This window comes from Bifidobacterium commune, assembly GCF_900094885.1.
Taxonomy (GTDB): Bacteria; Actinomycetota; Actinomycetes; order Actinomycetales; family Bifidobacteriaceae; genus Bifidobacterium; species Bifidobacterium commune.
In genome coordinates, this window is sequence record NZ_FMBL01000001.1 from 383,551 (window position 1) to 498,893 (window position 115,343).

Below are 115,343 nucleotides of genomic sequence, written 5' to 3' on the forward strand. Positions count from 1 at the left end.
GTGGACCGTCACGAAATTCCAGCACGTCAAGCCTGGCAAGGGACCGGCTTTCGTGCGTACGACCATCAAGAACGTGCTTTCCGGCAAGATTGTCGATCGTACCTTTAACGCTGGCATGAAGATGGAATTTGAAACCGTCGACAACCGCACCTTGCAGTATTCCTACGAAGAGGGCGATTCGTATGTTTTCATGGATATGACTACATATGATCAGGTTAATATCCCCAAGGAACTGGTCGGAGATCAGTCCAAGTACCTGATTGAAGGCACTGATTGCATCGTCAGCTTCCATGACGACACAGCGTTGAGTGTTGAGCTTCCCGCTTCAGTCTCTCTAAAGATTACTGCAACTGAGCCCGGTGTGCAGGGCAACCGTTCGAATGCAGGCACCAAGCCGGCAACTGTCGAAACCGGTGCTGAGATTCAGGTGCCACTGTTCGTCGGTGAGGGCGAAACCGTCAAGGTAGACACGCGAGACGGGTCCTACCTGGGGCGTGAAAACAACTGATTTTCGTATTGCCCGGCTTGGGTGCGACTGACATTGCCAAACCGGGAATGCTTTCGCATGGCGGAATAAAGCAACCTTCGGATTGGGAGGCAAAGGTCACATGGCACGTTCGACAGCTCGTAAACGGGCGCTGAATACGCTCTATGAGGCGGATGAGAAGGGGCAGGATATTCTATCCCTTCTATCTGAACGTATCGCAGAACCCGGAGCTCAGACACCGTTGCCTGACTATGCCATTCAAATCGTTCGTGGTGTGGCAGAAGAACAAGAGGGCATTGATAAAGCTCTCGAAGCTCGTTCAGTCAAGTGGCCGCTCAAACGTATGGCAGTTGTTGACAGGAACATCCTGCGTATTGCCGCTTGGGAGATGCTCTTCAATGATGAAGTGCCCGACCGAGTCACAATTGACGAAGCGCTTAGTTTGGCGAAGACCCTTTCCGATGATGATTCACCGGCGTTCATTCACGGTCTCTTGAGTGCGGTCTGCGAAGATAAGGAATCGGTTCTCGTCGACATTAATGCTGCGCACGAGGCCAACGCTGCACAGAAAGCTGAGCATGAAGCCGAGGAGCGCAGGCTGAATTCGCCCACCGCTCCCGGTTTCCTTCAGTCCAATGGTGTTTCAGGCAACGGTGATGGTGTGCCTTTTGATAGGCAAGACGCCGATGGCGGAGACGATTCCGTCCAATCTGAGCAAGTGGGAACCTCGACCAGCGCGCCTGGGGCGAATGCCTCTGGTGCGCTGGAACAAGAGACATTGATTAATCGATATATGACAACAACCGGTGAACGGCGTTCGTCAGTAGATGACGATGCACCTTCGATCGCACAACCTATCAATGGTTCGCAATTCGGGAAAAACGATGATTCTTTTCCCGATGACGCCCCAGGCTTATCGAATACATCCGCTCAAAGAAATCAATCACATACAGACGGCGATGATTCACTGATTATTTAAACGTTCTGACCGCGGTAAGGTGGCCGGGCCGCGAATGTAGTTTTCCGGTCCGGTTATTTCCGAGTCCGCGACATGGGCCCGGGGGCAAGGGGGACTCATGGTGAGTCAGCAAGCAGCCTCGACAGCACGGTATTCAGTTGATGATGCCGTGCTGTTGTTGGAAGACGGGCAGATTTACGTAGGTGAGCCATACGGTGCACTCGGCTCGACGTTTGGTGAGATCATCTTTACCACTGCCATGACCGGTTATCAGGAAACCATTACAGACCCGAGCTATGACGGTCAGATTGTCGTGCAGACGTTCCCCCATGTAGGTGACACCGGAATCAACAATGAGGATCCCGAGTCTGAGCATATTTGGGTAGCGGGATACGTCGTTCGGGAACCCAGCCCCAACTTCAGCAATTGGCGGGCCGATGACAGCCTTGATAACGGATTGAATGGCAATGGTATCGTCGGTATCAGCAATATCGATACCCGCAAGCTTGTACGTCATCTACGAAGCTCGGGAGTTATGAGAGCCGGTATCTTCTCCGGTGATGTGCTCATCGATCAATCGACCGGTGCATTGCTTCCGGTCGAAAGTTTGCTCGCGCAGGTGAAGGCGTCGCCGACGATGCAGGGAGCCAGGCTTTACGACCAGGTAAGTGCTGACGAGGCATACACCATTGAACCATGCGGTGATTTCGAAGGCAAAGAACCTTTGTATACTGTTGTCGCTGTTGATCTGGGAATCAAGGGCATGACACCACACCGATTGGCTGAACGCGGTTGTCGCGTGCATGTTTTGCCTTCCTCGGTGAAGTTTGAAGAAATCAAGGCGTTGAACCCTGATGGGGTGTTCTTCTCCAACGGTCCGGGCGACCCGCATGAAGCCGAGCCACAGATCGAAAAGTTGCGACAGGTGCTTGAAGCGGGGTATCCCTTCTTTGGAATCTGCTTTGGCAACCAGCTCTTCGGTCGTGCGCTCGGCTTCGACACATACAAGCTCAAATTCGGCCATCACGGTGTGAATCAGCCGGTTAAGGACATGACCACCGGCAAGGTCGAGATCACCGCCCACAATCATGGATTTGCGGTCGACGCACCTATTGGCAAGATTGTGGAGTCTCCATACGACAATGGGGTGTTCGGCAAGGTGTTCGTTTCCCACATTGATTTAAACGACGATGTTGTGGAAGGGTTGCAATGTATAGACATCCCGGCTTTCTCTGTTCAATATCATCCCGAAGCTGCCGCAGGTCCGCATGATGCTGCTTATCTCTTCGACCGCTTTGTTGTGCTTATGGACGCATGCAGGAAGGGCGAGCCTGTCTCTTCGGTGCTGTCCGCATTTGAGTCATCGTCTGTAAGCGATGAGCATGTCCAATCGCATGTTGATTTTGACAAGGAGAACAAGTAATGCCGAAACGTCAGGACATCAAATCCGTCATGGTTATCGGGTCCGGCCCGATCGTCATCGGTCAAGCGGCCGAATTTGACTATTCCGGAACCCAGGCATGCCGCGTTCTGCGTGAGGAAGGCGTGCGTGTCATTCTGGTCAATTCCAACCCGGCGACCATCATGACTGATCCAGAGATGGCCGATGCCACGTATATTGAACCCATTGATGTTTCGATTCTTGAACGTATCATTGCCAAGGAACGCCCCGATGCCATCCTGCCCACACTCGGTGGACAGACCGCTCTGAACGCCGCTGAGGCACTCGGCAAAGCAGGTGTGCTTAAGAAATATAATGTGGAACTTATTGGTGCCTCGCTTGAAGCCATTGACCGCGGAGAGGACCGTGAACAGTTCAAAAAAGTCGTAGAATCCGTTGGGGGAGAGTCTGCCCGTTCAGATGTGGCCCATACCCTCGAAGAAGTCGATGCCGTCGTAGAGCGACTCGGCGGTTTCCCAGTGGTTGTGCGTCCGAGCTTTACCATGGGCGGTCTGGGTTCAGGTATTGCCCATAACGAAGAGGAACTGCATCGCATCGCTGGGGCCGGCATTCACTATTCGCCGACCGATGAAGTTCTGATCGAAGAGGGCATCGAAGGCTGGAAAGAGTACGAGCTGGAATTGATGCGTGACCGTAACGACAACGTTGTGGTCGTCTGTCCGATCGAGAACGTCGATCCGGTGGGTGTGCATACAGGAGACTCCATCACCGTAGCCCCGACTTTCACACTCACTGATCGCGAGTATCAGAAAATGCGTGATATCGGCATCGCGATTATCCGAGGTGTTGGTGTCGATACCGGTGGATGCAATATCCAGTTTGCGTTGAACCCGAAAAACGGCCGTATCGTCGTCATCGAGATGAACCCTCGTGTTTCCAGGTCATCGGCGCTTGCTTCGAAAGCCACCGGTTTCCCGATTGCCAAAATCGCCACAAAACTTGCGCTTGGATATACACTGGACGAGATTCGCAACGATATTACCGAATCTACGCCGGCTTGTTTCGAACCCACGATTGATTATGTGGTCGCCAAGGTGCCTCGTTTCACTTTCGAAAAATTCCCCGGGGCTGACCCCACACTTACGACTTCGATGAAGTCCGTAGGTGAGGCAATGGCGTTGGGCGGCAATTTCCAGGAATCTGTCGGCAAGGCTATGCGTTCAATCGATAAAAGGGACATGGGCTTTAACTGGGATGGTCCCAAGCCCGACAGTGCAGAGGTCGAGCAGCTGCTCGAGGATATGCGCCGACCCACCGAAAACCGCTATCTTCAACTGCAGCGAGCTTTGTGGGGAGGGGCGACGATTAAACAGCTCTTTGATGCCACTAAGATCGACCCATGGTTCTTGAAGCAATTCGCGTTGATTAATCAAACTGCGATGGAGGTGCGTTTCACCGAGAATCTATCGCCAAAACTGTTGAAAAAGGCAAAATTGGCCGGGCTTTCCGATCTGCAGATTGCACATTTGCGCCATCTGGGAGATGAAGGCGAGAACGCCATACGCGAGCTGCGCCATAGCTACGGCTTGCGTCCGGTGTACAAGACCGTCGATACCTGCGCGGCTGAGTTTGACGCGGTCACGCCGTATTACTACTCATGCTATGCCGATGAGTCCGAACTCAAGCCGCGCGATCGTGAGGCGGTCATCATTCTGGGCAGCGGCCCCAACCGTATCGGCCAAGGCATCGAGTTTGATTACACGTGCGTCCATGCCGTCCAGGAATTGGGCAAGGATTACGACACCATCATGGTCAATTGCAATCCAGAAACGGTTTCAACTGATTACGACGTTTCCGACAGGCTATACTTTGAACCACTCACGTTCGAAGACGTTATGGAGATTTACGAGGCTGAAAAGAAATTGGGGCCCGTTAAAGGCATTATTGTGCAACTCGGCGGTCAGACACCGCTCTCACTGGCTGCGCGGCTTAAGGCTGCAGGGGTTCCGATTCTCGGAACATCGCCTGAATCCATCGATCTGGCTGAAAATCGCGAGCTCTTTGGTGAGGTTCTCCGTCGTGAGCACCTCAATGCACCACGCTTCGGCACCGCACTTAGTCTCGATGAAGCTCGAGAGGCTGCCCATTCCATCGGATATCCTGTACTGGTCCGTCCTAGCTACGTACTTGGCGGACGGGGAATGGAAATCGTATACGATGATGAGCAGTTGACCAAGTATGTCGAACGAGCACTTGATCAGGCCCAGGCGGACACGGTCGTTTCAGGCCGTTTGCCCTCCCCGCTGCTAATTGACAAGTTCCTTCAGGATGCCATAGAAATCGACGTGGATGCGCTTTACGACGGGCATGAGCTTTATATTGGCGGGATCATGGAGCATGTCGAAGAAGCTGGTGTCCATTCTGGTGATGCGGCCTGCACGCTGCCTCCTTCAACGCTTTCCGACGATCAAATCGCGCGTTTGCGCAAGGCGACGCTTGCGATAGCGCAGGGATGCTGCGTGCGCGGTGTGATGAATGTCCAGTTTGCCTACATGTCCAACACGCTCTATGTCATTGAGGCCAACCCGCGAGCGTCTCGTACAATCCCATTCGCTTCCAAGGCGACTGGTGTAGCGCTTGCTAAGGCAGCGGCTCGTATCATGCTGGGGGAGAGTGTTGCCGATCAGCGTCGCCGTGAGCTGTTGCTCGCAAAAGGTGACGGCAGCACCATGCATCCAGGACAGCAGGTCGCAGTCAAGGAATCCGTGCTTCCATTCAAGCGATTCCGCACCGAAAGCGGCAAATCCGTCGACACGCTTCTTGGACCGGAAATGCGATCGACCGGTGAAGTCATGGGCTTTGACCGTGATTTCCCGCATGCATTTGCCAAGTCGCAACTTGCGGCTTACGAAGGTGGCCTACCGACGCGTGGTAATGTCTTCCTTTCAGTTTCCGATGCGGATAAACGTCAGTTGCCGCTCATCGCCACACGTCTGAAAGAGCTCGACTTTACAATCTGTGCAACCGAAGGGACTGCGTCTGTCTTGCGTAGGTATGGCATCGATTCTAAGGTGGTCAGCAAGATTTCGGAAACCCCGGAACATGAACAGGAACTAAAATCGGAATACGGTGACGATTACATTGGTCGTAATGCCGTGCAGCTGATTGAGGATGGCGAGATTGACATGGTGTTGAACACGCCGAGTTCTCGTGGATCCAGATCTGATGGCTATACGATCCGCGCGTCCGCCATTATTGCAGATTTACCCGAGTTCACTACGGTAACCGAGTTCCAAGCTGTGTTGTTGGCGGTTGAGGCCGTGAAGGCCAATGATTATCAAATAATGAGCATCCAAGAACATGCCGAGCAGCTTTTTGCTTCTCAATTGTAGTGGGTAGGTTCTAATCAAAATGCTGCTGGAACGGTATCGACGATCAGTGGGATTCTATAAGGATTCTTTGTACTGACGTTGATGCCGTTCGTTTAACATATTTAGCGAATGCGATATGGTGGAAATTGTCAAGTGTTGATAGGTTAAAGGTTAGGATGCATTACATAATAAAAGATATCGCAAATCGGTCCGTTGTGTCGAAATCGACTGTTTCTCGTTATATAAAAGGGAGGAGGGACAAGATTTCGCCAGTCGCTCGTTCGCAAAGATGAGGGACGACGCGTATCTTAATGCTGCAGGCGGCCCCATTGTTCAGGGGCATGCACTGGTGGAGGCTTTAGAATCCGTTCAAATCGCTGGAGCGGGGCTGGATGTTCTCGAATTCGAACCGAAGGCTTCCGAAAAGCTCCGTTCTGCTCAACGTTGTGCTTGCTCCGCATGCTGACACGGGTACCGTTGAGGCACGTACCGGTTTGGCTGCCGAAGCTGTTGATAATCTGATTAGCTTCTTCGATGGCAATCCGATCAACGTGGTCAATAAGTAACGAAAGCAGACATAGGAGGGGTCATGCGATTTTCGAAGGTTTTCAAAGACGAACTTGACCATGGTTACGCGATTCTGAGAATGAACGAACTTGGCCGTGATTTTGTGCTCATTGCTTCTGAGGAAGATCGACCCTGTTACGCCTATGATCTTGATGATGACTGCCGCCGCATTGTGGTATGGCCCGATGTCGGCGGTACGATGACGATGGTCCAACTTCCGGGGACCTTGGATTTTCTTGCGACTCAGCGTTTTTATCCTGGTTTTAATTCCAAGTCCTGCCGTATCGTGCATGCGCATTTCAACGGCGAGAATTGGGATGTCAACCCGATAGCGGACACGCCGTATATTCACCGCTTCGATATCATCCAGCATGATGGAGGATATTGGTTTATTGGGTGTTCTATCGCCAATTCCAAGCAGTTTACGGATGATTGGTCCGATCCGGGTAGGGTGTTCGTCGGTGAATACGATGCGGTTGTGGATTGCTTGAAAGATATACGAGATCTTGATGTGAGAATCACCAAGAACCACGGTTATCGTCGCGAGATGCCAACAACCTCATTGATAACCGGTCGCGAAGGCATCTTCCGTTTGCATTACCCTCAGGGAAAACAGGATTGGCGACTTGAACATCTGGCCGACGAGGAGACCAGCGATATCGCAATGATTGACATCGACGGAGATGGACATCAGGAGTATCTGGCAATCCAGGGATTCCATGGAGATCATCTCAGGCTTTACGATGATCGGTTCCACACTTTGGATGTCACTGAATCAAATTCTCCTTTTGGGCATGCCATCGATAGTCAGATGCTGTTCGGGGCCCCGTATTTCCTCTTTGGCTACCGTGGGGGAGACCAGGATTTGATGTCCATTCAGGCTCCCGATCGCGTCGTACGTAAAAATATCGTTGAAACCGGAGTGGGGCCGAGCAATGTTACCGTGTTCCGCAAAGACGGTAAGGATTATCTGCTGAGTGCCAACCGTGAAAGTAATTCATTGGCTATCTACCACATCGTTAACGAGGGGAACTAGGATGGCTGGACGCTATTTCTGATACTTGATAACGGGGAACCAACACCCGAACGTTGCTTTTCGATGCTCAGGGAACGCAGGTCGGCGTCTCTGTCTTCGAAACACCGTGGATTCAAGGTGTGCTTAAAGCGGGAGGTCGATCTTAAAGAAATGTGAAACTCGCTTTTTCTGCGATTAGACAAGTGCGCTTTCGCAAACCGGTATCTTTACTACCAAGGAAATCGCTTGTATAACGTGTGTGGGGCATGGTAAAAAGTCTTTATCTCCTAGATAAGGATGGATGTATATCTTCTGCAACGGCATCTTGTCGGCGGACGAACAAGCCAATGAGATGGCGAAGCGTTTCGAAATGGGAGTTGAGGAAATTTATCCGGTTGCCAGGCAGTGCGTCATGGCAAGTCAGGCGCCGGTGCCGCTGCGTTGGCTCAAGGATCATTGGCACAAGACCTTGCAGCTGGCGCATGATCTTGAGTTCAATTTCATCTAGTTTTCAGTAGATGAAAGCGACGAGCGTTTGGCTCGTTTGGGACTGGACGCGTGAGCAGCGCAAGGATTTGCGCGATGCTGCGTGGGACACGAGCGTGCGTATCCATACACTGATGCTCAGCGGACATCGTCGTTATCCGCTGGGCTCGGTCAATCCTCAAATGCGCGAACACAGCCTTGAGATGCTCTGCAAAGCCATTGACTTGGCTTACGACCTTGGGATTCGCAACATTCGATGGCCGGTTATGACGTCTATTATGAGCTCAAAACGCTTGAATCTCGTAAGTGGTTCGTGGAAAACCTGAAAAGGCGTCGAATATGCCGCGACGCGTCAGGTTATGTTGGACATCTAGACCATGGATGATCTATTCCTTAATTCGCTTCAGAAGATCAACTATCTGAAAACCAGATTTACAGTCCGTGGCTTCGGGCATGTCCGGACTTGGACAACCTTTCGGCCTGGCCGTAAAACGATGTTGGCGGGGAACTTGAAACAGGAATCGATAATATCGTTTCGGTGCACCTTAAGGACGCCAAACCGGTGACCGCCACAAGCAAAGGACAGTTCCGTGATGTGCCGTTCGGCGATGGAACGGTCGATTTCGAAGGGTGTTTGCGTACTTTGCATCGGCTGGGTTACACCAGCGCGATGACCATCGAGATGTGGGCCAACAAATCCGCAAAGCTGATCGAGGAAGTGAAGAACGTAAAGGCATTTTTCGACAAGATTTTCCGCAATGTCGGAATCCAGCAGAAACCGCTCGACTGATTATTGGCCGCAATCCCGTTGATCAGGTTCGGAACTGGCGGAGAGAAAGAAGGGTTATATGGCAGAATTTGATTATCGAGGGACCGGTTAGGGGTTGGCGTCCGGTCGTCCGGTGTAAACGGGTGACTTTGGCATCACTCAGATGAATTGATTTTGTTTCGCTGCAGGTGGTGTGATGAATTTGTAATGAGCCATCCTTGGGTGGCAAAGCGTATAGATAACCAATCGATAAAGTTGTCGTAATTGCATAGTTGAAGGCGAAGAAGCCGACTTTTTCAGTGCTGAACGACTGTGCACTATCTGTCCCGAGTGCTTTTTACGCAGGCGTGGGCGCCTTACCGGCTTTACTTGGATTATCTAAGCTTTCATTCCTGTGGTGATCAGAATCATCAAGCAGATGGTCGATAACACAGGCATCAAATTGCCGGTTGTTGCCATCGGTTGGCAGGCGGAATCGTTGATGTCCTTCGCAATTAAACTGTCTGCAATAATGACAATCTTCTCGCTGATCGCCAACGTTTTCTCGCTTCAACCTGATAGCTCGGTCTCTGAACGTTCTTATCTTCGAAGCATTCATCTCAAAGAATCCGTTTATCATTGCAGGTTGTGTGGTTGTTTATTTGCTTCTGCTGTTCCTATTTTCGCAAGTACCGTTCCCAGATTTGGCGTTACCTGCGTAAGATGTCCGATAAGAACGCTGGATATGCGGGTAGCGACGAAAAGATAACGTATTGATAATCTATATCATAAAGGAGTAGTGTCATGAAAAAAATTGATGGACACTTGCATTTGGTCCGCTCCGTCTCCGGTATCAACGGCAAAGGCCGGATGACGCCGTTGGGGGATGGTAAGGCGATCTGGGACAACGGCACTCCCTTGAAGCTCATTCCAGATGGCTGGGGTGATGACAACTTCCTCGCTGAGTCCGCGTTAAAAGTCATGGATGAGAACGGTATTAATAAGTCCGTTTTGTTGCAGGGGAGCCTGTACGCCTTCCAGAATTTCTATACATATCAGTCGGTTAAGAAACATCCCGACCGTTTCATTGGTGCCTTTTCCTTTGATCCGTTCAGTGCAGACGCAATGACCATCGTCAAGCGACACGTCGAGGATCTCGGCTTCCGGACGGTTAAGTTCGAAATCAGCGAGGGCGGTGGTCTGCATGGCTATCATTCACCGTTCAGGCTTGACACGGATGAGACTATCGGTCGTTTCTTCCATTACATCGCCGACTATCCGGGCTTTGTAGTGACTGTCGACTACGGCGATTACACACAGCTGAGCTATGAGCCCGAAGCCATCGTCAACCTCGCCAAGCGCTATCCGATGATCGATTTCGTCGTTTGCCATCTCTCGTTCCCGAACGCCGACCATCTCAACCGCCTTGAGAATGCGCTCAGGCAGTGGGAACCGCTCCCGAACATCAGCACCGAGATCTCTGCGATCCAGGATATCGAAGGCGAAACCGAATTCCCGTTCCCGCGTTGCCAGAAGGACGTGGCTCTGGCCAAGAAAATCCTCGGTCCCCAGCGCATTTTCTGGGGTAGTGACGCTCCGTGGTCGGCAACGTTCAACTCCTACCACAACCTCTCCTCGTGGCTTGAGGCCACGGACATCTTCACCGAAGATGAACTTGAGGACGTGATGTACAACAATCCGGATCGTATCTACTTCAAGCCGCAGAACGTCAAGGCTGTCGCCGAGGCAGTGGATCCCGTCACCGGAGAATGAATTTCGGTCTGAAGGCTGAATTCATGGAACCCGGCAAGTGGGCACCATGTCTGTATGCCGGTTCATGAAACACTATCCTTATGGTTTTGGTCCCGCCGGTAGTGTGTCGGTGGGACCAAAACATTTTTGTTTGACGATCTTACGTGTGCCGTTGATTGATATGCAGATGGCGGTGCTTTTGCAAGATCATGGGGAAGTAAGTTGTTCTACATGCGCTGAGTTCGTAGGCATAATGGCGCTTGTGTGGTCTCTTCCACCGGCGTTGTTCATCGGTTCGGTGGCTTCATTAGAATGGGGCGCAGTAACGGCAAGGAGTAGCATATTGGTTGAAAACGGTGAGAAAGACGACGGCATGAAGTCAGGCAAGGGGCGACTGATCGTCCTGACGGGTCCTACCGCAGCGGGCAAGGGCACGGTTGAGGCGAATTTGCTGAGCAAACATCCGGAAGTCTGGGTTTCCGTCTCTGCGACCACACGTGATCCTCGACCGGGTGAGATTGACGGCAAGAACTACTGGTTTATGGATGAACAGGAATTCCGTTCCAAAGAAGCTCGGAATTGGTTTCTCGAAACCGCCGTCGTGCATGGCATGGCTCATTATGGCACGCCTTTGCAACCGGTATGCGATCATCTAAAGGCTAATATTCCGACGATCCTTGAAATAGATCTGCAAGGTGCTCGACGTGTGAAGCAACGGGCTTCCGAATTGAATCTCGAAATTGTCTCGGTTTTTATTGCCCCACCTAGCTACGACGAGCTGGTCAAGCGTTTGATTGGCCGGGGCACCGAAAACGAGGAACAACGCAAAAAGCGTCTTGAGACGGCGAAAGTCGAAATGGCCGCAGAATCGGAATTCGATGTCACCATTATCAATGATTCTGTTGATCGCGCCGCTGATGAGTTGTGGAACGTCATCGTTCAGGAATATGGGGTTGGCGCTTAAGTCAACGATTTATAATCGGCGATGAACTGGCTAAATGACGGGCATTGTCAAAAGGTGCGTGCCGATACGTGATGAATTGGCACACACCTTTGTTACTACGATGGTTACGCCAGGCCGCTGAGCTTGTTGATTAGTTCAGGGTCTCGGGTGGCACCTTTATCTGCCGAGCGCGCAAAAGCGGCATAGGCTTTGAGTGCCAACGATACCTTGCGATCGCGGTGTGCCACATAGCCGTCTCCGGCCTCCAGCTCACGGCGTCGTTCTGCCAGCTCCTCATTGGTGAGCTCCACATTGATCGTACGGTTGGGAATGTCGATGTTGATGATGTCCCCGTTTTTGATCAACGCGATTGGGCCCTTACTGGCGGCCTCTGGTGCGATGTGGCCGATGGACAATCCGGAGGAACCGCCGGAATAACGGCCGTCCGTGATCAGCGCCACATCGCGACCGATACCCTTGCCTTTAACGAACGAAGTAGGGTAGAGCATTTCCTGCATGCCCGGGCCCCCCTTAGGTCCTTCATAGCGGATAACCAAAGCTTCGCCTTTTTTGAGCTTATCTCCCAAAATCGCTTCAACAGCTTGTTCCTGCGATTCGACGACGCGTGCAGGTCCGCTGAATTTCCATATGTTCTGCGGTACGCCGGCGGTTTTCACCACACAGCCGTTGGGTGCGAGGTTGCCGCGCAGAATTGCCAGTCCTCCTTCTCCGACTGCCGGATGGTCGATATCGTGGATTGCGCCGTTGATGCGGTCCGTATCCAACGTCTCCGAACGGGTTTCCTGCACGAAGGGTTCAGGGGACTTGATGTGGCCCGGAGCTGCACGGTACAGCTCTTTCGCTTTGTCGAGACAGGTTGGACTGATGATGTCCCAGTCATCGAGTTTGGCTTGCAACGTCGGGTAATCGACCGAATGTACATCCTCATACAGCTTGCCGGCGCGGTTAAGCTCACCAAGGATGCCGCAGATGCCGCCGGCACGATGCACATCGGAAATCTCCCAGTCGCCGGACGGGCTTGCCTTGCAAATGCAAGGAACTGTGTGGCTGATGCGCTCGATGTCGTCAAGCGTGAAGTCCACGTCGGCGCTCTGGGCGGCAGCGAGGATATGCAGGACGGTATTGGTCGATCCACCCATGGCCACATCCATGGTCATGGCGTTCTCGAAGGCATGCTTCGTTGCAATGGCGCGCGGCAGTACGCTCTCGTCGTCCTTGTCGTAGTAGCGGTGAGCGAGGTTGACAATCTGCTTGCCCGCATCAATGAACAGCTGCTTTCGATAACCATGCGAGGCAAGTGTGGTTCCGTTACCGGGCAAAGCCAAACCGAGTGCTTCCATCAGGCAGTTCATCGAATTGGCGGTAAACATGCCTGCGCAGGATCCGCAAGTAGGGCAGACGGTCTTCTCGTAAGTGAGCAGATCTTCATTCGAGACGCTGTCATCCGCTGAGGCATACATCGCATCAATCAGATCTGTGCTTTTGGTTTCGCCGTCCGAAAGCGTGGTCTCGCCGGCTTCCATCGGTCCGCCGGAGACGAAGATGGTGGGGATGTTCAGGCGCAGCGCGGCCATAAGCATGCCGGGTGTGATTTTGTCGCAGTTTGAAATGCAAATCAATGCGTCGGCACAGTGAGCATTGACGGAGTATTCCACCGCATCGGCGATCAGGTCGCGGCTTGGCAGTGAATACAGCATGCCGGTGTGCCCCATGGCGATGCCGTCATCGACGGCGATGGTGTTGAATTCGCGCGGGATGCCGCCGGCCTCTTTCACGGCCTGCGAAACAATACGTCCGACTTTGTTGAGGTGGACGTGTCCAGGCACGAATTCCGAGAACGAGTTTGCGATGGCGATGATGGGTTTGCGACCGAGGTCATCTCCGGGAACTCCGGCGGCACGAAAAAGTGCCCGTGCGCCGGCGAACATGCGGCCGGTCATGATATTGTGTGAGCGCATTTGCATGGTTCCATATAAGTTCATCGGCGTTGCATTTGCAGATTGGCGACCGAATGATGAACGTGTTTTTTGTTTTCTTTCGCAGCTGGGCTATCTCATGCGTAAAATCGGCCTCTTGGCGTATACTTTAGGTTTTGAGTAGTCTTGCATTTTTTGAGGGAGCAAACAATATGGCATTTGGCACCGAGCCTACACCGAGCGGCCTTGTTGATCCTACGGTCGACCAGTTGATGGAGCATTCCGAAGACAACAAGTATTCGCTGTCTATTTTCGCCGCGAAGCGCGCCCGTCAGATCAACTCCTATTTCACTCAGCTCAACGAAGGTCTTTTGCAGAACGTTGGCCCTCTGGTGGAATATCAGAACAACGAGAAGCCGTTGTCCATCGCATTCAGGGAAATCAATGAAGGCCTTTTGGAAGAGACCCTCGGTGAGGATGACCTGAGCGAAGGCAGCATCGGCTAGTTCCTCTTTTTTAGCCCGATTCCATTTACGGAGTCGGGCCTTTTTGTATGGCGGCAATTTTTATTGCATAAAAATAGGGTCGTAGGGATAGTGTTGTTTCTTGTATGTATACACGTCGGCCGCAGTGCGGTTCCGGCATGGAAGAAAGAAGTTCACTGTGTCCACAGTATCGACAAACGAACGTCGTCTTATTTCCGCAGAATCGGTAACCGAAGGGCATCCCGATAAAATATGCGATCAGATTTCGGACGCAATTCTTGATGATATGCTTCGTCAAGATTCCCGTTCCCACGTAGCCGTGGAGACTTCGGCTGCCATCGGACAATTTCTGGTTTTCGGTGAGGTGACCAGTTCCGGATATTCCGACATCCAGCGTATCGTGCGCGATGTCGTCAGGAATATCGGCTACACAAGCTCCGAAGTCGGTCTTGACGCCGACTCTTGCGGTGTACTCGTGGCGCTTACGGAGCAGAGCCCCGAAATCAACCAAGGTGTGGATCGGCTTGCCTCCGACCAGGAATCCGCGGTTTCGCGACAGGAGCGTTATGCGGCACAGGGGGCGGGGGACCAAGGCATCATGTTCGGATATGCCTGTGACGAGACCGATACTCTTATGCCGCTTCCCATCCATCTTTCACACCGTCTGGCTTTCCGTCTTGCACAGGTTCGCAAGGAAGGCCTCGTGCCGCATCTTCGTCCCGACGGCAAGACCCAGGTCACGATCGAATATGGGGAAGGCGGTCGTCCTGCTCGCGTCGATACGATTCTCGTCTCGACTCAGCATGACCCTGATGTCACACATGATTGGCTCATGGGGAAGCTGCGGGAACGCGTCATCAGGCCGGTGCTTGATGAGGTCTGCGGCACCTTGGTGCGTCATGACGATTACCGTCTGCTTGTCAATCCCACAGGTTCCTTTGTTTTGGGTGGCCCTGCCGCCGACGCCGGACTGACCGGACGCAAGATCATCGTCGATACCTATGGCGGGGCCGCTCATCATGGCGGTGGAGCCTTTTCCGGAAAGGATCCCAGTAAGGTCGATCGATCGGCGGCCTATGCCACACGGTGGGTGGCCAAGAACGTCGTTGCAGCGGGACTGGCGCACAAAGTCGAGATACAGGTGGCTTATGCCATCGGTGTCGCCGATCCGGTGAGTATCAACGTCAATACTTTCGGTACCGAAATCGGGGTGTCTCGTGAACAAATCCAGGCTGCCGTGCGTAAGGTCTTTGATCTGCGTCCGGCGGCGATTGTTGACGAGCTGGACCTCTTGCGTCCAAGGTATCTCAAGACCGCTGCATACGGTCACTTCGGCCGTACGGATCCGGATTTCACATGGGAGGCTACCGACAAGGTCGATGAGCTCAAGTCGGCCATCGCCAAAGGCTGAGACCCTGTGTCCAACAGTGATTATCGAGCCGCGTTCCTCGTTGTATGAAAGGGAAGCGGCTCGCTCGTTTTACGAGGTTTCCACACCGGAGACACCTTGTTTTTCGCGACTGGCGCAATCGTTTCTGTGTCGAAACTGGGCAATAGGCTAAAAGAGATGCTGCAGACTGGAAATGCAGTGGAAATCGCTTTTTTGGAGGTTGGGTATGACTGCTATGAACGTAGCCGATATGGTTTCGATATTTCTCAAGAATAGCGGGAAAATCAACATCACCGCATTTGACGGTTCTTCCTTCGGGCCACAGGATGCACCGGTACATATCTCGGTGAACAATTCCCGAGCCGTCTATTACATGGTTGACCATCCCAATGATCTCGGTCTCGCCCGTGCTTACTTGCAGGGAGATATCTCATCTCCAGAACTCGTCCCCGGCGACCCTTACGAGGTATTCAAGCAGCTCATGGCTCTCAAACCGGATCTCAAGAAACCGAATCCGGCCGATCTTGCGCGTATCGTTACGTCCGTTTATTCGCATGGTATCCGACATCCCGAGGCCCCGTCGATTGAAGGTCCAAGCCGTTGGAAGCGCCGCGCCGAAGGTCTGCTGCCGCATTCCAAGGCCGGTGATGAAGCTACGGTAAGCTACCACTATGATCAGTCCAATGAATTCTACCGACTGTTCTTGGGTCCATCGATGACTTATACCTGTGCTGTGTTCGACTCACCTCAGGATTCGCTGGAGGAGGCGCAGGAACGCAAGCTTGATCTGGTGCTTGACAAGCTCGACCTCAAGCCTGGTGATCGACTTCTTGACATCGGTTGTGGTTGGGGATCGATGGAAATCCGTGCGGCTAAGCGCGGTATCAGGGTGCTCGGCGTTACGTTGGCCGCAGAGCAGGTCAAGTGGGCCAACGAATGGATTAAGCGAGAAGGTCTCGAGGACCTCGCCGAAGTTCGGCAAATGGATTACCGGGATGTACCAGAAGGCGATTTCGATGCCATATGCTCGATCGGAATGATGGAACACGTCGGTTTTAAGCATTACCCTTCGTATTTCAAGGAGATTTTCGATAAGCTCAAGCCGAACGGCCGCCTGCTGAACCATCAGATTACTCGCGTCAATTCGACAACAGGCAAAGCTGCCGGTGAGTTCATCGACCGCTATATTTTCCCAGATGGCCAACTTGCGTCCCCAGGTGAGATCGAAACTGTCATCCATGATACCGGTTTTGAAATCGTCAATCAGGAAAATCTACGCCAACACTACGCTTTGACGCTGCATGACTGGAACAAGAACCTGGTCGCCGGATGGGATCGCGCCGTTGAACTGATGGGCGAACCCAAGGCCCGGTTGTGGGGACTTTACATGGCCGGCTGTGCCTTGAACTTCGAGCTCAACAACATTCAGGTTCATCAGTTCCTGTGCGTTCGTCCGGATAGTGAAACGATGACTGATACGTATCCGCTGCGACCGTGGTGGGTTGAAGATTCGACTGTCAAGCCAAGCAAGGCTTAAAAGTCTTCGAACCAGAAGCTGTAAAATGGCCGCCTGCGTACAGGCGGCCATTTTACATACGGCTTATGTATGCAAATTATCGATGGATACTTCCGATGCCTGTGATTGCTTATGGTTTACGGGAAGGTTATCCGTACAACATTTCGATCCACACCAAGCACCTGTACGACCTCGAAAAGATTTATGGGGGTTTCTATCCGTTGACTTGCTATCCTTGAGTTATGAGTGAACCGCAGGCTGAACAACCGGCGCTCGCGGGGCTGGCCTCGCGCAAGCGCCGCAGGTCGGTCACACATACTCCGGCTGAAGACAACCCGATTGCACAGGTCGTCTTGGATGTACAAGCTATTCATTTAGGGCAGACTTTCGATTACCTCATTGATGAAAAACAGTCTCGGTCCGCTCAACCGGGAGTGATGGTTCGTGTTCGCTTCGGTGGTCGCCGCGTCAACGGTATTATTTGGGATCGTGTGAAGGAAAGCCACGCGGCCCCCTCTGCCTTGCGATATATAGAACAGGTCAAAACACCTGCTGTGATTGTGTCGGCCACGATGAGACGCGATATCGCCGCCATAGCCGATGCATACGGCGGTACGCCTGCCAATATTCTCCGCCTTGCCGTTCCGCCTCGTGTGGCTCGGGTGGATCAGGAACAGCATTTGGTGATGAGCGGAACGTGGGCAGGCAGCCGAGGTCGCATAGTTTTTGAAGAGAATCAGCTCGAGCTTGCGAGCCAGCGTTTGCAGGCCAGCTACGACAATGCTCCGGCGCTCCAGCGAGCGCTGAACGGTGGTGGGTTCTCCTCATTCGTGTTTGACGCGCTTCCGGGAGTGACTCGCTGGGCCGACGACCTTGCATACGCTGCCTGTGTCTCGTTGCATGCCGGTCGGGCTGCGGTTCTTGTACTGCCCACGATGCGTGAGGTCGGTGATATGTCCTCGGCTTTGCAACGATTCGGTTTAAAGCCGTTCCGGCAGATGAACACTTCTCAAGGCGGATACGACGGTGATTTCGTCTTGTTGAGCGCCGCAATGGCGCCGGCCGAACGATATCGTTCCTATCTTGCGCTTGCCGCAGGCCAGGTCCGGTGTGTCATTGGAACAAGGGGTGCGATGTATGCGCCGGTGGAAGGCCCTGGGCTGTTTGCGATTCTCGAAGATGCGGCCTATCAGAACGCCGACGGAATGATGCCCTATGCGGTCGCGCGTGGTGTTCTGCGTTTACGTGCCAAGCTTCACGGTGGAACCTTCATGGCAATGGGCAATGCAAGGACGGCTACCAGTGAATGGGAGGTATTCGGTGAGAGGCCAAAACATGATGACGGCACCGCTGACACGGACGGTAAGTCGGAAGTAAGTGTCGGCTTGATGCAAGATGCTCAACCTCTCAGGTTGGGGGAGTCGCAAGCGGATGCTGAAAGCAGTAATTCGGCTGATGTGCCCCCCGATATCGCAGGTTCTCTTACCATAATGCAGGACGATGCCCATAAAACCGACAATCAGATAACTGTTGAAAGTGAAGAAGGGCCGGTCGAACCGATATTGGAAACGGGTGAAACCTATCCTCTCGATGACAGACAGAATAAACGTCAGACGGGTGGCGTTACGCGGGAAGATCCCATATTTAGTACCGAACCAGTTGTGCATGTCAATGTCTGCCAGACACCCGTAAGTGGTTCAAGCATACCCATTCATCCTCTTCCTTCCGTGGTCAATGAAGTTGCTCCGTGGGTCCGTTGGCTGAACCGCGACGAACTGGCACGTATGGCCGATCCGACAATCGGCGCTCGCGTGCCGCATACAGCGGTTCGTGTCCTTTCGGAAGCATTGGAGCACGGCCCGATTCTTTTCTCGATTCCGCATGATGGCATTGCTGAGGTACTCAGTTGCGCGCGTTGTCATCGACAGGCTCGATGCCCCAGATGCACCGGGCCGCTGCAGCAGATTCGCGGGGCGGCTCCGCGCTGTCGGTGGTGTGGGGCTCCCGCCAGTGAGTGGGTGTGTCCAGAATGCCATGGCAAGCGTATGAGTGTCGTGCGAGTAGGTGCTGCAGGCACGGCGGCGCAATTGCAACACATGTTCCGCGATATTCCGATTGTCCTGTCCAGCCCGAGCCAGCCCAACGGTGTCGTTGAATGGATTCCCGAACGCCCTCTGATTGTCATTGCGACGCCGGAAGCTGAGCCTCGAGTGAAAACGCAGGATGGTGCTGTGGGACATTATCAGGCGGTTGCCATCCTTGATGCGTGGACAAGCCTGTACGCACCGGGGGTCGATGCGCGTGTTGATGCGTTGACTGCTTGGATGAGAGCCGCTTCGATGTGTGCTTGCAGGAGTGAAGGCGGACAAGTATTGCTGATTGGCGAGACCGATCCGGCGATTGCCGAATCGCTGGTGCGATGGGATAGTCGCATTCTTGCGGCCCGCGAACTTGACGAACGTGCACAGACGGGTCTTTCACCTGTCTTTGCAGTAGCCTGTGTCTGGGGGCGTAGGGAGGCTGTAATGGCGACGCTGAGGCACATCGGTGTGATGGACGATTGTGAATGGAGTCGGATACGGACCGATATCGGTCCGGTTCCTGCGGTGCTGGGTCCCGTTCCCATTGCTCAGCCGCGAACAATCGATGCAAGAGAGCTGGAAGCCACGCAAGATCGTGTTAAGGCTGTGGTGCGTGTACCGCAATCGTTGCGTGCACAATTGGCTCGGCGTCTGCATGCCGAAGTCGCTCGCCATGTCGCGACCAGGACCCCGGGTGAGTTGCGATTCCAGCTCGATCCGAAGGATCTTATCTAGCGTAAAGACTCATTGTTTCAGTTCTCGTCGCAACGCCGTGAAAGCATGGGAAAAATAACGTAGACAAAGATTTCGAAGGGAGATGCATGAAAGGATGGCCTGGCGAACCGGAGATGGACTACAACGTAGTGAAGTCCGAAGACGCGGCTTTGGACGCGGCGAACGATCCTATTGAGAACGTCATTTTCGATTTTGGCAACGTGTTGGTGCGATGGGATCCCCAAGCAGCTGTTTTGCCACGGTATTCTAGAGAGCTAACCGACAAATTCCTTGATAATAACGTATCCGGTTTCTATGATGCCAGCGATGCCATGGATATGGGGGCGAGCTCAGAACAGGTACTTGCGTCAAACCGTGAGCGGTATGGTGAGTTTTGGGCTGAAATGATGGACTACTATTATCGCAATTTTGTGGATTCCCTGGTCGGTCCTGTTGAAGGAATGCGTGTACTGGTCAACGACCTCAAGGCGGCGCATATCGGTGTATGGGGTTTGTCGAATTGGTCGTCGGAACTGTTCCCTCCCGCACGCCAGATGTACCCCATCCTCAGCTTCTTGGACGACTCGGTGATTTCCGGCTACGTGGGCCTACGCAAACCGCATCGCGACATTTTCGAGTATGCGTTGAAACGTTTTGATATTTCCGCTCGTACCGCCTTGTTTGTTGATGATAAGGCGATGAACATCGTAGGTGCGAATGCTGCAGGAATTCGCGGTGTAAGATTCAACGATGCATATAAGCTCAGGGCGTTGCTGAAAGAGCGGGGTGTGGAAATACCCGGTATACAAGACTGAGGGGGATACTATGTTGAAAGTAATGTTTGCCGGAACTCCTGAAGCAGCGGTTCCTTCGCTGCTCCAGTTGGCAGGTGACAAGGATCATTTTCAGGTTGTCGCTGTGCTGACCAGACCAGACGCCCCTCAAGGTCGTGGTCGTAAACTCACTCCAAGCCCTGTGAAAAAGACTGCGCTGGAGCTGGGCATACCTGTTATGGAATGCGATCCGAAAGAGCCTTCGTTCCTTTCCGCACTCAAAGCCACCGGCGCACAGGCCGGCGCCGTGGTTGCATACGGCAAGATTTTGAAAGAAGATGTGTTGAGTGCGTTGCCGTTGGGGTGGTACAACCTGCATTTCTCGTTGCTGCCGCAATGGCGTGGTGCTGCCCCAGTGCAGCGCTCAATTTGGAGTGGCGACACCCTTACCGGAGCCACTGTTTTCAGGCTTACCAAAGGTATGGATACAGGTCCGATTCTTGCGCAATCAACATGCGAAATCGGTCAGCACGATACTTCCGGAGATTTGCTTTCCAGACTGGCTGACGACGGCTCACTGCTATTAAGCGCCGCACTTACGGCTATGGAGAAGGGGGAGATTGACCCCGTATCACAGCCTCAGGGGTCATATGAAGTGGCTAAAAAAATCAGTCATGAAGATGCGCATATTCGCTTCGATGTGCCGGTGTTTGCGGTCGATCGACAGATCCGTGCTTGCACTCCGGAACCGGGCGCGTGGTGTACATTGCACGCCCAGACAGATATACAGGAACCGTTCCACGTGCTTAAAGCCCGATCCGCTGACAGTGATGATATTAAGGTTCCTTGTGATTTGAAACCGGGTGTGCTGGCGGTAACCAAGAAGCATGTGTGGATTGGAACCGCCACTGTCCCGCTTGAGCTCGAGGAGGTTAAGGCGCAGGGGAAAAAGGCAATGAAGGCTGCGGATTGGGCCCGCGGCGCACGATTGGATACCGAGGCTTACGTAGATTGAATACCGATATATCGATGTTTGTCAAGTCTTGCCCGACTTGCCGGGCTGAATCGTTCAGTATCCTCTAGAGTCTTGCGCAATGCGATGAGTTCATGGTTCTTTATAGGCAGATCACCGGTTTGTCTTTTAGGATGAGATACGAATGGTGTGCCTGATGATTCGGATGTGAGGGAATATGGCTGGTAATAGTGTTGCTTTGGACGCATTGCCGCAGGAGAACGACGAACTGCGTGCGAAAAATCACGCGCTGGCTTCCGCCCTGACAAGGGCAGGCAAGGAGTTACAAAAAGCGAAAGCCCAACTTGGACAGATGGCTTCGCCGCCTCTGAATTTCGCCACCATGTTGAGTGTGGATTCGGCTGTGATCGATGAGCAGGGCGTGCAGCATGCAAGAGCCGAAGTGGTTTTGGGCAGTCGTCGACTGATCGTGCCGGTGGCATCGAATGTGCCGGCATCGCACCTGAAGAGCGGCCAGACTGTGCTACTTAACGAGAACATGGTTTTGGTGGCACAGAGGGGGATTGAACTTTCCGGTGCTGTCCGTGTGGTCAAGCAATCATTGGATGACGGCAGACTGATTGTGGCGGACGAATCGGGCAGCCTCACTCTTGTCGAGCGTTCTGGGGCACTCGCAAAGAACGTTATCGAACCCGCTTCCAGAATTTTGGTTGACGGTACAGCCAGTCTGGCTTTGGAAATCCTTCCGAGCGAGGATGACGCCGATCTGGTGCTTGAACAGAAACCGGATGTCACATTCGCGGATATCGGTGGACTGGACACGCAGATTGAACGCATTAAGGACGCCGTTGAATTGCCATTTCTGCATCGCGAGCTCTTCCAACGATACGATTTGCGCCCGCCCAAAGGAATGTTGCTTTACGGTCCTCCTGGCAACGGCAAGACATTGATCGCGAAAGCCGTCGCAAACGCGCTTTCCAGAGATGGTACCGATAATGGAGTATTCATCTCGGTCAAGGGTCCGGAATTGCTCAGCAAATATGTGGGAGAGTCCGAGCGGCTGATTCGTCTGATTTTCAAGCGTGCGCGTGCCCGTGCGACCGACGGTAGGCCGGTGATCGTATTCATCGACGAAATGGATTCCTTGCTCCGCACTCGTGGATCAGGGATTTCCAGCGATGTTGAGACTACCATTGTTCCGCAGTTTCTTACAGAACTTGATGGAATCGAAAGGCTCGACAACGTTATCGTTATTGGAGCTTCAAATCGTATTGACATGATCGACCCAGCGGTGTTGCGCCCGGGTCGCCTGGATACCAAGATTCGTGTCGACCGGCCAAACCGCGATCAGGCCGTACAAATCGTGTCACATTATCTGACTGACGGTCTGCTTTACGAAGCCGGGCAGAGCGCAGCCACTTTGACAGCGACGTTGGTTGAAAGTGTCTATGACAATGAATCAGAACGCCATATCTGCAACGTTTGCGATGACCAGGGTCGGTGGTCAAGAGTTACGTTTGCTGATGTGATGAGCGGAGCAATGCTTAAAAACATCGTTGATCGCATCAAAACGAATGCCGTCAAGGATTCGATCACACTTGGTCGGCCCATGGAAATCAGCATTGCTGCGGTACGGCAAGCTGTTGACGATGAATTCATCGAAACAAGCAATTCGATGCTGGATTCAGATCCGGCGGAATGGTCAAAAATCAACGGGATTGCAGGCGGTCGTGTAGTGCGTATCCGTCCTGCTGAATAACGTTCGTTACGAGGAGGCACAAGCGGATGACGGTACGCAGGATGATGGGAACGGAAACGGAATACGCAGTCTCCGATTCCAGACAGGTCCATTACAATCCGGTCCAGCTTTCATTCGATGTGGTCGGCGGCGCGGCCGATTCCAGCACAAGTCACATTCGTTGGGATTACCGGCAGGAAGATCCTCTCAACGATGCTCGTGGCACCCGTCTGCCTCGTGCTGCCGCCCGTGCCGACATGCTCACCGATGATCCGCAACGTCAGATTGTCAATGTCATTGCCCCCAACGGTGGTCGTATTTACGTCGATCATGCCCACCCAGAGTATTCCGCTCCGGAAACGATGGATCCGTTTCAAGCGATGAAGTACGAACAGGCGGGTGACCGTCTCATGCTTCAAGCGACACGGAAAGTGAATGATCATACGGGCTCGAATATTGTCATTCACCGCAACAACGTGGACGGCAAAGGTGCCAGTTGGGGGAGTCACGAAAACTATATGATGTTGCGCAGTGTGCCGTTTGACAAGGTTGCCGCACTCATGACGCTGCATTTTGTTTCCCGACAGATTTTCACAGGCTCCGGTCGTGTGGGTATAGGCGAGAAAAGTGAGGAAACCGGCTATCAGCTCAGTCAGCGAGTCGATTATATCCGTTCCGTCGTGGGGTTACAGACCACATTTGACAGGCCAATTGTCAATGTTCGTGATGAATCACACGCGACAGGTCAGTATCGTCGTTTGCATGTCATCGTGGGAGATGCCAACCGTATGGATGTGCCGTCAGCACTGAAACTCGGCACAACCAGCATACTTTTATGGCTTTCCGAACAGGTTTACGCAAGCGACGGATCCAATGAGATGGTTGATCTCGATGGGTTGCTTGCCGATTTGCAATTGGTTGATCCTGTAGAGGCAATGCATACGGTCTCCCATGATTTGACATTGGCGCAACCGTTGCCGTTGGAGCATGGTGGCACCACAACAGCATGGCAGATTCAGGTACGTTTGTTATCGGCTGTGGCTGCACAGGGGGCGGCGACCTATGGTACTGATAGCAGGGGAGAGCCGCTTTGGCCCGACGAAGCAACGGGGAGTACGGTGATGATGTGGAGGCAGGCGCTCGCTGATGTGGCTGCCGTGCGTCATGCCGATGCTGACGATCGTCTTGTTATGCAACAGGAAGGCTCACGCTTGGAATGGCTGCTCAAATGGCAGCTGCTGGAACGTCTACGTCGCAAAAGCGGTGAATCATGGTCAAGTGCCAAAGTCGCCGCTCTTGATTTGAGTTGGGCTGATGTGGACCCGGCTCGTTCGGTTTTTTCCCGGGTGCTGACGCAAACGGAACGCATATCAATCGATTCATCCAATGATGCGGATGTTGAGATACAACGTTCCGCATCGAATCCTCCGGAAGAGACCAGAGCTTGGCTCCGCGCTGAAATCGTCAGAAGGTTTGCACGTGAAGTGGTCGCTGTGTCGTGGTCGCACATTACAGTTTCGGCGCAAGGTGCTGGTGGCGGAAACACAGGTGGAAACGACGAATCAGACACCAGTTCGGGTCTGTCGGACAGCTCCGGCACTCATGAATCAACGTATCTCTATTCATTGGATATCTCTAACTGCGCTTGCTGGTCCAAGTCCCGGTGTGAACAGATATTAGATGATGCTCAAGCGAATCATGACTCCGCATTCGTCACTCTCAAACGGCTCCAGCAATTGTCCCAAGCGGGCGATGACAAGCGGGCATAAGATATTTACCGTAGCGCAATTCGATAGTTATCAGGGATGATGGTGGTGGCTTACGGTGTCAGACTTCGGACCGTTTCATACTCTCGATCAATCCTGCATATTGCGCGTCGCCGCGATAATCAAATGGGTCGTTGATCTCAGCTTCACCATGAACAGGCACCGTAGTCTTCAGATGCGTCCAGTCGCAGCTGAATGAAACTCCCGTACGCAGTGCGCATCGAATGAACGTCCCTCGCAGTGCCGCGCGTGTATCGGCAGGCGGTCGGGTCAGTGCCTGTTGTACAGCATCGTCTGAAACGAGGGTATTCATCAGCTTATGGTGCACAAGTGAAGGGTAGATGGTCCCATTGGTAATATCGTGATAGTTCAGATCTATTTCACGTTGTTGGACCGATGACAACATTGGATTGCGCTTGCTCATTTGATTGATCAGTTGATGCTTTGCTATCCAATCGACACGATCGCTCAGCGAAGCTATTTGTCCATCGTTCAGTGCATCAAGGGCGTGCTTCCACTCGTTCAGGACGTACAGACAACTGGTTTCGGGCAGTGATGCTTGGATTTCCCCTGTGTGCTTTTCAATGAACTGAGCGACGATATACCAATAAAGGTATTGGATTTCCAATGCGCTAACGGTTTCGGCGTTGCTGATCTGGACGTTGCGCTCATAGCGGACGAAAGCTGAATCGCAATCGGTTGACGAATTGGCATGAAAGCGCTGTTGTGCCGACCTGAACAACTTGATGTTTTCCAGTGCCATCACTGGCCTATGGCAGCTCAGATCAGTGCTCATCGCTTGGTTTGCAGCACTGGGATTGCTGAGTGAACACGCCTCGAATCCTGAATCGATGCCGCGTTTGGCGGCATCTTCAATCACGCACAGCACCAGATGTGTCGTCGCCAGTTTCATGATTGTGGCCCATTGCGAACGGTTCGAATCGCCGAGAATGACATGAAGGCGACGGAATTCATCTGGGTTGGCATGTGGCTCGTCTCGGGTGTTGACCATCGGCCGCGAACGCGTTGTCGAGGAGGAAACCCCGTCCTCAAGGAACATCGCACGCTGCGTAATTTCGAAACCGTGTTCGTTTACAAGTCCTGCTCCGGTAAAGATCTGTCGGGTCACCAGAAACGGCAACAGTTGGTGGTTGACAGCGGGAAGTGAAACGTACCGTCTGACCAGATAGTTCTCATGGCAGCCAAAGGAGTGACCCGCGCTGTCGGCATTGTTTTTGAACAGATGAATGGTGGCGTTCGGCCCATGCGTTTTGCGCAATTGAGCCTGAGCGTTGTCGACGAGTTGTCGCATGATGCTTTCGCCGGCCAGATCCTGCACCAGTGCATCCGAGGGATCGCGGGCCTCCGCTGTGGCATACTCGGGATGCGAGCCGACGTCAAGATACAGACGTGAACCATTTTCCAAATAGGTATTGGTCGTGCGTGAGCGTGAAAGCACCGGTGCAAACATCATCATAGCCACTTGGCCAGGGTCGCAAGACTGATCGGTTTCGGTAACAGAAACGCCATACTCGGTCTCAAGACCAAAAATACGTGCGTAGGAGTCGTATTCCTTGCAATGGTGGGTATGTTTTCCTGAACCATGATTGCTGCTGTCTCGCAGCTCGGGCATCATTCGCCGCCTTTTTGCACGAAGCTGGAAACATACTCTTCCGCGTCGGTTTCCAGTGTGGAAGAGATGTCGTCGAGCACGGCATCAAGTGCATCCTGTTGATGTCGTAACGAAGTCATCTTCTCCGAGCATTGCTGTTTCTGATTCTCGGATGTGTCAGAGTTCTGATGTTGCGATTGTGCGAACTGTTGTGGCATACCACTCCTTTGCGTCTTGGTGGATGGCTTAGGTAAGCTGTTCCTGTTGCCGGTATCTAATCACATACTCTAGTGCGTGGTCCGGGATGTACTAGCTTCTGTCCGTGGTTTGGATGTCCCGATTTGTCTGCCCTGGGTTGAACGAAGTAAATAGATCTTGTGAAAGTCACAGACTCACGGCAAAAGGGTAATCTTCATTATTTTAAAACGGTTGCGCCAAATCGATCAGATAAGGCTTGAGCTCATTGTCGATAAGACCGTTGGTTGCGACGATATCGTTCTCCCTGCGCCAGTGAATTGGGTTGCCGTTCCATCGGCTCACGTTGCCTTCCGCCTGGCGAACTATGACGGTGCCAGCTGACACCGCGGGGATATCCCATTGGTGAAGATGCGGCTCGAAGTAGGCGTCATAGGTGCCATCGGCTACCTTGCACAGATCCAAGGAAACAGGACCGATACGCTTAACGTCGGCCGGTTTGTCGGCGATGCCGCTTAGTACTCGGAAAGCGCGTGCGGATTCCTCAGGAACGTGCGACATGCCAAAGCTGACCACGGAGCCGGCAAGACTTCTGGTGGTCGAAGGTATTGTTTTGCCGCGTTGCTCGCCCAGGGGTGTATGCCGGATACGAATGGCACCATGATCTTTGGCTGCAAGATACGTCAGTCCAAGGGCCGGTGCGTGTACTACACCGAGAATGGGCTGAGCCGAGTTTTCCTCATTGAATTCGAAAAGTGAAACGGTGATGGCCCATTCCGACATGTTCCGACGGAAATTGATTGCACCGTCAATAGGTCCGACGCACCAGAATTTGTCACCCGGCTTTGTTTCCTCCGGTCGGTCACGCCACATGCCGTTGTACGGTTCCAAATAATTCAGGCGGTTCTCGATAAAAGCGATGAGTTTCTCGTCGATACTGCTGCTCAGTTGTTTGCTGGTGGAGGGAATCTCAAACATATCGAGATCTTGTGGATTGATTTGGTCATGCAAGGCATGCTTGCCTGCATCCTTTGTTACTTGAGCCGCCTTCAACGCAAGTGCTCGTAAATTCGTTGTCATTTTCCACCTGCCTGCCCATATTTCTTTCCTGCCTCTATATTTTAGTCCGCAGAGCTCATAAGCTTCAATAAGCCTATGAAAAAACCTCCAGTTCGCATTGCGACTGGAGGTCTGTAAACAGAAAAAACCTGTGGTTCAACTCACTTGGAGGCAACAGCCTTCTTGAGGAGGCTGCCTGCGGAGATACGAACGCCGTAGGATGCCGGAATCTTAATCGTTTCGCCGGTGCGCGGGTTGCGACCGGTGCGAGCAGCGCGACGGACACGTTCAGCGGAGAAGAGGCCGGTCAGCTTCAGGCCTTCGCCGGACTGCATTGCTTCGACGAACACATCCTGGAAGGCATTGACAGCCGCTTCGGCCTGTGCCTTGGTCAGGTTGGACTTCTGTGCAATCTTCGAAACGAGATCAGACTTGTTGTATGCCATGAAGAATCCTTCTTAATCAGGGGCTTTCCTGTTTGGTGAAAGCCACGTTTCAAGTATATAGTCTAACCCAAACTCTTGCCAAATAGCGCAGTTTTATGCGGTTTTTTCGTTGATTTGTAAAGATTTAACTCGGTCCGGACTTTTTTTATGTCGTTTTACGACGTAATCGCCAACTACGTCGTAATCAACACGGTAAACGTCATCAAGAAATACGACTACACTCTGATTTCTGTCTTATTAAGAGCAGTGTGAAGTGTCAAAGGAGATTGTGGTTGTCGAGTCGTTTCATCGCCAGTGCGCCAATTGGGATGCGTAACCAGTAGAAACCGACACGGTAAACCAACGTGGCACTCAATGCAACCGCTGGTGGAACGCCGATTGAGGTGAAGGCAAAGGTCAATGCGGCTTCGACAGCACCCAAGCCACCGGGAGTTGGCATTGCGCTGCCCAGTGTATTAGCCAAAAGGAAAACGAAAGTGGTCTCCAACGGATTCGAGTGAGCTCCGAATGCCATCAGTGCCGTCCAGAATCCGAGTCCCGTGGCTATATTGAGGATTAGGGCACCCGCGATGGCTGCCGTGAGTTTCTGGGGCTGTGAAAGCACTTCGACCAATTGATGAGCGTATGAACGCAATAATGGCAGATACTTTTCTACGATTAACTTGCGAATCTGGGGAACGGCCATGCACAGGCACAGCACCAATGCTATAGCTCCAATAACGACAACCAAGGTGTTTGTGGGAACCATGTCGGAGAACATGTTACGTCCTGTGAACAGACCCATAATCAGCAACAGTATGATTGTCGTCAGTCCTTGGACGGCCCATGTCACGGACATGACAGCCGTAGCCTTGGTGTTTTTGTAACCGTTTTTACGCAGGAACTGTAGGTTAACGAAAGCCGGCCCCACGCCTGCCGGCATGGAAACGGCGGTGAAGCCGGCAGCTGCCTGCGAACAGAACAGATCAAACCAGTTGCGTTTGTCCTTGTCCATAAATCCCCCGAGCGTAATGGCTGAACCGCACCACGCAAGCATCGAAAGGAAAAGACACGCGAGTGCCCAGAAGATATTTGCATGTCTGACTGCATTGATGACATCATTGGGGCGCAACTGCGTGAAAATCACCGCGACCGCAACAATCAGAAGCGTGATGGAGACAAATGACTTGACATTGAAACGTGCTATGGTCACAGGCTCGGTGGTTTCGATCTCCTCATCAGGAACGAAAGCATTGAGCCGATTGCGTACATCATCAAGCAGCTGCTTATTCCATCCCGGCAGCGATCGGGTGGCCGACGGCACCGCAACCTTTTGGACGAACGGGGCCAAATAGGCCAACGTTTCTGCTCCCCAGGTCTTCAATGCGGTTTGGATAACGAGATCGGGATCGGTTAGTGAGCACAGAAGAACCAGCAGTTGCACTTTGTCGATGGCGATATTTGTGCTGCCGCTGGCATAGTCGCCGTTCTGCCATCCCACGATAACCGGTTCGCCATTAATAAGTGCCAATGTATCGGGTGTGATTCGATGATGCGAATAGCCGCGCTGATGGGCTTGGGCCAGATAATCCATGTATCGGTGCATCGAATCGGTGTCGAGGTTTGCGCAGTTGCTGATTGTCGGAGTGCCTGTGACGTTGAATACCAGTATCGATGATTCCTCACCGTCGGCTACACCGTATGCATTGGGTGCAGTGAGCCCGCACGAAGTCAACCCCAAAAGCATGGCGTAGTGGTGATGGATTGCAGCTTTTGCCGAACGATCATGGCGCATCGACACCCCGGTGAAACGCAGTCCCTGCCAAATCTGATTGAGGTAGCCTGCGGCATGGGGCAGTGAGTCAAGTACCGAAATAATGTAGTGCTGTCCGTGTTCATCTTTCGCATCGTAGATACGCGAGTTTTCGATAAGGTCGTCATCGAGTCTGGTTTTGAGTACTCCGGGCTCGTTGTCCGCATCCATGCGGCGACGGAGTTCTGTGATGTTCAGACCGATTCCGTGTGTGGCTTGAATAACACCCGTTCCCCACAGTCCTCGCGTCTGCGTGCCCATGGCGAACCGCAAGACCAGCCCGATGATACGGCCTACGGCGAAGGAAACGATGACACCGGCGACCGAATGCAGTGAAACGATAACGAATACCGCTGCCGCTATCAGCAAGGTATTCCACCCCCATTTCACCGATGAACGGGAGCGTTTTGGTCCGGCAACGGTGAGGAAGGCACCGATGCCCGCATAGAAATCAGGCAGCATCGCCGGTCCTGAACCTTCTGTAGATTGCAAAGCGGCCAGAAGCGTCGGGAGGCCGATATACGCCAGCACAAACGAAAGTCCGAGAATTAGCGCGTAGCCACTGAACAGTGCGACTACTGAAACAGCTGATTGCAGCCATTCGCGATTAATGATCAGATGAATCAAAACACTGATGACAATGGCGAAACTCAGGAACTGCTGCAATATCGAAACCGGCAGATACATGAGCCATGTCAAGACCTGACCTGCTGATTGCGCATCGTGCTCCACACCGCTTGTGATGCCGCGCATATAGGTAGCAAAGATGATGACGGATATCGCCAGAACCAAGGCTCCCAGTGCATGCAACAGATCGTTGGCGTTACGTGCGCGTTGTGGTGCTACGTCCACGATGTGTGCGGGCTGTTTCTTCTTCAAAGTCTCGTTGGCTCCCACGGAATTCTCGTTTGGCATTGGTGTGACTTCGATGGGTTCGTGCACAGGTTTTGGAGTATCAGTGTTGCCGGCCGGTACGCAGGTGCGTGTTTCATCGGTCATTGCAGATCGAAATCCACCAGCTGCGAGGCGAGTCCGGTATAGGTTTCAGGGGTGAGTGCTTTAAGGCGCGCGGCGGTTTCGTCATCGAAATCCAGAGAGTCGATGAAAGACTCGACATCACTCCTGCTTATTCTCTTGCCACGCATGAGTTCTTTGACTTTCTCGTACGGCTGTTCCATGCCCTTGTGACCTGCGAATTCCTGTGCGCGCATCGCTGTCTGAATCGGTTCACCGAGCACTTCCCAGTTGTCATCAAGTTCGCGGGTCATGGCATCGAAATTGGGGTGAATGCACTGAAGTCCACCTGACAGGTTATCTAGCGCTAGCACTGCATAGCCGAGTGCCGCTCCGACGTTGCGCTGGGTAGTGGAATCGGTTAGATCCCGTTGCCAGCGACTTTCGATCAGCGTGTTCGAAAGCGTGTCGAGAAGAGAGCAGGAGAGTTCCAGATTTGCTTCCGCATTTTCGAAACGAATCGGATTTACCTTGTGGGGCATGGTCGATGAGCCTGTTGCGCCCTTGACGGGGACTTGGGTGAAGATGCCGCGGGAAATATACAGCCACACGTCAACGGCGAGATTGTGCAGAATTCGATTGAAGTGACTAATCGAGCTGTAGAGCTCGGCCTGCCAATCATGACTCTCGATTTGGGTGGTTAGCGGGTTCCAGATGAGTCCCATACGCTCTGTGACAAACTCGCGGGAAATCTCGAACCAATCGACGTCGGGACATGCAACGACATGTGCGCCGAATGTGCCTGTTGCCCCATTTAATTTGCCAAGGTATTCCTGGCCACGCACATGTCGCAGTTGACGGGTCAGACGATGCACAAACACCTGTAATTCTTTTCCTAGCGTGGTTGGGGTAGCGGGCTGTCCGTGGGTCATTGCAAGCATCGGCAGGTCACGGTATTCCTTGGCCTTGCTTGTAAGGGAATCGATGAGTTCCTGCGCCTTGGGAAGCCAGACCGCCGTAACAGCCTTCTTTACGCAACGTGCATTGGCCAAATTGTTGATGTCTTCGGATGTGCAGGCGAAATGTACCAAAGTCTTCAGTCCCGGCAGTTGGGTATCGCTTCCGAAAACTTCTGCGGCCTTGTCCAGTTCATCGTCGATGTAGTATTCCACCGCTTTGACATCATGATGGGTTTTGGCTTCGTATGCAGCATGTCGAGCAATGCCATCTGCATCGAAATTGTCAGCAATGGCACGAAGATAGTTGACTTCAGATTTCTTCAATGGTTGTATGCCACTAAGCACCGGCTTGTTGCCGTTACCTTCGAACCCGTTGGACAGAAGAATCATCCATTCGGTTTCAACGGTGATGCGCTCACGATTCAAGGCGGGTTCGCTCAGATATTCCGCAAGCGCAGCTGTCTGTTCATGATAACGTCCATCCAAAGAAGTTAACGGGATTGCCGGTGAAATTTGAGTCAGCTGCATAGTTCCAAGCCTATCTCAACCCTTTGTCTGTAACAAGTCTCGCGATATTTACCATGGTTTGACACCAGTGGCCTTTCCATCGTTTGGTTGACTTTTCTTACCGTCCGCAACGCCGCCGTTGCTGGTATTGGCTTTGAGGACATCCTCAACCTGCTTGCGTTGCTCTTCGGTCAGCGCTGTTTCGCTGTTCTGTCCTGAAGGCGACGATTGCGAGCCGGTACCTGTGCTTCGATCGTTCGAGTTTTTTGCATCAGCCTGAACCTTGACGAGTTTGCGTTCGGTGTCCGTATTCAGTTTTTGTGAAATTCGCTGGTTGAACTCGATGGTTTTCTTTGTACTTGACGGCAGTAGAATGCTCAAGCGCTTCGCATGTTCGAATTGTGCCTTCGTTTGGTCCAGTCGTGCCTTGAGTTGCTGTTGGTCGGCATCCGGTTTCTTGGCGTATTCGACGTTTGCGTTGAGGGATGTTGTGGCTTGGTTATAAGTGTCGATAGCTTTGAGATTCACCAGAATCACACCAGCCAGAAGAATCAGAACAACTGCGGCTACACCCAGCCCGACTCGTACACGCAATGATGCAATTGGGCGAGATGCGGCTTGCCTGACCGTGGTGTTTTTCCGGTTCTTGTTGTTTGATTCGGCAATTGTTGAGGTTGAAGGTCGTAATGGCGCAACATTGGTCTTTTGTCGCTTCATAGTTGCCTCCTTGTTAACGACAGCCATGCTGCCAGTTCCATGGTGAGTAAAACGGCCAAAATAATGGATAGTGGCCAGACCACCGGTGTGACCCGGTCCCGTCGCTTAGGCGTTTCGATGGTTCTGAACCGTCGGGATGCGGAGGCTACCGAACGTTTGTCAAGTCGATGAGTGGCGTCCAGAACAATGTTTTTGCCACTTATTTCGTCGGCGATTGTCTTTAGGTTCTCAACGTTCATCTTGGATATTCCCGGTTGTCCGGTTGACGGATCCGTCACCCAGCCTTCCGAAGTGGTGCTTCCTGTTCCTAGTGATGAATGAGAATGATCATCCGGAGTTGCCTTGATTTCTGGTACCTGACCGCCTTCGGGACTGCCAACGGCTATGGTAAAGGCATCGTCAAGATACTGGCGCAGTGATGAGAATGTTCGTCGTGATTTTGCGTCGGTCTGTTCGCCGTCAGAAATGTAATACAGGACGATATGGTCTTCCGGATGCGCCTGCCGTATGGATTTGAGCGTCACCAGTAATGGATCAATGGGGGAGTCGAGTGACGATCCGGTCGAAACCGATGTCGGTTCTGGCTTAAGACCATCTGCCCAGCTACGTATTGCCCAGGTATCGGGAGTCAGAGGTACGTCCAATGTTGCGCTTACGCCAAAACGGACAGCTGCGAAACTGGAATTTTCATAAATGTCCGTCAGATCATCGACGGCTTTTTTCGCGGCGTCGAGTCGGGTGAGCGTGTTTTCTGATCCGTAGTGAGCATCGTTGACCGCCATTGATCCGGTAACATCGGTGGCCACGATAATATCTGTGGTATTGATGGCTCTGCTGGTAGTGCTTGTTATGGTCGATGGAGTAAGTGCCAGAGCGGCGATAACAAGACAAATGGCGCAACGACGTATGCATGACCACAGCGTTTCATCGCTGTGCCCCTTGCTGCGCATATGAACTACGACCACCGCAATGGCGAATCCAATCATTATTACTGTGATGGCTAGGCCGGCTGTCCATCCCAAAGCTGGAGCGAGGCGAACGTTCGAAATACTGTCCAGATTCATCGATTAAGCCTCCAAGCCAAGCATATCCACAACACAACAAGTACTGCCAGTGCCAGCGTCCACCATCCTGGCGTATCAACCAGCGCCGTTCTGCGGATGTGCTGCTCGTCTTGGTTCTTGCGCTTCTCGATGCCCTGTACCAGACTTTCGATTGGCTTGCCGGAGTGTACCGAGAAATATGAACCGCCATGAGACACGATATCGTTTTCCATCTGGATGGTTGTCTCATCATGCTCGTTTGCAGATGGTCCGGCATACATTCCATCGACCACGATGCCGGCTTGATGCGTCAGATCCAGAGCTGAAGCCAGAGTGTAGGTTGAAGAGCCGGAGAAATTGTCAGTGGCGAGCACGATTGAGGCCTTGTCGCTTTGAGCAGGGGTTTTATTCGACTTTCCATACGTGAAACCGGGCAACATAGCTGCACAGCTCACCAAACCGTCACCGATAAGACTGGTCTGATCCTTGCGATTCTGGGTGCCGTCTATAAGGTCCGAAAAATCCTGTCTGGTACGTGCATCGGTTCTGTCGATTTTGTCCTGTGAAGAGACCTTTCCCAAGATGTCACCCGCTTTTTTGAGTTGGTCGGAAGCTAGTCGGTAGTCATCCGTCAGTGGGAACAACGTGCGCGAAGTCGAATTAAAGATGCTCAATCCGATGCGCTCACCCTTGAAATTGCTGATGAGTTCTTGATAGGCAGCAAGCACCTCATGGTCGTAGGAAAGCATGGACGGGGAGACATCCAAGCACAGGATGATGTCGCGATTGCTCGCTCGCTCATCGGCCTTGTCGATAGTTGAAGGCCTTGATATGGTTGCCAAGGAAAGCAGTAGCGACACCACCAATAACGCCGTAGCCGTGCGACCGAGCAGACGCCACTGATGGAACTGGTCCACCACATGTTCGATATTGAGGTCTTCGTCGAGATGATAGACGGGAAGCTGTGCAATCTTGCTGTGTCGATGTGAAGAGAACACCATCCAGACGACAATCAGCACTACGGCGAGAAGCAGTCCCACTGGTCCGGCCCAAGGCCAACGCCATTCGAAATTCACTTGCGCCACCTTTCGATCAGATTGGCGACCCATTCCGCAGCTTGATGTACGTCGACATACTGGGCTTCGGCATGCCGCTTGACATCAGCAAATTCAGGAGGGTAAAGGGCGGAGATGGTTTGTCGCAGCAACTTCATCCCTGGATCGAAGGTTTCGTGAACCGGCAAACCGCTGATGTCGGAAAGTGTGTAGGAACTCATATCTTTACCGGTCTGAATGCCAGCGAACTCACGTGCTGTTTGTGCCAACTCATTCAGTGCTTCTTCTCGCTTCAGATCGTTCCGCTCGTAGCGGTTGACGATTTCATCAATCCGTCTGTGCCACGTCTTTTTGTCATTGCCGACGGCATGGGCTCCACGTGATTTCGCATCAGCCTGTTTGCGCGGCCGTGAAAGCAAGGCAATGACAACTATCAGTAGCGCCGCAGTGCACAGGCAGACAACAAGGGCCACAATCAGTGCTGCGGGCACTTCGATAAGGCTTTCCGGCTGAGGTAATGCCGTAAATGTATTCTCGGTAAAACCGGGAATGGATGATGTCAACCGACTGGCTGGCAGCAAATCAGAGCCCAATATTGAAGAAGGTAGAGTGATGAAGTTCATCGTTGCTCACCTGACCCTACCATCGTCAGACCCGTTGACAATGATGGTGTTTTCAGTGTCATGCTAACCAAATGAAGGAACTTGGAAAACATTTCGTCGCTGGAGGCAGCGCGTATCAGCGTGGCCTTGTTTTTTTTGAGTTCATCGGCAAGCTGAGTGGCCACATACTGTCGGTGGGCATCCACGGCAGTTGCATTTTTTTCGGAAATCATGAAAGCGGGTATTCTCCGGCTGTCAACGCCATCGATTACATGGCCGAGAGTGATTGGCCGGAATGGATTGAGGGGGACTACGTCGATAAGAATGAGCGGATGCATCGCGGCTATTAAACGAACTACACGCATCTGTTTGACATCCAACGCATGGTCGTCGGTGGCAATGATAACAAGTGACCCCTTGTCTCCCAACGTGTGTGCGTAGTCGAGCAGTGCATTGAAATTACGTGAAGACCGTTCCCGGTCGCCGATTCCCTCATCGATGGACTGCTCGAATTGAGCAAGGCCGCCTTTGAACGGTTTGCGAATGATGCTTTTGCTATCACCGAAGACAAGGGAGATTGTGTCATGTCTTCTAGTGCTCAGTGCAGCAAACATGCACATGGCGTTCGCGGCAACTTGTAACGCAGTTTCCCCGCTTTCCGTGCGGCCATCCATCTCTATTCCGTTGTCTATCAGCAGATGCACACGAGAAGTGACAGAACGTTCTCGGTCAACAACCATAGGATGACCGTTTTTGGCGCTGGACTTCCAATCGATAAGTCGTGCTTCGTCTTCAAATGCATAATCTCTGGCCGATAGAGGGTCGTCGTTGCCGCCTAATCGTGAAGAGGGATGCTCTCCCTCAAACATACCCAAAGCACGACGAACGGTTGGCAAACTGAGTGCCGAAGACAATGTCTCAACCTTTTTGCGAACTGGTGCCGTGTGCAACGAAGTATCGGAAATGAACGAACTCATGGAACAGGTACCGTTTCAACGACGGAATCGATGATTTGATCGGAATACATGCCCTCGGCCTGCGCCTCGAAAGTCAGCAGAATGCGGTGGCGAAGAATTTCATGTGCAAACCTTTTGATGTCTTCGGGAACAACGTAATCGCGTCCGTTGAGCAATGCTTGCGCCTGTCCGACGCGAACCAAGGCAATTGAAGCTCTCGGGCTGGCGCCGAGACGCACTCTTGTTGCGAGATTCTTGATGGGTCGGCTTCCGGCTCCTCGTGTCGCCGCTGTGAGATCAACGGCGTAGTTGAGAATGGATTCGCTTACATGGACCCGCCGTGCTGCTGCGCGCAAGAAATCGACATCCGCGATACTTAGTGCATCTTCAACTGGTGCTGTGGGATCTACTGAGTCCGTGCCGCGTTGGGTGAGCAGAGCAAGCATCCGGGTTTCGTCTTTGGCATCCGGATAGGTCATGACCACTTTCATCATGAAACGGTCCATCTGAGCTTCGGGCAGGTTGTAGGTGCCCTCTTCCTCGATTGGGTTTTCCGTGGCAATGACCATGAATGGTCGGGGAAGGGCGATGCGTTTGCCACCAATCGTCGTCGCTCCTTCGGACATGGCCTCCAGCATGGCTGATTGCGTCTTGGCGTTAGAACGATTGATTTCGTCAAGCAACACAAAGTTGGCGTGAATCGGTCCGACCTGTGTGGAGAACTGCTGCGTTGAAAAGTTGAAGATCTGAGTTCCTGTTAAATCGGACGGCATGAGATCTGGTGTGCATTGCACGCGGCGAAATGAGCCGGAAACGGATGTTGCCAGCGTCTGCGCCGCAGTGGTCTTGGCCAATCCTGGCACCGATTCAATAAGTATGTGGCCACCTGCGATCATTGTGGTGATAAGGGCCTCACGCAAATCCTCCTGGCCGATCAGCGTTTGTGAGAAGCGGGCGCGAATGCGATCTGAAAGTTGCTTGGCGCGTGCTCCATCAGTGGCACCGGCACTTGGTGATACAGGTGCTGGCACTGGTGTATTAAGTTGTTGGCTCATTGGTTGGTCTTCCTGGGAACGTGGTGAAAACAATGCCATATCGCTCAATTCTTCGATTCTTCCGTGTTTATGATGCTATTGCTCTGTGTGAGGCATTCTAGCTGTTGGGGCGGAGGTCAGGTCCCAATTGACGGGTTCGACACCCATTTCGCGTAGTGCCTCGTTAGCCCTCGAGAATGGCTTTGATCCAAAGAATCCGCGCGAGGCCGAAAGCGGGCTCGGGTGTGGTGACTTGATGACGGTGGCATGTGTCAGCAACGGCTCAAGACTTTGTGCATTTCGTCCCCAAAGAATGGCAACCAGGGGCTTTGGGCGACCTTGCTCGTCGGTGCGGGCATTCAGCGCCCGGATTGCGGCATCGGTGACTTCCTCCCAGCCTTTTCCTTGGTGGCTGTTGGGCCGTCCGACTCCCACCGTTAGGCAGCGGTTGAGCAACATAACTCCTTGCGTGCACCATGGAGTCAGATCGCCGTTGTCGGGAGTTGATAGACCGAGATCGTCGTGCATTTCCTTGTATATGTTCTGGAGGCTTTTCGGCACCGGTCTGACATCGGGCGCCACAGAGAAACTGAGTCCGACAGGATGGCCCGGTGTGGGGTAGGGGTCTTGTCCGACAATCAGTACTTTGATCGAATCGAACGGTATGGTGAAGGCCCTGAGAATGTTGGCACTTGCCGGTAGTGACCGCCTACCTGCCTTATGCTCTGCGCGCAGGAAATCGCCCATGCGGTGAATGGTCGGTTCCACGTCGGCAAGTGCCTGTGTCCAACCAGGCTCCACCAGTTCGGAAAGAGGTTTGATGTTGTTTTCGGTCATGACTATAACTTTAAATCCGGTCAGTTGGTTTGCAGGCTTTGTTTCTGGCCTTTGGCAGTGCCAAACGCTACACTGGCTTGTAGACGCTTGAACGAAAAATATGTGGAGGGAACATGGTTCGCGATCAACGAGATACGTACGAGTCCTATCAGAAGGACGCTTTTGACAACCCTCCCGCAGGTCCTATGGGAGTTCATCGAGGCAATACACCGTGGTGGACACGTCTGGTGCCTTATCTCGTCGTGTTGATTGTTGCGGCTTTGGCCGGTCTTTTAGTATGGGGATTCTATTCTCAGGAGCTTCAGAAGGTCTTTGTGGACAAGGATCAGAACACGTCGCAGACCGACACTTCCAGTAAGAAGAAAAAGGATGCCGACGAGAAGGAGGATGATTCCCAAAAGGAAGAATCCAAGAAGGGCGACACCGAGAAGGACGACACAAAGGCTGATGATTCCGCAATGGAGCAGCAGCCGTCGCCTCAGCCTACACAGCAGGTAAACAAGCAGACCACAATTCGGATTGTCAATGCAACCCGTATCAATGGGTATGGTGCCAAGAAACAGGCAGTGCTTCAACAGGCAGGATATTCGTCCGTAACGGCGACAAATCCGAGCGGACAACTTCCCAAGGCTTCCGTTGTTTGGTATCAGAATGAGAATGACAAGGCCACGGCGCAAGATGTTGCAAACGCCTTAGGTATCACCGCAGTTGAACAGCAAAACGGAACGGCCCAACCGATTGTGGCCGTGTTACTTAACTAATTAGCTAAATGCGATATGTTGCCACGTGTTGACTAGCGATTGTTTGACGGCACGCAGCAAATTCCTATGTTTTGTCATTTGCGCCAGATTTTTTCGGCGTGTTGCGCTATTTTGACCGTAGTTCTGACTATAGTTAGTAATATGTTGCGTGATGTGGTACTCGGAATCAGCCGGGTTCTTCATATTGTTTTCGCGTGACAAAAACTGATGAGAGAATGGTTATTATGGCACAAGGTACCGTTAAGTTCTTCAATGCTGGCAAGGGTTACGGATTCATTAGTCCCGACGATGGGAGCGAGGATGTGTTCGTACACTATTCTGCTATTCAGAGTGAAGGCTTTAAAAAGCTTGATGATGGCGACAAAGTAGAGTACGAGTTTGAGCAGGGCCCCAAGGGTCTGCAAGCTACCACCGTCTCGAGGATGTGATTGCTTTATCCCTCAAATTTGACAGGTCTTGATTCTTTTGAATCAGGGCCTGTTTTTATGTCAACAGCGCAATTTGGAAAGTTTTGGCACTCAACCGCTTCGAGTGCTAATCTTGCAGTTAGCACTCGAAGCCTGAGAGTGATAACTGGCAGCTGACGGTCGGCTATCCATTTTGAGACCTTTGAGTGAGTAAATATTAGCTTTGTAGCCACTTGTGGAGGAAACAATGGCAAAGATGATTGCTTATGACGAGGAAGCTCGTCAAGGAATGCTTGCGGGTCTCGATGAACTCGCTAACACCGTAAAGGTCACGTTGGGCCCGAAGGGCCGCAATGTGGTACTTGATAAGAGCTATGGTGCTCCTACCATCACCAACGATGGTGTTTCGATCGCCAAGGAAATCGACCTTGAAGACCCTTATGCACGTATCGGTGCGGAGTTGGTCAAGGAAGTTGCCAAGAAGACCGATGACGTTGCTGGAGACGGCACCACCACCGCTACTGTGCTTGCGCAGTCGCTTGTGCACGAAGGCCTTAAAAACGTCGTTGCTGGTTCGAACCCGGTTGCGTTGCGCCGTGGTATCGAGAAGGCTTCCGACTCTGTGGTGAAGGAACTGGTTTCCGTCGCCAAGGATGTCGAGACCAAGGAGCAGATTGCTGCAACCGCGACGATTTCAGCAGGTGATCCTGAGATCGGCGAGAAGATCGCTGAAGCTCTCGACAAGGTTGGTCAGGATGGTGTTGTGACCGTCGAAGACAACAACCGTTTCGGTCTTGATCTCGATTTCACTGAGGGTATGCGTTTTGACAAGGGCTATATCTCCCCGTACTTCGTCACCAACAATGATGAGCAGACCGCTGTTCTCGATGATCCATATATTCTGCTGACGGGTGGCAAGCTCTCCAGCCAGGAGGATGTGGTCCACATCGCCGAGCTCGTTATGAAGAGCGGCAAGCCGTTGCTCATCATTGCAGAGGATGTCGATGGAGAAGCGCTGCCGACCCTGATTCTCAACAAGATTCGTGGTACCTTCAATTCTTGCGCGGTCAAGGCTCCGGGCTTCGGTGATCGCCGTAAGGCCATGTTGCAGGATATCGCCATTCTTACGGGCGCACAGGTCGTCTCTGATGACTTGGGTCTCAAGCTCAACTCCGTCGATATGTCCGTGCTTGGTCAGGCCAAGAAGGTCATCGTCTCCAAGGATGAGACCACCATTGTTTCCGGTGCAGGTTCCAGGGAAGATGTTGATGCTCGTGTTTCTCAAATACGTGCGGAGATCGACAACACCGATTCCGATTACGATCGTGAGAAGCTGCAGGAGCGTCTCGCCAAGCTCGCCGGTGGTGTGGCTGTCATCAAGGTTGGTGCGGCTACTGAAGTCGAGGCGAAGGAACGCAAACATCGCATCGAGGATGCAGTGCGTAACGCAAAGGCAGCCATCGAGGAGGGACTGTTGCCCGGTGGCGGTGTGGCACTCGTTCAGGCTGCAAAGAAGGCCGAGGAATCTGCAGACATCAAGTCGCTCGCAGATGAAGAAGCTACCGGTGCAGCAATTGTCTTCCGGGCCATCGAAGCGCCGATAAAACAGATTGCTGAAAACTCCGGTGTCTCGGGCGACGTCGTGCTCAACAAGGTTCGTGAACTTCCCGACGGACAAGGCTTCAATGCTGCGTCCAACGAATATGAGGATTTGCTTGCCGCTGGTGTCGCTGACCCGCTGAAAGTCACCCGCTCCGCCCTCCAAAACGCTGCTTCTATCGCGGGTCTTTTCTTGACGACTGAAGCTGTTGTGGCTAACAAGCCTGAACCCAAGGCTGCCCCTGCTCCAGGTCAGGGCGCCGATATGGGCTACTAACCCCCCCCCACTGATCCTCCCTCTATTGGCTAATCCGAAGGCATAATAGGGAGAGTTGTCAGATGAGGTTTCAAGGAGGCCGGCATTTCGCATAGCGGATGCCGGCCTCCTTGATATTCTTGCAGACGCTTCTTTTGGTTTTATTTACGATGCCGTCGTATGGATAAAGCAGTTCGTGTTCTGTTTTCAAAACTTTTGCTTGAATGCATTTGAATGTATTTGACCGATTGATAACCAGAGCGTTGCATAGACTTCAAGTCAATGTTCGCGATAAGAAAGCACTTGGCTCGGCAGAACGCTAAAGTGGTGGTTATGTCAGCAGGAATATTGCAGTTTTCAACGACCTCGGCCGTTGTTACCGACGATGAATTGGTGTGCAGCAGGCAAAAACGCAAGCTTTTGTGGCGACATTTCATAATCGGCTTCATGTTTTGGATGCTTACCGTGGCGACAGTGTTTTCCGGCTTCGTCGCCGTTGCCGTTGGTGCTGAGACTCCCGACGTGTCTTCTTCCTTGGCGGTTGATATGCGATCTGATATCACCGATCCGCAGAATCTTCTTGGTGCGCAGATACCGCGTGTCACAGATGCTATTTCTTCGGTCAAAGAACAGACCGGTGTAACGGTGCGGCTGTTGTACCTAACTAACTTTACAGGCACCAACGATCCGGACAAGTGGGCGGGTGATACGCTGCAATCTACGAATCCTCCGGCCAATACCGTTTTGCTTGCAGTAGCATCCAACGATGGCAGACTTGTAGTTGCGGTTTCGCACAATTCCGATGGTTGGTTGAAAGATAAGGATCACGTCGCACAGCTTTCTCAGGCTGCCTTGGATCCGATACAAAAGGGCGACAACCCCGATTGGCCTGGTTCCGCTTGCGCAATGATGGACAAAATTAAGACGTTGCATGAACAAGAAGTGTCAAAAACACCTAAGATCATACTCGCGTCGAGCATAGTCTTTGGAATCATCGTACTGGCTGTGATCGTAGTACTCGTGATGCGCCGAAGGAAGGCGGTTCGTTCCGCTGGTGGTAAAAAAGGTTCGGAAACAAATAACGCTATTGCTACGGCAACCAATGAAGCGGATGGTGTAAAAGGGAAGGCAAAGCGCCCCAAACACCGCAGAAAACATTGACACAATGCGTAAGCATTCGGCTTTGTCGACGAATGCCTTCGATAGCACTCGATTATTGCATTTTATTTAGCTGAGTGAAGAATAAATCGTATTGTGCAGGATACATTCAGGAAACGTACAGTCTTGTGAGTAATTGTTGAGGATATGAGCAAACCGATAGAAGCATCAATCGTTGTAGTCGACGATGAGCCGTCAATTCGTGATCTGTTGGTCGCGTCCCTTCATTTCTCAGGTTTCGATGTGGCTACGGCCGCTTCGGGTACAGAAGCCATCGATGTGATAGAAAAGGTGCAGCCCGATCTTATCGTTCTTGATGTGATGTTGCCAGATATTGACGGGTTTACCGTCACTCGCCGTGTTCGACAAAGTGGTATCGATACGCCGGTGCTTTTCCTGACAGCGCGCGATGACACCCAAGACAAGATCATGGGCCTTACAGTAGGCGGTGACGATTACGTGACCAAGCCGTTCAGTCTTGAAGAGGTTGTGGCCCGAATTCGTGCTATTTTGCGACGCACGCATGATCAGACGGAGGATGATCCGGTTATGCGTGTGGGCGATCTTGAAATAAATGAAGATTCCCATGATGTTTCGCGTGCCGGACAGCCAATAGATCTGAGCCCAACGGAATACAAACTGCTGCGCTATCTCATGGATAATCAAGGCAGGGTACTTTCCAAGGCACAGATCCTCGATCATGTCTGGCAATATGACTGGGGTGGAGACGCTGCCATCGTTGAGTCCTACATTTCTTATTTACGCAAGAAGGTCGACGGTGTGACCATTACCAATCCTGATGGCAGCAGACATAAGGTGCCTCCGCTTATTGAAACCAAGCGTGGTATTGGCTACATGATTCGTGAGCCAAAGGATTAAACAGGACGATGATGGCAAAAACACAGGCATCGTCGCTGTCGGGCGGTAATCCTGATGTTTCCGTGACTGATTACTCCCGACTTTCAGTCGATGAAGACGAGAATGTTAGAGACGCCATGTCTGAGGAAGGCGAAGGGCATGGTGACAGAGAAAAACAGGCTGGTCGCGTAAGCAAGCCCAGCCGGTTCAGGATATTCGCCAAATTGCACAGATTTTGGCTTGATCATCTTGATTCGGTGCCTTTATCCACGAAATTGGTGGCGTGCATGCTGGTGCTGCTAACGGTCGGAACATTTGGTATTTCGCTGACCATCCGGCAGCTGGTCAGTAACTATCTTGTCGAAAAGACTGACGCTCAGCTGCGAGACCAGGCCCAACTGGTCTATAGCAACGTTGATTTGCTCAGCAACAGGGACGGCAAGAACGAGAACATCGGACCCAATGAATACTTCATGCAGTTGCGAGATACCGAGAACAATATAGTAAGCACGCCTCTTGTCCCTGTGCTCAGAGACAACCTCCTTTCCGAACCGGTCCTTCCACCCAATGGTTCGATGGGTAATGTCAAATATGACAAACCGTTTACTGCTCCGGCGCGAGTTCGGACGCTGAACGCCGCGGTGAAGTCTGACAAACGCACCATTCAGCTGGCTCAGGCCCCTTGGAGGGTGCTTGCCTTGGAGGGTCGCGAACGTGGTCCTGACGGCAACAGTGTGGTCAGAATGACCGTATATATAGGCGTGTCGATGGCTGATCAAATCGACATCATCAACACGTTGACCAGATATTCGATTCTTGTCAGTATCGTCATTGTGATGGTCGGCGCCATCGTGGCCACCCTGATTATTCAGCGTACCTTGTTGCCGTTGAAACGTATCGAAAAAACCGCCGCGAAGATTGCTGCAGGCGATTTGAGTCAGCGTGTGCATGCAGCTCCCGAGAACACCGAGGTGGGATCTTTGGCGGCATCTTTGAATGCCATGCTTGCACGTATCGAGTTCAGTTTCTGTGAACAACAAAAAACCACTGAAAAAATGAAGCGGTTTGTCTCCGATGCCAGCCACGAGTTGCGAACACCGTTGGCAACTATTCACGGCTATTCCGAGCTGTATCGCATGCAACGTGGTCTGCCAGGTGACCTTGAACGTGCTGACGAGTCCATTGGACACATCGAGGCGTCAAGTCAACGAATGACTGAGTTGGTGGAGGATTTGTTGTCATTGGCGCGACTTGACGAGGGGCGAGGGATTGACATTAACCAGCGAGTTGACCTCACTCAGCTGCTCACAGATGCCGTTGACGATCTTCATGCCCTTGATGCGGAGCGTGGTATACAACAGGGTCGGCTCAAGCTCAATGTCAAGGATGGGCGTAATTCGGGTTACCTTGCATTTATAGAAGGGCAGTTCCCTGAAGTTACCTTAACCGGTGACGCTTCGAGACTTCGTCAAGTGATCACCAACATCGTCGGCAACATCCATCGGTACACGCCTGTTGGTTCACCGGTGGAGGTCGGGCTTTCAGTCATGCCGGCCTCAATAACCCCGGAATCGTTGCAGCATCTGCCAGTCGATAAACAGTCGTTGCGTTATTTTCTCGAGTTCGTTGAAGTGGGACAGTCCATGCATGTAGGCACCAATTATGCGGTGTTCAGCTTTGTCGATCATGGTCCCGGTGTTCCCGTTGAGCGTCAATCGCAGATTTTTGAGCGATTCTATACCGCTGATTCGTCGCGAGCTCGACAGAAGGGCGGCACTGGGCTGGGAATGTCGATTGCACAGTCTGTTGTTCAGGCACATCGCGGCTTCATCGATGCAGCAACAACCAGGAATGGTGGAGGGCTCACATTGACCGTTGTTCTCCCAATTGCACTGGATGAAAGGGATGAAACCGGTGAACAGCCCGCAATGAAGACTTTCGAGCATTCGGTTTCGAAAAAAGCAACACGGCAAGGCAGACAGGGCATATGGCCGCGTCGTGATAAAGCAAGATAAAACTTCGTTGATACAAGAATCAACGGGTGTGTTAGGACGGAGCGCTTGGTGATACGGTGCCGTTTCGCGGTTTGCATAGCCGTTAGGCTAGAATGTTGTAAGAGTGTAGATAGCAATGAGAAGCGGTGAATGCCGCAGTTGAGAACACGGAATGGATGAGGTGTATCATGCCCAGCGGAAAAGTGCGTTGGTTCGATCAGAAGAGGGGCTACGGTTTTATTACCGACGAAGATGGGAATGATGTTTTTTTGCCGGCGGCCGCTCTTCCATCAGATGTTTCAACTCTTCGTAAAGGGGCCAAGGTTGAATTTTCATTGGTGGACGGACGTAAAGGTCCTCAAGCCATGGATCTGCATCTTCTCGGTCCGGCCCCTTCGGTTGTGCGAGCGACCAGGCCAGAGGCCGATGATATGGCTGCCATCGTTGAAGATTTGATCAAGCTTCTCGACAAGGCAGGCAATTCGTTGAGGCGACATCGGTATCCTAATCCTGAAGAAAGTCGTAAACTGGCTACTTTGCTGAGAGCTGTGGCCGATAATTTCGATGTCGAATGCTGAACGGAAAACGAAAAGCGGGATGGTGGAAGGCAGTATGACGCAAGCAACTACGCAGGTGGACGAACAGGACGTGGAAAATGACGTGGATCCGCGAGTTTTGGCCCAATCGGTGGTACTTTTCGCGGCTGACGAGACCGAAGAAGTGGGCGAATACCTGCAAAGCATTGATTTGGGTGATAATGTCACTGATTTCCGTTTCCGGTGTCTTAAAAAAGGATATGAGGGCTGGCAATGGTCGGTTACTCTGTATCACGATATCGAGATGAACTCTTGGAGTGTCAACGAGTCCTCACTTGTCCCAACTGATGACTCGTTGTTGGCACCGGCTTGGGTTCCTTGGAAGGACAGGCTTAAGGCTTCGGACCTTTCCGTAACTGATTCGTTGGGTACCGACCCCGACGATCCTCGTATGGAAGTAGGTGTGGATGAGGCGCAAGGTGCCGAAGTCGATTTGATGCAAATCGGTGGAATCAATCAGAACAATGAGTTGTCGCCAGCTGATATCAAAAGTGAGAATGACGACAATCGCTCTGGCAACAGCGTTTTCGCCGACCAGCAAGTATCGCGGGATTCCGGCCTCGATGGGAACAACGACACCGAACATGCCCAAACGGCAAATGATGGGGATTCCGATGTGTCTGATCAGATTTCTCAGGCCGAGGTCGCACGGGAGGAGTGCAAACGTGAGTTGGAAGATGTGGTTGAGCAATATGGGCTTTCACGCAGACATGTGATGAGTGAGCTCGGACGTTCGCAGACTGCAAAGCGCTGGTACGAAGGGCAGCATGGTCCCAAGTCCCTTTCCACCAAGACAGCCGAAGGCAATCTTTGCTCGACTTGTGCCTTCTTTATCGGTTTGCGAGGTGACTTGAACACCATGTTCGGCGTGTGTGCCAATCGATGGAGTCCTGACGATGGACGCGTGGTTTCTCTCGATCACGGGTGTGGTGAGCATTCTGAGATCGAACAACCGGAACCCTCTCAGCTCTGGATACAATCCAAGCCGGCGTTTGACGACTTGCATATTGACATCATCTCTCAGGCTCCTCGTGAAGAGCGTGATCAGGTAGAACTCATCGAAGCCCTTGATGTCGATGTGACTTGCGAGAGCGTGGAAGATGAACAGAAGGCAACCGAAAGCGACATTATCGCCCAGGTTGTTTCTGATGAGTCGGCAGATGATGCCGAAAGTGATATGAAGTTAGGAACGGTTGGCAGTGAAGTGGCCGCTGATGTTCAGATTGAAGAAACCGTTGATTTGGTGGAAGCCGAATCTTCTGACGATCGCGGCGAGAACGAAACAGACGATTCAAATGAGAGTGATTCGTCATCGAAAAAACACGCATCGGACGAAGAGACCGAGCCGAAATCTGTATGAATGAGTGTATTGACCACTGATAACAAAGTGTTTGTTGCGTTCTCAGCGCAATCGGGGTATACCGTGAAATAAACGTCACTATGAATCGGTAGAGTAAATGGGATTATCAACAGTGGAAGGACAAGTATGTTCGAACGGTTTACTGACCGCGCTAGGCGTGTGATTGTTCTTGCGCAGGAAGAAGCCAAGGCCCTCCAGCACAACTACATCGGCACTGAACATCTACTGCTCGGCCTGATTCGTGAAGGTGAAGGAATCGCAGCCAAGGCGCTTGCCGCAAGGGGTGTCACTTTGGAAGACACTCGCAAGCAGGTGGAGGAAATGATCGGCAAGGGCAATGCTGCGCCGAATGGTCATATTCCGTTTACACCACACGCCAAGCAAGTTTTGGAACTAAGCTTGCGTGAGGCATTGCAGTTGGGCCACAGCTATATCGGAACCGAGCATATTCTGCTTGGACTGATCCGTGAGGGAGAGGGTGTCGGCACTCAGGTACTCATCAAAATGGATGTTGACTTGGGTGAACTTCGCAGCTCGACGATTGACTTGATTCGCGGCAACGTCGGCGGCACTGAGAATGCAGAGAAAGGTGACCTTGCAAACGCCGGCGGAGTGGAAAACAAGGGAAACCAAACAGGTTCAGCCATTCTCGACCAGTTCGGGCGCAATCTCACTGCGGAAGCGGCGGAAGGCAAACTTGATCCGGTTATCGGCCGTGCCAAGGAAATCGAGCGCGTTATGGTTGTGCTTTCACGCCGAACGAAGAACAATCCTGTGCTTATCGGCGAACCCGGTGTCGGCAAGACTGCCGTGGTCGAAGGTTTGGCACAGAAGATTTATGCTGCGGATGTCCCTGAGACGTTGAAAAGCAAGCAGGTTTATTCACTCGACCTGGCTTCCATGGTTGCCGGATCTCGTTACCGTGGAGACTTCGAAGAGCGTCTAAAAAAAGTTCTTAAGGAGATCAAGACCCGCGGTGACATCGTACTTTTCATCGATGAAATTCATACCATCGTTGGTGCCGGTTCGGCTGATGGTGCGTTGGGTGCCTCGGATATCCTTAAGCCCATGCTGGCGCGAGGTGAGCTCCAGACCATCGGAGCCACAACCACTGACGAGTACCGCAAGTACATCGAGAAGGATGCGGCGCTTGAACGCAGGTTCCAGCCGATTCAGGTGGATGAGCCGTCCATTGCAGATACCATAGAAATTCTCAAGGGACTGCGTTCTCGCTATGAGAACCACCACAAGGTGACGATAACCGACGGTGCACTTCAGGCAGCTGCGGATCTTTCCTCGCGGTATATTCAGGACAGAAACCTGCCGGATAAGGCCATTGACCTGATTGACGAGGCGGGTGCACGGCTACGTATCAAGCGTTTGACCGCGCCACCGGAGTTGAAGGAAATCGATGCCAGAATTGCCAGGATTTCCTCCGATAAGGACAAGGCCATCAAGGATCAGGACTTCGAGCGGGCAGCGGAGCTGCGCGACAGCGAAGACAAATTGCAGTCTGAGCGCAAGGATAAGGAAAAGACCTGGCGCGAAGGTGGCAGCGACGTCAAGATGGTTGTAGATGAGGATGTTATCGCTGAAGTCGTCTCTTCGACCACCGGCATTCCTGTCTTCAAGCTCACGCAGGCCGAATCCAAGAAATTGCTCAACATGGAATCCGAGCTCCACCGGCGTATCATCGGTCAGGATGAAGCGGTTTCCGCGCTTGCGCGTTCCATTCGCCGTACACGTGTCGGCTTGAAGGATCCCAAGCGCCCCGCAGGATCGTTCATTTTCGCGGGTCCCACTGGTGTTGGCAAGACCGAGCTTGCAAAAGCGTTGGCCCAGTTCCTCTTTGATGATGACGATGCATTGATTCGTGTCGATATGTCCGAGTTCTCAGAGAAGTATGCCGCGTCGCGTCTTTTTGGAGCTCCTCCGGGATACGTCGGATATGAAGAGGGTGGCGAGCTGACGGAGAAGGTCCGTCGCAAGCCCTTCTCCGTTGTGCTCTTCGACGAGATTGAAAAGGCGCATCCGGACATCTTCAACACGCTGTTGCAGGTACTCGATGATGGTCATTTGACCGATGGTCAGGGACGCAAGGTGGACTTCAAGAACACCATCATTATCTTGACAACCAACCTGGGTACTAAGGACATCGCCAAGGCCGCCAACACTGGTTTCAGCTCTGGCAGCGATCAGGAATCAAGCTACGAGCGGATGAAGGGTCAGGTGACCAGCGAACTCAAGCAGCAGTTCCGTCCCGAGTTCCTCAACCGCTTGGATGACATCATCGTCTTCCGTCAGCTCACGCAGCCGCAGGTTCGCGAGATTGTCGATCTGGATCTCATGCAACTCAACAATCGTCTCTTCGAACGGCATATGTCGCTTGAGCTGACTGATGCGGCTAAGAATCTACTCTCGCAGAAGGGCTTTGACCCGTTGCTTGGTGCTCGCCCGCTGCGTCGTGTCATTACGCGTGATATTGAGGACGCCGTATCAGAGAAGATTTTGATGGGGGATCTCAAGAACGGTGAAAAGGTGGAAGTCGACGCTCAAGGAGAAGGCATTCTAGGTGAATTCACCTTCAAAGGTGAACCGTTCGAGCAGAACGATGAGTCATCTGAAGTAGGTGACCATGATAATGGTTCTCAGCCTGCCGATACAAATCCAACCGACGATTCGGTTGATGCAACGCAGTCGGATTCGGACGATTCCACAACAGCAGCTGATGAGCCTATTACAGACAATGAGTGATAAGTAACTCAGCAGGCCAAGCCTGCATCTGTTACTGCCAAGGTCCAGCTCCTCAACGGGAGTTGGACCTTCTGTTCTGCCCATGCGGCACCAATGATTGCTGCTTCTGATAAGACCAAATAATTCTCATAGTATACAGGCGTTGTTTCGCTATGAAGGTATGTGCAACCCCTGATGTTGCTCCTTGCGATGCCGTTGGTAATAACCATAGTTGTCCTGCTTCTCAGTGCAGCCAAAAGGCCCTGCACTGATTGTTGGTGCAGGGCCTTTTGGCTGCGCTCAAAGACCAGAGTAGGCTTGATTTGCCTGAAGTGTTACTTCACGGCGTTAAGCCATTGCTCCTTGGTGGCCTTTTCGGCTTCGAGCTTGGACTTCTTTGCTGGATCGGACTCGGTTGCAATCTGCGCATCGAGCTCGTCAAGCTGGGCTTTGAGCTGCGTTTCGAAGCTAGAAACACGGGCGTTGGCTTCTGGGTCACTCTTCTTCCAAGCGGCGTCTTCAACGGACTTGATCTGGCTGTCGACGGCATCCAAGCGGCTTTCGATACGACGCATGTCTTCGCGGGGCACGTAGCCGATCTTGTCCCATTCGTCCTGGATAGCAGCGAGGGCCTGGCGAGCCTGCTTGGCTGCCTTTTCATCGGACACCGGGACCAACGCTTCGGCCTTGGTCAGCAGCTCTTCCTTTTTTGCGAGATTGGCCTTCTCGTTCGAGCTCATCTGATCACGGTCAGCCTGACGTGCGTTGAAGAACACGTCGCATGCCTCGCGGAAGCGAGCCCAAAGGGCGTCGTCTTCCTTGCGTCCGACCCGACCTGCGATCTTCCAACGATCCATCAGTTCGTTGAACTGGTGAGAGGTTGCGCCCCATTCTGTGGAGTCTTTGATTTCGTCGGCTTCTTTGATGATGGCTTCCTTGATACGCTTTGTTTCCTCGCGTGAAGCGTCGCGGGCCTGTGCCCACTTACGGCGCTGCTGGTTGAAAGTGGTTCGAGCTGCGGAAAAACGCTGCCACAGTTCATCGGCGGTAGGCTTGTCGATGCGAATTGTGGAGCGTTGATGCTCCTGCCACTCTTCGAACAAAGAACGGAACTTGTCTGCGGTGGAACGCCAGTTCGTGTTCTCTGAAAGTGAATTTGCGAGCTCTTCGGCTTTCTTAACAATCGCGGTACGTTCTTTGATGGCCTTTTCAAGAGCAGCTTTACGGGCTTCGGCCAGTTCAGACTTCTTTGCCTCGCCTGCTTTCTTCACCTCCTCATACTGGTTCTTGAGGGCCGAAATGTCGCCGACGATCGCGGGCTGCGCGGTCTCTTCGCCAAGGCTCTTGATGGATTCATCAATTTCGTGAGACTTGATGTTTGCGGACTTCAGACGTGTCGCAAACAGGTCGAGCTTAGCTTTGAGATCGAGATAACGACGGGCATAAAGAGTCAATGCTTCTTCATTGGTGGCACTGGGGAACTGGCCGACTTCGCGTTCTCTTTCGCCTTCCTTGACGTATACTGTTCCGTTTTCGTCGACACGTCCAAACGCTTCCGCGGCTTTTATATCCGAGTCGGAATAGGTGTGCACTGGTGTGGCAACGGGACTCTTCACAGGCTTCTTGGCGAAAGCCAAAGGTGAAGGTGCATGTGCATGAGAAGCGGGTTTCGCATCTGTGGCTTGCTGGGATCCCACCTCTGTAGTCGTGGACGAGGCGCTGGCCTGTTCGTCCGTTGCAGGCTGCACTGCCTGTGCGTTGGGGGCGTTCGTGTTTGCGGGTTCAGTGACTTGTTCATCGGCCATGGCCAGCTCCTTGAGAGACTACGTGTAAGAGGTGTTGCATCAACCGAGACAAGCGTCCGGATTTCCACAACAACTACTATTATAGGGAGTTATGGCTAAAGGCGCATCAATATCAGGTTTTCCGGAATGGCTACCCAGTGAACGGGTGGTCGAACAACGTGTTATAGACACGGTCCGCAAGATCTTCGAACTCAACGGTTTCATTGGAATTGAGACGAGAGCGGTTGAAGAAGGTGCCAGTCTTCTGAAAAAAGGCGAGACAAGTAAGGAGATTTATCTGTTGTCCCGCCTTCAGGATGTAGGCTATGAATCCGACACGCCGATTGAGCGACGCCTTGGGCTCCATTTCGATTTGACGGTGCCGCTAAGCCGGTACGTTGTAGAACATTCAGGTCATCTTGCGTTCCCGTTTAAACGCTGGCAAATCCAGAAGGTATGGCGTGGCGAACGTCCGCAGGAAGGACGCTTCCGCGAATTCGTTCAGGCAGATATCGATGTCATCGGCAATGGCGAGTTGGAAGACCATTACGAGGTCGAGCTGCCATTGGTCATGGTGCAGGCGCTTGAGGAACTGCGCAAGTTCGGGCTGCCCAAGGCCACCGTGCATGCCAACAATCGTAAGCTTTCTGAGGGATTCTACCGTGGGCTTGGGCTCACTGACATCGAAGGTGTACTACGCGAAATAGACAAGCTTGACAAGGTTGGCGCTGACGAGGTAATCAAACTCCTGGTCAGCGAGTGTGGTGCAGATGAGCAACAGGCGCGTGCCTGTCTCGAACTGGCTGAGTTGACCGCGAAAGACGGTACGCAGCTGCGTGAAAAGTTTGATGAGCTATGCACCAAGCACAATATTGGACAAGAGAGAGATGCGTATCAGCTTGCACGCGAAGGTCTTGACACCTTGGCGATGATCGTCGACGAGGCGGCAATCACGCGTCCCGGTTCTGTCATCGCCGATTTGAAGATTGCTCGCGGTCTGGATTATTACACAGGTTCCGTCTATGAGACGTTCCTTGACGGGGCAGAACAGCTGGGCTCCATCTGCTCTGGAGGTCGTTACGACAGCCTCGCATCGCAGGGCAACAAGAAGTACCCTGGTGTCGGACTGTCCATCGGTCTTTCTCGGCTGATCTCCTATATGCTGCACACTGCCGGTGCGCAGGCTTCGCGGGTTTCGCCTGCGGTGGTTATGGTGGCGGTCTGGAATGAGGACGACCGGCTTGAATGCAACCATATTGCAGCACATCTTCGCGAGCGAGGTATCGCCGCCGACGTCGCTCCCAAGGCAGCAAAACTTGGCAAGCAGATCAAGTACGCCGATAAACTCGGCATACCATATGTTTGGTTCCCTGCCGATACTTCAGTCGACGCAGAAGGCAGCGATCATGACGAGGTGAAGAACATCATCACAGGCGAGCAAGTTTCCGCTGATGTCAAGTCATGGCAACCCGATAGTGTGTATGCTCGGCAGACCGTCTCCTTACCAAATTAAATGGGTATGGATTTCGCGGTTTTTGAGCGGTTCAGTAGTTAAGGAATAGAGGAAGCATGAGCCAGATGGCTTATAGAACACAACACGCCATTGAAGTGACCGAAGAACTCATCGGTCAGAAGGTTACGCTTGCAGGCTGGGTTGACCGCAGGCGCGACCACGGCGGCGTCGCTTTCATCGACTTGCGCGACAACACCGGTCTGGTGCAGGTTGTTATCTATGACGAGGAGATTGCGCGGCCGCTACGCAGCGAATACGTCGTGCAGGTCATCGGCGAAGTACGTGAGCGTCCGGACGGTAACGAGAATGAACATCTTTCGACCGGTAAGGTCGAGGTTGTTGTTGAGAGTCTCAACGTGTTGGCCAAGTCCGATGCGCTGCCTTTCCAGGTGTCCACTGCTCTTGAGAACGAGTCCGAGAACAAGCTTCCGGGCGAGGATGTACGTCTCAAATATCGTTACCTTGATTTGCGTCGTCCTTCCATGCAGAGCAATCTGAAGCTGCGTAGCGACATGTCGCGTGCGGCACGCCACGCGTTGGAAGATATGGATTTTACTGAAGTGGAGACCCCGACCTTCATCAAGTCCACCCCAGAGGGTGCACGTGATTTTGTGGTGCCTGCGCGCTTGGTGCCGGGATCGTGGTATGCACTGCCGCAGTCCCCGCAGCTGTTGAAACAGCTGCTCATGGTGGGCGGTGTAGAGCGTTACTTCCAGCTTGCACGTTGCTACCGTGACGAGGACTTCCGAGCCGATCGCCAGCCTGAGTTCACCCAGCTCGATATTGAGATGAGCTATGCGGATCAGGAAGATGTGATGGCCATGGCCGAGAAGGTTATTGCGGCCATCTGGAAGACTCAAGGCCATGAGGTCAAGTTGCCGATTGATCGCATCACTTGGCAGGATGCCATGGATAAGTATGGTTCAGACAAGCCGGATCTGCGTTTTGGCAACGAGATTATAGAACTGACCGATTACTTTAAGAACACGCCATTCCGAGTCTTCCAAGCGCCGTACGTCGGTGCTGTGGTCTTAGAAGGCGGCGCCGACACTCCGCGTCGTCAGTTCGATGGTTGGCAAGAATGGGCACGTCAGCGGGGCGCCAAGGGACTTGCGTACGTTCAGTTCTCTGGCGACGGCACACTTAAGGGCCCTGTTGCCAAGAACCTTTCCGAAGAGGAGCGCAACGGTTTGAAGGAAGCGGTGCATGCGCAGGACGGAGATGCGGTGTTCTTCGCTGCGGGTCCTCGTGAGTCGTCGCAGCTGTTGCTTGGTGCTGCACGTGTCGAGATTGCGCGTAGGGCAGGCCTGCTCGATTCCAAGAAGTTCGCCTTTACTTGGGTTGTGGACTTCCCGCTGTTCAAGCGCACCGACGATCCAGATGACGATGATGTGGCGGTGGGACACTCCAAGTGGACTTCGATGCATCACCCGTTCACCATGCCGAGTGCCGAATGGATCGACAAGTTCGATAAGGACCCGGAACATGCCATGAGCGATTCCTACGACATCGTGTGCAACGGTGAGGAAATGGGCGGCGGCTCCGTGCGTATCCACCGCAACGATATTCAGGAACGTGTCCTCGATGTACTTGGTATCGATGAAGAGGAAGCACAGGAGAAGTTCGGCTTCTTGCTCGAGGCGTTCAAATATGGTGCACCGCCTCATGCGGGCATCGCCCTTGGCTGGGATCGTACGGTTGCCATCCTGGCCGGAGCCAGCACTATCCGCGATGTCATTGCCTTCCCGAAGGCCGGCGGTGGCCGTGACCCGCTTACTGGTGCTCCTGCTCCGATTTCCGAAGCGCAGCGTGCCGAGACCGGTGTTGATTATGACCCGGAAGAGGATGAGGAATAAGTCTTCCTGATTTTCGCAAAGTCAAATGTTTGGGTGCGTTCGGTTCTTAAGAGCCGAACGCACCCAAACATTTACGGCTTGGTGCTTTAAAGAGTCAGTGGTTTTAAAGTCTTGTTCAAACAGTCGAGATATTTGTTTGTCGAGGGTGGGGAATTTAGTGATATTAGTCTTAATGGTGGTTGATTTTAGCATCTGAATTTCATACGATGGTGGTTGCAGGTATACGGCCAAAACTATGAAATAAAAGCTTTTGACCTGATGATTTTGCCAGTAACTATGAAGTAACAGTGTGCGGGTATACTGGTTTTCATGTCAGAAAGCAAAGAAACTATGATAAGAACGCGCCCTAATGGTAGTAATAATGTCGCGGGCAACGAACACCCTCTAGTCGAACTTTCGCATGTCGAAAAGCATTTTGGCAAGCTTCATGTCCTTAAAGACATCAACTTGAAGGTTGGCAAGGGAGAAGTTCTTGTTGTCGTGGGCCCCTCCGGTTCTGGAAAATCGACGATGTGCCGCACCATCAACAGGCTTGAAACCATTGATTCCGGAACTATTCGTATCGACGGTCAGCTGTTGCCCCAGGAAGGCAAGGATTTGGCCAACCTGCGTGCAGAAGTCGGAATGGTTTTCCAACAGTTCAATCTTTTCGCCAACAAGACAATTCTTGAAAATGTCACGCTTGCGCCGGTCAAGGTACGACACATGGACAAGAAGGAAGCCAATGATCTGGGTATGGATCTTTTGGCACGCGTTGGTGTTGAATTGCAGGCTAATAAAATGCCGTCTCAGCTTTCCGGAGGGCAGCAGCAGCGTGTAGCCATCGCGCGAGCTTTGGCGATGAAGCCCAAAATCATGCTTTTCGATGAGCCAACCAGTGCTCTTGATCCTGAAATGGTCAATGAGGTACTTGAAGTCATGATTAACCTTGCCAGTGAAGGTATGACCATGATTTGTGTAACGCATGAGATGGGCTTCGCTCGGAAGGCAGCAGACAATATAGTCTTCATGGCGGATGGCCGAATTCTCGAAAAGGGTACGCCGGATGAGTTCTTCGATCATCCGAAGACCGATCGTGCAAGAGATTTCCTTTCTAAGATTCTTACGCACTGACACGCCGCATACGGCTCTCGTCTTCATAGTGCTTTAGGTCATGAAGACGGGGCGTCTGACACATCGGTGGAAGACGGTGCGCGGCATATCGAAACATCGATCCCGCTGATCAGAACAACTGTGAAGCATCGGGAAAGCGAAAGTTAATGAAATCATCAATCAATCATATTTCGCGTGTCTGGCGCAGACTGCTTGCAGCGTTCTGTGCTTTGGCATGCATGTTTACTGTGGCTGGATGCGGCTCACAGAACGAGGCGGGCAAGATTCGCATCGGTATTAAATTCGACCAGCCCGGGCTTGGCTTCAAGAAGTCCGGCACCTATGTCGGCTTTGATGTTGATGTGGCTCAATACATCGCACGCAAGCTCGGTTATTCGGAGACGCAAATCGTTTTCAAGGAAGCTCCGAGCAAGCAACGCGAAGCTATGCTGCAGAATGGTGACGTCGACATGATCGTTGCCAGCTATTCGATTACGGATGAGCGTAAGAAGGCTGTTTCGTTTGCAGGTCCTTACTTCGTGGCTGGACAGGATCTTATGGTACGCAAGGACGACCATGAGATTAACGGTCCGGAAAGTCTCAATGGCAAGCGCCTATGCTCGGTGACCGGCTCAACTTCGGCTCAGGTGGTCAAGCAGAAATTTGCTTCGGAAGTCCAGCTTATGGAACAGCCTGGCTATGCCGAATGCGCCACGGCACTTTTTAGCGGCATTGTAGATGCCGTAACAACCGATGACATTATTCTTGCAGGTTTGGCATCGAATGCACGCGGTCGACTCAAGCTTGTCGGCAAGCCGTTCACCCAGGAATACTATGGTGTCGGCATTAAGAAGGGCAATGTCGAACTCGGCAGAAAGATCGACAGTGCTATCGTTGATATGGAACAGGACGGTTCCTGGGAACGAGCCATTAAAGACAACACTGTCGGCGTCGATTACAAGCCCAATATGAAATACAATCCTCCGAAGCCTAATTTGGGCGAGTTAGGAGCCGCACGATGAGTAACATGCTCCAATTGTTTACTGAATACGACGTCCTAGGAGCTTTTCTTGTCAACATTGAGTTGACGTTGTGGGCTGCGTTGTTCTCAACTGTTCTTGGCGTTATCCTGTTGATGATGAGAATTTCGCCTGTTTCCTCGTTGCGTACGGTCGCAAGTGGCTATGTTGAATTCTTCAAGAACATGCCATTGACCATCATCATGGTGTTCATGGTTCTTGGTGCCTTCGCACAGATTAAGTTGTCGTTTTCCACCAAGTTCTCCGTCAACTTCTTCTGGTTGGCAGTTACCGGTCTGTCTCTGTACACGGCGGCGTTCGTATGTGAATCCCTTAGGTCGGGTATCAACACTGTACCGTTGGGACAAGCAGAGGCCGCACGTGCCCTTGGTCTAAACTTCATGCAGTCGGCCGCTGAGATTATCCTGCCTCAGGCATTCCGTGGTTCTGTGGCTCCGTTGGGCAATACTCTTATCGCGCTGTTGAAGAACTCGACGGTGGCGGCGGCTGCTTCCGTTGCCACAGAGACGTCAAGTCTGATGAGTGAAATGATTGAATTCCATGCGAACTCCATTGTCACCATCTTCCTGATGTTCGCGCTCGGCTATGTGATTCTGATCATCCCCATCGGAGCGTTGACTACAATGCTCTCCAACAAGCTTGCGGTACGGAGGTGAACGTATGAGTAACAACAACGAATCGTCACTATTGTTCGATGAGCCGGGCCCCAAGGGCAGGCGTCATATCCGCATCGCCAATTGGATCGGTGGTGTCATAATCGCCATCGTCGTCGTGCTTATTCTTATGAGGTTGCACAATCCGCCGGACGGTGAGAACCAGCTTGACTGGGCACTTTGGCAGCCGGCTCTTAGCAGCGAGGCATGGACGGACTTCTATCTGCCTGGTCTGTGGATGACCATCAAGGCTTCTGTTCTTGCTGTTATCGGATCGGTGGTTTTCGGGCTTATCTTTGGTGTCGGTAGGTTACTGCCCAGCAAAATACTGCGTGCGGTTTCGGGCGTCATCGTCGAATTCTGTCGAGCTGTACCAGTTCTGATGTTCATGATTTTCTTCTGGAGACTGTTCTCGTTCATTGGTATGCAAAGCGCCTCCTATTGGGCTGTTGTAATAGGTCTGATTCTTTACAACGGTTCTGTGGTTGCGGAACTGGTTCGATCCGGCGTCGGAAACCTGCCAGGTGGGCAGCGCGAAGCATCTCTCGCATTGGGTCTTACAGCAACACAGTCGCTGATGCAGATTGAGGTGCCACAGGCTGTTTACGCCATGTTGCCGGCTGCTGTTACTCAGCTGGTTGTTGTGTTGAAAGATACTGCTCTTGGTTCGATTATCATGTACACTGACCTTCTGCAGGAATCGCGCCGACTTGGTTCGATGTACTTCAACATTTTGCAGACATTGGTCGTTGCAGGTGTCGTCTACTTCGTGGTTTGCTGGCTTCTTTCGAAGGTTGCGGAGTGGCTGCCGAGCCGTATGCAGGAACGCACCGCCGCTCCCGCTGAGCCGGAGCCGGTCGCTCCGATTGCCATCATGGATGCTTCGAACGTCAACCAGATTGCTGTGGCCAAGGAATTGGGCGAAGACCGTTACGGCGGGGCACCTGGTCGTTATCATGTTCATCATCGCGGCACCAATGCGTCCGTTCGCCATTGGCGCCAGACTCGTTACGAGCAGGGCTATGATGCGACGCAGCCGGATAGTGAGAAATGCAAGGAGCGCGCCGAGCGCGGAATCCCACTGCAGAATCTGCGCCCGCGTGGGAACAAATCCGATAAACCCGGCAATGAGTAGTTTCGGATGATAAATGAGGGATGGTGGTCATCGGATATATCGGTGGCCACCATCCTTTTGCGTAGTGAGTGAACGATAGAGTTAGGGTTATGACACAGACTTTAGGGGAGTTGGCGCCGAATTGGGGCGATTTCGGAAACGAGAGACGCAATCTCGACGGTGATGAAATTTACGAGAGGTTTTTCGGATGGGTTCATGATGACAAAGATGTTGAACCTTGGCCACATCAAGAGGAAGCCATCATGGATTTGCTTGCCGGCGATCACGTCATTTTGAACACGCCTACAGGATCTGGCAAGTCCCTTGTGGCATTGGGCATGCATTTCATGGCGCTTTGCACCGGTCAACGTTCTTACTACACCGCTCCGATTAAGGCTCTTGTCTCTGAAAAGTTCTTTGATCTGATGGAAGTATTCGGACGTGACAATGTCGGTATGATTACCGGTGACACCAACATCAACCCTGAGGCTCCCATCATTTGTTGCACCGCCGAGATTCTGGCCAATCAGGCGTTACGTGAGGGCGAGCGTGCCGATATTGGCTGTGTGGCAATGGACGAGTTCCACTACTATGGGGATGCCGACCGGGGATGGGCGTGGCAAGTGCCGCTGTTGACCTTATCGAAGACCCAATTTCTCTTGATGAGTGCAACGCTTGGCAATGTCAACGGTATTGCTGACAGTCTCGAAGACATGACCAAACGTGATGTTGATGTCATAGCCGATGCGCCCAGACCTGTTCCCCTGAGCTACGAGTACACCGACAAACAGCTTGCCGGAACAGTGGAGCTATTGTTCTCGAAAAAGGACACTCCGATTTACGTTGTGCATTTTTCCCAGGATGCAGCGCTTGAGACAGCGCAGGCACTCGCCAGCACCGGAGTGTCGAGTAAAGAACAGCGCGAGGCCATTAGTGAGGCCATCAAAGGCACGCGGTTTACCACTGCGTTTGGCAAGATTTTGCAACGACTGCTGCGTACAGGGGTCGGAATCCATCACGCAGGAATGTTGCCTCGCTATCGTCGGTTGGTGGAACAGCTGGCTCAGCAAGGTCTGCTGCCAGTCATCTGCGGGACCGATACGCTGGGTGTGGGAATCAATGTGCCGATTCATTCCGTTGTGCTGACTGCGCTCACAAAATTTGACGGATTCAAGATGCGCAAGTTGCGGGCGCGTGAATTCCATCAAATCGCCGGGCGTGCCGGGCGAATGGGCTTCGATACCGAGGGTCTTGTGGTGGCAGAGGCTCCGGAGTTTGAAATCGAAAATGCCCGCGCCATTGCCAAAGCGAACGGAGATCCGAAAAAGCTCAAGAAAATAAAACGTAAAAAACCTCAGGAAGGTTTTGTCGCGTGGAACAAGGCGACATTCGAGAAACTCATCGACGCCGAACCTGAAACACTTGTACCTCATATGAAAATTACCCATTCTATGGTCCTTAATGAGGTGTCTCAGGGTGGCGATGCCCGGGCACGTGTCGACAAACTTGTTGATGACTCCGCCCAAAGCGCGGAACAGAAGCAATATCTTCACGGGCGAACGGACGAAATATTCGAAACCATGCTCGATTCGTCGTTCATTGAGACAGAAGATAACGGCCATGGTGGCAAGGATTATTTCCTGGCTGTGGATGTGCCGGATAATTTTGCGCTAGATCAACCGCTGTCACCTTTTCTCCTTGCGGCACTCGAATTGCTTGATCCTGAATCGGATACGTATGCGCTTGACGTGGTATCGATGGTCGAGGCAACGCTTGAGGACCCGAAACAGGTTCTTAAAGCCCAGCAGAGGCAGGCGCGGGATAAGGAGATGGCCGAGATGAAAGCCGATGGGATTGACTACGACGAGCGAATGGAAAGGCTACAGGAGGTTACGTGGCCCAAACCGCTCGAGAAAATGCTTGAAGCCGCGTTCGACGAATACCGTCATGACGTGCCGTGGGCCAATGATTATGAGCTCAATCCAAAATCCGTGGTGCGAGACATGGTGGAAGCCGCCAGTGATTTCACCGGATACATTTCCCGGTACAACATCGCTCGTTCAGAAGGCACGCTTTTGCGTTACCTTTCCGATGCGTACCGTTCGCTAGCTCGTACCGTTCCCGTTGAAAAGCGTAATGACGAACTGGAAGATATCATCTCGTGGTTGCGAGTGGTCGTTCGTTCAGTCGACTCCAGCCTTGTGGACGAATGGGAGAACGCAGGAAACTCCGACGCACAGGCAGAAGGTGATGCGCTGAACGCAGCGGCCCCTGTTGGTGCCAAAGCTGCTGTCGTGGAAGACCGTCGAGGGCTTATCGTGCTGATTCGCAACGCCATGTTCCGTCGTATCCAACTTATGGATCGGGACAGACCGGAAGAGCTCGGTGCGCTCGATAAGGATTGGGGTTACGGAGTGCATGAGTGGGAAGATGTGCTGGACGGCTACTATGACGAGCATGAGTATGTCGGCATCGATCAGCAGGCCCGTAGCGGCAAGCTCTTCATTCTTGACGACGGCAACGAAAAGAGCGAACACACTTGGAAGGTTCGACAAATAATAGACGACTCGGATGGAGACCATAACTGGGCGATAACGGGTACAGTGGATCTCGATGCGACGCAGGAAAGTGGCGAGGTGGTCTTTGCGGATTACAGGGTGAGTGATGACGGATTGGTCTGAAATTCTTGATCGAGTGTTTTCTGGTGGTTGGTGGGGACTGCCGATTGGTCGCTTCTGCCGATCAGTGATCTGCGCATTTTGTTTGACGTCTTCCAAACGTGAGGTTGGTCGGTATTTGTTTTGGGCAGTGCCGTTCTGGGAGAATGCGACGGGGAAACCAGTAAGCGAACAAATGTTCGAATATGGAAGTATGATAAAGACATGACAGACGATTTGTTCAGCGCATCCGATGCCCCCGAGGATTTCACACGTCCGCTTGCTGTTCGGATGAGACCGTCAACGCTTGATCAGGTGGTTGGGCAGCAGCAGGCCCTTGGTGAGGGATCGCCGTTGCGCAGGCTTGCGAGCCCGTCGTCGAAGGGTTCGTTGACTGCGCCCAGCTCGATTATTCTTTTCGGCCCACCTGGTGTCGGTAAGACCACGTTGGCGTATATCGTCGCGCAACAGTCCGGACGTGTGTTCGAGGAACTTTCGGCCGTCACTTCCGGAGTCAAGGATGTGCGTGCGGTATTGCAACGTGCCCATGAACGATTGGTGACGCAAGGTTCGGAAACGGTTCTGTTCATTGATGAGGTCCATCGTTTTTCGAAATCACAGCAGGATGCGTTACTACCAAGCGTTGAAAACCGGGATGTCACCTTCATTGGTGCAACGACAGAGAATCCCAGTTTTTCCATTAACAAGCCGTTGCTAAGCCGATCGGTTGTGGTCAAGCTCGAGTCACTTGAGCCGGATGATTTGAAGGCGTTGATTACCCGAGCATTGGAAAGTAAGCAAGGATTAAAAGGAGAAGTCAAGCTCAGCGATGAAGCCATGGATGAAATCATACGCATGGCAGGAGGCGATGGGCGCAAGACGTTGACGATTCTCGAGGCGGCCGCAGGTGCTGTAACGGGAGACAAGCTGCGGGAAAAGGGTGCTCGCAAACCCACGATCAATACTGATGTTGTCTTGAAAGTGATGGATTCTGCGATTGTTCGATATGACAAGGACGGTGATGACCATTACGATGTCGCTTCCGCATTCATCAAGTCAATGAGAGGAAGCGATGCTGATGCAGCACTGCATTATCTCGCACGCATGTTGCGTGCGGGGGAGGATCCGCGTTTTATCGCACGTCGCATCATGATTGCAGCCGCCGAAGAAGTGGGTATGGCTGCTCCACAGATTCTTGAGCTTACTGTCGCCGCTGCTCAGGCGGTCGCCATGATAGGCATGCCGGAGGCAAGGATTATTCTTTCTGAAGCGGTTATTGCTGTGGCAACTGCACCGAAATCAAACGCTAGCTACAATGCCATCAATCAGGCGCTTGCCGATGTTGATGCCGGCATGATTGGGCAAGTGCCGCTTTGGCTTAGGAACGCCCCTACTGCGCTTATGAAAGATTGGGGCAACCACGAAGGTTATGTATATGCGCATGATGTGCCCGGAGCTGTGGCGTCTCAGCAATATATGCCAGATGAGCTGGTGGGGCATGAGTATTATCACCCCAATGATCGCGGGTATGAACGTGAACTTGGCCCAAGAGTTGAGAAAATCAGGCAGATTTTGCATGACGGATTACGTAATGATCAGTGAGTGAAATACGGAAAAACAGGAGGAAATAGTGGATATGGACGTGCGAACGAATGACAAACTCATCGTCAATTGCATACCAATTGGAGACAAAGACAGACAGCGTTTTATGGATGCGGCAGGGGATGTTCGCATAGAGTTCTGTGCGCAGCCGGAAAGTGAAGACAGCATCAACGGCAAGGCGGAAATTCCTGAGGCGCTGCGCGGTTGTGCCACAGCGGTACTGGGTAATATTGACCCGGCTACTGTAAACCAGTTCACGAATCTTGAATGGTTGCAGACTTGGAGCGCTGGTGTTGATGCCTATCTTAAGCCTGGTGTCCTGTCTGAACATGTCAGTGTTACAAGCTCGACCGGAGCTTATGGACAGGCTGTGTCCGAGCATATGATTGCGATGATGTGGACGATTATGAAGAATCTTACTTTCTATATCCGTAATCAGTCCGCAAGCCGTTGGCAGGATGAAGGTACGGTACTTACACCTCAAGGAGCATACGTTCTGGTTGTGGGTACTGGCGACATCGGTTCGCATTTCGCGTGTCTTGCCAAGGGTGCCGGTATGCATACGATCGGCGTACGCCGCAATGCAGCTAAGTCAGTGGACGGCATCGATGAGATGCATGGTTTCGATGAACTGGATGAGCTGTTGCCGCAAGCTGATGTCGTTGCATTGGCGTTGCCCAGTGCCGCGGATACCTACCATCTCATCGACGAGCGCAGGCTTTCCCTATTGAAAAAGAGTGCCATTATTCTCAATGGAGGAAGGGGTGATGCAATTGATGACGATGCTTTGGCCGAGGCTTTGAAGTCGAATTCAATTCGAGGTGCAGGCATCGATGTGTTCGAGGTCGAGCCGTTGCCGGCTTCTCATCGGCTTTGGGAGGAACCCCGCTGTCTTATTACCCCGCATATCGCAGGAGGTGAGCACTTGGCGAGCACTGTCGCACGAATTATCGATATAGCCGTGGAGAACGTTCGTCGTTACGTCAACGGAGAACCGTTGCTGGAACGAGCCCATTGATAGCTCTCTTCAGCAAGCAACGATTCCAAAGATCATTGAGCTGTTTTCGGGCTTGACGGTTGATGTGAGGCTGGAGGAGCGATCGAGACCTTCTTGTTAGGTGCTATTTTTAGATTATAAAAGATCCGCTGCCGGGCAATAGTGACAGCGGATCTTTTGACTGAGTGTACTGGCAACAATCAGGTCTGTCATATATATAGCGCTTTACTTATAGGCCTCATTAAGTTCGGCTTCAATATCCGCGAAGCGATTAACCTTCGGGTGGAAAATAGGGTGGCCAGCGGCGACGACGAGCAGCGGCTTTTCCAAAGTGCGCAGGTTGTCGGCAGGATTTTCATCCAGAACTAGCAGATCCGCGAATTTTCCGACCTTGATTGATCCCGTCTCATCTGCAACACCGAGGATTTCAGCGGTTACTTGAGTGCCGGCGTGGAATGCCTCTGCTTGTGTGAATCCGGCAAAAAGGTTGAACAGTTGCATTTCGCGCCATGTGCCATACTGCGTCACGAACGGCATAGCGGTGTCTGTGCCGACACCGACTTTGATACCGGCATCATGCGCCTGCTTGGCGCCACTGACCATGCCTTCGACGACGGATACCGAGTTCTGCATCTGAATATTAGTCATGTTCAGGGTTTCTTGGGACAGGTATTTCATCGGAAGACCTGCGGAAAGCGTAGGTTCCAATGCACTCCAGCCTCGCAGTGAATTGGGGTTGTTCAAGAACATATCGGTCAGCTCGTCGTCAAGGACGCAGCCATGTTCTATGGTGTCGACACCCGCTTCCAACGCTCGGTGAACACCTTCTGGGCTTTGTGCATGGGCGGCAACAATGATGTCATTGGCGTGCGCAGCCTCGCAAATGGCGCGCATCTGATCGACTGTCACCTGTGGCTTTCCAGCTTCACCGAGTACCTGCGAATCGGTTACACCACCTGTTGCCGCAATTTTCATAGCATTGACGCCGTGGTCGATACTGTATTCGGCCTGGCTGCGTGCTTCTTCGGCAGTGGTGCTTTCCAGGGCCACGAGGGGTGCTCCATGTCCGTCTGGGATTGCAAGCATCGGGCCGCTTGCCAAGATGCGTGGGCCTACCATGCGTCCCTGGTTGATGCTGTTGCGGATGGAGACGACATCATAACCGACATCACCTACTGTGCGCAATGTGGTAACGCCTGAATTCAGCAATGTCTTGATGTTGGCTTTGCTGGCTTGTCTCATCACAAGCTCTCCTAATGCGGAGTGCATGAACTTTGCGGATTTGCGTTGAGCTTCGGGCGTGCTTTTCTTGGGATCAAGTGGCTTGCCCTGTGAGAACGTGTGAACGTGGCCATTGATCATTCCTGGGGAAACGACTTTCCCAGTTGCATCAATAACGTGATAGCCCGGAGGCACCACTACCGTTGCAGAGGGGCCAATGTCTCTGATCTTGCCGAGTCCATCAACGACGATGGTCGTGTCGGTAAGCGTACGGCCGTCCGAGTCTCCTGTGGCAACGGTGGCATGTTCGATGGCAAAGGGTTCTATCGTGGTATTGCATGAAATGTGCATGTGTCTTCCTTCGATGATGGACGTTGAGAAACAACGGTTGTCTCACTCTATCAGGATTTACATAGGAAGGTAGAGAAATGGTGAAATCCGATACGAAAACCTTCGACACTGTCAATGGGTGTGTTCGCCAGGTTGAATGAAGCATGTCTGGTTGTTCGGACTATACGCTGTTCAAGAAGCGGAAAATGTACTTGAAAAGTGTGTAATCAAAGCGAAGGCATAGGTATCAATCCGATCTTGAGCGTGAGCAGCAGGGTGAGATACGCGGCGCTCAGTGCAACAGCAATGAGATCCTTACCGGTCACATGCATGGCATGCCAATGTGTCCGATGAATTCCTTCTTCATAGCAGCGGGCGTCAAGCGCCAAAGAAAGATTATCTGAATGACGCAATGCCGCAGCAAAAACGGGTATGAGTGTAGCCGCGAGCGCCTTCAGCCTGCGCATGGGAGAACCGGTTTCGATGCTGCCGCCTCGCGCTGCCTGAGCTTGTGTGATGGATCTGGTTTCGTTGGCTAATGTGGGGAGAAAGCGCAAAGCCAGACTCATAACCAGTGCCATTTCTTGGGTATGTAGGCCGAATCGTCTTAATGGTGAGGCAAGTGAGGCAAACGCATCGGTCAGGGCGGTGGGAGTCGTCGTTTTAAGCAGGACAATGCCGAGCAGAACCGCCAAGGAAAATCGGCTGGTGTACAGTGCCGCTAGGCCGAGTCCGTCTCTGGTCACCTTTAGTCCCCACAAAGTCAGCAATGTGGGTCCTGTGTTGACAAAGAACATGTTGAAAATGCCTATCACAAAGAAAAGGATCAGGAAGCCCCGAAGAGAACGGAACAGTTCTACCGCCTTGAGACCGGAGAACGCGGTGATGAGGAATGTGCCTACGGCGGCCAGGAGTAATTCGGCTGGTTGATTAACGAGAAACATCATTAAAGTCAGCATGAGAAAAACCACAAGTTTCACCCTCGGGTCAAGACGTGTCATGATGCCGGTGCGTTTAAGTTCGCTTGTTTTGAAGATGTGAAGATGGTTTGAACCGTTGGCATCCATATCCCCGTTTGCTTGCACTGTCTCCTGACCGTTGTCTTCGGTCGCGGTTTGCTCGGTATCGAGGCTGATGATCCTATCTGCGATATGATGTGCCTGATTCATTGAATGCGTCACCATTATAATCGTCACGCCTTGTGCTTGGAGGCTTCGAATAAGGTTGAAGATGCATTCGTTGGCGGTGGCATCGAGACCTGCCGTTGGTTCGTCAAGAATGAGGATACGCGGATTGCAAGCGATGACACCTGCGATTGCGGCCAGTCGTTGTTGCCCTCCTGACAGGGAGAACGGTGATCGATCCGCCAAATCCGTTATGCCGAGCAGTTTCATCGCATTACTCGCGCGTTTGTCCGCTTCTGAGGCTGTAAACCCTTGATTCAAGGGGCCATACGAAACGTCCTGACGAACGGTTTGCTCAAAAAGTTGGTGTTCCGGTTGCTGCATGACAAGCCCTACCCGGGTGCGCAGCATGATCTTGTCTCGACGGGAAAGATCGCGCAAATCAAGTCCTGCTACTTCGATTTCACCGTCGGTAGGTTTCACTAATCCGGCAATCAGTTTGGTAAGTGTGGATTTTCCGGTGCCGTTGCGTCCCATAATGGCGACGCTCTCTCCGGGCAGAACGGACATTGAACAATCATGAAGTGTGTCGAAATCCGCAGAGGGGTAGCGAAATGAGACATGCTTAAGCGATATTATCGGTTGTCCTGAAGCTTTGTGCACTGGAGTCGCCCGCGGCATATCAGCAGGTTCTTTGGCTTCTTCTGGCTTCTTTGTCTTGTCGATGTGGCAAAAAGGGTCGACTTCGAGAGGTCGGATGCCAAGAACAGGAATTTTACTGGAATCTGCAACCTTTGCGTCTGATGTATCGCTAGTAGAGGACAGGTCCTGTACTGCCTTGGCAAGGTCTACGCTCTGCAATTGACCCGATTTCAGACGTAGGATGCGGTCGGCATTGCGAAGTTCCTTGGGTTTGTGAGTCACTTGAACAATGGTGACACCTTGGCTTTGTAAATGGTCGAGTACCGCCAAGACGTCACGCTGTGCCTGATGGTCGAGCATTGCCGTCGGTTCGTCGAGCACTATCATACGGGTGGACATCGCAATGGTACCGGCTATCGTCACTCGTTGCTGTTGCCCACCACTCATGTACGTAGGGTTTTGGTCGATTTGTTCGAGCATTTCTACGGCATCAAGGGCTGAGTAAACATGCCTATCGATATCATCAGCATCAAAAGCAAGGTTTTCCGGGCCGAATGCGACATCTTCGCCGACCTTTGTGGTGATGATCTGGTCGGCTGGGTTTTGAAAAAGCGCGCCGATGCCTTCGCGGGCGGTACGATAGTTGTCGGCATGTGCTCCGTTATTGTCGAAAACCCTGGTCCCGAGCAGCTCAACTGTTCCGGCGTCCGGGGCGGACAGTCCGGATATCAAGCCTGCCAATGTGGATTTTCCAGACCCGTTCAAACCTATGAGGCAGAGGCGCTCACCTTGTCGGATATCGAGATCCACACCGTCAAGAACCCATGAGTGACCTTGGTCGTAGCTGAATCTGACGTCCTGCAGACGCGCCGCATAGACGTTTATGTTGCTGTTCATTGGCTTATATGCCCACTTCATCGGTTGAGCAGGTTGGAAATTGGCTTGTAAACAAGGAACGTAACCACACCGTTGATGATGAGCTTGACGATGTTGAACGGTAGCAAGGCCGGAACGATAATTGCCAACACTTGGGCTTCGGACCAACCCGTGTAGACAGGCGTAATCAATAGGTTGCAGCCGATGGCCGCTGCCAACATGATTATTGAGCTCACGACGATGCCGATGAGTGCTCCATGGCGTGTGCGGTCACGGCTGTAGATGTATGCGCTGGGAACACTCATCGCAAGCGAAACGACCACGGCAACCAAGGCTCCCAATATGCCGGACATGTCGGTAAAAATGTGGGGCACCCAGCATAAAACGCTAACGATGACCGCGGCGGAAGGGCCGAAAGCGAATCCGGCGATCATGCAGATGATGCCCGAGGGGTCGTAGGTGAGCCACGTGTAGCCCGGGATGAGTGAGATGCTGATATAGGAAGCTGCCATCGCAACGGCGGAGAAAAGTGCATAGACAGCTATGCGTTGCGTTGACCAGCGTCCATGGTCGCCAACCCCAGTGGAATGAGCGGATTGCGTCTTGTCGCGTACGGTGCGCGTCGTCGTTTTCATCATTTGATTGCTGGTCGACCTGGAGCTATCTGATGTCTTTGCTGCTGTGTCGTCGTCGAGATTGTTGGTTGGTATATCACCATCTGATTTTTGGGTACCAAAAATATCGCTCATAACGAGCCTCGTTTCTTTCATCCGGACTGTAACCGTTGGCTCCGGAATCTCACCGGATCGACCGCTTTCGCAGTTCGCGGGCTTCGACTTTGCTGCCGTTATAAAATCAGCAGGTCGCTACCGCCAATAAGGAATTTCACCTTCCCTGAAACTTACCTATTCATCTATACCCGCATGGGTGGTCATCACGTGATAGGGCACATGGTGTGCTATAGATTCCAAAACCCTGATATTGTCTCGATTTTTCGTTTGTTTGGGCCGCTATAGTTGCCTCCATCTTGTAAGGATGCAAGAATATGGGTATGACTGAAAACACTAAATTAGAGCCGACGGGTCTTCAGGACGAAACCGTCGCTGGTTCAGAATCGTCGCCTATCGACAAGCTTGCCATCGTCGTGGTGACCTATAAGCGTCAGGAGCTTCTGCGGACGCTGTTTGATTCCATCAAGGCATTGAATGCAGTGCCGTGGCGCGTAGTTGTGGTAGACAACGAACACAGTGAAGAAACCGAAGCGATGGTGCGGCAATTCCGTGATGAGATCGTTGAACAGTGGGGTGATGCGGGGTCGGACGAAACAGGAAACACTTCGCGTGTGGTCTACGTTCCACAGGAGAACAATGGTGGTGGTTCAGGTGGTTTTAACAAGGGAGTTGAAAAGGCCTATCAACTCGGATCAGAATGGTTCTGGGTGATGGACGATGACGTGGCTGTGCTGCCTAATGCAATACAACAGCTAGCCAAGTGGACTACGCGCCATGACGTCATCCAAGGCTCGCGTCTTGATTACGATGGTGGCCCGTTCTACTGGCAGTATGACTTCATCGTTCCTCTGGGTATTCCCAACCCGATCGCTCCGGCGGCGTTTGGGCAATCCGGCTACCGCACGATGAATACGATGTGTTTCGAAGGTGGCCTCTTCCGTCGCAATGTCGTCGAACAAATCGGCTTGCCTGATCCACGTTTCTTTATCTATTGGGACGATACCATCTACGGATATCTTGCCAGCAGGGTGACCGATCCGATCGTGGTAGAGGATACAGTCATCCGTCGCACCCGTGAAATCGGCAACTGGGATATCGCCGGCGTACGTCAGCTCAATTCCACGTCTGACACGAATCGCTACCACATCATGCGCAACCGTGGCTATATGGCTCGTTACTTCATGACTCATGGAGACTACAGGCCAGTGTTGTTCGGTCTGGGTACGCTTCTGACCGGAATCAAGGAAGTAATCCGACTCGTTGCCGTCGATCGCCAGCACATTATGCCGGGCCTCAAGGCTTTGGCAAAGGGTTGGGTTGATTCGCGCAAGTTGTTGCACGATCCTAACTGGAAGCCGATGCCACCGCTGATATAGCACGCATGTTGTGGTTAGCCGCCTATCTTGCGTATCAACGTTAAACCCTTTCAACAGGCGTTGACATCGCCGATAGGCGGTTGATATGTAAAAATGATGGCTCTCGGGTAGGTTATGCGCCAACAAGGCCAATTTATCGGTTTTGTGATGATGGTTGGCTATCCGATGCTGTAGACTGTCAACGATTCTTGTATTTGCGTAGTGCACCAAGTGGGGGTTACCTATGATTGAAACAGCACAGGCTTTTGGCGTTGATATTGGTGGTTCGGGTATCAAAGCTGCGCCCGTGGATTTGGAGAAGGGTGAGTTCGCCCTTCCTCGTTTGAAGATTCTTACCCCGGAAGTTTCAACCCCGGATGCCGTTGCTGCCATTGTTCGCCAGCAACTTGAGCATTTCGAGGTTCCGGAGGGTGCTCCTGTTGGAATCGCGTTCCCTGCCCCTATTAAGCCTGGCAAGCCGCTTGACTTCATGGCTAATCTTGACCAGTCGTGGATCGGTCTTGATGTCACTGAGGTATTTTCTAAGGCGTGTGGACGTCCGGTAACCGTGGTCAATGATGCTGATGCTGCGGGACTGGCGGAACAGCAGTATGGTGCTGCCAAGGGCAATGACGGTTTGGTCATCGCCACCACACTTGGCACCGGCATCGGAACCGCGCTCATTCATAACGGTGTGTTGATTCCCAACACCGAACTCGGACATATTCAACTTGAGAAAGGCAAAGGCGATGCTGAGAAGTATGCCGCTTCGTCAGTCCGTGATAAGAAGAGTCTTGGCTATAAGAAGTGGGCAAAGCGTTTGACCAAGTACTACGGCCTGCTGGAACAGTATTTCAGCCCGGATCTGTTTGTCGTCGGTGGTGGTGTAAGCCGTATGGCCGATAGGTTCCTGCCGTTCATCGATATCAAGACCCCTATTGTGCAGGCAAAACTGCGCAATGAGGCCGGCATCGTCGGTGCTGCCTATTACGCGACCACAAAACTCATTTGAGTTTCGTTTTTCGGTTCCGCCCTATTGATGAGGGCGGAACTTTTTGTTTTATATCAGGTACGGGTTTGCTCCCCTGACAATGTGGTCGGGATGTGCGTGAGCCAAACGCCGGTATTGTGTGGCTAGTGTACTGAACATCAAAAAGGAAGAACATGCGCTTTTCCACTAGGGTCGGTTCGACCAGACTCAATCCCATTGCGGCAGCGGAAGCTCAGGTGCAGGATCAGGGAATTTTATTGCCAAACGTCAACGATTCCAACCCAACGCGGCATGGCCTTGCTCCGAAACTTGTTCCTCGTGTCTATACAGCCGATCCTCGTGGACCGTTGGCGGCGCGTCAGAATCTGGCGAAATTTTTGACTGACAGAAACGAACGTGAATCATTGATGTTCGAAAGTCGGCAATCTGATATAGAAAAGCCTGCTGTACGCCTCGGCAAGGTTCACACGACATCGGTAAATGACTCCGAAGGTGGTTCCCAAGACGTTCAGGAATTTGGGGATGCCACTTTGCGGGTAAACCCTGACAGTTTGTATCTGTTGAGCTCTACATCGCAGGCTTATTCCTGGTTGTTCAAGCTCATGTGCGATCCGGGTGACATCGTGCTTGGTCCGAAGCCTGGCTATCCGCTGATCGAGTCCATTGGCAGGTTGGAAAATGTGGAGACGGTCGAATATCAACTTCGATTCGATGGTTCTTGGTTCATAGATGTGGCATGGCTTGCTGAATTCCTGCGCAGCGAGCAAGGTCAAAATGCAAGAGCGATCGTGCTGATTAACCCGAACAATCCAACCGGCTCGTATATCAAACCCGATGAGAGGATACAGCTTGCTGGTTTATGTCGCGAGCATGGATTGGCCATCATCGCCGATGAAGTGTTTTTCGATTATTCACTAGAACCTTTTCCCGGAAACCGTCGTCTGGCTGGTCAACGCACCGCGCTGACCTTCGCACTTGACGGATTTTCCAAACTTTTGGCAGCCCCACACGCGAAAGTCGGCTGGATTCAAGTCAGCGGTCCTGACGATCTTGTTGCACAGGCTCAGCGAAGACTTGATATCATCGCTGACAATTATTTGCCGTTTAGTGACATTATTGCTGCTGCTATGCCCCAGCTGCTTGCAGCAGTACCGGAACAGCTCAACGTGGTGAAACGGAGGACTCAGGCGAATTTGAACGCACTTCATTGCCTACTCGATGCCGACAAGGATGGTTTGGTTTCCGTATTGCGAGCAGAAGGAGGCTGGAACGTGCTGCTGCGTTTCCCCTCCGTCGTTGACGAAAATGCTCTGGTCCTTAGACTTATCGAAGATTTCGGCTTGACCGGACAGCCCGGCTACTATTTTGACATGACCGATAACGGCTACCTTGCGGTGTCGTTGCTGCCAAAGAAGGAAACATTCGAGCGCAACATCAGGGCGATTCTTGCGACCGTTCCCCGCGAGTTGGAAGAATTCTGAGTGTACTTGATCAATTCATGATGCCAGACGAAAAGTCCGATTGATTTGCATGAGTCAGCTGACGATACGTCTGACTCACCAGATTCGGAACCATGACGCAACCTCTTGGAACAATGCGGGATCGGTGCGTATCAACGCATCCTCGCGACCAGGGACGAATATGGTCAGAAACGCCATGACAATACTGGCAAGCATCAACAGCAGCATCACTATGCGAACAAACGTGCTCTTCCATCCGATATGTCGAAGTCTGGTGTGCGGTGATGCATCATGCACAAAAAACAAAAGCCTTATTTGGCCTCGCCTTCGCGTTTGGTGCACTGGATCAGTTGCTCCCTTCAACGCATTATCAATGTGGCGCAGTGCCTGTATGTTTGCGTCTCTCTTACCATCCTGTGCGTCTGGAAGTAACGCTACCATGACCGCCACTGCCGCCAAAGCAAACAGCCATCCGAAATCGATCATGTACCGCCATCCGAGACCTCCTCGCACGCTGTCGATGAGCAGCAGCAGTAAGGCTAATACTGGCAGTGAAAGGACAATGCGCAGTAATCCAGATTGACGTAGCCGTCGTCTGATGCAAGGAATCAGTAGCAATACAATGAGCAAAAGCGGTGGGCAGAGCACAAAAAGGCCGGCCACGAGAGGTTCCGTATAACTCCAAGAGGGCAGCGGTGTGGGGTTGATGGAAAGGAAGGGGAACGTCTGCGAACCGTAAGGTCGAAGGAACAGATAGTAGACGAGCGTTGGAAGCAGGTTTTCGCCGGCATTTCGATAATGCGTCAGATTTGTTACTGTGATCTGGTATCGGTCGCCGAAATTGATGGGTGAGCCGAAACGAGCCATGTTATACAAGCACAGAGGTATCACGACCGTCAATGCCGGAAGCAGGATCGCACAAATAGCTGCTCCTGTAGGGCCCAACCTGTTTGTTGCTTGTACAGAAGATTTGGTTCTCCGTGGCCTTGCGCTGTCTTTTGCGCCTACTTGGGTGCTAATCGATACACCTTGTTTTGTGGTGGACGGAATCATCGTGGCTGATTGGAATATGGTATGGGATTGCGCTCGCAATATCTGGCGAATCTGGGGCCAGAATATTGCAAACCCGAGCAATGCCGTGAGCGTGAACGGCGGCCGGCAACCGAAATTGGCTGCCAGACACAGTGACCCTGCAGCCAAATGAGGTACTGAAACCGGTGCACAATCCCCGAAGGCTATGACGTGAGGGTGAATAAAACCGTTTCGCTTTTGTGGTTTTACTGACGTTTGTGCGGATCGACGGCGATGCGGCAACATCGACGGCGATGTGTTGCCCGCTGACGTCAACTTTTGTGCAGCACCCAGCCAGAACCAGAGACCGAGCACACTCAAAGCCAATGATGCGGCAAACGGAACAGAGTAGAAATTAATTCGGAACGCGAGATATCCTGCCTGAGAGCCCAACAAAAACAATGTAATAGCCATCGAAGTGGCTGCCAAAGAGGTTTGAGGGTTGTGCGTGGCAAGAATGCGAATGACGAGTAGGGAGCCAAAAAGAACGAAGATGAAAAGTAACAGCGCCACTGCGACGCCGGTTGGCAGCATCAGGCCGCCGGGTACAAATAACGAAGTTATAAGACGATATGGCGCGAACAGTAGCAGAGCCGGCAATACCCCGAAATATGAATACCAGTGTCCGTGGTAGAAGGAATAGTCCCAATAAATTGGGGTGACACCTTGGTCAAGCAGCTTTTCGCGAACCTGAGGATCATAGGGGTTAGGTGTGTCGTTCAGTGCTTGAGGAACGGGCAGATCGATGGAAAGTCGTCCATGCAGCAACGAGTCCGCAAGATGACCGTATTGATTGAAATCGTAGGTATAGTTGCCAGGGTCGTGGAAAGTGGACGAATTCGCTGATAACAGCGAACGAACAATGGAGAGTGTCGTTATTGCACCCATGACAGCCATAAATGTTCCGAACGCGAGACGCTGACGTATATTTGCTGTATCCAAACGCATCCGCCATAGCCGTGAAGACGGCAGCCACAGTGCCAGTAATACAACGATGCCGATCATGGCGGCCACGCGTCCTAAATCCGCGTGAAAAGGAACGTGGACATTTGCATGAACGGCAGCGATGTCGACGCGAGTACCAATCGGCTCCTGAATCCACACTTTGATGGGTGTCGACTGCGGTGCATCACTCGGATTAGATATGGAAAGATACAGGGAGTCCGACACGGCCGCTGAAACTGAACGTACAGGCGAGGTCTTCACGGGCGTGTCCACGCGCACATGGAATGTTTCAAGTGCTGATTGTGATGCATTACGTATTGGGGTGTCTCGTTGCGGGTCATGCTTAGGGTCCAATACCTGTGCGGGTGAGGAAAAACGGAATGTCGTTTCCGTGGGATCGATGCGTATGTATGGTGAGCTTCCATCGCTTCGGGTCAGCAGAAAAGCTGAAGTAGGATCGGTAACTGTGAGCGTTCCGTCTGCCTCACGTTCCAGACCCGGGCCGAGGTCGTTCAAGGCATTCGAAGAATCACGGCTTGCTCCTAGCGTGGTCCAAAATGGAAGATTAAAAACGACGCATTCGAGCAAAAAAATAACAACCCCAGTCAACAACACTGATATGGCGGTCTTATGACGGTAAAAAAAGCTGTGCTCGAAAGTGTTCACACCATTATTCTATAAGCTTTATGTCTGGTTGGATTGAAAGAATACGCATTATGTCTGATTTCACACAGCATTTGCATGATTTCGCTGATTTCACATCTCAAGGCGGATTCATGAGGCAGGTCCATCGGCTTGCGCGCGGTGTGAATGCCATGGCCGGTAACGCAGTCCGAAGGCCGAGGCAACCATCTTCCTCGCCTTCTCATAACAGTGAAGATGATTCGACGATGCAGGATATTTCGGTTCATGCGGTTTATCTGGGGCCTGCAGTCAAACGCCACATTTTCAAGGATTTTCCAGGCGTCCCGAAGGACCTACTGCTCGGTTGGGCGCAGCTGCCTCAATTTGGTGGACACTTTTTTTCAATTGGTGTATTCCTCAAACGTCAGGAATTCTGCCAGATAGCTTTGGCTGATGGCAAAGGCCGCGTCTTCTTGGGACACAGCCTGCAGATGGATACCCATGAACTGGACCCCGTACTGATTTTTGGCAAGGAGGGTGACTCCTCGTTGCATGATGATGCCAGAATGAGCGGGCGTTCCAGTGACACACTTGGCGACAGTTTGGGTGACACCTCATATTCCAATCGCGGCGCAACTTCAACAGGACAAGGTGTGACTGTCCTTCAAGGGGGTATCGTCGGGCGTGACATGTTCGGTAGGATGACATGGCTGGCCTCTTGGCTTGAACACGACAAACGTTACACGCTGGAGCAGATGCGTTATAATTTGCCTGAATCCTTGAGACTGAATCTTGAATACCGAGACGCTGTGGCGATTGCTTTTTTCGCTTCTTACATGCTTCCTCAGATGGAAGGCTCGCTCATTGGTTTCGGAGCCGGCAATATCTTCCGTCGGCTCAATCGTGAGGCGCCGTTGGGGGCGATTCGACGCAGTGTACGTGACAGTCTTGAGGCTCGGGCGCATGGCATGCGCGTTTCGGGGCTTGAGGACTATTTTGCCGATCTGATGCGTGAATCAGGAGCTCTCAAACCTTCCACAGGTCTTGAGGCAGTGCATGGAGCGGAACCTTTGCATCTGTATACTTCGAGTTATTCAGGTGCGTATTTCTTCACTTGGGACGATTCCTTGGATCTAGTGTCGGCACTCGAAGCTCTCAATATCGAAGGCAACCTCAATCGTTTTGCTGCTGTAAGCGCGTGGCTTGAACAAAATTCGCATATCGGTGCTTCTCCTATTGAGGACACGGTTACTCGTGCCCAAGCGGCAAGAATTGACCATGCGTTACTTGAAAATCCCGCGTTGCTTGCGTTGAAGCCGTCAGCGGATCAGGTTTTGGATCTTCATGAGCCAAGTTCAATGTCCTTGTCTCGTTTGCTTGATGCGGCCGCCCGTACGTCAAATGAAATCGCTTTGAAAGCGCCATTATCGAACATTGCGACCCAACATGCTGCCAAAGCGTACGGCGCGCAAATGACTGGCTGTGGTGAGTGGGTGTATCGCCAAGCGGTTTCCATACTGTTGCGACGACTGCGATTGCCATATCGCTTCGATACAGAATTTCGTTCGAATCTCAGCGAAGGTAATGTGGCGGTGTCATTCACCACCGCCGGTCATACGATGATGCCGACGAGTCGCTATGACGTGCCCAGCCACACTTGGGTTTCTCTGAGTGATGAGGAACGTACCCGCATGAGCGAGCGTTATAACCTGCGTGTTGGAATCATGATCGCCGCTTTGTGTTTTGGTGTTGATGAGCATGTATCCAATGTCTCGGTCCGCATCGACTCGATGGGGCTTGAGGAAGCCGTGGAGCAACAGGATTCCGCGATTTCCAAGCTTATGGCGCAGGCATTGGGGACCTTTGAGCGTATGCACTCTGGTGACATGCGTAAAGGGGGATCCAAAGCAGATCCAAAGGACGGCGACATTCATGGCGATCCCTCGCGTCCCGCACCGATGGGTTCAGCACAGGACGGTGGTTCCTTCGGGGCGCCGCCAGCTCAGGCTTTCCCGTCTTCAGGCAATCACGAGTCATCGGGCAGTGAAGATGACATGCATCGCCAACAGTATTCCGAGTCGCAGGATGATATTTGGCACGGTCATAATGATGATACGGATGCCGGCAATAGAGACCAAGAGACATCCGGTTTTGGGTGTGATGCGAAGGATGAAGACATTCCTTTTGCTTCAGATGAAGACAATTCTGGTTCGGCACAGACCCAATCAGAGAACGACGACACGGTTGGCGATGCGCAGATTGAGGCAGAGTTCACCGATTTGATGGCTGGTGTAGATTTTGACAGCATTGCTTTGTCTGTCCCTCAGGGAGACCAGCAGGAGAAAGATTCAGTCGGCAATGATGAAGATGAACAAGTCAATCCGCTAGCGTTGCTGCACAGTGGACCGACCATGCATAACATGGTGTCGGTGACGTTTACACGTGAGCGATTTTTGGATTATATCAGGTCTGAAGGGCTGAGTCATCCTGAACAGATTTACACGGATTTTGGAGCATCGTTGAATATCGACGGGACGGGCTCGCTTGACGTGTATCCTCAGTTCACTTTGCGGGACAAGCGTTTTTCGCCGCTGGGAAGTCAGGAAGAGCCTGAGCTTTCCGACGCCACGTTGCGGGGGGAAGCCAGCAAAATATTGGGAGCGGACAACATCGTAGGGTTGTCGGTTCAACGGGCGGATCTGTTGCAGCGAGCCGTTTCGGATTTCCATCGTATTGCTGAGAGCGATTCTCTGCCGAGCGTTGCCAAAGCTCAGCGTGCCATGGCTCTTGTTGAGGAAAACGGTGATCCGGAACTCAACAAGTTGGCACCTTCCGTCAGTCGGGCGTTGATTGATGGGGTCGATACACCCAACTTGGATTTCACACTTTCCCAAGATCTCGACGCACAGCGAGTTAAGGCCCGTGATTTGCTATTTTCCGGACAGGTTGAGCAGGCCATTACCACGCTCGAAGATGCGGTGGAGCGGGTAGACGAGCTGTATGCAGACGGTAGCAGTACGCCACGTTATTTCAATTCCTACGCAGAGCGGGTGGTTTACAACCGTCTGTTTGCCACCAGCGACGAACGTACGGTTCTTATCCCAGACAACCTGTTTTACGCGCACATGGAGCTTGCCGACTTGCTTGCGCAATTGCAGGGTGCCAAGGCGGCGCTGCCGCATTTGAACGCGATGGTAGCTTATGCTCCCACATACCCGCTGTCGCATATGAGGCTGGCGGTGCAGTTGGCACGCGAAGAGGATTGGAATTCCGCTCGTGCAGCTTGCTTGAACGCATTGCGTGTTTCGCTTGATCGAGATGATGCAGCGTACGCATACTATCGTCTTGCTTATGCGGAATGGATGTGTGGCGATTTCGATGTGGCAGTTGCCAGCTATATCATGAGTGAGCATATTTCGCCGAGCAAGATTGCATCACTTGATGAAGAATTACAGGAACTGCTGGCGCGGGCGCAATCGCAATGCATTTTGGTTCCTACTTCCTTTAGGTCAGCGCAAAAGGTGCTTACATTACATGAACTGCCGGTCTGGCCGCATACTGAAGTGGCTGAAATTGTTCATGAGGCAGCCAGAGTCTGTGTGGATACGGCCATGTTTGTGCCCGCCCGCACGCTTTCGATTGCCGCAGCTCGCATGGATGATAGCGCAGGTGATGGCATCGATATGGCACAGGGTCTGTTCCTGCGTTCCCTCAACGTCTAGGGACATGCCTGTTGCGCTTGATTCCGGGCTGACCGTAGAATCGAAGCAAGAGGAATGTGGCTCATTTCTATGAGGATTAACAGCCTAATGCGGTAAGAAATGGGGCAATATGGACAAGGCAGGCGGACGATGATGAAGGATGAAAAGTCGGTACGCGCGCAGCAGGGCGATCAGCCGGCCTGGGATTTCGACAGCGAAGGGCAGGAAGTGATGGAGAACACCGGTATTGCACAATATGCGCCCGGTTCGCTCGAGTGGATTGCTTCACTGCAGCACACCGATGCGGACGCGTCGCGACTGGCTCGACTGGATGTTGCAGAACTGACCAGTCAGGCAGCCGAACGGTTGTGGGCCAGAGTGGCCGCTTGGGTCGAAAGCGACCAAATGGCTTACTACATCGATGACAATCCCATCAGCTCAGATGCTGCATATGACACGTTCCTGCGTTGTCTCCAGCAGCTTGAGGCAGATTTTCCTTCGTTGGACAATCCGCAGTCGCCAACGCACCGGGTCGGTGGAACGTTTTCGAACGAGTTTCCCGACGTCAAGCTTCCGTCAAAAATGCTCAGTCTCGATGACGTCTTTTCTTTGGAGGAATTGAAGGAGTGGTATGACGGTGTTCTCAAAGCCTTGGAATGGCCTGAAAATAAGCCCTTGCCCATGACCTGTGAGATTAAGATTGATGGCTTGGCCTTGGACTTGCTTTATCATGACGGTGTTTTGGAGCGAGGGCTCACGCGTGGTGATGGAATGACAGGTGAGGATATCACCACAAATGTGCGTACCATTTCCACGATCCCGCAAAATCTTAAGGGATCGACGCAAGATATACCGGAATTTGTGGAGGTGCGCGGTGAGGTTTTCATGCGCTGGGACGATTTTCGTGATTTGAACAAACGTAACGAAGAAGGCGGTAAGCCTCCGTTTGCCAACCCTCGTAATGCTGCTGCGGGATCGTTGCGCCAGAAGGATCCTCGCATCACTGCTACGCGCCCTCTGAGTTTCTATGCGCATGGTTTGGGTACGTTGAAATGGGCATCCGGATCCGCCAACGAAGGTCATGATGAAGTCAATGACCAGTCCGAGGCCTACGCGTTGTATGAGAAGTGGGGGATTCCAGTCTCTTCCCACAACCATGAAGTCACTACGTTCGACCAGATACTGGAGATGATCGAGTACTACGGCGAGAACCGCGGCGACATCGAGCATGCAATCGACGGCATTGTGGTTAAGGTCGATGATCTGGCTCTGCAGCGACACTTGGGTGCCACTTCGCGAGCGCCACGCTGGGCTATTGCCTATAAATATCCGCCGGAGGAAGTCAACACCAAGCTGCTTGACATCGTTGTGCAAGTCGGGCGCACCGGACGTGTTACTCCTGTTGCTGTCTTGCAACCTGTGTATGTAGCCGGTTCGACAGTGGCTTCTGCGACGTTGCACAACCCTTCTGAGGTAAAGCACAAGAACCTGCTGATTGGGGACACGGTTGTAGTTCGTAAGGCCGGCGATGTGATTCCTGAAATCGTTGGCCCCGTGCTGGAACGAAGAAAAGGCCGAGAGAACGAACTGCATGAATTTGTTATGCCCACACATTGTCCCTCTTGCAATACACCGCTGGCACCCGCGAAAGAAGGTGACAAGGATATTCGTTGTCCGAACGTTGAAGCATGTCCGGCGCAGTTTACTCAGCGGGTGATGAATCTTGCCGGCCGTAAAGCCCTTGATATCGAACATTTGGGAGAACAGAGCGCTATCGCGCTGACCAATCCGGAAGAGAACCGGCCCGATTCCGTACAAACATATGCGCCTGATCTTCGTGACATTGAAGTCGGACCAGGGCAGGAACCTGAACCGTACGAACCTGTGGCTGGCTTGCAGTTGCCTGAACGACAGATGCCGGTGCTTACCAGCGAAGCGGATCTGTTTTCATTGACTTCGTCCGGTCTTAAGGATGTGGAAGTCTGGCGTGAATCTCCGATTATCGAAGTGGGTGTGCATGTCGACAGCAATGGGCGTAAGCATAAATACCGTCATAACCGTGGGGGTTCAGGACTTTGGCATCGGGTCCCAGCTTTTTGGACGACGCCGACCGAGGCCAAAAGAAGCAAGGTCAACGATTCGTTAAACAAAGACGTTCGTCCTACAGCATCGGTATCGGATAAGGCGGAATCGGCTCAATCTTGTGTATCGGATAAATCTGCAGAGGACTCGGTGCCGTCGCCATATCCGGAGTATGACGTTCCCGACGATGCTGTGATAGTCGGAACCAAGCATCGCAAAACACGCGAAGGCTTTAGTGAACAGCCGGTTTATGTTCGTCCGGGCGAGAACACCAAGAAGATGCTGGAGGAAATTGATAAGGCCAAGCAGGCCGATTTATGGCGTGTACTGGTCGCGTTGTCGATTCGTCGTCTCGGACCTCCTACTGCAAGGCTTCTGGCGAATCGTTTTGGTTCGCTTGAGGCAATTGCACAGGCAGATATCGAAGACTTGGTGACCATTGACGGAATCGGTCAGGAAATAGCGGAATCAGTGGTCTCATGGTTCACTGATGCGAAAAGGCCGGGCGATTGGCGAGGTAGGATTCTCGAAGCTTGGAAGGAAGCCGGTGTCGGCCAGAACGTTGAAGAGAATACGTTGCCACAGACTCTTGAGGGCCTCACAGTGGTTGTCACAGGTTCGTTGGAAGGCTATAGTCGAGAATCGGCCAAGGAAGCTATCGTTGAACGCGGTGGCAAGGCAGCGGGTTCGGTGAGCAAAAAAACCAACTACGTTGTTATTGGTGCAAATGCGGGATCTAAAGCCGCAAAAGCAGAGGAATTGGGTGTTCCGCAACTTGATGAAAAGCAGTTCGGCGCATTGCTGGAAAACGGCGAGTCGGCCGTCAAGGCCTGAGTGGCATTCCAATCCTCACGTCTTGGAATGCCAACAATCGCCAGATGCAGACATGGCAGCAATGTCGAGTTCGCTTCTGTCGCTGTGTGTCGGGTTGAAATGGTCATCCTGGGACGCGTAAAGCGATAATGCAGTATTCGAAACCCCAGAAGAAAGTACTGGCGGGCCGTCTTTGAAAACGATACAGTGGAATGACCAAGTACACAAGGAAGGCGCGATGACGGATAACGATACGATTGAACAGCGGATTGAGCATGAGGTTTATGATCGTCTTTGCCATGTCATAGACCCTGAACTCGGCCGCTCCGTCACAGATTTGGGAATGATTCCCGAAGTGAGGGTAAGTCCTAGCGACGAAACAGACAATGGCTATGAAGTAACAGTACATGTTGAACTGACCGTTCCCGGGTGCCCGCTTTCTAAGACGATTAGCACCCGCATACAAGAGGCCGTACGATCGTATCCCGGTTCAGCGTTGACACCGAGAATTGAAATAGGTGCTATGAGTTCTGAAAAGCTGAAACGTTTGGTTGGCGAATTGAAAGCAGAGAGACGAGAGAATCCATTCAACAAGCCAGGCACCAAAACCCGTATTTTCGCTATTGCTTCTGGTAAGGGTGGTGTCGGCAAATCTTCAGTGACCGCCAATCTCGCGGCAACGTTCTCGGCGCTCGGCTATGATACGGCAGTTATCGATGCTGATATCTACGGTTTTTCACTACCTGCTCTGTTTGGAATTAATACGCGCCCGACCGATCTGAATGGGATGCTTATGCCTGTGGTTGCTTGGGGTGTCAAGATGATTTCCATCGGTATGTTCGCTGGGTCGGATCGGGCGATTTTGTGGCGTGGTCCTCGCCTTCAACGTTCGCTTGAACAGTTTCTTGCTGATGTTTGGTGGGGAAGTCCTGATGTGCTGTTGCTTGATTTGGCTCCGGGCACTGGAGACATGGCCATTTCCGTGGCGCAGGCGCTGCCTAATGCCGAATTGGTAATTGTGACGACTCCGCAACCAAGTGCCTCAGATGTTGCCGTTCGTTCGGGTTTGGTCGCTTTGCAGGTGCCGATGAACGTGCGTGGTGTGGTGGAGAACATGAGCTACTACGATTATAACAACGAGCGTCTGCGTATTTTCGGGGAGGGTGGAGGACAGCGGGTAGCTGATCAGCTGACTGAGGCTTTGGGCTTCGATGTTCCTTTGTTGGCTCAATTGCCGCTTCAGCCCGAAATAAGGGAAATCGGCGAATCGGGTCGACCTGCCGTGCTTACCCGTGATGGGAAGTTGGAAGCAAACTCACTGGCTGATTCCTTCAAAACCTTGGCACTGGATCTTATGTATAATCAAGACAGACGGAATCCTAAAAGCACTGTCGCTAATTGACGACTTGTTTGTTTCAGCTGCCAGTGGCGTTTTCATACCCATGTCTCTTTGATCTCATGGCCTACGCGATAATAATTCACCAGCTGTATGTCTCATATTATTTCTTTGTAAATATGGTGAGAAAAATCAATCTCGATCAGTCTCGTTGTCGTTGTTGCCGAATTTCACGATGTTCAATTTCATGATCCTGTAATCCTTAATCACTTAAAGAATGTCGAAGTTTCCGGAATGTGAAGGGTTGCAAGAAGATGCCTAATGACGAATACTACGTCTCAGATGCAGAAATTTAAAAAGGTTGTCGCACTATTTATGCCATGTGCGGCAACCTTTTCTACCAATGATTTCTCGATTCGGAATCTTATTGGTTATACGCGTCAGCAGTTGAAGTACAGTTCGTACTCCAGAGGAGTCGGCGCCAGACGCTGTTGATCAATCTCGTTGCGCTTGAGCGAAACCCAGGTTTCCAGCAAATCGGTTGTGAATACATCACCTGCTGTCAGGAAGTCATTGTCCTCTTCCAAAGCATTGAGTGCCTCATCAAGGGAAGCGGGGACATGCTTCATATTGTCAAGCTCTTCCGGCGGCAGCTCGTAGATGTCCTTATCGACAGGGGCCGGAGGCTCGATGTGGTTGAGCACGCCGTCCATGCCTGCCATCAACTGTGCAGAGAACGCAAGGAACGGGTTGCAGGAAGGGTCAGGGACACGGAACTCTATGCGTTTGGCTGCAGGAGCTGTGCCTGCGAACGGGATACGGATGGCAGCCGAACGGTTCCGGGCCGAATAGACCAAATTCGTTGGAGCTTCGTAGCCGGGCACAAGACGCTTGTATGAGTTGAGAGATGGGTTGGTGAACGCGAGTACTGAGGAAGCATGCTTGATCAGGCCACCGATATACCAACGTGCGATGTCGGAAAGACCTCCATAGCCGTTCTCATCGAAGAAAAGCGGCTTTCCGTCTTTCCATAGCGACTGATGGCAGTGCATGCCCGTGCCGTTGTCTCCGGCTATCGGCTTTGGCATGAAAGTGACGGCCTTGCCCGCTTCGAAAGCGGTCTCATGCACCACATACTTGTACTTCTGCAAGTCGTCGCCTGCATGCTGCAAGGTGTTGAAACGATAGTTGATCTCCTGCTGGCCAGCGCCGCCCACCTCGTGGTGGCTACGTTCAAGCACCAGGCCTACCCGCTGTAGATTCGCTACCATATCGTCGCGCAAATCCTGGTTGTGATCCTGCGGAGCCGGCGGGAAATATCCGCCCTTGACGCGGTTTTTGAAACCGATGTTGGGTGAACCGTCCGCTTCGGTTTCGACACCGGTGTTCCAGGGGCCTTCGTTTGAATCGACCTCGTAGAAGGAACGCTGCGTCGAGTTTTCATAACGAACGCTGTCAAAAATAAAGAATTCGGCTTCAGGAGCGAAGCAGGCCGTATCGGCTACGCCAGTGGACTTGATGTAGGCTTCGGCCTTTGCGGCTACTTGGCGAGGATCGCGTGAATACGGCTCCATGGTGATTGGATCGACGACGGAGTGTGCAACCACGAGCGTTTTGTGTTTACGGAACGGATCGATGAAGGCGGTGGAAACGTCGGGAATCAGTTTCATATCCGAGTTCTCGATGGCTTGGAAGCCTCGGATGGAAGAACCGTCAAATGGTTCGCCGTCGGTGAAGGCATCTTTAAGGAATTCACTCGCCGGCACGGTGAAGTGCTGCTGTCCGCCGAGCAAGTCGGTAAAGCGTATGGAGATGTATTCCACGCCTTCAGTGTTGATGAGGGCTTCGAGGTCTTCCTTCGTTTCGAGTGCAGTCAATGGACCGCTCCTTTCGTTGTGCTAACAATCTTCAAGTTTAGGATAAAGAGTTTCATCGGGTCATTTATTGAGTTACGAATATGTTTCGTAATCGGTTCCGTCGTTATATTTGAACGAATAAAAGAATCCCCTCGCGGTTGGATCGTGAGGGGATGGAGAATCACCGGCCACGCATGGCGCGACGACTGATGCGCTGAGGGCGTGTTGGATCCATGCCCTTGGGAATTCCCATGCCGCGCTTTTCCTGCAGTGTGCGCAGCCTGTCATCCAACGTTTCCAGTTCAAACTTGGTCAGCATAAAACGGCGACGTGGACGAATCTTGTTCATAAAAGCGAACTTGTGCTCGGCGGGCTCGTAGCTTTTGCACTTGAGCACGGCTTTTCGCAGGTCGCGAAGCCGTACCTGACCTTCGCCAGTACCGATGGAAAGGGTGTAAACGGGGATGTTGCTTCCTGCGGTTACACCCTTGATTGCCTGCTTCTGACGTTCCAAAGGGCGCTTGGTTCGTTGCGAATTCCCTTCGGCCAACAGATAGATGCCGTTGTAGCCGGTGCCGCGCCAAATGGCTTCCTTCGTTTTCGGATCAACCCAGACCGGAGTTTGCGGGAAGTTGAATCCTGCCTTGTTGATGTTGCCCAGCACGCTGACGGCTGCTCCAGGCTGGCCTTCCAGCTTTGCGTACCCGACCTTGTCCGCGCGCTTGGTCAGAGTCATGGTGAACAGCAGTACGCCAAGCATTATCGTAAGGATGACCATGAATGTCCAGGTAATCCAACCCCAGTGAAGCAACAGCCCCGCAACCACTCCGACGACAATTGGAAGAAGGAGGGCGCTGAGCAGCAGCCAAGGCAGTGCCGGATCGTCGGCGTGCGTGTAAGTGTAGATCTGTCGAATCTGCTGGATAACCTTCGGCCCTTTTTTCTTGTCTTTTTTCGTCTGGTTCACTTTGGCCATCGACTTCCTCACTTGCATATCGAAAAACAAAAAACTAGTTGACAATGGTACCAGTGATGGCGGAAGTAGAGCGGTTAGGTCTGTTGTGCCAACACGCAATCATCTGGTGTGCAACGGACGGCCATCTGCCTTGAGCAGTGCTTCGCCGAATGCCTCGCTGAATGTCGGATGTGGGTGGATAAGGCCTGCCGCCTGTGAGAGGGGAACGCGGTTACCGATCAGCTGCTGCGCTTCTGCAATGAGATCGCTGGCGTCAGGTGCCACAAGGTGCGCCCCTAGAACCACCGGCGTATCGGGATTGTCGATGTACGCTCCGGTAATCAACGTGAGCGAACCGGAGCTTCCGCTCATCCGTATCCTTGCATTGCCCATCATCGGATATGAGCTTTCCTTGGGCCCGATGATGCCCTGGTCTGCCTTGGCCTCATCCATGGTCATGCCGACGGTTGCAAATTCAGGTGTGGAAAAAACGATTTCCGGCACCGTAGCATTATTGACCGGTTTCGGATTCAATCCCGCAACGGACTCGGCGATGACAATGCCTTGCTCAAAGGCTCGATACGCGAGTGCCGGGCCCTGTGTGATGTCTCCCAGTGCCCAAAGACCCGGTTGTGAGGTGTGTCCATAGGCATCGGTTCTGACCATACCTTGTTCATCCAAGGCGATTCCTGCGTCAGCAAACCATCGCTGGTCGGTATTCGGGTCGCGACCTATTGCCGCCAGCACTACATCTGCGGTGCATTCATGTTCCGTGCTGTCGTTTCCGCAGGTATAGGAAACGGTGGCGCCCACCTTGCCTTGCTTTTCGCTTGCAGTGTTGGTCGTGCATCCGTTCATCGTAGATTCCGAGGTTGCTTCAGCGGCACTTTTGGTTGAATCGCCAAGATATGAAGGCAGTATCCCGGTTTTGACGTTGGTGACATGACTATGAGTAACCAGCCGAATGCCGTTGCCTGCCAGGGCTCGCGTAAGTGTCATCGATGTGCGCCTGTCGGCATGTGAGAGCACTCGCTCGTTACGTATGAGCAACGTCACGTCAACTCCAGCGGCAGCCCACATCGAAGCAAATTCAACTGCGACTGCGCCTGCGCCGACAATTATTGCAGATTTGGGGAATTCTGCAAGGTCAAGTGCTTGGGTCGAATCAATCAGTGCACCTGTGAATGGGTAATCAGGCAACGGCCTGGGTCGCGAACCGGTGGCGACCACGATGTCATCGGCCGTGATGGGCGTGTTTTTTGGTTGATCGGTATCTGTTTTAGTCGTTTTAATTTCAATCTGCTGTTCAGCGGTAATTGAAGCTTCACCGTTGAAAACCGTTATTTTTCTGGCATTAAGCAGTGAGAAAAGACCGTCGATCATGTCACTGACGGATTGATTTTTGAAAGCCTTGAGTTTTACGAAATCAATACCTTCGACCTTGGTATTGATGCCCATTCTAGCTGCTTCGTGGGCATCGTGAATTGACCTGGTTGCCGTGATCAGTGCCTTGGAAGGGATGCAACCGCGATTGAGGCAAGTGCCGCCAAGTCGTTGTTCCCGATTGATCAATGCCACAGAAAGCTCAAGCTCAGCGGCACGTAACGCCGTTGCGTATCCTCCGGGTCCACCTCCGATGACAGCGATATCAAAATGTTGGCTTTCCATGATTATTTCTCCGGGTCTGTTTGCTTTGCTTGTGGTCGTATGCGACATCAGGTGATTAATCAGCATAAGCGGCATGATGTGAAATTTCGCAGACTTTTCAATAGCGTCTCCCGACCTTTAAACGAATGCCTTCGCACGACATTCCAACGAATGCGCGCGAAGGCAACGATTAAATAAATCGGTAGGCGGTACTGTTATTTGGGCCAGTTGCCTCGTTTGGACGAAGAGGGTTTCGGCATGCGCCAACGCCGAAGTTGGAGCGCTCGGCCCCAAGCATAGGAGCCCATGTGGGTTCCCTTTCCGACCGATTGTTCGCCGAATTTCTCGATGAGCTTCTTCTTCAGCTTGCGCCACATGACGAAGACGTCAATTACGGACACGATCAGATAGATATAGGTTAAAGCCATGATCGGGGTATACAGCTGCGGCCATTTCATGGCCACAATGAAGCCGAGAATCATAACTACGAAAAACACTGGTATGAAATATTCGGCAAGGTTGAAACGGGCATCTACGTAATTGCGGGCGTAGATGTGTGCGGGGTCTCGTTCGACGCGTGGCATACGGGAAATGTCACCATTGCGCATCGCTTCGTACTGCTCGTCCTCACGCTTCTTCATCCGTTCCTTGGCGGCTTTGCGATCCGCGTTGCGGTCTTTGGGGACGAGTGGATGAAGATTGCGTTGCTCGGCGTCCTTGCGCTTAGGAGTCGGACGGCCTTTGCCTTCTTTGGCCGCTGCTTGCCTCGCTCCGGAATCGACGGATTCCTGGGCCGTTTTCTTATCGCTGTCCTTGCTGAGGGGATTCCATGTCATGGCTTTGAGAATACGGGAAAGTCTCGACGCTGCAGGTGTCGTAATAAAGTCAGTTCCCGCTGATTCTCGGCATTTTCGTGGGTCTGTGTGATGATCGAATGGAACAGCAGGCTTGATTAAGGAGCATCGGATGTCGGTATTGGATAAGGAAGAACTGCGTTTGAGGGTTGACGCCGATTTTAATCGAATCGTCGAACTGCTGAGCAAGAAGGTTGCGCTGAAATCTGTTTCGGCACAAGGCATTGCCGGGCAGCACATGCGCGTATCGGCGCAATTCGTTGCTGACGAGCTTAAACAGCGTGGCATTGACGCGAAGGTTGTGCAGTCCCAGAACCCTGATGGGACTCCTGGTGCCTTCGAGGTGGTTGGTTCAAGAATTGTCGATCCGAACGCTCCGACCGTGCTGCTTTACGCGCATCATGATGTTCAGCCGGTCCCGGATCCTTCTGCTTGGGATACCGACCCGTTCGAGGCCACCGAGATTGACGGTCGTCTTTACGGGCGCGGCGCTACGGACGACGGCGGCGGCATCGCAATTCACTCGGGTGCGTTGCACGCCCTTGGCGATGATCTCAAAGTCAACATTAAAGTCTTCATCGAGGGTGAGGAGGAGATGGGTTCGCCCAGCTTCATTCCATTCGTGGAGGCTCACCGGGATGAGTTTGCCGCCGATGTCATCATCGTGGCCGATTCTGGCAACTGGAGTGCCGATATTCCGAGCCTCACCACCAGTCTGCGCGGGAACACGGATCTTGATGTGACGGTCAAAGCATTGGAGCATCCGGTGCATTCTGGCCAGTTCGGCGGCCCCATCCTCGATGCCAACACCCTTTCGTGCATGCTTATCTCATCCATGTATGCCAGTGATGGTTCGCTCAACATTCCCGGCCTTGAGGGGGGAGACCCGGTCGGTGGACTTCAACGTGATTTGGATGAGGAGGATGTGCGTGCCGATTCCTCCGTGGTTGACTCCTATCGTTTCGCAGGTACGGGTTCTCTGGCTTCGCGACTGTGGACCAAACCGAGCATTTCGGTGATAGGTTTTGATGCTCATCCCGTCGAAGGATCGTTCAACGTCATCGCCAATGAGACTCGTTTTCGACTTTCCGTCCGGACCGCACCGACCCAGCGTCCGGAAGACGCGGCCAGAGCCGTCACCGATTTCCTGACTGAACACGCCCCGTTCGGCTCCGAGGTATCGGTGGAGACGCTGGACACCGGTATGGGCTGGAGTATGGATCCGAATGCCGAGGCGACTAAGGATGCGTTGGAGGCGATGCGTGAGGCGTTCGGTACAGACGCGGTCAACAAGGGTGAAGGTGGATCGATTCCATTCATTCCAGAATTGCAGCGCATCTTCCCGAATGCGCAGGTTTTGGTCACTGGACCCGAAGACCCGAAGGGCAATGCGCATAGCCCCAACGAGTCGATTGATTTGAAGAGCCTGAAGAACAATGTGATTACTGAGGCTTTGATTCTTGAAAAGCTTTCTCGTTGAACCATGCCTTGGTGTGTGCCGCGGTGTTCGTCATTGCAGCACGCCTTCCGGCATCCAATGCCAATCATGATTTGACAAGGGCTTACTTTAGGATTGTTCACTGACACGGGGGCTGTCTGCCGGCGCAAGTCGGCAGATGGCTGAGATGAGGGTAATCCTCGACCGAATGAACGTGAGTCCGGATAATGCCGGCGAACGGACGTCTCTCTTTCCCGTGCCTTGCAAAAGCACCGATAGGCGGTGTTTACAATGGAAAGGCACAAATAATGTCATCGTCTCAACAGACAAGTTTCGTCTCTAAACCAAATCTCAAGTGGCGCGTCGTGGATATCGCCGTCGCTTCCGTCATAGGTGTGGTCAGTACATTCGTCTATTGGGCGGCCGCTTTGTTATATGGCCCTATCGGTTCTCCTTTGGATGCATTGGTTCCCGGTCTAGGAGGTCTGATGAATGGGTTCTGGCTTTTTGCAGGTCCACTTGCGGCGGTTATCGTTCGCAAACCCGGAGCGGCTACATATGCCGAAGTAGTTGCGGGTGTTCTGGAAGCATTGCTTGGCAATACGTGGGGAGGGAGTGAAACGTTCCTAATTGCGCTGGTTCAAGGTCTGTGCGCGGAAATCGTATTCCTTTGCGTGGCGTACAAGGTCTGGAACGTAGTCACACTCACGCTTTCAGGTGCCGTTTCCGCTATCGGCTGTTGGATGTATACATTCTTCACTCATCTGCAGGGTTTCAATATGACGGGTACGTACGGTCTTTGGTATCTGGTTGCTACGCTGATTTCCGGGGCGTTGGTGGCAGGGACGCTGATGTGGTATCTCTATATCGCCATAGCCAACACTGGTGCCATTGACAAGTTCGCATCTGGACGACAGGTTCGTGCTGCCGCAAAGTGAATCGCGGCGCAATGGGATCAGGCATCGTGGAGGATCGCATGCAAAACCAAAAAGTCGGTGATGGGGTTACGTGCCGCGGTAACGGCGACGGTGGTGAGTCTTCAGACAGTGATTCGTCACGGGACTCGACCGCTTCGTTAGCCGAAGGCAATTCATATGAGAAGCCATTCGCCGAGGTTTCGCCTTCCTCTATTCGTTTCGTGCATTGGGGGTATCGCCACGCTTCACGCCGGCATTTTGCTGTCCGTGGGCTTGATCTCGATATCCGAGCCGGCGAGCATGTGCTGCTTCTTGGTGCCTCAGGCATAGGCAAGTCGACGATTCTTGAGGGCGCTTCAGGTTTGTTGGGAGATCAGATCACCGCCAATGGGGTTCCTACCGGACAAACATCGAACAAGCATGTGGTTGCCGTCGAGGATTCTGAAGGCGGGATAACCGAGGGCTCCATTCTTGTTGACGGTATCCCAGCTGTATCCGCTCGTGGTCGTGTCGGTCTTGTTCTTCAGGATCCTGACGCCCAGATGATTTTCGAACGTCTTGGTGACAATGTGGCGTTCGGTCCTGAGAATATGGGTGTTCCACGTCCGGAAATCTGGCACAGGGTTGAGCAAAGCCTTTCAGCGGTCGGTCTCCAAGGATTACAACTTTATCGTTCCACCATGCACTTGAGCGGCGGACAGATGCAGCGATTAGCCTTGGCGGGTGTACTAGCGATGCAGCCAGGGGCTCTTCTCTTGGACGAACCGACCGCCAACTTGGATCCGGAAGGGGTCAAGCAGGTTGTCGGTGCCGTCCGTGACGCTCTGGAACGCAGCGAAACAACCATGTTGTTGGTAGAACATCGTGCGGGTCCGTGGATCGATTTGATCGATAGGGTCATTGTTCTCGGACCTGCGCCTGAGAGCCGTGCTGAGGACACGGTCGCTCGCGAAGACGGTGGAAGTGATTTCGCTGAGTTCCGCCGAACCGTCGTGGTCGCTGACGGTACTCCCGATGAGGTATTCGGTGATCGGCGGCTCGATTTTGCCGATTTGGGCATTTGGGTGCCTGAACGATATCGTCGGCCTGAAGATGTGATACGTCGAATCCGTAACGATGAAGAGCCAGATAGCGATCCGGCATGCGGAGACGGAACGACATTACTTTCGACCAAAGATTTGGCGATCGGCCGAGATGGCACGGCCATAGCCCGGAATATCGATATTTCGTTTGCTTCTGAGCAAATAACCGCGTTTGTTGGGCACAACGGTGTTGGAAAATCGACCCTGTCGTTGACATTGGCCGGTCTTTTGCGTCCGGTTTCGGGAAATGTCGAAGCCTCGCAGATTTTGACAAAGGATGCGTCCGGTGGTTCGCCGATTGGTTGGACCTCAACCCAGCTCGCGTCTCGCATCTCATACGTGTTCCAGAATCCCGAGCATCAGTTTGCTAGAGGAAGCGTGCTTGAAGAGGTGATGCTCGGTCCTCTGCGCACTGGAATGAATGAAGAAGAAGCAAGAGAAAAGGCCTTGGGCCTACTTCGTCGGTTCGGTCTTTGCCAGTACGCCACTGTCAATCCGTATACTCTGTCCGGAGGCGAGAAACGACGTTTGACGGTGGCGGCATCGTTGGCGGCAGCTCCGAAGATCATTGTGCTTGACGAACCGACTTTCGGTCAGGATCGGCGTACATGGATGCAGATCGTTTCTCTAATACATTCACTGCGCGGTGATGGGGTAAGTGTCATCGTCGTCACCCACGACCGCGATCTGGTTACTGCGCTTGGTGCCCGCGTTGTTGAACTCCGGGCGGTATCCCACGTCGAAGAGGTTGCGGCGAGGCCGGTAACCCAGGCATTGTCCGCATCCGACACCTCGCTGACCGATAAGGTTGGACGCCAAGGTCTCGACCACAACGTAGGTGTAACGCAAAACGGTACGAATGCAACGCAGCGCGATAATGATGAATGGGATTCCGGCGTTTTGTCTGAAACCGTCACCGTTAGTCCGGTCTGCTCCCGAGATGAGAAGGAACGGCAGTCAAGTCGTTCAACGGTTCTTGCCTCGCTGAATCCGACATTCAGGCTGTTCGGCGGTTTCATTGCTGCGGTGCCGCTGATACTGAGCCTTGACTGTGTATCGTCAGGTCTTGCATTGCTCATTGAATTCATCCTGTTTGCTTGCATTGGGCTTTCACCGTGGCGTGTGGTCAAATCGACCTGGCCTGTTTTTATCGGAGCACCCGGATCGGCGCTCGCCGTCTTGCTGTATGGCAAGGAAGGCGGACGAATCTGGTGGCATTGGGCAATGATTACTGTCACCGACCGTTCGTCCCTTCTTGCACTCGCCACCGGCATCCGTATCTTGGCTGTCGGTATACCGGCAATCATTGCCGTGCTTGGGGTTGAAACCACAGACCTTGCCGATTCGTTCAGCCAGATTCTTCATCTTCCAGATCGCTTTGTTTACGGCGGTCTGGCCGGAATGCGTCTGTTTGCCGTGTTGCGAGACGATTGGTACGCACTCGCCGCTTCGCGCCGTTCGCGCGGGCTTGGCGACGAAAACAAGATTAAGGCGTTCTTCCCTCAGACCTTTGCATTGTTGGTCCTGTCCATCCGCCGCTCCACAACGTTGGCCACGGCCATGGAGGCGCGCGGCTTCGGCGGAAAAAATCCCAGAACCCATGCCAGGGTGAGCCGAGTGAACACACGTGATTGGCTCTTTGTCATCGTGTGTGCCGCAGTTCCGACGCTTTCCCTCATTGTCGCCGCTTTCGCGGGAACGTTCACCTTCTTTGGAGGGTGATTTGCATTCGGTTGACTGTCGCCTATTGACGACACGTGGAGTTAGAACTTTGTGGTCAACGTGACGGCTTGACAGGCTAAAGCCATATCCACATACACATACATGAAGTACAGAAACCACCTTCGAGCTTTGGTGTTCGTGTCGTTGCCGTAGCTGTCGCGTACAGTGGGAATCATGCCTTTCAATCAGCACATCATTGATAGCACCAAGTCCGAACGAGTGCGGCGTGTGGCGGAGCTTGAAAAGACCAAGGCGCGCAAAAAGTCCGGGAAGTTTCTTATTGAAGGTCCGCAGTCGGTTCGTGAAATCGTTCGGTGGATGCCTGAGGCGGTCGTTGATTGCTACGTGCAGACTGGTGATCAACAGCATGAAATGATATCGCCGGTAGTTGAGAACATCGCGGATGAGGCGGATAAGGGTGGGCTTTATATTCACAGGGTCACCGGTGAGGTGATGCATCGTATGAGCACGGATGCACAGGGTATCCTTGCTGTGGGTGATCTGGAAGTCATGCAGCGTTGTATGGACGAGGCGTTTACAGGCAATCAAACCGGTACCGGAAACGACACACAAGCCGTCCATAACTTATTGACCCGCGGAACAGAGATCAGAAGTGACGCTGAAATGAACCACATTTCAGATGGTACACTGACGACGCGGGCACAAGAAACATTTCATTCCGGTCCTGTAAGCAATACCGTTGCAGCGTTCTGGCAGATTCGTGATCCCGGGAACGCCGGTACGGTAATTCGTACTGCTGACGCAGCAGGTGCCAGAGCAGTGATATTCGTCGATGACTGCGTTGACAGGTTCAACCCCAAGGTTATCCGTTCCTCGGCGGGCTCACTGTTTCATGTGCCGGTTGTCACTATGGGCACCGAAGAGTTTTTCATATGGGCGTTGGGGCAACACAATGATCTGATAGCTGCCGACGTCTATGGTACGCAACAGAACAGGCCCGAGTCCCTGATTGAAGTCATTCGGAGCTATTACGAAGATGCAAAGCGAGGCAGGCGCACTAATGCTTCACACACGATTCTGTTCGGCAATGAAGCACGTGGTTTGCCGGACTGGGTACTTGAGCGTGTGAACAGTATCGTCTCCATCCCATTGTATGGCAAAGCTGAATCGCTTAATCTCGCAACCAGCACTTCGGTCCTGCTTTTTACATTGGCAATGGCTCGTGACATAGAACAAGGTGTGTAAAGAACCTGTCGAGATGGCAATCGTTGACTGCTGAAACGAGCATAAGCGGGCAAGACGGTATGTCGAGTCATATTGAAAGAATGAAAAGGCTGTAAACGCTTGGGATTCATGACTTTTCGTATATGATCGCAGATGTTTTCAAGATTTGAAAATCAAAGGAAAGGGTACTTGTGGCACAGAGTGCGGCATTCGATGCGGGAGCAGTGACCGATGCGGTCGCCGAAGCCATCGAGAAAATAAAGAGTGCCTCCACCGTGGAGGAGCTCAAAGCCATCAAGTCGGAGTACGCCGGAGCGGAATCGGTGATGACCCAGGCGAGTCGAGTCATCGGCTCATTGCCTGCGGAGGAAAAGAAGAGCGCCGGTCAGCTTATGGGTAAATTACGCGCTGATTTCGGACGTGCGTTGGGTCTCAAGGAAGCCCAAGTCAAAGCAGAAGAGGAGGCCAGACAGCTGGCTGAGGAAACGGTTGACATGACTTTGCCGGTCAACCGCAAGCCGCTGGGTGCTCGCCATCCGTTGCCCAAGCTGATGGAGGACATCGAAGACCTTTTTATCTCAATGGGCTGGCAGATTTCCACTGGTCCCGAGATTGAGAGCGAATGGTACGATTTCGACGCGTTGAACTTTGGTCCGGACCATCCTGCACGTCAGATGCAGGACACGTTCTATGTCAAAGGAAATCAGGCCAAGGACGCCGCAGGATTCGTGGGTAGTAACATGGTGCTGCGCACACAAACTTCGTCCGATCAGGTGCGTGCCCTTCTTACGCGAGGTGTACCGCTCTACATTGCCTCTCCTGGTCGTGTGTTCCGTACTGATGAACTTGATGCCACACATACGCCCGTCTTTCATCAATGCGAAGCCTTGGCTGTTGATAAGGGTCTGACTATGGGTGACCTGAAAGGTGTTCTCGACAAGCTCGCGGTGACGATGTTTGGACCGGAAGCCAAGAGTCGTCTGCGCCCAAGCTATTTCCCGTTCACCGAACCAAGCGCTGAGCTAGACCTGTGGTTCCCTGACAAAAAGGGCGGTCCGGGTTGGATTGAATGGGGTGGCTGTGGCATGGTTAACCCCAACGTGCTGCGTTCGGCCGGTCTGGATCCCGAAGTTTATACCGGCTTCGCGTTCGGTGTGGGCATGGAGCGCACATTGTTGCTGCGCCACGATATCAACGACATGCACGACCTTGTCGAAGGTGACGTGCGTTTCAGCAAACAGTTCGTGATGGGGGAGTGAACCGCAATGCCAATGGTAGATATTGACTGGCTGAAGGAACATGTCGAGGTTCCGGCGGGGCTCACATATGAGCAACTCGCCAAGGATCTGGTTCGCGTAGGGCTAGAAGAGGAAGAGATTCACGCTTCGCAGCTCACGGGTCCCATCGTTGTCGGTTATGTTGTGGATTGCACTCCGGAACCGCAGAAGAACGGCAAGGTCATCAACTGGTGTCACGTCGATGTCGGTGACGAGTACAACGAGACCGACGAGAACGGCAACAAGGTTCCGCGTGGCATCATCTGCGGCGCACCCAACATGGCGGCAGGGGAGAAGGTCGTTGTCGCTCTTCCGGGTGCCGTGCTTCCCGGTGACTTTAAAATCGAGCCGCGCAAGACATACGGCCATATTTCGAACGGTATGTGCGCCTCCGAACGTGAGCTTGGTTTGGGCAGCGACCACAATGGCATTATCCTGCTTGACAATTACGGTTTCAGCAAAGAAGAGGCCGACGCACTGAGGCCAGGTGACGATGCGATGCATCTGCTGCATCTGGATCAGCCGATTTTGGAAATCAACATCACTCCGGATCGTGGTTATACGCTTTCATACCGCGGTGTGGCACGTGAGTATCACCATTCCACAGGTGCAACCTACACCGATCCGGCCGTCGTGTTGAATGACGAAATTGCGCAGACTGTAGACAGTGACGAAAGCGACCTTCACATCGAGATCGAAGACAGCTTTCCGATTCACGGCGTCAACGGATGCGATCGTTACTACGCCCGATCTGTGCATAATTTCGATCCTTCGGCACAGACTCCGAGCTGGATGCGCCGTCGTTTGATGCGCGCCGGCATTCGCTCGATTTCATTGGCCGTGGATGTGACCAACTACGTGATGCTTGATTTGGGTCAGCCCATGCATGCTTACGACCTCGATAAGATCGAACAGCCGATTGTGGTACGTCGTGCCATACAAGGTGAGAACCTAACAACGCTTGATGGCAAAACCCACGAGTTGAACGTCGAAGACCTTCTCATCACGGATTCGCCCGACGGCAAGCGTGGTTCGCGCATCCTGGGTCTTGCTGGCGTCATGGGTGGATTGTACGGGGAAGTTACCGCGGACACTAAGAACATTCTTCTTGAAGCAGCACATTTTGATCAGGTGACTGTTGCGAGGTCCGCTCGCCGACACAAGACGCCTTCTGAAGCGGCGAAGCGTTTCGAACGTGGTGTGGACTACGAACTTCAGCCGGCGGCTGTACAGATGGCGTCTGATTTGTTGGCGAAATACGGTGATGCCTGTCCGTCAGGCGCCGCTGTCGATGTCAATAATACCGAACCGCGTGAAGCCATCGATTTCAAGCTCATCGAAACCAAGCGTCTGACCGGCTTGGATACTTCTGAGGATCGTATCCGCGAGATTCTTGAGGACATCGGGTGCACTGTTGAGGACACTGCGGTCGAAGGCCACATTTCCGTCGTTCCGCCCACATGGCGTCCGGATATGACCATGCCTTGCGATTTGGTAGAAGAGGTGGCGCGTCTTGTCGGTTATGACGAAATTCCGGTAACCGTGCCACCGGCACCGGTGAAAGGTAATGTTGGACTGACTGCCGACCAGCGACGTCAACGCGAAGTGGCCAACGAGTTGGCTGAATACGGTTTGATAGAAACACTGAGTTATCCTTTCGTCGGCGACGCTGATTTCAAGGCGTTCGGTTATGACTTCGATGAGATTAAACCGATAAGCGTGGAAGTCGCGAATCCGTTGGCTGGCGATAGGCCATACCTGCGCCGGACGATTTTGCTGACGTTGGCCCAGACCGTTCAGCGAAATCTTCGTCGCGGTATCGAGAACGTGTCGCTTTACGAAATTGGTCATGTTTATCTTTGGGATCCTAAAGCTCCTGCCATTCCGGCCTTACCCGGCGCTCTGCGTCCCAGCGACGAACAGCTTGAAGCTCTTGATGCTGGGTTGCCAGAGCAGCCGTTGCACGTTGCGGCCATTCTCACGGGAAAAGCGATCGAAACCGGTTGGATTGGTGAAAGCCGCAATGTGGATTACACAGATGCGCTGGAGGCCATGAGCCGTGTGGTCGATCGTCTTGGAGCGGATGTTTCCCTCGTGCAACCCGAACCTCAGAATGCGCCGGTTCAGTGGCATCCCGGACGTTGTGCAAAAGTGATGGTAGACGAGACGTTCGTCGGTATGGTCGGTGAGTTGCATCCGCATGTCAACGCCGATCTCGGTTTGCCTGAGCATTCCGCCGCATTCGAGCTGAACTTGACCGATCTTTTTGCCATGTTGAGTGGTAAACCGGTACAGGCCAAGCCTGTTTCCACGTTCCCGCCGATCAAGCAGGATCTTGCTTTCACGGTTCCCGATACGGTTACCGCAGCGCAATTGCAGCAGGTTATCAGGGAGGCAGTTGGCGACAATCTCGAGTCCATCGAGTTGTTTGACGTTTTCTCGGGTAATCAGCTGGGGGAACACCAGAAGTCGCTGGCTTATTCGGTTACTTTCCGCTCTCCGGACAGGACGTTGACCGGAAACGATGCCGAGGTTTTCAGGGCTGCAATCGTTAATAAGGCACAAGCCATCGGCGCTGAACTGAGGGCCTGAGCAACAAAGGGTCCTGAGCAACAAAATTGCAAGTCAGACATCTTAGGATGTTATACAATTACGGAGTCAGCGTGTCAATTCTACGTAGACTCTGTAATAACAATGTCATGGATATGGAAAGCGGCATGATGAACGAATCTCCCAACCCGTTTGACGGATTAGAACTGAAAGACAACCTTTCTTCACCCAACGATGTGCAGCCTGCCGGACAGAGTCCGGGACTGATGCCGTATGGTCAGGCAGGGGATAATCGTTCCGTGACCGATAGTGATGGTGCAACTGGGGAAATTCAGGCACGGCCTGTCGTTACGCAGCCGCAATATGGACAGACGCAAGCTCCTGAATTCGGTGCTTTGATAAGCCAGTTCCCTTCCGGTTACGACCCTTATCTTTACGGCAAGCCTGATGAGGAGGTCTTGCAACAGAGCGGCAATGATAGCCGGCTTCAGCAGAATCAGGGCAATAGAAACGGCAATGCTCACAATGGTGGTTGGAATGAGAACAACGCTAATCCGATGAACGGGTATTTTGGTAGGGGCAACGGCCAAAATGACCGGAGCAGCGTACCTAATGGCGGTTTCGGACAGATGGCCGGTAATGGATATGACGGCAATTCGAATGGGTTCAACGGTCAACAGCGGTATAACGGGGGTCAAGCGCCCTTGGCTGGTGGGCCGGGGGCGCCAGGGTATCAACCGGATATCCGCAACGGTGTTGATATGAATGACCCGATTCAGAATCCGCTGAAAGGTCATTGGGATCCGATGGCGATCGTTTCAATCATTCTGCTGTTTCTTCCTATCGTGTTTTTGCCGATTGTTACCGGGGCTATTTCCATGTGGCGAACAAAAAAATACCATATGAAGGGCTTCTGGGCGGCTGCTGTATGTGTGGCGTTGGGCGTGGTGACCACACTATTTCAGATTTGGCTTCTTACCAAAGGCATCAGCGCCGATGACCTGATGCAACAGTTGCTCAATCAATACTCGCCAAGCGGCACCGGCAATGGCGGAGACAGTCTGGTCACTGCGTGAATGGCAGAGTGTCAAAACGAAATCCTCATTCCATGATCAATTGGGATGAGGATTTTATTTTGCTCGAGTGCTTAGCTGAAGCTCCTCTTCTAACAGCAGATAGACGAAGATATTCGAATAGAGGTTCCTGTTTGTAAGGGCTTCGCCTTCCCGTCAAATACTTGTGACGAGTTGTCCGTTCGTGGATGCTGATTACTGCATCTCTATTTGGTGAAGTCCATAATGTGAATGAATAACTATGCGTAATGATGTATATATGTATTATAGCTCACGAAAAGATGGAAAGGGATGACATGGACGCAATGACAGTGGCGATAGCGGGGGCCAGTGGGTATGCCGGTAGTGAAATGCTGCGGATATTGGCCAATCATCCGTCGTTTAAGGTCACTACGGTAACGGGTGAATCCACGGCCGGCGACACGCTGGATCGGCATACAAGGCATATTCCCGGTATTGAAAATATGGTCATCGAACCGACGATGCCAGAAGTGCTTAACGGACATGATGTGATCGTACTTGCGTTGCCGCACGGCATATCCGGCAAGCTGGCCAAAAAATTACACGCAAACTGTGCGATAGTCGACTTGGGTGCCGATCATCGGCTTGAATCCGAAGGTGCATGGAAACGTTATTACGGTGGTGATTTTCAACGGCCCTGGACTTACGGCATGCCGGAACTCATCGTGGGCAAGGGGGCGAACGGCGAGTATGCATTCCAACGTGAAAATTTGCCGGATGCCTCACATATTGCCGGTCCCGGTTGCAATGTGACGGCGGTGACGCTTGCCTTCCAGCCCGCGTTGGCTGAAGGGTTGGTGCAGTTTGATGATATTGTCGCCGATCTTGCAGTCGGCTATTCCGGAGCGGGTAAAAGTCTCAAGCGAACAGGTTTGCTTGCTGCTGAGGCGCTTGGTTGTGCAACGCCGTATTCAATTGGCGGGGTTCACAGGCATATTCCAGAAATTATGCAGAATCTGGCTCATGCGGCTTGCGCTGGTTGCTGTAGTGGAAATCGTTTTGGCAGTGCTTTGATTGCCTCAACCTGTTCGAAGTCTCAAGCGGACGCTGCATCTGTGGCAAAGCGAATTAACGTTGGTTTTACTCCCGTTCTGGTGCCTATGTCGCGGGGCATCCTAGCGGTTGTTTCGGCTAAGCTTACCGACAAAGCAACGCTGCTGAGTGATTCTGAGATTCGGGCAATATGGTGGAATGCATATCGATGCCAGCACTTTATTCGCTTGCTGGACGAAGATGAAATGCCTTCAACCGCCGATGTGTTGGGTTCCAACATGGCAGAGATTCAGGTTGCTGTAGATCGACAGGCAGGGCGTTTGTATGGCTTCGCTGCCATCGACAATCTCAATCGCGGAACGGCCGGGCAATCGGTGCAGTCGTTGAACATCGCGCTCGGACTGCCGGAAGACCAAGGACTCACAACGATAGGAGTGGCACCATGAGCGTAACGTTTGCACAAGGATTTTCGGCTGCCGGTGTCAATGCCGGCATTTCAGCCAACACGGAGAAAAGTGACCTGGCCATGGTTGTTAACTATGGTCCTAGCGATGCTGCCGCCGGTGTATTTACTTCAAACCGTTTCTGTGCGGCGCCGGTGCAATGGTCGCGCAAAGCGTTGATGAATGGACGCATCAAGGCCGTGGTGCTCAATTCAGGTGGTGCAAACGCCTGCACAGGGCAAGCAGGTTTTGAACAGAGTGAGACTACGGCAGTCAAGGCTGCGCATAGTCTGAACGTCGATGTCAATGACATTGCGGTATGTTCTACGGGGCTTATCGGTGAGCTGCTGCCGATTGAAAACGTTTTGCGTGGCGTTGATGCGGCGCTGTTGGCATTGAATGACGATGAACAGGCGGGGCTGGATGCCGCTATGGCGATCATGACCACCGACACCAAGCCAAAGACCGCTCGATTGCAAGGTCGGGGATATCGAGTCGGTGGCATGGTAAAGGGCTCTGGAATGATTGCCCCTCAGTTGGCGACCATGCTCTGTGTCGTTACCACGGATGCCGTGGTCGATTCTGAACAACTGCAGAAGGTTTTGGAGCTTGCAGTCAACAAGTCATTCAACCGCATTGACGTGGATGGTTGCATGTCCACCAACGACACGGTGTTGCTGCTCGCCTCTGGTGCTTCAGGTGTTACTCCCGATGATGATGAATTCACCGAGTTGATTGTTCGGGCATGCTCAGATTTGGCTAGACAAATCGTCGGTGACGGCGAAGGATCCAGCCACGACATCAAGATTACTGTTAGTGGCGCGGAGAATGAGAAGGCAGCCCTAGCTTGTGCGCGCGCGGTCGCGGGCTCGAATCTCCTGAAATGTGCCATAAGCGGCAATGATCCCAATTGGGGGCGCATCGTCAGTTCTTTGGGTACGGTCCCTTCTCATGTCGCTGATTTCGACCCGTGTGAAGTAACTGTCGACATCAATAGTGTTCGTGTTTGCGCACATGGAGGTGCGGGCATCGACCGTTCCGAAGTGAACATGGATGAACGCCAAGTCGATATCGATATTGACCTCAACCGCGGCAACGCGGGATCGACGGTGTGGACCAATGACCTGACCCATGAATACGTGCACATCAACGCCGACTATGAATCCTGACGATAGGCCAGTACAGGGAGGATGCAGACAAATGAACTGGGATCTGTCCGTGATGATGATACCACTGTTAAGCATGCAACGGGGAAGATAATGACTCATAACCAGAAGCAGGTCAACCGATTTACGCCGGTTGATGCCGGAGTGACATTTGACGTTCACAACGATTTGAAGGATGGTCAAAAAGCCGAGGTGCTTATTGAAGCATTACCCTGGCTTGAAGAGTTTGCAGGGCAACGAATCGTTGTCAAATATGGTGGAAACGCCATGATTGACGATCGCTTGAAACGTTGTTTCGCGCAGGATATGGTCTTCCTGCATCAGGTCGGTATCCATCCCATCGTTGTTCATGGCGGCGGGCCTCAAATTTCGTCCATGCTCAATGATCTTGGAATAGATTCGGAATTCAAAGCGGGCCTTCGCGTCACCACGCCACAAATCATGAAAGTGGTACGGATGATTCTCACCGGTTCGGTTTCGCGTGAGTTGATAGGCCTGATTAATGAGCATGGTCCGCTCGCTGTCGGGCTTTCGGGTGAAGACGGTTCGTTGTTTGGTGCGAATCGGTACCGACCGGTTATAGACGGCAAAGAGGTTGACGTAGGTCTCGTTGGGGAGGTGTCCGAAGTCAATCCGTCTGCTGTGGAAGATCTTATTGCGCAGGATCGCATTCCGGTCGTTTCCTCGATTGCGCCCAATGCCGATGATCCCACTGAGGTGTTTAATGTCAACGCGGATTCCGCCGCAGCGGCGCTCGCGGTCTCCTTGCATGCGCGCAAATTGATTATTTTGACTGATATTGACGGGTTGTACGCCGATTGGCCCGATAAAAATTCCTTGATCAGCTACGTCGGCATTAATCGATTGCGTCAGATGCTCCCCAACTTGCAAAGTGGCATGGTGCCTAAGATGCGAGCCTGTGTACGAGTGTTGGAAGGCGGAGTGCCTCAGGCCCATATTATCGACGGTCGTATGCCACATTCCTTGCTTAACGAGGTGTTCACCAGTGCCGGAATCGGTACGATGGTGGTGCCTGGAGATGACCTGAAACTGCGGAAAGATCAGAAAGTGGACAACAATGAACCGTAATAATCTTCGTCGTAAGTTAACTGATGATGCTAAGTGCAAGTCCGAAACAAGAACCAGCACAATTGGTCCGCAAAGTGAGGATTGGATTACCGTCTATGAGCGGGTACACACTCACGCCTTCGGTACGCCGCTGCGTGTGATGGATCATGGCAAAGGCATGCGCGTATGGGATGTGGACGGCAACGAATATCTTGATTTTCTTGCAGGTATTGCCGTCAATTCGTTGGGGTATGCCCATCCGAAGTGGGTCAGTGCTTTGAGAGATCAAGCCGGAAAAGTGGCCCATGTCAGCAATTATTTCGCCTCTGTGCCGCAAATTGAACTGGCTGAAAAATTGCTCGAGATAGCCGGTGCCCCCGGTGGCTCTCGCGTGTATTTCGCCAATTCAGGAGCTGAGGCGAACGAAGCCGCAATAAAAATGGCCAGGCTCTACGGTCGGTCGTTGGCGGAAGATAACGCTGAAAACAGTGAACAGACTGTGCGTATTATCGCACTGACACAAGCGTTTCACGGCAGGACCATGGGGGCGTTGAGTGCGACGTGGAAACCCTCGATTCGTGAGTCTTTTGAGCCTCTTTTGCCTGCCGTTGAATTTGTGGAGGCGGGAGATCTTTCTGCCCTCGGTGCGGCATTTGACAAAGAGAATGATAAAAATGCCGGACCGGTTGCGGCGGTTATGGTCGAACTTATCCAAGGGGAAGCGGGTGTTCGTCCACTTGACCCGGAATATGTTAAAGGTGTCCGGAGGCTTTGTGATGAGTATCGAGCTCTGCTGATCGTAGATGAGGTGCAAACCGGCATAGGGCGAACCGGACAATGGTTCGCATTCCAACGAGATGATCTTTCCGGCGGTATCAATCCAGACATCATTACCTTCGCTAAAGGTGTTGCCGGCGGATTCCCCATGGGTGGTATGATTGCTTTCGGAAAGCCTTTGGCTTCCTTGTTTTCCCATGGGTTGCATGGTTCGACGTTTGCCGGCGGGCCCCTTGCGGCTTCGGCCGGATTGGCCACATTGCGCACCATTGAAGAAGAGAAGTTGCTCGGCAATGCGGAAGATCGCGGTCAGCAGCTGCGCAAGGCCGTCATCTCCTGCGGGAATCCGTTATTTGTTTCTGTGCGTGGGCGAGGCTTGCTTGATGCCATCGAGCTGTCTCATCCTTGTGCTCACGCCGCTATGGAGTGGGCGCTGGATCACGGACTGATCGTCAACGCTGTTGCCCGTGATGCTCTGCGCCTTGCACCGCCGCTGATTGCAAGTGCGGCGGATGTGCGGGAGGCGGTATCGATTCTTTCTCGTGTTCCGGTTGATTTGCCTGATGACTAAATGATATTTGTCAACAGATCATGTGACCACGCGGTCAACGGACGCTGTGACGAAGTCTGTCACTATGTGAATAAAAAATGAATATCTCGAATATATCCTGTATATTCCAGTAATGATGAAATAAAAGGAGGCGCCCATGACAGGTCAGTTACGACATATGCTGCGCGACGATGACGTCAATCACGACGAACAAAAGGAAATACTTGAGCTTGGTATGGCGTTTCGACGAAATCGTTATTACCGCCGCCCGTTAGAGGGTCCTCAGGGCGTTGCTGTTATCTTTGACAAGCCCAGTACCCGCACGCGTTCGAGTTTTTCCGTCGGCGTAGCCGAACTTGGTGGCTATCCGCTGGTTATTGACAAATCGGGATCGCAGCTTGGCCGTGGTGAACCGGTGGCTGATACGGCTCGTGTGCTCTCGCGGATGACCAGTGCCATCGTCTGGCGAACGTTCGGTCAGGACCTTGTCGAAACAATGGCGCAATACTCTGACGTTCCGGTCGTCAATGCACTTACTGACGAATTCCACCCTTGCCAAATTCTTGCTGATTTCCTTACGATCGCCCAGCATCGTGGAGGTGTTGATGCTTTGCAAAGTGTGACGATTGCCTACGTGGGGGATGCGGCCAACAACATGGCAAATTCGTATTTGCTTGGTGGTGCGACGGCGGGTATGAGCGTTCGTGTCTCAGGTCCTCAAGGATTCCTGCCGGATTCCGCTATTGTCGCTGATGCGGAACGCATAGCCGGTGAGAATGGTGGTTCGATTACAGTTACCGCAGACCCGCGTGAAGCCGTCGCCGATGCTGATTGCGTTTTTACGGACACCTGGGTCTCTATGGGTGAGGAGAGCGAATACACCGTAAGGTCCAAGCCGTTCTGGGGCTATCAGGTTAACGACGAACTGATGGCGCTCGCCAAGCCGGATGCGATGTTCCAACACTGCCTTCCTGCCTACCGTGGCAAAGAAGTGACTGCAAGCGTCATCGACGGGCCGAAATCAGTTGTCTGGGACGAGGCCGAAAATCGCCTCCATGCGCAAAAGGCGCTGCTCACATGGCTAATTGGCAAGCAACAAGATGATAAGGATTTGCTTACATGATGGAGATAAACCGTTCGGATATGACTGACGATGCCAACGAAAGAAAAGGCGGTTTCCCTGATTCATTAGTGGATGCGCAAAAAGTGCACAGTGATAAGTCGGAGCCGGTGCTACTGCATCCGATTAACCGGCCGGCTCGCCTAAGCGTCATTCAGGAAATTCTAACGAACTTTGTTGTTTCTTCGCAGGCTCAGCTTTCCGGAATGCTTGCTGATCGCGGCATTGAAGTAACACAGGCTACGCTCAGCCGTGATTTGGATGAGATGAAAGCCGTCAAGACAAGGCTTAAAAACGGTGAAATGGCATATACTCTCGGTGTGGAGCCTGAACGGGATGACGCAACGGCTGAACAGATTGACCGACAGCTTTCCCGTGGATTATCCGGCCTAATAACCTCTGCGGCTGCGGCGCGCAATCTTGTCATCGTCCACACCCCCTCAGGGGCCGCGCAATACATGGCCAGCGTTATCGACAAGCAACCTGTCGAAGGCATTCTCGGAACTGTGGCAGGCGACGATACGGTGCTTTTGGTCTGCCGGGATGATGAGGCTGCGCTCGGACGGGTGAAATGGCTTCTTGATATCGTCTCTCGTGGGAAGCGTGCGGGCAAACGCTGAGGATGTCTGCGCAGGTATGCGATGTGGACGTCGGTATCTGTTCGTACCCGTGAGCCGGTCTCAAAATGCGGACATCTGATTAATAGAATTGGATACTTATGCAAATAGATGTATATTAACTGTATAAAAACCAGGGAGAAAGGGTCATCATGGTCAAGAAGAACCGTATCGTACTTGCATATTCTGGAGGGCTTGACACCTCAGTAGCCATTCCGTATCTCAAGGAGCGTACGGGCAAAGATGTTGTCGCAGTCTCCCTTGATGTTGGTCAAGGAGGAGAAAGCCTGGAGACCATACGTCAGCGCGCGTTGGCATGCGGTGCGGTTGAGGCGTACGTTGTGGACGCCCGAGAAGAATTCGCCAGTGAATACTGCATGCTCGCCTTGAAGGCGAATGCCAAGTACGAAGGGGTGTATCCGCTGGTTTCGGCTATTTCTCGACCTCTTATTTCTAAGCATCTTGTTCGAGCGGCACACCAATTCGGCGCCGATACCATTTCGCATGGCTGCACAGGCAAGGGCAATGATCAGGTGCGTTTCGAAGTGTCCATCGCTTCGATTGATCCGAACCTGAAGGCCATCAGCCCGATTCGCGATCTTTCTCTGACACGTGATGTGGAAATTCAGTTTGCGGCGGATCATAAGCTGCCGATTACCCAGACCGAAAAGAGTCCTTATTCCATCGATCAGAATGTCTGGGGGCGTGCCATTGAGACAGGTTTTCTCGAAGATCCTTGGAACGGACCGACCAAGGACTGCTATACTTACACAGACGATCCGGCTTTCCCGCCGGTCGAGGATGAAGTCGTCATAGAGTTCAAGCGAGGTGTTCCTGTTCGCATTGACGGTAAGGATGTCACCCCGTTGCAGGCCATTGAAGAAATGAATCGTCGCGCAGGGGCGCAGGGCATTGGCCGTATCGATCTGATTGAGGACCGTTTGGTTGGCATCAAATCCCGAGAACTCTATGAGGCACCGGGTGCTGTCGCACTTATCGCCGCACATGAAGAGCTTGAGAACTGCTGTTTGGAGCGTGAGCAGCATCGTATCAAGCGAGATATTGACAAGCGTTGGGCCGAGTTGGTCTATGATGCACAGTGGTTCTCTCCGGCCGTACGTTCGCTCAATGCCTTCATTGAAGAAACGCAGCGCTATGTTTCCGGAGAGATTCGCATGGTTATGCATGGGGGCCGTGCTGTGGTAACCGGCCGCCGCAGCGACTCCTCTTTGTATGACTATCGTCTCGCCACTTACGATTCCGGAGATACCTACGACCAAAATGCTTCCAATGGTTTCATCTCGATTTACGGTTTGCCCGATAAGGTGGCCGCAGCTCGTGATGTGAAATTTGGCAATGGCATTGAGGTTCCTGACAACGCCGTTGAGTAATTGCCGGTAGTTTGTGCGATATCGCATGTCGTGTGTTCGCGATCTGCGAGTTTTCTGAATAAATTGGATAAATAGAGGAAAGCTATCGGTTGCGGCCTCGCCATGGTTGCATGGTCGCAACTTGCTCTATGGCATAGTCATGAAACGGTGCAGCAAGCTTTGCCGACGGCATTGGGCGGTTATTGGATAAAGGAAATTGAAGGATGAAAGAGCAAGACAACAACGGCAATGACGAACATCTGGCGCTGTGGGGTGGCAGATTCAAGTCCGGTCCTTCGCCTGAACTGGCTCGACTTTCGAAATCCACGCAGTTTGACTGGCGATTGGCTGATGACGACATCGCTGGTTCCAGAGCCCATGCTAGAGCTCTGGGCAACGCTGGACTGTTGAGCGATGACGAGCTCAATCGCATGGAGGTGGCTCTCAACGAATTGCAACGCCGTGTCGATTCCCGTCAATTTATTCCGATTGAGGACGATGAGGACGAAGCTACTGCCTTGGAGCGTGGTTTGTTGGAGATTGCAGGTGGCGAGCTGGGCGGCAAGTTGCGTGCGGGTCGCTCCCGTAATGACCAGATTGCCTGTCTGATTCGTATGTGGCTACGTCGGCATGCCCGTATGGTTGCAAGCCAAATAATTGAAGTAGTCAAGGCGTTAATGGATCAGGCGAAGAAAGTCGGCGATGCGGTGATGCCTGGTCGCACTCACATGCAGCATGCGCAACCAGTATTGCTTGCACATCAACTGATGGCCCATGTATGGCCGCTGTTGCGTGATCTTGACAGGCTTTCTGATTGGGACAAGCGGATGGATGAAAGCCCGTATGGATCCGGTGCCTTGGCCGGCAATACGCTAGGTCTTGATCCGGAGGCTGTAGCTCACGAACTTGGTTTTTCACATGTTGTCGAAAATTCGATCGACGGCACGGCAAGCCGGGATTTGGTGGCTGAATTTTCGTTCATCTGCGCGATTATTGGTGTTGACATCAGTCGTTTGAGTGAGGAAATCATCATATGGAACACGCAGGAGTTTGCGTTCGTTCGCCTAGATGATGCCTATTCTACAGGTTCCTCGATTATGCCGCAGAAGAAAAACCCCGATATTGCCGAACTTGCTCGTGGAAAGTCGGGTCGTCTTATTGGTGATATGACGGGTTTGATGGCTGCCCTCAAAGGGTTACCCACCGCTTACGCACGTGACCTGCAGGAAGACAAGGAAGCGGTGTTCGACCAGGTTGACACCCTCGAAACGCTGCTGCCGGCGTTTGCAGGGATGGTCCGAACCATGGCCTTCGATCTGGACCGTCTCAGGGCCGAAGCTCCAACCGGTTTCGCATTGGCCACCGATATCGCCGAATGGTTGGTCAAGCAGGGTGTTCCTTTCCGTCATGCGCATGAGCTTTCAGGCGCATGCGTGCAGGTTGCCGAAGGTCGCGGTGTTGATCTCTGGGACCTTTATGACGATGATTTCATAAGCATTTTCAAGGATTTCCTACCGGAAGATATGGCTGTGCAGGTTCGTGTGGTGCTTTCGGTCGAAGGTTCCGTTGAACAACGCAACGGAAAGGGTGGCACCGCCCCCGTACGTGTTCGCGAACAAATTGCGCAGGCGCAGCGGATCGTTGATCGGGCGGAAACATTCGCACAATCCATCAGCGACGGTCCGGCATACGTCAAACCTGACACATTGGGCTGATTTTGACATCGACTTGAGTACCATGACATGCTGTAAAGCGATGTTAAAGAAAGGCGTGAAACGGCATGACGTTGGGTTTCGCTAATCCGGTAGCAGCACTTGAGGCGATATGGGCGAAGCGTACGGTGAATCTGGCGGAACCTCCCGTCGGTGAACCGTCAGGAACAGAAACGTTCACAGGAGACGATACAGGCAAAGCGACCCGACTTCCGGCATTGACGATGTGCACGGTCGGTGATTCCATGGTTGCAGGATGCGGAACCGACGATCAGCAAGAGGGTCTTGTCCCAAATCTCGCCAAAGGGTTCGCTCAATCGCTTAAACGCGATGTCAAATGGGAAGCGCATGGCAAGTTGGGCGCCACCATGCGCCGGGTGCGTTATCGGATGCTTCCGGAACTGCTTAGCACAGGCAATCGATACGATTTTTTCATGATTTGTGCCGGATCCAATGACATCATGGCCAACCGTACGCTCGATGAATGGCGTGATGATCTTTCCGGCGTGCTTGAGCAGTCCCAGCTGCTGAGCGATTATGTAGTGGTTTTGGGGCCAGGTCAGATGCAGCACGAGCCGTCACTCGGCCGCGTGTTGCGTCGCGCGCTTGAACATGAGATGGATGAACAAGCCTTGGAAAGTCAACGAGTTTGTGATGAGTACAATGTTTCGTACGTCAACATGGTTCACGAGGACGTCCATGCTGATGAGCCGGGCTTCTTCTCATTTGATCGTTTCCATCCTAGTGCCGAGGGCTATCGGTACATGGCCCAAGGTGTCGTTGCCAAACTGGGCACATCATTCATGCGAGATGAAGAATAACCGGTGTGTTGCGCTTCACCTTCTAACCAATCCCGAATTGTAGCGAAAAGCCTTTCTGTAGGTCGGCCATTGGTGCAAAGAGCGACCTTTGCTGTCGTTGTCATCTGCGAAAATATGTGGGTTAAAGGGTCGTCTGACTCCGTTGGTTCTAACAACAGAATAGAGGAATACGGTTATGGCTCACGTCACCAACTTCAAGGAAGCGGGATTCGACTCCCTCTTCGATGAATTGAATTGGCGCGGGCTGATTTCCCAGTCCACGGACCGGGATCAGCTCGCCGACGCGCTCAACGGCGGGCCAATTACCTATTACTGTGGTTTTGATCCTACAGCGGCATCGCTTCATATCGGCAATCTCGTGCAGTTGATTAATATGCGTCACTTGCAGGAGGCGGGGCATCATCCCATCGCCTTGGTCGGTGGGGCCACCGGTTTGATCGGAGATCCCCGTCAGAGTGGCGAGCGAACGCTTAATCCTAAGGAAGTAGTGGAAGGCTGGGCGCAGCGGCTTAAAAAGCAGATCGGAACGATTTTGGTGACCGATGGCGACAATCCTGCTCGATTCGTTTCCAACTACGACTGGACCGCACGAATGTCCGTCATTGATTTTCTCCGTGACGTGGGAAAAAATTTCCGCATGGGCACCATGCTTTCGAAGGATACCGTTGCCAGAAGGCTCAATTCCGATGAGGGCATCTCATTTACCGAGTTCAGCTATCAGGTCTTGCAAGGTAACGATTTTCTGCATTTGTATGATAAATTCGGTTGCGCGCTCCAACTAGGCGGTTCCGATCAGTGGGGAAACCTCACCAGCGGTCTTGACTTGATTCGCAAGGTTCGCGGAGAATCCGTGGATGTGTTCACCAGTCCGATTATCACAGATAGCCAAGGCAAGAAGTTCGGTAAATCCGAAGGCAATGCCGTTTGGCTCGACCCAACGATGCTCAGCCCTTACAAGTTCTACCAGTTCTGGTTCAACCAGCCCGATGGTGAAATGCTGAAACTACTCAAGGCGTTTACATTCCTGCCAAAAGCCGAGATTGAGCGTCTGTCACACGAGGCTGAGATCAATCCCGGTGCCCGTGAGGCGCAGAAGACGTTGGCATGGGAAGTTACAAGTTTTGTCCACGGCGAGAAAGTTACCCAGGAGGCTCTGGATGCAGCTTCCGCGCTGTTCGGGCGCGGTGGTGACTTGAAATCGATAGGTTTCGAGACGTTGCAGGCTTCCATAGATGGCTTGAAAATCGAGAACGAAGAAGGTGAAAAGGTTTTCGCAAAGGCTGTTATTGGTGAGCGCATTGCTCAGGCCGCGGTTTCCGCGGGTCTGTTCAAATCTATTTCCGAGGCCCGAAAAACTATCAAATCTGGCGGAGTATACATCAACAACGAACGAGTGGAAGACCAGGATCAGGAATTAACAGGTGAGGATTTCTTGGCGAGCCATGTTGCGCTGATTCGTCGTGGCAAGAAGGCGGTAGGAGCCGTGGAACTTGGCTGAAACAGCATCGGTCTAAGAAGCCGAAATAAGGTGAAGGCAATATTCGTTTCATTGCGTCAACGTTCAAGAACGCAATGACAAAGCAAAAGGTACAGGCATTATGGCAGAAGAACAGCGCGGTAATCGTGGCGGCAATTCCTACGGACACGGTTCATCCCGTTCTGGAGGCGGATATCGTGGCAATGGTGGTTCCCGTGGGGGATTCCACAAGAGTGGGCATGGGGGCTATCGCGGGCGTGATGATGATCGTCGCGGCGGTTATCGAGGCAACGGCGGTCACCGCGACTTCCGCAGGGATGATCGACGTGACGGCGAGCGTAGTGGTGGCTATCGCGGCCGTAATGACAGCGATTATCGCGATGGAGGCCGTGGCGGTTATAGCCAGGATGGAGACCGCAAGGACTTCCATCGCAGTGATGATCGTCGTGGCGGCTATCGTTCCAGTGGTTATCGTGGGCGTGATGATGATCGTCGTGGCGGTCATCGCGGTAATGGCGGTCACCGTGATTTCCATCGTGATGGTGAGCGTGGCGGCTATCGTGGTGGTAACGATCGCAGGAACTTCGGCCGTGATGGAGAGAGGCGTGATGACGACCATCGAGACTTCAACAAGAGCGGATTCCGGCGCAACGACGACAAGCGCGGCGGTTACCGCGATGGAGGCGACCGCCGAGACTTCCATCGCAATGATGATCGTCGTGGCGGCTATCGTTCCAGTGGTTATCGTGGGCGTGATGATGATCGTCGAGGAGGATACGAGAACCGTGATCGTCGCGATAGCGACAGGCATGATTTCCATCGTAATGATGAACGCAGAAATGGCTTTAATGCGCAAAACAACCACCGTCGTTCGTCTCGTCGCGACGAGGAACATTCCGGATACAAAAGTCATATCGACCATCGCCACGATCGCACTGACAATCGTCGTGGCAACTCGCATAACGACGGCCGCGACCGCTACATGCATGAAGGACCTCGTCGCAACTCCGACGGAACGGTTTCCTTTCCTTCGCAAAACCCGTACACTGACCGTCGTCCTGGAGAGCCGAAGATGCCAAAGGGCATGGAATGGTCCATGCTTTCCAAGGATGAAAAGGAACGTCTGAGAGGACTTTCCAAGGAACATGCCGAAAACATTGGTTTGCACATCCTTGCGGCATATACTCTTGAGGAAAGCGATCCGGCAGCTGCTCGTGAGCATGCTGAATGGGTTGCCCATCAGGCTTCGCGTATTGATTTTTCACGCGAAACACTGGCCTTTGTGGCCTATCGTCAGGGTGACTACAAGACAGCGTTGAAGGAATTCCGCACCGCACATCGTATGAACGGCTTCAACGACTATCTTCCGTTCATTGCCGACTGCGAACGTGGTTTGAACAATCCTAAGCGCGCGATTGAAATGGCGATGTCCGATAACGCCAAGATGCTCAGTGGTGAATCGAAGGCGGAGATGTTCCTTGTTTACGCAGGAGCGCTGGGCGATTTGGGGCTTTGGGACAAGGCAGTCGATGTCGTCAACAAGCTTGCGAGCACCAACGGTCTGCCTGGTGCGTATCGTATGCGTGCTCTCCAAGCAGAACAGTATTTCCTTGAAGAATCCGGACGTGGGGAAGAGGCTGTTGATCTCGACAGTGTCATCGAACAGCTCGAAAACCAGTATGCCGACATCGATGAGGAGGATGCCGAAGACGTGGTTGTCGACCACGATCTCGAGCGTTTGCCTGATGAGATGATGGAAGAGCTGGGCATCACCGATGAAGATGCGCAATATGCTCCTGTCGACCCCTACGAGGATGACGAGCGACCGAAGCGTTATCAGGATTCCGATGAGGGCGTTTCAAACGGAGCGTCAGATGAAGATACGCAACGAGATGATGAATTGCAGTCGGAATCTGTTCGTGAGGATGTGACGGCTCAAGCAGATGTCGCGGCAGATGTCGAAGAGAATGCTGATCGAGTTGAGGTTATCAACGATTATGGTAATCCCTATGAGTCTCAGGAATCCATGGACGAGCGTCTTGCGGCAGGTAAGACCGAGGCAAGCCCGATGGTGCAAACCGAAGGTGATGCCGACGGGAGCGAGAACGACCTGCCTGCGCAAGAGAGCATTGACGGTGCTGACAGCGTTGAGGATCCTGCTGTCGAACAGGCCGAAGGAGATGTATCTTACCAGTCCGATGAAAGGGGGTAGTCGACAGTGCTCAAGGCTACCGAACAGCCGATCGAAGTGGCCTACGGGTTGGCGCTGCTCGATCTTGATGGTGTGGTTTACCGTGGCAAAAACGCGGTGGACCACGCTTTTGAGTCCATCTCGAAGGCGCAAAGCGCTGGGATGTCGGTGGAATATACCACCAACAATTCATCGCGATACCAACATACTGTCGCCGAACAGTTGCGGGGGTTTGGGCTGAAAGTTGAACCGTGGCAGA

Annotated in this window: 87 protein-coding genes, 1 pseudogene and 1 riboswitch (2 of these 89 only partly in view); of the genes and pseudogenes, 64 read left to right on the plus strand and 24 right to left on the minus strand. The window is 52.6% G+C overall.

Annotated elements, in window-relative coordinates:
• From efp to GA0061077_RS07130, 11 genes and pseudogenes are all read left to right on the plus strand, one after another.
• Window positions 1-508, plus strand: the 3' portion of a protein-coding gene (gene efp / locus GA0061077_RS01460; protein WP_091847162.1) for an elongation factor P. 59 nt of this gene lie to the left of the window's left edge; 508 of the gene's 567 nt are visible here — the last part of the coding sequence; its start codon lies beyond the left edge, outside the window; the stop codon is at window positions 506-508.
• Window positions 509-608: 100 nt separating this feature from the next.
• Window positions 609-1,109 (plus strand): annotated as a pseudogene (gene nusB / locus GA0061077_RS01465) (transcription antitermination factor NusB); the annotation flags it as partial.
• A 454-nt stretch (window positions 1,110-1,563) separates the two neighbouring features.
• The gene (gene carA, locus GA0061077_RS01470) at window positions 1,564-2,868 is read left to right on the plus strand and encodes a glutamine-hydrolyzing carbamoyl-phosphate synthase small subunit (RefSeq protein ID WP_091847163.1); all 1,305 of its coding nucleotides are present in this window, start codon (window positions 1,564-1,566) and stop codon (window positions 2,866-2,868) included.
• Window positions 2,868-6,239 carry a carbamoyl-phosphate synthase large subunit gene (gene carB, locus GA0061077_RS01475; protein WP_091847164.1) on the plus strand — a complete coding sequence of 1,124 codons (3,372 nt, stop codon included), beginning with the start codon at window positions 2,868-2,870 and terminating at the stop codon, window positions 6,237-6,239. The genes carA and carB overlap by 1 nt, the downstream gene beginning before the upstream one ends.
• 155 nt (window positions 6,240-6,394) lie before the next feature.
• The gene (locus tag GA0061077_RS07220) at window positions 6,395-6,511 is read left to right on the plus strand and encodes a LacI family DNA-binding transcriptional regulator (RefSeq protein ID WP_091847165.1); all 117 of its coding nucleotides are present in this window, start codon (window positions 6,395-6,397) and stop codon (window positions 6,509-6,511) included.
• Window positions 6,508-6,684 (plus strand): NAD(P)-dependent oxidoreductase, encoded by a 177-nt coding sequence (locus GA0061077_RS07225; protein WP_200754434.1) that lies wholly within the window; start codon window positions 6,508-6,510, stop codon window positions 6,682-6,684. The genes GA0061077_RS07220 and GA0061077_RS07225 overlap by 4 nt, the downstream gene beginning before the upstream one ends.
• Window positions 6,611-6,784 (plus strand): hypothetical protein, encoded by a 174-nt coding sequence (locus tag GA0061077_RS06935; protein WP_200754443.1) that lies wholly within the window; start codon window positions 6,611-6,613, stop codon window positions 6,782-6,784. The genes GA0061077_RS07225 and GA0061077_RS06935 overlap by 74 nt, the downstream gene beginning before the upstream one ends.
• 23 nt (window positions 6,785-6,807) lie before the next feature.
• Complete coding sequence (locus GA0061077_RS01490) at window positions 6,808-7,821, plus strand: hypothetical protein (RefSeq protein ID WP_183193098.1); 1,014 nt, start codon at window positions 6,808-6,810, stop codon at window positions 7,819-7,821.
• Between the two features lie 280 nt (window positions 7,822-8,101).
• Complete coding sequence (locus GA0061077_RS07120) at window positions 8,102-8,308, plus strand: hypothetical protein (protein WP_260281717.1); 207 nt, start codon at window positions 8,102-8,104, stop codon at window positions 8,306-8,308.
• Between the two features lie 10 nt (window positions 8,309-8,318).
• Window positions 8,319-8,612, plus strand: a complete 294-nt coding sequence (locus GA0061077_RS07125; RefSeq protein ID WP_260281718.1) for a TIM barrel protein — start codon at window positions 8,319-8,321, stop codon at window positions 8,610-8,612.
• Between the two features lie 194 nt (window positions 8,613-8,806).
• Entirely contained in the window at window positions 8,807-9,076 is a 270-nt protein-coding gene (locus GA0061077_RS07130) for a TIM barrel protein (protein ID WP_324609211.1), read from the plus strand.
• Between the two features lie 357 nt (window positions 9,077-9,433).
• Here GA0061077_RS07130 and GA0061077_RS06830 read toward each other — a convergent pair whose 3' ends face one another.
• On the minus strand, window positions 9,434-9,592 hold the full coding sequence (locus tag GA0061077_RS06830) for a hypothetical protein (protein WP_159426896.1): 159 nt from the start codon (window positions 9,590-9,592) through the stop codon (window positions 9,434-9,436).
• A gap of 246 nt (window positions 9,593-9,838) precedes the next feature.
• On the opposite strand from GA0061077_RS06830, the gene GA0061077_RS01505 reads away from it, so the two are divergent.
• Both GA0061077_RS01505 and gmk read left to right on the plus strand, forming a co-directional pair.
• Complete coding sequence (locus GA0061077_RS01505) at window positions 9,839-10,807, plus strand: amidohydrolase family protein (protein ID WP_091847166.1); 969 nt, start codon at window positions 9,839-9,841, stop codon at window positions 10,805-10,807.
• A 352-nt stretch (window positions 10,808-11,159) separates the two neighbouring features.
• On the plus strand, window positions 11,160-11,750 hold the full coding sequence (gene gmk / locus GA0061077_RS01510) for a guanylate kinase (RefSeq protein WP_091847584.1): 591 nt from the start codon (window positions 11,160-11,162) through the stop codon (window positions 11,748-11,750).
• Window positions 11,751-11,854: 104 nt separating this feature from the next.
• On the opposite strand, the gene ilvD is transcribed toward gmk, so the two are convergent.
• On the minus strand, window positions 11,855-13,714 hold the full coding sequence (ilvD, locus tag GA0061077_RS01515; RefSeq protein ID WP_091847167.1) for a dihydroxy-acid dehydratase: 1,860 nt from the start codon (window positions 13,712-13,714) through the stop codon (window positions 11,855-11,857).
• Between the two features lie 164 nt (window positions 13,715-13,878).
• Here ilvD and rpoZ point away from each other — a divergent pair, with 164 nt between their 5' ends.
• From rpoZ to dop, 8 genes are all read left to right on the plus strand, one after another.
• Window positions 13,879-14,172, plus strand: a complete 294-nt coding sequence (rpoZ, locus tag GA0061077_RS01520; protein ID WP_091847168.1) for a DNA-directed RNA polymerase subunit omega — start codon at window positions 13,879-13,881, stop codon at window positions 14,170-14,172.
• Between the two features lie 157 nt (window positions 14,173-14,329).
• Window positions 14,330-15,562, plus strand: coding sequence for a methionine adenosyltransferase (gene metK / locus GA0061077_RS01525; protein ID WP_091847169.1), 1,233 nt, complete (start codon window positions 14,330-14,332; stop codon window positions 15,560-15,562).
• 205 nt (window positions 15,563-15,767) lie between these two features.
• Window positions 15,768-17,078 (plus strand): class I SAM-dependent methyltransferase, encoded by a 1,311-nt coding sequence (locus GA0061077_RS01530; protein ID WP_091847585.1) that lies wholly within the window; start codon window positions 15,768-15,770, stop codon window positions 17,076-17,078.
• Window positions 17,079-17,299: 221 nt separating this feature from the next.
• A complete protein-coding gene (locus tag GA0061077_RS07035; RefSeq protein ID WP_091847170.1) occupies window positions 17,300-19,873 on the plus strand; it encodes a primosomal protein N' in 2,574 nt (857 codons plus the stop codon).
• Between the two features lie 86 nt (window positions 19,874-19,959).
• Window positions 19,960-20,667, plus strand: a complete 708-nt coding sequence (locus GA0061077_RS01540; RefSeq protein WP_091847171.1) for an HAD family hydrolase — start codon at window positions 19,960-19,962, stop codon at window positions 20,665-20,667.
• 10 nt (window positions 20,668-20,677) lie between these two features.
• Window positions 20,678-21,640, plus strand: coding sequence for a methionyl-tRNA formyltransferase (gene fmt / locus GA0061077_RS01545; protein WP_091847172.1), 963 nt, complete (start codon window positions 20,678-20,680; stop codon window positions 21,638-21,640).
• Window positions 21,641-21,815: 175 nt separating this feature from the next.
• Window positions 21,816-23,357 (plus strand): proteasome ATPase, encoded by a 1,542-nt coding sequence (gene arc, locus GA0061077_RS01550; RefSeq protein WP_091847173.1) that lies wholly within the window; start codon window positions 21,816-21,818, stop codon window positions 23,355-23,357.
• A 26-nt stretch (window positions 23,358-23,383) separates the two neighbouring features.
• Window positions 23,384-25,105, plus strand: coding sequence for a depupylase/deamidase Dop (dop, locus tag GA0061077_RS01555; protein ID WP_091847174.1), 1,722 nt, complete (start codon window positions 23,384-23,386; stop codon window positions 25,103-25,105).
• A gap of 58 nt (window positions 25,106-25,163) precedes the next feature.
• Here dop and GA0061077_RS01560 read toward each other — a convergent pair whose 3' ends face one another.
• From GA0061077_RS01560 to GA0061077_RS01620, 13 genes are all read right to left on the minus strand, one after another.
• Window positions 25,164-26,735 (minus strand): proteasome accessory factor PafA2 family protein, encoded by a 1,572-nt coding sequence (locus GA0061077_RS01560; RefSeq protein WP_091847586.1) that lies wholly within the window; start codon window positions 26,733-26,735, stop codon window positions 25,164-25,166.
• Window positions 26,735-26,932, minus strand: coding sequence for a ubiquitin-like protein Pup (locus GA0061077_RS01565; protein WP_091847175.1), 198 nt, complete (start codon window positions 26,930-26,932; stop codon window positions 26,735-26,737). Before GA0061077_RS01565 ends, GA0061077_RS01560 begins: the two co-directional genes overlap by 1 nt.
• Before the next feature lie 202 nt (window positions 26,933-27,134).
• Entirely contained in the window at window positions 27,135-27,989 is an 855-nt protein-coding gene (locus tag GA0061077_RS01570) for an inositol monophosphatase family protein (protein ID WP_091847176.1), read from the minus strand.
• A 140-nt stretch (window positions 27,990-28,129) separates the two neighbouring features.
• A complete protein-coding gene (locus GA0061077_RS01575; RefSeq protein WP_033521170.1) occupies window positions 28,130-28,414 on the minus strand; it encodes an HU family DNA-binding protein in 285 nt (94 codons plus the stop codon).
• A 256-nt stretch (window positions 28,415-28,670) separates the two neighbouring features.
• On the minus strand, window positions 28,671-31,205 hold the full coding sequence (locus GA0061077_RS01580) for a lysylphosphatidylglycerol synthase transmembrane domain-containing protein (RefSeq protein WP_234696459.1): 2,535 nt from the start codon (window positions 31,203-31,205) through the stop codon (window positions 28,671-28,673).
• Window positions 31,202-32,647 (minus strand): adenylosuccinate lyase, encoded by a 1,446-nt coding sequence (purB, locus tag GA0061077_RS01585; protein ID WP_091847177.1) that lies wholly within the window; start codon window positions 32,645-32,647, stop codon window positions 31,202-31,204. The genes GA0061077_RS01580 and purB overlap by 4 nt, the downstream gene beginning before the upstream one ends.
• A 48-nt stretch (window positions 32,648-32,695) precedes the next feature.
• Entirely contained in the window at window positions 32,696-33,343 is a 648-nt protein-coding gene (locus GA0061077_RS01590; protein ID WP_091847178.1) for a DUF6466 family protein, read from the minus strand.
• Window positions 33,340-34,392 carry a vWA domain-containing protein gene (locus GA0061077_RS01595; protein ID WP_375773972.1) on the minus strand — a complete coding sequence of 351 codons (1,053 nt, stop codon included), beginning with the start codon at window positions 34,390-34,392 and terminating at the stop codon, window positions 33,340-33,342. The genes GA0061077_RS01590 and GA0061077_RS01595 overlap by 4 nt, the downstream gene beginning before the upstream one ends.
• Before the next feature lie 11 nt (window positions 34,393-34,403).
• On the minus strand, window positions 34,404-35,462 hold the full coding sequence (locus GA0061077_RS01600) for a VWA domain-containing protein (RefSeq protein ID WP_091847180.1): 1,059 nt from the start codon (window positions 35,460-35,462) through the stop codon (window positions 34,404-34,406).
• Entirely contained in the window at window positions 35,459-36,064 is a 606-nt protein-coding gene (locus GA0061077_RS01605) for a hypothetical protein (RefSeq protein ID WP_091847181.1), read from the minus strand. The genes GA0061077_RS01600 and GA0061077_RS01605 overlap by 4 nt, the downstream gene beginning before the upstream one ends.
• On the minus strand, window positions 36,061-37,020 hold the full coding sequence (locus tag GA0061077_RS01610; protein WP_091847182.1) for a DUF58 domain-containing protein: 960 nt from the start codon (window positions 37,018-37,020) through the stop codon (window positions 36,061-36,063). The genes GA0061077_RS01605 and GA0061077_RS01610 overlap by 4 nt, the downstream gene beginning before the upstream one ends.
• A complete protein-coding gene (locus GA0061077_RS01615) occupies window positions 37,017-38,054 on the minus strand; it encodes an AAA family ATPase (RefSeq protein ID WP_375773966.1) in 1,038 nt (345 codons plus the stop codon). The genes GA0061077_RS01610 and GA0061077_RS01615 overlap by 4 nt, the downstream gene beginning before the upstream one ends.
• A gap of 75 nt (window positions 38,055-38,129) precedes the next feature.
• On the minus strand, window positions 38,130-38,870 hold the full coding sequence (locus tag GA0061077_RS01620) for a uracil-DNA glycosylase (RefSeq protein WP_091847184.1): 741 nt from the start codon (window positions 38,868-38,870) through the stop codon (window positions 38,130-38,132).
• A 113-nt stretch (window positions 38,871-38,983) separates the two neighbouring features.
• On the opposite strand from GA0061077_RS01620, the gene GA0061077_RS01625 reads away from it, so the two are divergent.
• The 9 genes from GA0061077_RS01625 to GA0061077_RS01665 all read left to right on the plus strand — a co-directional run bounded on the left by GA0061077_RS01625 (window position 38,984) and on the right by GA0061077_RS01665 (window position 50,613).
• Window positions 38,984-39,631 carry a LytR C-terminal domain-containing protein gene (locus tag GA0061077_RS01625; protein WP_091847185.1) on the plus strand — a complete coding sequence of 216 codons (648 nt, stop codon included), beginning with the start codon at window positions 38,984-38,986 and terminating at the stop codon, window positions 39,629-39,631.
• A 224-nt stretch (window positions 39,632-39,855) separates the two neighbouring features.
• Window positions 39,856-40,059: a cold-shock protein gene (locus GA0061077_RS01630; protein WP_091847588.1), complete on the plus strand. Its 204-nt coding sequence runs from the start codon at window positions 39,856-39,858 to the stop codon at window positions 40,057-40,059.
• Window positions 40,060-40,285: 226 nt separating this feature from the next.
• The gene (groL, locus tag GA0061077_RS01635; protein ID WP_091847186.1) at window positions 40,286-41,914 is read left to right on the plus strand and encodes a chaperonin GroEL; all 1,629 of its coding nucleotides are present in this window, start codon (window positions 40,286-40,288) and stop codon (window positions 41,912-41,914) included.
• 312 nt (window positions 41,915-42,226) lie between these two features.
• Window positions 42,227-43,054, plus strand: a complete 828-nt coding sequence (locus GA0061077_RS01640; RefSeq protein ID WP_091847187.1) for a TPM domain-containing protein — start codon at window positions 42,227-42,229, stop codon at window positions 43,052-43,054.
• 144 nt (window positions 43,055-43,198) lie between these two features.
• On the plus strand, window positions 43,199-43,930 hold the full coding sequence (locus GA0061077_RS01645) for a response regulator transcription factor (RefSeq protein ID WP_091847188.1): 732 nt from the start codon (window positions 43,199-43,201) through the stop codon (window positions 43,928-43,930).
• Window positions 43,931-43,938: 8 nt separating this feature from the next.
• Window positions 43,939-45,924 carry a sensor histidine kinase gene (locus GA0061077_RS01650; RefSeq protein WP_375773967.1) on the plus strand — a complete coding sequence of 662 codons (1,986 nt, stop codon included), beginning with the start codon at window positions 43,939-43,941 and terminating at the stop codon, window positions 45,922-45,924.
• Between the two features lie 167 nt (window positions 45,925-46,091).
• The gene (locus GA0061077_RS01655) at window positions 46,092-46,481 is read left to right on the plus strand and encodes a cold-shock protein (RefSeq protein ID WP_091847189.1); all 390 of its coding nucleotides are present in this window, start codon (window positions 46,092-46,094) and stop codon (window positions 46,479-46,481) included.
• A 34-nt stretch (window positions 46,482-46,515) separates the two neighbouring features.
• Entirely contained in the window at window positions 46,516-47,859 is a 1,344-nt protein-coding gene (locus GA0061077_RS01660) for a DUF3027 domain-containing protein (protein ID WP_091847590.1), read from the plus strand.
• A 126-nt stretch (window positions 47,860-47,985) separates the two neighbouring features.
• Window positions 47,986-50,613, plus strand: a complete 2,628-nt coding sequence (locus tag GA0061077_RS01665) for an ATP-dependent Clp protease ATP-binding subunit (protein ID WP_091847190.1) — start codon at window positions 47,986-47,988, stop codon at window positions 50,611-50,613.
• A gap of 314 nt (window positions 50,614-50,927) precedes the next feature.
• Here the strand turns inward: GA0061077_RS01665 and GA0061077_RS01670 are convergent, their stop codons facing one another.
• Window positions 50,928-52,397 carry a DUF349 domain-containing protein gene (locus GA0061077_RS01670; RefSeq protein WP_091847191.1) on the minus strand — a complete coding sequence of 490 codons (1,470 nt, stop codon included), beginning with the start codon at window positions 52,395-52,397 and terminating at the stop codon, window positions 50,928-50,930.
• A gap of 91 nt (window positions 52,398-52,488) precedes the next feature.
• On the opposite strand from GA0061077_RS01670, the gene hisS reads away from it, so the two are divergent.
• The 9 genes from hisS to GA0061077_RS01715 all read left to right on the plus strand — a co-directional run bounded on the left by hisS (window position 52,489) and on the right by GA0061077_RS01715 (window position 64,921).
• A complete protein-coding gene (gene hisS / locus GA0061077_RS01675; protein WP_091847192.1) occupies window positions 52,489-53,889 on the plus strand; it encodes a histidine--tRNA ligase in 1,401 nt (466 codons plus the stop codon).
• Between the two features lie 56 nt (window positions 53,890-53,945).
• Window positions 53,946-55,745: an aspartate--tRNA ligase gene (aspS, locus tag GA0061077_RS01680; protein ID WP_091847193.1), complete on the plus strand. Its 1,800-nt coding sequence runs from the start codon at window positions 53,946-53,948 to the stop codon at window positions 55,743-55,745.
• A gap of 330 nt (window positions 55,746-56,075) precedes the next feature.
• Complete coding sequence (locus GA0061077_RS01685) at window positions 56,076-56,858, plus strand: amino acid ABC transporter ATP-binding protein (protein ID WP_234696495.1); 783 nt, start codon at window positions 56,076-56,078, stop codon at window positions 56,856-56,858.
• A gap of 146 nt (window positions 56,859-57,004) precedes the next feature.
• Window positions 57,005-57,859: a glutamate ABC transporter substrate-binding protein gene (locus GA0061077_RS01690; RefSeq protein ID WP_091847195.1), complete on the plus strand. Its 855-nt coding sequence runs from the start codon at window positions 57,005-57,007 to the stop codon at window positions 57,857-57,859.
• Window positions 57,856-58,533 (plus strand): amino acid ABC transporter permease, encoded by a 678-nt coding sequence (locus tag GA0061077_RS01695; protein ID WP_091847196.1) that lies wholly within the window; start codon window positions 57,856-57,858, stop codon window positions 58,531-58,533. The genes GA0061077_RS01690 and GA0061077_RS01695 overlap by 4 nt, the downstream gene beginning before the upstream one ends.
• Window positions 58,534-58,537: 4 nt before the next feature.
• Window positions 58,538-59,665 carry an amino acid ABC transporter permease gene (locus tag GA0061077_RS01700; protein ID WP_091847197.1) on the plus strand — a complete coding sequence of 376 codons (1,128 nt, stop codon included), beginning with the start codon at window positions 58,538-58,540 and terminating at the stop codon, window positions 59,663-59,665.
• An 89-nt stretch (window positions 59,666-59,754) separates the two neighbouring features.
• On the plus strand, window positions 59,755-62,325 hold the full coding sequence (locus GA0061077_RS01705) for a DEAD/DEAH box helicase (protein ID WP_091847198.1): 2,571 nt from the start codon (window positions 59,755-59,757) through the stop codon (window positions 62,323-62,325).
• Window positions 62,326-62,526: 201 nt separating this feature from the next.
• Window positions 62,527-63,903, plus strand: a complete 1,377-nt coding sequence (locus GA0061077_RS01710; protein ID WP_091847199.1) for a replication-associated recombination protein A — start codon at window positions 62,527-62,529, stop codon at window positions 63,901-63,903.
• Between the two features lie 34 nt (window positions 63,904-63,937).
• Window positions 63,938-64,921 (plus strand): D-2-hydroxyacid dehydrogenase, encoded by a 984-nt coding sequence (locus GA0061077_RS01715; protein WP_091847200.1) that lies wholly within the window; start codon window positions 63,938-63,940, stop codon window positions 64,919-64,921.
• Window positions 64,922-65,125: 204 nt separating this feature from the next.
• Here the strand turns inward: GA0061077_RS01715 and GA0061077_RS01720 are convergent, their stop codons facing one another.
• The 3 genes from GA0061077_RS01720 to GA0061077_RS01730 form a co-directional block, all read right to left on the minus strand.
• Window positions 65,126-66,472 carry an amidohydrolase family protein gene (locus GA0061077_RS01720; RefSeq protein WP_091847201.1) on the minus strand — a complete coding sequence of 449 codons (1,347 nt, stop codon included), beginning with the start codon at window positions 66,470-66,472 and terminating at the stop codon, window positions 65,126-65,128.
• Between the two features lie 206 nt (window positions 66,473-66,678).
• Window positions 66,679-69,114, minus strand: a complete 2,436-nt coding sequence (locus tag GA0061077_RS01725; protein WP_091847591.1) for an energy-coupling factor transporter ATPase — start codon at window positions 69,112-69,114, stop codon at window positions 66,679-66,681.
• A 17-nt stretch (window positions 69,115-69,131) separates the two neighbouring features.
• Window positions 69,132-69,731, minus strand: a complete 600-nt coding sequence (locus GA0061077_RS01730; RefSeq protein ID WP_091847592.1) for an ECF transporter S component — start codon at window positions 69,729-69,731, stop codon at window positions 69,132-69,134.
• A gap of 116 nt (window positions 69,732-69,847) precedes the next feature.
• Window positions 69,848-69,999, minus strand: a riboswitch (FMN riboswitch).
• A 145-nt stretch (window positions 70,000-70,144) separates the two neighbouring features.
• On the opposite strand from GA0061077_RS01730, the gene GA0061077_RS01735 reads away from it, so the two are divergent.
• The 3 genes from GA0061077_RS01735 (at window position 70,145) to GA0061077_RS01745 (ending at window position 73,651) form a co-directional block, all read left to right on the plus strand.
• Window positions 70,145-71,200 carry a glycosyltransferase gene (locus GA0061077_RS01735; protein WP_091847593.1) on the plus strand — a complete coding sequence of 352 codons (1,056 nt, stop codon included), beginning with the start codon at window positions 70,145-70,147 and terminating at the stop codon, window positions 71,198-71,200.
• 223 nt (window positions 71,201-71,423) lie between these two features.
• On the plus strand, window positions 71,424-72,191 hold the full coding sequence (gene ppgK, locus GA0061077_RS01740; protein ID WP_091847202.1) for a polyphosphate--glucose phosphotransferase: 768 nt from the start codon (window positions 71,424-71,426) through the stop codon (window positions 72,189-72,191).
• Window positions 72,192-72,343: 152 nt separating this feature from the next.
• The gene (locus tag GA0061077_RS01745; RefSeq protein ID WP_091847203.1) at window positions 72,344-73,651 is read left to right on the plus strand and encodes a pyridoxal phosphate-dependent aminotransferase; all 1,308 of its coding nucleotides are present in this window, start codon (window positions 72,344-72,346) and stop codon (window positions 73,649-73,651) included.
• Window positions 73,652-73,726: 75 nt separating this feature from the next.
• Here the strand turns inward: GA0061077_RS01745 and GA0061077_RS06840 are convergent, their stop codons facing one another.
• Window positions 73,727-76,312 carry a hypothetical protein gene (locus tag GA0061077_RS06840; protein WP_091847204.1) on the minus strand — a complete coding sequence of 862 codons (2,586 nt, stop codon included), beginning with the start codon at window positions 76,310-76,312 and terminating at the stop codon, window positions 73,727-73,729.
• 110 nt (window positions 76,313-76,422) lie between these two features.
• On the opposite strand from GA0061077_RS06840, the gene GA0061077_RS01755 reads away from it, so the two are divergent.
• From GA0061077_RS01755 to GA0061077_RS01765, 3 genes are all read left to right on the plus strand, one after another.
• Window positions 76,423-79,992, plus strand: coding sequence for a tetratricopeptide repeat protein (locus GA0061077_RS01755; RefSeq protein WP_375773973.1), 3,570 nt, complete (start codon window positions 76,423-76,425; stop codon window positions 79,990-79,992).
• 129 nt (window positions 79,993-80,121) lie between these two features.
• Window positions 80,122-82,887: an NAD-dependent DNA ligase LigA gene (ligA, locus tag GA0061077_RS01760; RefSeq protein WP_375773968.1), complete on the plus strand. Its 2,766-nt coding sequence runs from the start codon at window positions 80,122-80,124 to the stop codon at window positions 82,885-82,887.
• A gap of 217 nt (window positions 82,888-83,104) precedes the next feature.
• Window positions 83,105-84,268 carry an Mrp/NBP35 family ATP-binding protein gene (locus tag GA0061077_RS01765; protein ID WP_091847206.1) on the plus strand — a complete coding sequence of 388 codons (1,164 nt, stop codon included), beginning with the start codon at window positions 83,105-83,107 and terminating at the stop codon, window positions 84,266-84,268.
• A gap of 374 nt (window positions 84,269-84,642) precedes the next feature.
• On the opposite strand, the gene glnA is transcribed toward GA0061077_RS01765, so the two are convergent.
• The 4 genes from glnA to GA0061077_RS01785 all read right to left on the minus strand — a co-directional run bounded on the left by glnA (window position 84,643) and on the right by GA0061077_RS01785 (window position 89,496).
• Window positions 84,643-86,079 carry a type I glutamate--ammonia ligase gene (gene glnA, locus GA0061077_RS01770; RefSeq protein ID WP_091847207.1) on the minus strand — a complete coding sequence of 479 codons (1,437 nt, stop codon included), beginning with the start codon at window positions 86,077-86,079 and terminating at the stop codon, window positions 84,643-84,645.
• A 160-nt stretch (window positions 86,080-86,239) separates the two neighbouring features.
• Window positions 86,240-87,034, minus strand: a complete 795-nt coding sequence (locus tag GA0061077_RS01775) for a DUF4191 family protein (RefSeq protein WP_091847208.1) — start codon at window positions 87,032-87,034, stop codon at window positions 86,240-86,242.
• A gap of 99 nt (window positions 87,035-87,133) precedes the next feature.
• Entirely contained in the window at window positions 87,134-88,681 is a 1,548-nt protein-coding gene (locus GA0061077_RS01780; RefSeq protein WP_091847595.1) for a dihydrolipoyl dehydrogenase family protein, read from the minus strand.
• A gap of 194 nt (window positions 88,682-88,875) precedes the next feature.
• Window positions 88,876-89,496 carry a DUF3043 domain-containing protein gene (locus GA0061077_RS01785; RefSeq protein WP_091847209.1) on the minus strand — a complete coding sequence of 207 codons (621 nt, stop codon included), beginning with the start codon at window positions 89,494-89,496 and terminating at the stop codon, window positions 88,876-88,878.
• Between the two features lie 130 nt (window positions 89,497-89,626).
• Here GA0061077_RS01785 and GA0061077_RS01790 point away from each other — a divergent pair, with 130 nt between their 5' ends.
• The 19 genes from GA0061077_RS01790 to GA0061077_RS01880 all read left to right on the plus strand — a co-directional run.
• The gene (locus GA0061077_RS01790) at window positions 89,627-90,994 is read left to right on the plus strand and encodes a dipeptidase (RefSeq protein WP_091847210.1); all 1,368 of its coding nucleotides are present in this window, start codon (window positions 89,627-89,629) and stop codon (window positions 90,992-90,994) included.
• A 266-nt stretch (window positions 90,995-91,260) separates the two neighbouring features.
• On the plus strand, window positions 91,261-91,890 hold the full coding sequence (locus GA0061077_RS01795) for an ECF transporter S component (protein WP_091847211.1): 630 nt from the start codon (window positions 91,261-91,263) through the stop codon (window positions 91,888-91,890).
• Window positions 91,891-91,928: 38 nt separating this feature from the next.
• Complete coding sequence (locus GA0061077_RS01800; protein ID WP_091847596.1) at window positions 91,929-94,673, plus strand: ATP-binding cassette domain-containing protein; 2,745 nt, start codon at window positions 91,929-91,931, stop codon at window positions 94,671-94,673.
• Window positions 94,674-94,847: 174 nt separating this feature from the next.
• Window positions 94,848-95,879, plus strand: coding sequence for a TrmH family RNA methyltransferase (locus tag GA0061077_RS01805; RefSeq protein ID WP_234696460.1), 1,032 nt, complete (start codon window positions 94,848-94,850; stop codon window positions 95,877-95,879).
• 170 nt (window positions 95,880-96,049) lie between these two features.
• Window positions 96,050-97,117 (plus strand): phenylalanine--tRNA ligase subunit alpha, encoded by a 1,068-nt coding sequence (gene pheS / locus GA0061077_RS01810; RefSeq protein ID WP_091847212.1) that lies wholly within the window; start codon window positions 96,050-96,052, stop codon window positions 97,115-97,117.
• Window positions 97,118-97,123: 6 nt separating this feature from the next.
• A complete protein-coding gene (gene pheT, locus GA0061077_RS01815) occupies window positions 97,124-99,727 on the plus strand; it encodes a phenylalanine--tRNA ligase subunit beta (protein ID WP_091847213.1) in 2,604 nt (867 codons plus the stop codon).
• Window positions 99,728-99,852: 125 nt separating this feature from the next.
• On the plus strand, window positions 99,853-100,761 hold the full coding sequence (locus GA0061077_RS01820; RefSeq protein ID WP_143249578.1) for a hypothetical protein: 909 nt from the start codon (window positions 99,853-99,855) through the stop codon (window positions 100,759-100,761).
• A 293-nt stretch (window positions 100,762-101,054) separates the two neighbouring features.
• Complete coding sequence (locus tag GA0061077_RS01825; protein ID WP_091847215.1) at window positions 101,055-102,218, plus strand: N-acetyl-gamma-glutamyl-phosphate reductase; 1,164 nt, start codon at window positions 101,055-101,057, stop codon at window positions 102,216-102,218.
• Complete coding sequence (gene argJ / locus GA0061077_RS01830; protein ID WP_091847216.1) at window positions 102,215-103,384, plus strand: bifunctional glutamate N-acetyltransferase/amino-acid acetyltransferase ArgJ; 1,170 nt, start codon at window positions 102,215-102,217, stop codon at window positions 103,382-103,384. The genes GA0061077_RS01825 and argJ overlap by 4 nt, the downstream gene beginning before the upstream one ends.
• 90 nt (window positions 103,385-103,474) lie before the next feature.
• Window positions 103,475-104,470, plus strand: a complete 996-nt coding sequence (argB, locus tag GA0061077_RS01835) for an acetylglutamate kinase (RefSeq protein ID WP_091847598.1) — start codon at window positions 103,475-103,477, stop codon at window positions 104,468-104,470.
• Window positions 104,460-105,797: an acetylornithine transaminase gene (locus tag GA0061077_RS01840; RefSeq protein WP_091847217.1), complete on the plus strand. Its 1,338-nt coding sequence runs from the start codon at window positions 104,460-104,462 to the stop codon at window positions 105,795-105,797. Before argB ends, GA0061077_RS01840 begins: the two co-directional genes overlap by 11 nt.
• Before the next feature lie 136 nt (window positions 105,798-105,933).
• Window positions 105,934-106,899 (plus strand): ornithine carbamoyltransferase, encoded by a 966-nt coding sequence (argF, locus tag GA0061077_RS01845; protein WP_091847218.1) that lies wholly within the window; start codon window positions 105,934-105,936, stop codon window positions 106,897-106,899.
• Window positions 106,896-107,516: an arginine repressor gene (gene argR, locus GA0061077_RS01850; protein WP_234696461.1), complete on the plus strand. Its 621-nt coding sequence runs from the start codon at window positions 106,896-106,898 to the stop codon at window positions 107,514-107,516. Before argF ends, argR begins: the two co-directional genes overlap by 4 nt.
• A 149-nt stretch (window positions 107,517-107,665) precedes the next feature.
• Entirely contained in the window at window positions 107,666-108,904 is a 1,239-nt protein-coding gene (locus GA0061077_RS01855) for an argininosuccinate synthase (RefSeq protein ID WP_091847219.1), read from the plus strand.
• Window positions 108,905-109,107: 203 nt separating this feature from the next.
• Complete coding sequence (argH, locus tag GA0061077_RS01860; RefSeq protein WP_091847220.1) at window positions 109,108-110,598, plus strand: argininosuccinate lyase; 1,491 nt, start codon at window positions 109,108-109,110, stop codon at window positions 110,596-110,598.
• A 65-nt stretch (window positions 110,599-110,663) separates the two neighbouring features.
• Window positions 110,664-111,416 carry a GDSL-type esterase/lipase family protein gene (locus tag GA0061077_RS01865; protein ID WP_091847221.1) on the plus strand — a complete coding sequence of 251 codons (753 nt, stop codon included), beginning with the start codon at window positions 110,664-110,666 and terminating at the stop codon, window positions 111,414-111,416.
• Window positions 111,417-111,591: 175 nt separating this feature from the next.
• Window positions 111,592-112,914: a tyrosine--tRNA ligase gene (gene tyrS, locus GA0061077_RS01870; RefSeq protein ID WP_091847222.1), complete on the plus strand. Its 1,323-nt coding sequence runs from the start codon at window positions 111,592-111,594 to the stop codon at window positions 112,912-112,914.
• Window positions 112,915-113,014: 100 nt separating this feature from the next.
• A complete protein-coding gene (locus tag GA0061077_RS07040) occupies window positions 113,015-115,105 on the plus strand; it encodes a helicase (RefSeq protein ID WP_234696462.1) in 2,091 nt (696 codons plus the stop codon).
• Window positions 115,106-115,111: 6 nt separating this feature from the next.
• Window positions 115,112-115,343 carry the start of an HAD-IIA family hydrolase gene (locus GA0061077_RS01880; RefSeq protein WP_091847223.1) on the plus strand. Its footprint extends 806 nt past the window's final position, so the window shows 232 of its 1,038 coding nt (coding positions 1-232); its start codon is at window positions 115,112-115,114; its stop codon lies beyond the right edge, outside the window.

Coding starts and splice junctions, on each gene's coding strand:
- GA0061077_RS01650 (WP_375773967.1), top strand. CDS start 43,939: ATGATGGCAAAAACACAGGCATCGTCGCTGTCGGGCGGTAATCCTGAT.
- ilvD (WP_091847167.1), bottom strand. CDS start 13,714: ATGCAAATGCGCTCACACAATATCATGACCGGCCGCATGTTCGCCGGC.
- ppgK (WP_091847202.1), top strand. CDS start 71,424: ATGATTGAAACAGCACAGGCTTTTGGCGTTGATATTGGTGGTTCGGGT.
- GA0061077_RS01605 (WP_091847181.1), bottom strand. CDS start 36,064: ATGAACTTCATCACTCTACCTTCTTCAATATTGGGCTCTGATTTGCTG.
- carA (WP_091847163.1), top strand. CDS start 1,564: ATGGTGAGTCAGCAAGCAGCCTCGACAGCACGGTATTCAGTTGATGAT.
- tyrS (WP_091847222.1), top strand. CDS start 111,592: ATGGCTCACGTCACCAACTTCAAGGAAGCGGGATTCGACTCCCTCTTC.
- GA0061077_RS01645 (WP_091847188.1), top strand. CDS start 43,199: ATGAGCAAACCGATAGAAGCATCAATCGTTGTAGTCGACGATGAGCCG.
- GA0061077_RS01790 (WP_091847210.1), top strand. CDS start 89,627: ATGTCGGTATTGGATAAGGAAGAACTGCGTTTGAGGGTTGACGCCGAT.
- GA0061077_RS01745 (WP_091847203.1), top strand. CDS start 72,344: ATGCGCTTTTCCACTAGGGTCGGTTCGACCAGACTCAATCCCATTGCG.
- argJ (WP_091847216.1), top strand. CDS start 102,215: ATGAGCGTAACGTTTGCACAAGGATTTTCGGCTGCCGGTGTCAATGCC.
- GA0061077_RS01490 (WP_183193098.1), top strand. CDS start 6,808: ATGCGATTTTCGAAGGTTTTCAAAGACGAACTTGACCATGGTTACGCG.
- rpoZ (WP_091847168.1), top strand. CDS start 13,879: ATGGCATTTGGCACCGAGCCTACACCGAGCGGCCTTGTTGATCCTACG.
- GA0061077_RS01840 (WP_091847217.1), top strand. CDS start 104,460: ATGAACCGTAATAATCTTCGTCGTAAGTTAACTGATGATGCTAAGTGC.
- carB (WP_091847164.1), top strand. CDS start 2,868: ATGCCGAAACGTCAGGACATCAAATCCGTCATGGTTATCGGGTCCGGC.
- GA0061077_RS01715 (WP_091847200.1), top strand. CDS start 63,938: ATGGACGTGCGAACGAATGACAAACTCATCGTCAATTGCATACCAATT.
- GA0061077_RS01730 (WP_091847592.1), bottom strand. CDS start 69,731: ATGATGAAAACGACGACGCGCACCGTACGCGACAAGACGCAATCCGCT.
- GA0061077_RS01785 (WP_091847209.1), bottom strand. CDS start 89,496: ATGACATGGAATCCCCTCAGCAAGGACAGCGATAAGAAAACGGCCCAG.
- aspS (WP_091847193.1), top strand. CDS start 53,946: ATGAGCCAGATGGCTTATAGAACACAACACGCCATTGAAGTGACCGAA.
- GA0061077_RS01755 (WP_375773973.1), top strand. CDS start 76,423: ATGAGGCAGGTCCATCGGCTTGCGCGCGGTGTGAATGCCATGGCCGGT.
- GA0061077_RS07035 (WP_091847170.1), top strand. CDS start 17,300: ATGAGTGAACCGCAGGCTGAACAACCGGCGCTCGCGGGGCTGGCCTCG.
- GA0061077_RS01665 (WP_091847190.1), top strand. CDS start 47,986: ATGTTCGAACGGTTTACTGACCGCGCTAGGCGTGTGATTGTTCTTGCG.
- GA0061077_RS01720 (WP_091847201.1), bottom strand. CDS start 66,472: ATGCACATTTCATGCAATACCACGATAGAACCCTTTGCCATCGAACAT.
- groL (WP_091847186.1), top strand. CDS start 40,286: ATGGCAAAGATGATTGCTTATGACGAGGAAGCTCGTCAAGGAATGCTT.
- GA0061077_RS01530 (WP_091847585.1), top strand. CDS start 15,768: ATGACTGCTATGAACGTAGCCGATATGGTTTCGATATTTCTCAAGAAT.
- GA0061077_RS01725 (WP_091847591.1), bottom strand. CDS start 69,114: ATGAACAGCAACATAAACGTCTATGCGGCGCGTCTGCAGGACGTCAGA.
- GA0061077_RS01695 (WP_091847196.1), top strand. CDS start 57,856: ATGAGTAACATGCTCCAATTGTTTACTGAATACGACGTCCTAGGAGCT.
- GA0061077_RS01575 (WP_033521170.1), bottom strand. CDS start 28,414: ATGGCATACAACAAGTCTGATCTCGTTTCGAAGATTGCACAGAAGTCC.
- GA0061077_RS01735 (WP_091847593.1), top strand. CDS start 70,145: ATGACTGAAAACACTAAATTAGAGCCGACGGGTCTTCAGGACGAAACC.
- GA0061077_RS01820 (WP_143249578.1), top strand. CDS start 99,853: ATGATGAACGAATCTCCCAACCCGTTTGACGGATTAGAACTGAAAGAC.
- GA0061077_RS01640 (WP_091847187.1), top strand. CDS start 42,227: ATGTCAGCAGGAATATTGCAGTTTTCAACGACCTCGGCCGTTGTTACC.
- GA0061077_RS01800 (WP_091847596.1), top strand. CDS start 91,929: ATGCAAAACCAAAAAGTCGGTGATGGGGTTACGTGCCGCGGTAACGGC.
- GA0061077_RS07040 (WP_234696462.1), top strand. CDS start 113,015: ATGGCAGAAGAACAGCGCGGTAATCGTGGCGGCAATTCCTACGGACAC.
- GA0061077_RS01825 (WP_091847215.1), top strand. CDS start 101,055: ATGGACGCAATGACAGTGGCGATAGCGGGGGCCAGTGGGTATGCCGGT.
- GA0061077_RS01685 (WP_234696495.1), top strand. CDS start 56,076: ATGATAAGAACGCGCCCTAATGGTAGTAATAATGTCGCGGGCAACGAA.
- GA0061077_RS01540 (WP_091847171.1), top strand. CDS start 19,960: ATGAAAGGATGGCCTGGCGAACCGGAGATGGACTACAACGTAGTGAAG.
- GA0061077_RS07120 (WP_260281717.1), top strand. CDS start 8,102: ATGTATATCTTCTGCAACGGCATCTTGTCGGCGGACGAACAAGCCAAT.
- GA0061077_RS01865 (WP_091847221.1), top strand. CDS start 110,664: ATGACGTTGGGTTTCGCTAATCCGGTAGCAGCACTTGAGGCGATATGG.
- GA0061077_RS01615 (WP_375773966.1), bottom strand. CDS start 38,054: ATGAGCCAACAACTTAATACACCAGTGCCAGCACCTGTATCACCAAGT.
- GA0061077_RS01620 (WP_091847184.1), bottom strand. CDS start 38,870: ATGACCGAAAACAACATCAAACCTCTTTCCGAACTGGTGGAGCCTGGT.
- argH (WP_091847220.1), top strand. CDS start 109,108: ATGAAAGAGCAAGACAACAACGGCAATGACGAACATCTGGCGCTGTGG.
- GA0061077_RS01560 (WP_091847586.1), bottom strand. CDS start 26,735: ATGCCCGAGCTGCGAGACAGCAGCAATCATGGTTCAGGAAAACATACC.
- GA0061077_RS01610 (WP_091847182.1), bottom strand. CDS start 37,020: ATGAGTTCGTTCATTTCCGATACTTCGTTGCACACGGCACCAGTTCGC.
- purB (WP_091847177.1), bottom strand. CDS start 32,647: ATGCAGCTGACTCAAATTTCACCGGCAATCCCGTTAACTTCTTTGGAT.
- GA0061077_RS01565 (WP_091847175.1), bottom strand. CDS start 26,932: ATGCCACAACAGTTCGCACAATCGCAACATCAGAACTCTGACACATCC.
- GA0061077_RS01580 (WP_234696459.1), bottom strand. CDS start 31,205: ATGACCGATGAAACACGCACCTGCGTACCGGCCGGCAACACTGATACT.
- dop (WP_091847174.1), top strand. CDS start 23,384: ATGACGGTACGCAGGATGATGGGAACGGAAACGGAATACGCAGTCTCC.
- GA0061077_RS07220 (WP_091847165.1), top strand. CDS start 6,395: ATGCATTACATAATAAAAGATATCGCAAATCGGTCCGTTGTGTCGAAA.
- argB (WP_091847598.1), top strand. CDS start 103,475: ATGACTCATAACCAGAAGCAGGTCAACCGATTTACGCCGGTTGATGCC.
- GA0061077_RS01660 (WP_091847590.1), top strand. CDS start 46,516: ATGACGCAAGCAACTACGCAGGTGGACGAACAGGACGTGGAAAATGAC.
- gmk (WP_091847584.1), top strand. CDS start 11,160: ATGAAGTCAGGCAAGGGGCGACTGATCGTCCTGACGGGTCCTACCGCA.
- GA0061077_RS01855 (WP_091847219.1), top strand. CDS start 107,666: ATGGTCAAGAAGAACCGTATCGTACTTGCATATTCTGGAGGGCTTGAC.
- fmt (WP_091847172.1), top strand. CDS start 20,678: ATGTTGAAAGTAATGTTTGCCGGAACTCCTGAAGCAGCGGTTCCTTCG.
- GA0061077_RS01630 (WP_091847588.1), top strand. CDS start 39,856: ATGGCACAAGGTACCGTTAAGTTCTTCAATGCTGGCAAGGGTTACGGA.
- GA0061077_RS01710 (WP_091847199.1), top strand. CDS start 62,527: ATGACAGACGATTTGTTCAGCGCATCCGATGCCCCCGAGGATTTCACA.
- GA0061077_RS01590 (WP_091847178.1), bottom strand. CDS start 33,343: ATGAAGCGACAAAAGACCAATGTTGCGCCATTACGACCTTCAACCTCA.
- GA0061077_RS01655 (WP_091847189.1), top strand. CDS start 46,092: ATGCCCAGCGGAAAAGTGCGTTGGTTCGATCAGAAGAGGGGCTACGGT.
- ligA (WP_375773968.1), top strand. CDS start 80,122: ATGATGAAGGATGAAAAGTCGGTACGCGCGCAGCAGGGCGATCAGCCG.
- pheT (WP_091847213.1), top strand. CDS start 97,124: ATGCCAATGGTAGATATTGACTGGCTGAAGGAACATGTCGAGGTTCCG.
- GA0061077_RS01690 (WP_091847195.1), top strand. CDS start 57,005: ATGAAATCATCAATCAATCATATTTCGCGTGTCTGGCGCAGACTGCTT.
- GA0061077_RS01795 (WP_091847211.1), top strand. CDS start 91,261: ATGTCATCGTCTCAACAGACAAGTTTCGTCTCTAAACCAAATCTCAAG.
- argR (WP_234696461.1), top strand. CDS start 106,896: ATGATGGAGATAAACCGTTCGGATATGACTGACGATGCCAACGAAAGA.
- GA0061077_RS01625 (WP_091847185.1), top strand. CDS start 38,984: ATGGTTCGCGATCAACGAGATACGTACGAGTCCTATCAGAAGGACGCT.
- hisS (WP_091847192.1), top strand. CDS start 52,489: ATGGCTAAAGGCGCATCAATATCAGGTTTTCCGGAATGGCTACCCAGT.
- GA0061077_RS01670 (WP_091847191.1), bottom strand. CDS start 52,397: ATGGCCGATGAACAAGTCACTGAACCCGCAAACACGAACGCCCCCAAC.
- GA0061077_RS07225 (WP_200754434.1), top strand. CDS start 6,508: ATGAGGGACGACGCGTATCTTAATGCTGCAGGCGGCCCCATTGTTCAG.
- GA0061077_RS01505 (WP_091847166.1), top strand. CDS start 9,839: ATGAAAAAAATTGATGGACACTTGCATTTGGTCCGCTCCGTCTCCGGT.
- GA0061077_RS01700 (WP_091847197.1), top strand. CDS start 58,538: ATGAGTAACAACAACGAATCGTCACTATTGTTCGATGAGCCGGGCCCC.
- GA0061077_RS06935 (WP_200754443.1), top strand. CDS start 6,611: ATGTTCTCGAATTCGAACCGAAGGCTTCCGAAAAGCTCCGTTCTGCTC.
- arc (WP_091847173.1), top strand. CDS start 21,816: ATGGCTGGTAATAGTGTTGCTTTGGACGCATTGCCGCAGGAGAACGAC.
- GA0061077_RS01570 (WP_091847176.1), bottom strand. CDS start 27,989: ATGACAACGAATTTACGAGCACTTGCGTTGAAGGCGGCTCAAGTAACA.
- GA0061077_RS01775 (WP_091847208.1), bottom strand. CDS start 87,034: ATGGCCAAAGTGAACCAGACGAAAAAAGACAAGAAAAAAGGGCCGAAG.
- GA0061077_RS01765 (WP_091847206.1), top strand. CDS start 83,105: ATGACGGATAACGATACGATTGAACAGCGGATTGAGCATGAGGTTTAT.
- GA0061077_RS07125 (WP_260281718.1), top strand. CDS start 8,319: ATGAAAGCGACGAGCGTTTGGCTCGTTTGGGACTGGACGCGTGAGCAG.
- argF (WP_091847218.1), top strand. CDS start 105,934: ATGACAGGTCAGTTACGACATATGCTGCGCGACGATGACGTCAATCAC.
- GA0061077_RS01780 (WP_091847595.1), bottom strand. CDS start 88,681: ATGGAAAGCCAACATTTTGATATCGCTGTCATCGGAGGTGGACCCGGA.
- GA0061077_RS01705 (WP_091847198.1), top strand. CDS start 59,755: ATGACACAGACTTTAGGGGAGTTGGCGCCGAATTGGGGCGATTTCGGA.
- GA0061077_RS01805 (WP_234696460.1), top strand. CDS start 94,848: ATGCCTTTCAATCAGCACATCATTGATAGCACCAAGTCCGAACGAGTG.